The sequence below is a fragment of the Pandoraea capi genome (genome assembly GCF_902459735.1).
In the GTDB taxonomy this organism is placed as follows: domain Bacteria; phylum Pseudomonadota; class Gammaproteobacteria; order Burkholderiales; family Burkholderiaceae; genus Pandoraea; species Pandoraea capi.
Genome location: NZ_CABPRV010000011.1, coordinates 57672 through 172723, shown reverse-complemented (window position 1 = coordinate 172723; position 115052 = coordinate 57672). Strand labels below are relative to the sequence as shown.

The 115052-nt window shown below is 63.6% G+C and carries 99 protein-coding genes, 2 tRNA genes, 2 pseudogenes and 2 riboswitches (2 of these 105 cut by a window edge); of the genes and pseudogenes, 56 read left to right on the top strand and 47 right to left on the bottom strand.

From position 1 onward, the window contains the following. The 13 genes from fliR to fliF all read right to left on the bottom strand — a co-directional run. A protein-coding gene (fliR, locus tag PCA20602_RS20850) for a flagellar biosynthetic protein FliR (RefSeq protein ID WP_150722816.1) crosses the window boundary here: on the bottom strand, positions 1 to 132 show its 5' end (the start). The gene continues 660 nt to the left of window position 1, outside the view; 132 of the gene's 792 nt are visible here — the first part of the coding sequence; it begins with the start codon at positions 130 to 132; its stop codon lies beyond the left edge, outside the window. A gap of 11 nt (positions 133 to 143) precedes the next feature. Further along, complete coding sequence (gene fliQ, locus PCA20602_RS20845; RefSeq protein WP_069344499.1) at positions 144 to 413, bottom strand: flagellar biosynthesis protein FliQ; 270 nt, start codon at positions 411 to 413, stop codon at positions 144 to 146. A 16-nt stretch (positions 414 to 429) separates the two neighbouring features. Then, the gene (fliP, locus tag PCA20602_RS20840) at positions 430 to 1305 is read right to left on the bottom strand and encodes a flagellar type III secretion system pore protein FliP (RefSeq protein ID WP_425495693.1); all 876 of its coding nucleotides are present in this window, start codon (positions 1303 to 1305) and stop codon (positions 430 to 432) included. Beyond that, on the bottom strand, positions 1305 to 1913 hold the full coding sequence (gene fliO / locus PCA20602_RS20835) for a flagellar biosynthetic protein FliO (RefSeq protein WP_246182265.1): 609 nt from the start codon (positions 1911 to 1913) through the stop codon (positions 1305 to 1307). The genes fliP and fliO overlap by 1 nt, the downstream gene beginning before the upstream one ends. Beyond that, positions 1910 to 2350, bottom strand: coding sequence for a flagellar motor switch protein FliN (fliN, locus tag PCA20602_RS20830; RefSeq protein WP_083254245.1), 441 nt, complete (start codon positions 2348 to 2350; stop codon positions 1910 to 1912). The genes fliO and fliN overlap by 4 nt, the downstream gene beginning before the upstream one ends. After that, complete coding sequence (gene fliM / locus PCA20602_RS20825; RefSeq protein WP_069344501.1) at positions 2350 to 3348, bottom strand: flagellar motor switch protein FliM; 999 nt, start codon at positions 3346 to 3348, stop codon at positions 2350 to 2352. The genes fliN and fliM overlap by 1 nt, the downstream gene beginning before the upstream one ends. A gap of 7 nt (positions 3349 to 3355) precedes the next feature. After that, a complete protein-coding gene (fliL, locus tag PCA20602_RS20820) occupies positions 3356 to 3790 on the bottom strand; it encodes a flagellar basal body-associated protein FliL (RefSeq protein ID WP_240493695.1) in 435 nt (144 codons plus the stop codon). Positions 3791 to 4148: 358 nt separating this feature from the next. Further along, positions 4149 to 5567, bottom strand: coding sequence for a flagellar hook-length control protein FliK (locus tag PCA20602_RS20815; protein WP_150722815.1), 1419 nt, complete (start codon positions 5565 to 5567; stop codon positions 4149 to 4151). Between the two features lie 19 nt (positions 5568 to 5586). After that, entirely contained in the window at positions 5587 to 6039 is a 453-nt protein-coding gene (gene fliJ, locus PCA20602_RS20810; RefSeq protein WP_069344504.1) for a flagellar export protein FliJ, read from the bottom strand. A gap of 12 nt (positions 6040 to 6051) precedes the next feature. Then, positions 6052 to 7767, bottom strand: coding sequence for a flagellar protein export ATPase FliI (gene fliI / locus PCA20602_RS20805; RefSeq protein WP_246182264.1), 1716 nt, complete (start codon positions 7765 to 7767; stop codon positions 6052 to 6054). After that, positions 7761 to 8420: a flagellar assembly protein FliH gene (gene fliH / locus PCA20602_RS20800; RefSeq protein WP_150722814.1), complete on the bottom strand. Its 660-nt coding sequence runs from the start codon at positions 8418 to 8420 to the stop codon at positions 7761 to 7763. The genes fliI and fliH overlap by 7 nt, the downstream gene beginning before the upstream one ends. Before the next feature lie 19 nt (positions 8421 to 8439). After that, positions 8440 to 9438, bottom strand: coding sequence for a flagellar motor switch protein FliG (fliG, locus tag PCA20602_RS20795; protein WP_083254264.1), 999 nt, complete (start codon positions 9436 to 9438; stop codon positions 8440 to 8442). Continuing rightward, positions 9425 to 11116 carry a flagellar basal-body MS-ring/collar protein FliF gene (gene fliF, locus PCA20602_RS20790; RefSeq protein WP_150722813.1) on the bottom strand — a complete coding sequence of 564 codons (1692 nt, stop codon included), beginning with the start codon at positions 11114 to 11116 and terminating at the stop codon, positions 9425 to 9427. The genes fliG and fliF overlap by 14 nt, the downstream gene beginning before the upstream one ends. A 392-nt stretch (positions 11117 to 11508) precedes the next feature. Between fliF and fliE the strand changes: the two genes are divergently transcribed. Beyond that, positions 11509 to 11844, top strand: a complete 336-nt coding sequence (gene fliE / locus PCA20602_RS20785; protein ID WP_069344507.1) for a flagellar hook-basal body complex protein FliE — start codon at positions 11509 to 11511, stop codon at positions 11842 to 11844. Positions 11845 to 11971: 127 nt separating this feature from the next. Here the strand turns inward: fliE and PCA20602_RS20780 are convergent, their stop codons facing one another. From PCA20602_RS20780 to PCA20602_RS20730, 11 genes are all read right to left on the bottom strand, one after another. Then, complete coding sequence (locus PCA20602_RS20780; RefSeq protein ID WP_150722812.1) at positions 11972 to 13204, bottom strand: ATP-binding protein; 1233 nt, start codon at positions 13202 to 13204, stop codon at positions 11972 to 11974. 250 nt (positions 13205 to 13454) lie between these two features. Then, a complete protein-coding gene (locus tag PCA20602_RS20775) occupies positions 13455 to 13820 on the bottom strand; it encodes an EscU/YscU/HrcU family type III secretion system export apparatus switch protein (protein WP_150722811.1) in 366 nt (121 codons plus the stop codon). Further along, positions 13817 to 15271: a flagellar hook-length control protein FliK gene (fliK, locus tag PCA20602_RS20770; RefSeq protein ID WP_150722810.1), complete on the bottom strand. Its 1455-nt coding sequence runs from the start codon at positions 15269 to 15271 to the stop codon at positions 13817 to 13819. Before fliK ends, PCA20602_RS20775 begins: the two co-directional genes overlap by 4 nt. A gap of 41 nt (positions 15272 to 15312) precedes the next feature. Next, entirely contained in the window at positions 15313 to 15651 is a 339-nt protein-coding gene (locus PCA20602_RS20765; RefSeq protein WP_069344510.1) for a flagellar protein FliT, read from the bottom strand. Continuing rightward, on the bottom strand, positions 15644 to 16078 hold the full coding sequence (gene fliS / locus PCA20602_RS20760; protein WP_150722809.1) for a flagellar export chaperone FliS: 435 nt from the start codon (positions 16076 to 16078) through the stop codon (positions 15644 to 15646). The genes PCA20602_RS20765 and fliS overlap by 8 nt, the downstream gene beginning before the upstream one ends. Before the next feature lie 15 nt (positions 16079 to 16093). Beyond that, positions 16094 to 18142, bottom strand: coding sequence for a flagellar filament capping protein FliD (gene fliD, locus PCA20602_RS20755; RefSeq protein ID WP_150722808.1), 2049 nt, complete (start codon positions 18140 to 18142; stop codon positions 16094 to 16096). A gap of 157 nt (positions 18143 to 18299) precedes the next feature. Further along, complete coding sequence (locus tag PCA20602_RS20750) at positions 18300 to 19697, bottom strand: flagellin N-terminal helical domain-containing protein (protein WP_150722807.1); 1398 nt, start codon at positions 19695 to 19697, stop codon at positions 18300 to 18302. A 513-nt stretch (positions 19698 to 20210) separates the two neighbouring features. Then, positions 20211 to 20870, bottom strand: coding sequence for a response regulator (locus PCA20602_RS20745; protein WP_010807699.1), 660 nt, complete (start codon positions 20868 to 20870; stop codon positions 20211 to 20213). Continuing rightward, positions 20867 to 21784: a sensor histidine kinase gene (locus PCA20602_RS20740; RefSeq protein ID WP_083254248.1), complete on the bottom strand. Its 918-nt coding sequence runs from the start codon at positions 21782 to 21784 to the stop codon at positions 20867 to 20869. The genes PCA20602_RS20745 and PCA20602_RS20740 overlap by 4 nt, the downstream gene beginning before the upstream one ends. 359 nt (positions 21785 to 22143) lie before the next feature. Then, the gene (locus PCA20602_RS20735) at positions 22144 to 23559 is read right to left on the bottom strand and encodes a sensor histidine kinase (protein ID WP_246182263.1); all 1416 of its coding nucleotides are present in this window, start codon (positions 23557 to 23559) and stop codon (positions 22144 to 22146) included. Beyond that, on the bottom strand, positions 23552 to 24223 hold the full coding sequence (locus tag PCA20602_RS20730) for a response regulator transcription factor (protein WP_150722806.1): 672 nt from the start codon (positions 24221 to 24223) through the stop codon (positions 23552 to 23554). The genes PCA20602_RS20735 and PCA20602_RS20730 overlap by 8 nt, the downstream gene beginning before the upstream one ends. A 282-nt stretch (positions 24224 to 24505) precedes the next feature. Between PCA20602_RS20730 and PCA20602_RS20725 the strand changes: the two genes are divergently transcribed. The 3 genes from PCA20602_RS20725 to PCA20602_RS20715 all read left to right on the top strand — a co-directional run bounded on the left by PCA20602_RS20725 (position 24506) and on the right by PCA20602_RS20715 (position 27464). After that, positions 24506 to 25546: an ABC transporter substrate-binding protein gene (locus tag PCA20602_RS20725; RefSeq protein ID WP_277990376.1), complete on the top strand. Its 1041-nt coding sequence runs from the start codon at positions 24506 to 24508 to the stop codon at positions 25544 to 25546. Between the two features lie 196 nt (positions 25547 to 25742). Beyond that, positions 25743 to 26576 (top strand): ABC transporter ATP-binding protein, encoded by an 834-nt coding sequence (locus PCA20602_RS20720; RefSeq protein ID WP_069344515.1) that lies wholly within the window; start codon positions 25743 to 25745, stop codon positions 26574 to 26576. A gap of 42 nt (positions 26577 to 26618) precedes the next feature. Beyond that, positions 26619 to 27464: an ABC transporter permease gene (locus tag PCA20602_RS20715; RefSeq protein ID WP_139133387.1), complete on the top strand. Its 846-nt coding sequence runs from the start codon at positions 26619 to 26621 to the stop codon at positions 27462 to 27464. Between the two features lie 122 nt (positions 27465 to 27586). Here the strand turns inward: PCA20602_RS20715 and PCA20602_RS20710 are convergent, their stop codons facing one another. The 4 genes from PCA20602_RS20710 to PCA20602_RS20695 all read right to left on the bottom strand — a co-directional run bounded on the left by PCA20602_RS20710 (position 27587) and on the right by PCA20602_RS20695 (position 31151). Continuing rightward, complete coding sequence (locus PCA20602_RS20710) at positions 27587 to 28189, bottom strand: BPSL1445 family SYLF domain-containing lipoprotein (RefSeq protein WP_150722804.1); 603 nt, start codon at positions 28187 to 28189, stop codon at positions 27587 to 27589. 427 nt (positions 28190 to 28616) lie between these two features. Further along, positions 28617 to 29042: a hypothetical protein gene (locus PCA20602_RS20705; RefSeq protein ID WP_150722803.1), complete on the bottom strand. Its 426-nt coding sequence runs from the start codon at positions 29040 to 29042 to the stop codon at positions 28617 to 28619. A gap of 42 nt (positions 29043 to 29084) precedes the next feature. Beyond that, positions 29085 to 29903 carry a response regulator gene (locus tag PCA20602_RS20700; RefSeq protein WP_246182270.1) on the bottom strand — a complete coding sequence of 273 codons (819 nt, stop codon included), beginning with the start codon at positions 29901 to 29903 and terminating at the stop codon, positions 29085 to 29087. A 135-nt stretch (positions 29904 to 30038) separates the two neighbouring features. Then, positions 30039 to 31151 (bottom strand): ATP-binding protein, encoded by a 1113-nt coding sequence (locus PCA20602_RS20695; RefSeq protein ID WP_150722802.1) that lies wholly within the window; start codon positions 31149 to 31151, stop codon positions 30039 to 30041. Between the two features lie 348 nt (positions 31152 to 31499). On the opposite strand from PCA20602_RS20695, the gene PCA20602_RS20690 reads away from it, so the two are divergent. Both PCA20602_RS20690 and PCA20602_RS20685 read left to right on the top strand, forming a co-directional pair. Next, a complete protein-coding gene (locus PCA20602_RS20690; RefSeq protein WP_150722801.1) occupies positions 31500 to 32264 on the top strand; it encodes a flagellar basal body L-ring protein FlgH in 765 nt (254 codons plus the stop codon). Further along, entirely contained in the window at positions 32264 to 32797 is a 534-nt protein-coding gene (locus tag PCA20602_RS20685; protein WP_069344521.1) for a hypothetical protein, read from the top strand. The genes PCA20602_RS20690 and PCA20602_RS20685 overlap by 1 nt, the downstream gene beginning before the upstream one ends. 1377 nt (positions 32798 to 34174) lie before the next feature. On the opposite strand, the gene PCA20602_RS20680 is transcribed toward PCA20602_RS20685, so the two are convergent. Further along, positions 34175 to 34250: transfer RNA gene (locus PCA20602_RS20680), tRNA-Arg, on the bottom strand. A 392-nt stretch (positions 34251 to 34642) separates the two neighbouring features. Between PCA20602_RS20680 and PCA20602_RS20675 the strand changes: the two genes are divergently transcribed. Continuing rightward, positions 34643 to 35539, top strand: coding sequence for a c-type cytochrome (locus PCA20602_RS20675; protein ID WP_150722800.1), 897 nt, complete (start codon positions 34643 to 34645; stop codon positions 35537 to 35539). 196 nt (positions 35540 to 35735) lie between these two features. Here PCA20602_RS20675 and PCA20602_RS20670 read toward each other — a convergent pair whose 3' ends face one another. After that, the gene (locus tag PCA20602_RS20670) at positions 35736 to 36512 is read right to left on the bottom strand and encodes a metallophosphoesterase (RefSeq protein WP_150722799.1); all 777 of its coding nucleotides are present in this window, start codon (positions 36510 to 36512) and stop codon (positions 35736 to 35738) included. A 516-nt stretch (positions 36513 to 37028) separates the two neighbouring features. Next, a complete protein-coding gene (locus PCA20602_RS20665) occupies positions 37029 to 39134 on the bottom strand; it encodes a UvrD-helicase domain-containing protein (protein ID WP_150722798.1) in 2106 nt (701 codons plus the stop codon). A 430-nt stretch (positions 39135 to 39564) separates the two neighbouring features. Here PCA20602_RS20665 and PCA20602_RS20660 point away from each other — a divergent pair, with 430 nt between their 5' ends. The 7 genes from PCA20602_RS20660 to PCA20602_RS20630 all read left to right on the top strand — a co-directional run bounded on the left by PCA20602_RS20660 (position 39565) and on the right by PCA20602_RS20630 (position 50904). Beyond that, the gene (locus PCA20602_RS20660; RefSeq protein ID WP_150722797.1) at positions 39565 to 40521 is read left to right on the top strand and encodes a hypothetical protein; all 957 of its coding nucleotides are present in this window, start codon (positions 39565 to 39567) and stop codon (positions 40519 to 40521) included. A 79-nt stretch (positions 40522 to 40600) separates the two neighbouring features. Beyond that, positions 40601 to 40697: riboswitch (glycine riboswitch) on the top strand. 8 nt (positions 40698 to 40705) lie between these two features. Further along, positions 40706 to 40818, top strand: a riboswitch (glycine riboswitch). A 188-nt stretch (positions 40819 to 41006) separates the two neighbouring features. After that, complete coding sequence (gcvT, locus tag PCA20602_RS20655) at positions 41007 to 42113, top strand: glycine cleavage system aminomethyltransferase GcvT (protein ID WP_150722796.1); 1107 nt, start codon at positions 41007 to 41009, stop codon at positions 42111 to 42113. A gap of 74 nt (positions 42114 to 42187) precedes the next feature. After that, a complete protein-coding gene (gcvH, locus tag PCA20602_RS20650) occupies positions 42188 to 42571 on the top strand; it encodes a glycine cleavage system protein GcvH (RefSeq protein ID WP_150722795.1) in 384 nt (127 codons plus the stop codon). 110 nt (positions 42572 to 42681) lie between these two features. Continuing rightward, on the top strand, positions 42682 to 45609 hold the full coding sequence (gcvP, locus tag PCA20602_RS20645; RefSeq protein ID WP_150722794.1) for an aminomethyl-transferring glycine dehydrogenase: 2928 nt from the start codon (positions 42682 to 42684) through the stop codon (positions 45607 to 45609). Between the two features lie 141 nt (positions 45610 to 45750). After that, entirely contained in the window at positions 45751 to 47154 is a 1404-nt protein-coding gene (locus PCA20602_RS20640; protein WP_150722793.1) for an L-serine ammonia-lyase, read from the top strand. Between the two features lie 214 nt (positions 47155 to 47368). Continuing rightward, complete coding sequence (locus tag PCA20602_RS20635; protein ID WP_150722792.1) at positions 47369 to 49219, top strand: hypothetical protein; 1851 nt, start codon at positions 47369 to 47371, stop codon at positions 49217 to 49219. A 269-nt stretch (positions 49220 to 49488) separates the two neighbouring features. Continuing rightward, positions 49489 to 50904 carry an alanine/glycine:cation symporter family protein gene (locus PCA20602_RS20630; protein WP_150722791.1) on the top strand — a complete coding sequence of 472 codons (1416 nt, stop codon included), beginning with the start codon at positions 49489 to 49491 and terminating at the stop codon, positions 50902 to 50904. An 88-nt stretch (positions 50905 to 50992) separates the two neighbouring features. Here PCA20602_RS20630 and PCA20602_RS20625 read toward each other — a convergent pair whose 3' ends face one another. From PCA20602_RS20625 to hemE, 7 genes are all read right to left on the bottom strand, one after another. Continuing rightward, positions 50993 to 52147 (bottom strand): branched-chain amino acid ABC transporter substrate-binding protein, encoded by a 1155-nt coding sequence (locus tag PCA20602_RS20625; protein ID WP_150722790.1) that lies wholly within the window; start codon positions 52145 to 52147, stop codon positions 50993 to 50995. A gap of 208 nt (positions 52148 to 52355) precedes the next feature. Further along, on the bottom strand, positions 52356 to 53927 hold the full coding sequence (gene putP / locus PCA20602_RS20620) for a sodium/proline symporter PutP (RefSeq protein ID WP_150722789.1): 1572 nt from the start codon (positions 53925 to 53927) through the stop codon (positions 52356 to 52358). A gap of 558 nt (positions 53928 to 54485) precedes the next feature. Beyond that, complete coding sequence (gene putA / locus PCA20602_RS20615; protein WP_150722788.1) at positions 54486 to 58400, bottom strand: trifunctional transcriptional regulator/proline dehydrogenase/L-glutamate gamma-semialdehyde dehydrogenase; 3915 nt, start codon at positions 58398 to 58400, stop codon at positions 54486 to 54488. A 144-nt stretch (positions 58401 to 58544) separates the two neighbouring features. Further along, complete coding sequence (gene sorB / locus PCA20602_RS20610; RefSeq protein ID WP_174981385.1) at positions 58545 to 58901, bottom strand: SorB family sulfite dehydrogenase c-type cytochrome subunit; 357 nt, start codon at positions 58899 to 58901, stop codon at positions 58545 to 58547. 14 nt (positions 58902 to 58915) lie between these two features. Then, a complete protein-coding gene (sorA, locus tag PCA20602_RS20605; protein ID WP_246182262.1) occupies positions 58916 to 60256 on the bottom strand; it encodes a SorA family sulfite dehydrogenase catalytic subunit in 1341 nt (446 codons plus the stop codon). 141 nt (positions 60257 to 60397) lie between these two features. Then, entirely contained in the window at positions 60398 to 62800 is a 2403-nt protein-coding gene (locus tag PCA20602_RS20600) for a primosomal protein N' (RefSeq protein ID WP_425495696.1), read from the bottom strand. 491 nt (positions 62801 to 63291) lie between these two features. Continuing rightward, positions 63292 to 64362: a uroporphyrinogen decarboxylase gene (hemE, locus tag PCA20602_RS20595; protein ID WP_281354666.1), complete on the bottom strand. Its 1071-nt coding sequence runs from the start codon at positions 64360 to 64362 to the stop codon at positions 63292 to 63294. Positions 64363 to 64633: 271 nt separating this feature from the next. On the opposite strand from hemE, the gene PCA20602_RS20590 reads away from it, so the two are divergent. Continuing rightward, a complete protein-coding gene (locus PCA20602_RS20590) occupies positions 64634 to 65503 on the top strand; it encodes a transporter substrate-binding domain-containing protein (protein WP_150722785.1) in 870 nt (289 codons plus the stop codon). A 284-nt stretch (positions 65504 to 65787) separates the two neighbouring features. On the opposite strand, the gene PCA20602_RS20585 is transcribed toward PCA20602_RS20590, so the two are convergent. The 5 genes from PCA20602_RS20585 to PCA20602_RS20565 form a co-directional block, all read right to left on the bottom strand. Then, on the bottom strand, positions 65788 to 66726 hold the full coding sequence (locus tag PCA20602_RS20585; protein WP_150722784.1) for an alpha/beta hydrolase: 939 nt from the start codon (positions 66724 to 66726) through the stop codon (positions 65788 to 65790). A 98-nt stretch (positions 66727 to 66824) separates the two neighbouring features. Next, a complete protein-coding gene (locus PCA20602_RS20580) occupies positions 66825 to 67310 on the bottom strand; it encodes a CoA-binding protein (RefSeq protein ID WP_150722783.1) in 486 nt (161 codons plus the stop codon). A 760-nt stretch (positions 67311 to 68070) separates the two neighbouring features. Beyond that, positions 68071 to 68865: a 2-oxo-tetronate isomerase gene (gene otnI / locus PCA20602_RS20575; protein ID WP_150722782.1), complete on the bottom strand. Its 795-nt coding sequence runs from the start codon at positions 68863 to 68865 to the stop codon at positions 68071 to 68073. A 71-nt stretch (positions 68866 to 68936) separates the two neighbouring features. Then, positions 68937 to 69467 (bottom strand): energy transducer TonB family protein, encoded by a 531-nt coding sequence (locus tag PCA20602_RS20570; RefSeq protein ID WP_150722781.1) that lies wholly within the window; start codon positions 69465 to 69467, stop codon positions 68937 to 68939. 126 nt (positions 69468 to 69593) lie between these two features. Next, positions 69594 to 70841, bottom strand: coding sequence for a dienelactone hydrolase family protein (locus PCA20602_RS20565; protein ID WP_150722780.1), 1248 nt, complete (start codon positions 70839 to 70841; stop codon positions 69594 to 69596). 194 nt (positions 70842 to 71035) lie between these two features. Here PCA20602_RS20565 and arsC point away from each other — a divergent pair, with 194 nt between their 5' ends. Then, complete coding sequence (gene arsC, locus PCA20602_RS20560) at positions 71036 to 71386, top strand: arsenate reductase (glutaredoxin) (protein ID WP_150722779.1); 351 nt, start codon at positions 71036 to 71038, stop codon at positions 71384 to 71386. 217 nt (positions 71387 to 71603) lie between these two features. On the opposite strand, the pseudogene PCA20602_RS20555 reads toward arsC, so the two are convergent. Both PCA20602_RS20555 and PCA20602_RS20550 read right to left on the bottom strand, forming a co-directional pair. Continuing rightward, a pseudogene (locus PCA20602_RS20555) lies at positions 71604 to 72254 on the bottom strand (3'-5' exonuclease family protein); the annotation flags it as partial. An 8-nt stretch (positions 72255 to 72262) separates the two neighbouring features. After that, positions 72263 to 72919, bottom strand: coding sequence for an MBL fold metallo-hydrolase (locus PCA20602_RS20550; protein WP_069344544.1), 657 nt, complete (start codon positions 72917 to 72919; stop codon positions 72263 to 72265). 248 nt (positions 72920 to 73167) lie between these two features. On the opposite strand from PCA20602_RS20550, the gene PCA20602_RS20545 reads away from it, so the two are divergent. From PCA20602_RS20545 to PCA20602_RS20530, 4 genes are all read left to right on the top strand, one after another. Beyond that, positions 73168 to 73770, top strand: coding sequence for a septal ring lytic transglycosylase RlpA family protein (locus PCA20602_RS20545; protein WP_069344545.1), 603 nt, complete (start codon positions 73168 to 73170; stop codon positions 73768 to 73770). A gap of 466 nt (positions 73771 to 74236) precedes the next feature. Next, positions 74237 to 75223 carry an ABC transporter substrate-binding protein gene (locus tag PCA20602_RS20540; protein ID WP_069344546.1) on the top strand — a complete coding sequence of 329 codons (987 nt, stop codon included), beginning with the start codon at positions 74237 to 74239 and terminating at the stop codon, positions 75221 to 75223. Between the two features lie 262 nt (positions 75224 to 75485). Beyond that, positions 75486 to 76394 carry an ABC transporter permease gene (locus PCA20602_RS20535; RefSeq protein WP_150722777.1) on the top strand — a complete coding sequence of 303 codons (909 nt, stop codon included), beginning with the start codon at positions 75486 to 75488 and terminating at the stop codon, positions 76392 to 76394. Positions 76395 to 76396: 2 nt separating this feature from the next. Beyond that, positions 76397 to 77191, top strand: a complete 795-nt coding sequence (locus PCA20602_RS20530; protein ID WP_069344548.1) for an ABC transporter ATP-binding protein — start codon at positions 76397 to 76399, stop codon at positions 77189 to 77191. A gap of 337 nt (positions 77192 to 77528) precedes the next feature. On the opposite strand, the gene rsmI is transcribed toward PCA20602_RS20530, so the two are convergent. Continuing rightward, on the bottom strand, positions 77529 to 78413 hold the full coding sequence (gene rsmI / locus PCA20602_RS20520) for a 16S rRNA (cytidine(1402)-2'-O)-methyltransferase (RefSeq protein WP_150722776.1): 885 nt from the start codon (positions 78411 to 78413) through the stop codon (positions 77529 to 77531). A 104-nt stretch (positions 78414 to 78517) separates the two neighbouring features. Here rsmI and PCA20602_RS20515 point away from each other — a divergent pair, with 104 nt between their 5' ends. From PCA20602_RS20515 to PCA20602_RS20340, 36 genes and pseudogenes are all read left to right on the top strand, one after another. Further along, complete coding sequence (locus PCA20602_RS20515) at positions 78518 to 78871, top strand: YraN family protein (protein WP_069344550.1); 354 nt, start codon at positions 78518 to 78520, stop codon at positions 78869 to 78871. Between the two features lie 144 nt (positions 78872 to 79015). After that, complete coding sequence (locus tag PCA20602_RS20510; protein ID WP_150722775.1) at positions 79016 to 79603, top strand: phosphoheptose isomerase; 588 nt, start codon at positions 79016 to 79018, stop codon at positions 79601 to 79603. 120 nt (positions 79604 to 79723) lie between these two features. Continuing rightward, positions 79724 to 80506, top strand: coding sequence for a BON domain-containing protein (locus PCA20602_RS20505; protein ID WP_069344552.1), 783 nt, complete (start codon positions 79724 to 79726; stop codon positions 80504 to 80506). A gap of 26 nt (positions 80507 to 80532) precedes the next feature. Next, a complete protein-coding gene (locus PCA20602_RS20500; RefSeq protein WP_150722774.1) occupies positions 80533 to 81015 on the top strand; it encodes a c-type cytochrome in 483 nt (160 codons plus the stop codon). A gap of 10 nt (positions 81016 to 81025) precedes the next feature. After that, positions 81026 to 82330 carry an NAD(P)/FAD-dependent oxidoreductase gene (locus PCA20602_RS20495; RefSeq protein WP_150722773.1) on the top strand — a complete coding sequence of 435 codons (1305 nt, stop codon included), beginning with the start codon at positions 81026 to 81028 and terminating at the stop codon, positions 82328 to 82330. A 243-nt stretch (positions 82331 to 82573) separates the two neighbouring features. Next, on the top strand, positions 82574 to 84364 hold the full coding sequence (locus PCA20602_RS20490) for a ShlB/FhaC/HecB family hemolysin secretion/activation protein (RefSeq protein WP_150722772.1): 1791 nt from the start codon (positions 82574 to 82576) through the stop codon (positions 84362 to 84364). Between the two features lie 445 nt (positions 84365 to 84809). Next, positions 84810 to 85157 (top strand): ArsR/SmtB family transcription factor, encoded by a 348-nt coding sequence (locus PCA20602_RS20485; protein WP_069344555.1) that lies wholly within the window; start codon positions 84810 to 84812, stop codon positions 85155 to 85157. A 162-nt stretch (positions 85158 to 85319) separates the two neighbouring features. After that, positions 85320 to 86687 (top strand): sulfite dehydrogenase, encoded by a 1368-nt coding sequence (gene soxC, locus PCA20602_RS20480; protein ID WP_150722771.1) that lies wholly within the window; start codon positions 85320 to 85322, stop codon positions 86685 to 86687. Positions 86688 to 86910: 223 nt separating this feature from the next. Beyond that, a complete protein-coding gene (locus PCA20602_RS20475) occupies positions 86911 to 87978 on the top strand; it encodes a c-type cytochrome (RefSeq protein WP_246182268.1) in 1068 nt (355 codons plus the stop codon). Positions 87979 to 88062: 84 nt separating this feature from the next. Further along, positions 88063 to 88392 carry a c-type cytochrome gene (locus PCA20602_RS20470; RefSeq protein ID WP_150722770.1) on the top strand — a complete coding sequence of 110 codons (330 nt, stop codon included), beginning with the start codon at positions 88063 to 88065 and terminating at the stop codon, positions 88390 to 88392. Positions 88393 to 88502: 110 nt separating this feature from the next. Next, positions 88503 to 88970, top strand: a complete 468-nt coding sequence (gene soxY, locus PCA20602_RS20465; RefSeq protein WP_039393898.1) for a thiosulfate oxidation carrier protein SoxY — start codon at positions 88503 to 88505, stop codon at positions 88968 to 88970. Positions 88971 to 89003: 33 nt separating this feature from the next. Continuing rightward, positions 89004 to 89315 (top strand): thiosulfate oxidation carrier complex protein SoxZ, encoded by a 312-nt coding sequence (gene soxZ, locus PCA20602_RS20460; RefSeq protein ID WP_150722769.1) that lies wholly within the window; start codon positions 89004 to 89006, stop codon positions 89313 to 89315. 141 nt (positions 89316 to 89456) lie between these two features. Continuing rightward, positions 89457 to 90251: a sulfur oxidation c-type cytochrome SoxA gene (soxA, locus tag PCA20602_RS20455; protein WP_425495695.1), complete on the top strand. Its 795-nt coding sequence runs from the start codon at positions 89457 to 89459 to the stop codon at positions 90249 to 90251. Positions 90252 to 90270: 19 nt separating this feature from the next. Next, entirely contained in the window at positions 90271 to 90921 is a 651-nt protein-coding gene (gene soxX, locus PCA20602_RS20450; protein ID WP_150722768.1) for a sulfur oxidation c-type cytochrome SoxX, read from the top strand. 77 nt (positions 90922 to 90998) lie between these two features. Continuing rightward, positions 90999 to 91526: a TlpA family protein disulfide reductase gene (locus PCA20602_RS20445; protein ID WP_425495692.1), complete on the top strand. Its 528-nt coding sequence runs from the start codon at positions 90999 to 91001 to the stop codon at positions 91524 to 91526. Between the two features lie 144 nt (positions 91527 to 91670). Further along, positions 91671 to 93380: a thiosulfohydrolase SoxB gene (gene soxB / locus PCA20602_RS20440; RefSeq protein ID WP_150722767.1), complete on the top strand. Its 1710-nt coding sequence runs from the start codon at positions 91671 to 91673 to the stop codon at positions 93378 to 93380. A gap of 114 nt (positions 93381 to 93494) precedes the next feature. Then, positions 93495 to 93570 (top strand) — tRNA-Ala (locus tag PCA20602_RS20435). 413 nt (positions 93571 to 93983) lie between these two features. Continuing rightward, positions 93984 to 94349, top strand: coding sequence for a MarR family EPS-associated transcriptional regulator (locus PCA20602_RS20430; protein ID WP_150722766.1), 366 nt, complete (start codon positions 93984 to 93986; stop codon positions 94347 to 94349). Positions 94350 to 94518: 169 nt separating this feature from the next. After that, entirely contained in the window at positions 94519 to 95793 is a 1275-nt protein-coding gene (gene tviB / locus PCA20602_RS20425) for a Vi polysaccharide biosynthesis UDP-N-acetylglucosamine C-6 dehydrogenase TviB (protein WP_150722765.1), read from the top strand. Positions 95794 to 95795: 2 nt separating this feature from the next. After that, positions 95796 to 96836 (top strand): NAD-dependent epimerase/dehydratase family protein, encoded by a 1041-nt coding sequence (locus PCA20602_RS20420; RefSeq protein ID WP_150722764.1) that lies wholly within the window; start codon positions 95796 to 95798, stop codon positions 96834 to 96836. Positions 96837 to 96915: 79 nt separating this feature from the next. Further along, positions 96916 to 97329 carry a sugar 3,4-ketoisomerase gene (locus PCA20602_RS20415; protein ID WP_150722763.1) on the top strand — a complete coding sequence of 138 codons (414 nt, stop codon included), beginning with the start codon at positions 96916 to 96918 and terminating at the stop codon, positions 97327 to 97329. Then, positions 97319 to 97987 carry an acetyltransferase gene (locus PCA20602_RS20410; RefSeq protein ID WP_150722762.1) on the top strand — a complete coding sequence of 223 codons (669 nt, stop codon included), beginning with the start codon at positions 97319 to 97321 and terminating at the stop codon, positions 97985 to 97987. Before PCA20602_RS20415 ends, PCA20602_RS20410 begins: the two co-directional genes overlap by 11 nt. A gap of 9 nt (positions 97988 to 97996) precedes the next feature. After that, positions 97997 to 98926, top strand: a complete 930-nt coding sequence (locus PCA20602_RS20405) for a hypothetical protein (protein WP_150722761.1) — start codon at positions 97997 to 97999, stop codon at positions 98924 to 98926. Beyond that, on the top strand, positions 98923 to 99861 hold the full coding sequence (locus PCA20602_RS20400) for a GNAT family N-acetyltransferase (protein ID WP_150722760.1): 939 nt from the start codon (positions 98923 to 98925) through the stop codon (positions 99859 to 99861). The genes PCA20602_RS20405 and PCA20602_RS20400 overlap by 4 nt, the downstream gene beginning before the upstream one ends. A 2-nt stretch (positions 99862 to 99863) precedes the next feature. Next, entirely contained in the window at positions 99864 to 100952 is a 1089-nt protein-coding gene (locus PCA20602_RS20395) for a DegT/DnrJ/EryC1/StrS family aminotransferase (protein WP_150722759.1), read from the top strand. 183 nt (positions 100953 to 101135) lie between these two features. Continuing rightward, a complete protein-coding gene (locus tag PCA20602_RS20390) occupies positions 101136 to 102386 on the top strand; it encodes a lipopolysaccharide biosynthesis protein (protein ID WP_150722758.1) in 1251 nt (416 codons plus the stop codon). Beyond that, complete coding sequence (locus PCA20602_RS20385; protein ID WP_150722757.1) at positions 102379 to 103296, top strand: glycosyltransferase; 918 nt, start codon at positions 102379 to 102381, stop codon at positions 103294 to 103296. Before PCA20602_RS20390 ends, PCA20602_RS20385 begins: the two co-directional genes overlap by 8 nt. After that, a complete protein-coding gene (locus tag PCA20602_RS20380) occupies positions 103293 to 104456 on the top strand; it encodes an O-antigen polymerase (RefSeq protein WP_150722756.1) in 1164 nt (387 codons plus the stop codon). Before PCA20602_RS20385 ends, PCA20602_RS20380 begins: the two co-directional genes overlap by 4 nt. 94 nt (positions 104457 to 104550) lie before the next feature. After that, positions 104551 to 106497, top strand: a complete 1947-nt coding sequence (gene asnB / locus PCA20602_RS20375; protein ID WP_150722755.1) for an asparagine synthase (glutamine-hydrolyzing) — start codon at positions 104551 to 104553, stop codon at positions 106495 to 106497. Positions 106498 to 106588: 91 nt separating this feature from the next. Continuing rightward, entirely contained in the window at positions 106589 to 107755 is a 1167-nt protein-coding gene (locus PCA20602_RS20370; protein ID WP_150722754.1) for a glycosyltransferase family 4 protein, read from the top strand. Positions 107756 to 107768: 13 nt separating this feature from the next. Next, on the top strand, positions 107769 to 109094 hold the full coding sequence (locus tag PCA20602_RS20365; RefSeq protein ID WP_150722753.1) for a hypothetical protein: 1326 nt from the start codon (positions 107769 to 107771) through the stop codon (positions 109092 to 109094). Positions 109095 to 109365: 271 nt separating this feature from the next. Then, positions 109366 to 110484: pseudogene (locus PCA20602_RS20360) on the top strand (cytochrome c oxidase subunit II); the annotation flags it as partial. Between the two features lie 545 nt (positions 110485 to 111029). Beyond that, positions 111030 to 112907 carry a cytochrome c oxidase subunit I gene (gene ctaD / locus PCA20602_RS20355; RefSeq protein WP_246182260.1) on the top strand — a complete coding sequence of 626 codons (1878 nt, stop codon included), beginning with the start codon at positions 111030 to 111032 and terminating at the stop codon, positions 112905 to 112907. After that, the gene (locus PCA20602_RS20350) at positions 112904 to 113530 is read left to right on the top strand and encodes a cytochrome c oxidase subunit 3 (protein ID WP_150722751.1); all 627 of its coding nucleotides are present in this window, start codon (positions 112904 to 112906) and stop codon (positions 113528 to 113530) included. The genes ctaD and PCA20602_RS20350 overlap by 4 nt, the downstream gene beginning before the upstream one ends. Before the next feature lie 56 nt (positions 113531 to 113586). After that, a complete protein-coding gene (locus PCA20602_RS20345) occupies positions 113587 to 114276 on the top strand; it encodes a heme-copper oxidase subunit III family protein (RefSeq protein ID WP_150722750.1) in 690 nt (229 codons plus the stop codon). An 8-nt stretch (positions 114277 to 114284) separates the two neighbouring features. Further along, positions 114285 to 114653: a cytochrome C oxidase subunit IV family protein gene (locus PCA20602_RS20340; RefSeq protein WP_174981383.1), complete on the top strand. Its 369-nt coding sequence runs from the start codon at positions 114285 to 114287 to the stop codon at positions 114651 to 114653. A 36-nt stretch (positions 114654 to 114689) separates the two neighbouring features. Here the strand turns inward: PCA20602_RS20340 and PCA20602_RS20335 are convergent, their stop codons facing one another. Further along, positions 114690 to 115052: the end of a LysR family transcriptional regulator gene (locus PCA20602_RS20335; protein ID WP_069344600.1), read on the bottom strand. 570 nt of this gene lie beyond the right edge of the window; only the last 363 of its 933 coding nucleotides appear in the window; its start codon lies beyond the right edge, outside the window; it ends in the stop codon at positions 114690 to 114692.

Sequence of the window (115052 nt, the reverse complement as noted above, 5' to 3'; positions counted from 1 at the left end):
GATCTTGACCGTACCCGGCACCCGCGAGTCGCCGAACAGCGGCGCTGTCAAGGACAGCGCCAGCAGACGCACGAACGGGAAGAGGAACGTCGCGATGACGCCCGAGAGCTGGTCGTAAGTGAAGCTGATCAAGGCCGGACGGCTTACCCGACGAGGCCGGGAATGCCGGTGAGCAACTGGCGCATGTAGTCGACCATCAGGTTGAGCATCCACGGCCCGGCAATCACGAGCGTGATGAACACGGCGAGCAGCTTGGGAATGAACGACAGCGTCATTTCGTTGATCTGCGTGGCCGCCTGAAACAGGCTCACGAGCAGACCGGAGACGAGCGCGACGATCAGCAGCGGGGCCGCGAGCAGCAGACACACCTGCATGGCCTGATGGGCCAGCGCCATGACGGTTTCCGGAGTCATCTCGGTGGCCTCCCCGCTACATCGTGAAGCTCTGGGCCAGCGAGCCCAGCAGCAATTGCCAGCCGTCGACCACCACGAACAGCATCAGCTTGAACGGCAGCGACACGGTGGAGGGCGAGACCATCATCATCCCCATGGCCATCAGCACGCTGGCGACCACCAGATCGATGATCAGGAACGGGATGAAGATCGTGAAGCCGATCTGGAATGCCGTCTTGAGCTCGCTCGTGGCGAAGGCGGGCACGAGAATGCGCATCGGCACGTCCTCGGGACCGTTCATCGGCGGGGTCTTGGCAAGCTTGGCGAAGAGCGCGAGGTCCGCTTCGCGGGTCTGCTTGAGCATGAACGAATGGAACGGCTTGGCGCCGGTGTCGATCGCCTGCTCGAAGCTGATCTTGTTCGCGGCGAACGGCTGATAGGCGTTCGTGTAGACCTGATCGAAGACCGGCGACATGACGAAGAACGTCAGGAACAGCGCCAGTCCGATGAGGATCTGGTTCGGCGGCGAGGTTGTCACGCCGATGGCATGGCGCAGCAACGAGAGCACGATGATGATGCGCGTGAAGGCCGTCATCATCAGCAACATCGCGGGCAGGAAGCCCAGCGACGTGAGCAGCAGCATCGTCTGCACGGACAGCGAATACGTCTGTCCGCCGCCGGGGGCCGGTGTCGTGGTGAACGCCGGCAAGGTGGCCTGCGCGAACGCCGTGCCCGGCCATGCCAGACAGAGCACGCAGGCGAGGCAAACGAGACCGAGGAGCGCCAGACCGGGCAGACCTGACGCGAGCCGGGATCGACCCGAAGCCCGGTCGGGCGTGCCCCGATGGGACGGCGTCGCAGCGTGCGCCGCGGCCCAGCCAGCCATTTGCCCCAACGACATGCCGCGCGACATCAGGTGTCCTTCTTCATGGATTCGCGCAGTTTTTGCGCAAAGGCTTGCGCGGCGCGATTGGCCTGAGCCCCCGGATGGGCGACAGCGGGGGCGGCGGGCAGATCGGCGACGCGATCGGCGTCGATGACGTGCAGGCTGCGGACCTGTCCCGGCGCCACGCCGAGCACGACCCAGTCGCCCGCGACTTCCACGACCACCACGCGCTCGCGCTGTCCCACGGCGGCGCTACCTACGATACGTACGTTGCCGCCACCCAGCGGTCGTTGCAGCCCGAAGCGTTTGGCCAGCCAGGCCAGCCCGAACAGCAGTGCGAGCACGAGCACGAGACCGAAGCCCGTCTGTACGATGCCTGCGCCGCCAAGGCTCGGTACGGCCGCCGCCTGCGAGGCGGCACCCTGAGCGTGGGCGCTGGAGACGAACAGACCGCCGAAGCCGGCGAAGACCGCGCCGGCGATCAGACGGGCCGGGCAGATGGGAGAGGGCAGGCGCCGCGCCATGGCTTGAACGGCGTGGACGGCGTGAACGACGGTACGGGCGGACGCCGCCGTCGTGGCGGTGCTTGCCGCAGCACGCCGCACGGGCTTGCCGCGGACTTTCGTTGCAATCATCGGTTGAGCTTACGGATGCGTTCGGATGGCGTGATGATATCAGTCAGGCGGATGCCGAACTTGTCGTTCACGACCACCACTTCGCCCTGGGCGATGAGGCATCCGTTGACCAGCACGTCCATCGGCTCGCCGGCCATGCCGTCGAGCTCCACCACCGAACCCTGTGCCAGTTGCAGCAGGTTCTTGATGGCGATCTTGGTGCGGCCCAGCTCCACGGTCATCTGGACCGGGATGTCGAGGATCAGATCGATGTCGTTGTGTGTCGCCGTTGCAGGGTTACCCGCAGTGGCGGCCAGCGGCTGGAACACGGGGGCGGCAGCCGGTTGGGGGGCTGCGGCGGGCTGCGGCTCGGCAGCGGTCTGCTCCGCCATGGCACTGGCCCACTCGTCCGCCATGGCCTGGGCGTCGTCACCGGGCGTTTGAGGGGTATCGCTCATCACTCGTTGTCCTTCGTGTAATCGCTGTGCGAATGGTTGATCATCTGGTTCACGCGCAGCGCGTATTGACCATTGAAGACGCCGTAATTGCAGTGCATCACGGGCACGCCGTCGACCTTGGCTTCAAGCACCTCTGGTACGTCGAGCGGAATCACGTCGCCCACGCGCATGTTGAGCAACTGCGAGAGCGTCATGTCGATCTGGGCCAGATTCGTCACGATCTCCACATCGGCGGCCTGCACCTGTTGCGAGAGCAGACGCACCCAGCGCTTGTCGACTTCGAGCGTCTCGCCTTGCAGCGGGCTCGAGAGCTGATCGCGCAGCGGCTCAATCATCGAGTAGGGCATGCAGATGTGGAATTCGCCGCCGGCCGAGCCGAACTCGATGTCGAACGTGGTCGTGACCACGACCTCGTTGGGCGTGGCGACGTTGGCGAACTGCGTGTGCATTTCGGCGCGCACGTACTCGAATTCGACCGGGTGCACCGGCTTCCACGAGGCACCGTAGTTCTCGAACACCAGATCGAGCAGGCGCGCGATGATGCGCTGCTCGGTCTGCGTGAAGTCGCGCCCTTCGACGCGCGTATGGAACCGGCCGTCGCCGCCGAACAGGTTGTCCACCACGAGGAACACGAGGTTCGGATCGAACACGAACAGTGCCGTGCCGCGCAGCGGTTTGATGTGGACCAGATTGAGGTTGGTCGGGACAGGCAGGTTGCGAATGAACTCGCTGTACTTCTGCACGCGCACCGGGCTCACCGAGATTTCGGCGCTACGGCGCATGAAGTTGAACAGCGCAATGCGGAACAGTCGCGAGAAGCGGTCGTTGATGATTTCGAGCGTGGGCATGCGCCCGCGCACGATGCGCTCTTGCGTCGCGATGTTGTATGGCCTGATGCCGGAATGATCTTCCGACTCCGACCGGTCATCCTGTTCGCCGGTGACACCCTTCAGAAGGGCATCGACTTCTTCCTGCGACAGGAACTCCTCATGCGCCATGAATCACTCACTGAATTACGAACGCGGTGAACAGGACGTCGCCCACGGCTTGCTGCGGCATGTTGGCGGCAAACGGCTGCGCGACCAACGTACGAATCTCGCTAGCCAGACGGCGCTTGCCATCGATCGTCGCCAGATCCTGCGGCTGCTTCGACGACAGCAACAACAACACGCGGCTACGCACTTCGGGCATGTGCTGCGTGATGCGGGCTTGCGTTTCGGCGTCGGCTACCTTGAGCGACAGGCCGATGTGCAGATAACGTTCCCCGTCGTCGCCCTGGAGATTCACCGTGAACGGATCCATGCTCACAAAGACGGGCGGTGGGGGCGGCGGCGGTGCTTTTGCCGTTTCGTGACGTCCGGTCAGCAAATACACGGCCGTTGCCGCGCCGGCCGCTGCCATCAGCGCAACCGCCACGATCAACAGAATCCATTTGCGCATGCCCCCTCCGGAGGGAGCCGCGGCTTGCGTCGGTGCGGGATTTGCCATGTATTCGCCTGCTATTGGGTAATGATTGTCGGCCAACCCGCCAGGGGGTGATCGGCCGAAAAGAAGGGACAATCGCGTCTAACTCGCGTCTTTGTCTTAACGGCAGAAAAACCCGCTTGCTTTAGGGCAGCGTGATGCGCTGCGTCACGCGGTCGCGGCCTGTCGGGGCCGACGGCACGGACGTACAACCTCACGGATGCCGGTACTTGTGCCTGTTTTCGGGACGCATGGACGCCGTGCCGTGCGAAGCGACGTCGGTAACGTCGGAGATACGTCGGTGACGTCGCCGTCACCGGTATCCCGGACAGGCTTACGCGAACGTGTCGACGAAACCGTTGCTGGCGCGCACCGGCACGCTCACCGTCGTGGCGATCGGGCCGTCGTCGGTCTGGCCGAAGCCCGACGTGCCACGGCCATTTCCGCCATTGCCGCCATTCCCGTTGCCGTTACCGTTCGCGCTTTGCTGAGCGAAGGCCTGTTGCTGCGAGCTGTCGCTGCTCACGGTCGCATTGCCCAGCGCGATGCCGTTGTTGGCAAGGCTGTCGCGCAGTTGCGGCAACGCGGCTTGCACGGCGTCGCGCACGGCGGCGTGCTGGGAGACGAACATCGCCTGCGCCGAGTCGTTCGCCACGTTCAGCACCACGTGCAGCGGGCCGAGATCCGGCGGGTTGAGGCTCAGTTGCGCCGTCTGGGCGTGTGCGCTGGAGAGCCACACGACCTGTTGCGAGAGCTGGTTGTTCCAGTCCTGCGTGCCGACGCGTGCGTTCAGAGCGAGCGCGGCGGGCAAATTGGCCTGTGCTTGCAGTTGCGGCTGGGCGTCGACGGCAGGGGTTGCGGCCTGCGCGGCCTGAGCCGCTGCCTGCGTTGCGGCGGTCGCGGCTTGTGTCGCGCTGTCGCGGTTGCCTTGCGCCTGTGCGAGGGCATCGGCCATGCGTTGGGCCGTCTGCGCGTCGGTGCTGACCAGCGGGGCGGCCTTGGCGTCCGTGGCAGCCGGATGCGCGGTGGTCGCGGTTTGTGCGGACGTGGCGTTCTTCGCCAGCGTGTCGAGCGAGATACCGCCCGTCGGGCTGTTCGTGGCGGCCGCGGGCGTGACCGTGCCCTTCACGGGCGCAGCGGGCGCGGCTGCCGTGGTCGTTGCCTTGGCGTCGGTATCGGTGCCTGCCGGCGGCTGGCCCGTCAACTGCGCAGCGCCTGCGGCCTGCATCGCACCGGTCACGGCGGCGGTGATGGCCGCGCCCGTGCCGGGCTTGCCGTCGGTGACGGTCGCGTCCGTGGTTGTCGTCGCAGCGACGGGTGTCGTGACTTGCAGCGGTGCGTTGTTCATTGCGGCGAGCGCAACGGCCAGTGCAGCGGCCGGATCGCCCGGGGCGGCGGCCTGTGCGTCGTCTTCGTCGTCCTTGCCGTCATCGGTATTCGACTTCGACGGTTTGTTCGAAGCGGTCGTTTGGCCCGATTGCGCCGTCTGGCCAGCCTGGGTGTTCGACGCGTTATCCGTCGATTTGGTGCTGGTGTTTGCGGCGTCGGACGCATTCGTCTGATTGGCCTGCGCAGCGTTGTTGTTCGTACTGGCGGCGCTCGGCTGAACGCTCTGACGCGTCTGTTGCGAGAGCACCGTGGCGAACGGCAATGCGCTGGCGTCGTCGCTGTTCGACGATCCGGCGCGATTGTTACCGCTCACGGCCTGTCTGGCTGCGCCAGCGGCATCGGTCAGGAAGCTCAGAATCGACATAGTGGGCTCACCTATTCCTTCAAATCGGGGATTCGGCACGACGGCGCAGGCTGCGCGCGGCGTACTCGTCGTTTTCCTTCTGCTCGCGGCGCGCCACACGCAACGCGGTGCGGGCTTCTTCGCGCGAAGCGAGCGTGCCAAAGGAGTTCAGGCGGCGCTGCTGCGCCTGCCATTCGCGGCGCGCGGCCGCCAGACGCTCTTCCGCCTGCTGGAGCAGCATGGCCTGCTGTCCGATGGCGGTATCGAGCGTATCGATGAATTGCTGGAAGTTGCGCCAGTCGCAGCCCGCCATGCCCTGAATCGTCGCCGTCTGCATGCGCGTGCGGTATTCGTGACGATACTGACGCAGCGCTTCGAGCTGACGCTCGACCTCGGCGCGTTGCGTCTGACGCTCGCCAAGCAGGCGCGCAGCTTCGTCCACGTCCTTCTGGGCGAGTTCGATGAGCAACTTGAGGGGCAGGGTGGAATTCATGGCCGCCTCCAATTAATGGAACAGACCGCGCAACTGCTGCACGGCGTCCGGATAACTGGCCCGTTCGCGCATTCCCTGTTGCAGGAAGCCTTCGAGACGGGGATAGAGCTCGATCGCCTGATCGAGCATCGGGTCGCTGCCCGGCGCATACGCGCCCACATTGATGAGGTCGCGGTTGCGCTGGTAGCGCGAAAGCATCTGCTTGAAGCGGCGCACCGTGTCGAACTGCGCGTCGTCGATGAGTGCGGCCATGGCCCGGCTGATCGATTGTTCGATGTCGATGGCGGGGTAATGACCCGACTCGGCGAGCTGACGCGACAACACGATGTGCCCGTCGAGAATGGCGCGCGCGGAGTCGGCGATCGGGTCCTGCTGGTCGTCGCCTTCGGTCAGCACGGTGTAGAACGCCGTGATCGAGCCGCCGCCGTCGGGGCCGTTACCGGCGCGCTCGACCAGCGCGGGCAGCTTGGCGAACACGGAAGGCGGATAACCCTTCGTGGCAGGCGGTTCACCGATGGCGAGCGCGATCTCACGCTGGGCCATGGCGTAACGGGTGAGCGAATCCATGATCAGCAGCACGTCTTTGCCCTGATCGCGGAAGTACTCGGCCAGCGTGGTGGCGTACGCCGCGCCCTGCAACCGCAGCAGCGGCGAGACGTCGGCCGGTGCAGCCACGACCACGGAGCGCGCCAGACCGTCCGGTCCGAGAATGTTCTCGATGAAGTCCTTCACTTCGCGGCCGCGTTCGCCGATCAGACCCACGACGATGACTTCTGCCTGCGTGAAGCGGGCCATCATGCCGAGCAGCACGCTCTTGCCCACGCCCGAACCCGCGAAAAGGCCCATGCGCTGACCGCGCCCTACGGTGAGCAGGGAGTTGATGGCGCGCACGCCGACGTCGAGCACCGATTCGATGGGCGCGCGACCCAGCGGGTTGATCGGCACCGAGGCGAGTGAGGCGCTGTCGGTCATGCCGAGCGGACCGAAGTCGTCGAGCGGACGACCCGCGGCATCGACCACACGACCGAGCAGCGCCTCGCCCACGGGCAGGCGCTTGCCATTGTGGCGTTGCGACGGCAGCGGGCCGTCGGCGGCGGGCTCCATCGGAAACACGCGAGCGCCGGGCAGCAGACCTGCGACTTCCGTCTGGGGCATGAGAAAGAGGCGATCGCCGCCAAAGCCGACGACTTCGGCTTCGGCCGTGGCCGGTTCGCGCGAGGCGTCGTGCACCGGCAGTTCGATGAGGCAACCGGCACCGACCGGCAGACGCAGGCCGACGGCTTCGAGCACCAGACCGGCCGCTCGGGTGAGGCGGCCGCATCGGCGCGTCGGCTCGATGGCGTGCACGTGGGCGATGCGCTCGCGTAGCGTGTTCTGCCAGCGGCGCAGATGCGCGTCGCGTGCGATCTCGCGGGGATTCAGGGCGTTGTGTTGCGTGGACCCGGCGGTCTTCGGCGCGGACGCCGCCGCATCGGCATCGCTATCGGCAGCGGTGTCGTCAGCATCCAGTGACGGATCGACGACATCGCTGTCGTCGTGATCGTCGGGTTGCAGCGCACCGGCCTGCGCCGCGTGCGTGGTCGTGTCGATCTCATCCCACAGTCGCACCGAAGGCGTGGTGCCGTCGTTCGCCGGGGTGGGCGACGGCGTCGCCGGGTCCTGCGTATTCTCGGTGCTGGGCAGCACCGGCGCATGCGCGGCGAGTGGGGTGAGTTCGACGTTTACCATGGCAGATCCTTGCCCAGGGCGGCCATCACGCGCTGCCAGCGGGTGGCGATGGTGGCGTCGACTTCGCCGCTGGCCGCTTCGGCCTTGCAGCCGCCGCGCTCGATCGTGGGGTCGGCGCGTACGGTCCAGCCGGCGGCACGCAGTTCCACGCCGACATGCGATTCGACGAGTTCGACGTCTTCCGGATTCAGCAGCAAACGGGGCGAGCCCGTCAGCGGATCGTTGGCCAGCAGGTCGCGCACGATCGGCAGCAGCGTTTCCGGGCGGATCGTGAGCGTTTGATGCAGGGCCTGACGCGCAATGTCGAGCGCCAGCCCGAGCAGCGGCTCGGCCACTTCGCGGTCGATGGCGTTCACCGCGTCGCCGAAACCGTGGGCGATGTCAGCGAGTTGGGCGGCGCGCGTGTCGACTTCGTGCTGGCCGGCGGCCTGACCTGCGGCATACCCTTCGGCGTGGCCGGCGGCGTAGCCCTGTGCGTGACCTTCGGCGCGGGCTTCCTCGCGCCACGCGGCGATCTGTTCGACGAGCGCGGGGTCGTCGAGCGGGCTGGGCGGTTTGGGTTGCGGCGGTGGCGGGGGCGGCGGCGGGTCGAACGATGCCATCTCCCAGCGTTGCCAGGCGGAGAGGCGTTCTTTCGGGATGATGGTCGACATACGCGTGGGCCCCGTTGCGTTACACGTACGCGTCGTCGCCGCGGCCGCCGATCATGATGGCGCCTTGATCGGCCAGGCGCCGCACCACTTGCAGCACCTTCTTCTGTTCGGACTCGACTTCCGAGACTCGCACCGGGCCGCGCGATTCGAGGTCTTCGCGCAACAGTTCGGCCGCGCGGGCCGACATGTTCTTGAAGAACTTCTCGCGCAGCTCGGCCGGCGCGCCCTTGAGCGCGATGATGAGCGACTCTGACTCGATTTCCTTGAGCAGTACCTGAATGCTGCGGTCTTCCACGTCGAGCAGGTTCTCGAACACGAACATCTCTTCGACGATCTTCGCCGCGAGGTCCGAGTCGTAGTTACGCACGGCTTCGATGACCGACTCTTCGTGCACGCCGCCCAGATAGTTGAGAATTTCCGCCGCGGTGCGCACGCCGCCCATCGGGCTGCGCTTGATGTTTTCGCTGCCCGAGAGCAGCTTCGTCAGCACGTCGTTCAGCTCGCGCAGCGCAGCCGGCTGAATACCGTCGAGCGTGGCGATACGCAGCACCACGTCGTTACGCAGACGCTCGGTGAAGAGCGCGAGCACTTCCGATGCCTGATCGCGATCGAGGTGCACGAGAATCGTGGCGATGATCTGCGGGTGCTCGTGGCGGATCAGCTCGGCCACGGCGGTGGAGTCCATCCACTTCAGGCCTTCTATGCCGCTGGTGTCGCCGCCTTGCAGAATGCGCTCGATCAGGCCCGCAGCCTTGTCGTTGCCGAGCGCCTTGTTGAGCACCGAGCGAATGTATTCCGACGAGTCGAGCGAGAGCGCCGAATGCTGTTCGGCTTCGAGCACGAAGTCCTGCAACACGTCCGCGATCTGATCGCGCGTGACCTGGCGCAGCGAGGCCATCGCCGCGCCGAGCTTCTGTACTTCACGCGGGGCGAGGTACTTGAAGACCTCGGCCGCTTCATCTTCGCCCAGCGACATCAGGAGGATGGCGCTGCGTTGGAGTCCCTCAGCCGCGCTCATCGCCACCACCCACCCATGCTTTGACTACCGTTGCCACGATCTTCGGATCCTGTCGCGCCACCTGGCGCGCGTACTGCAAATTTCGCTCGTAGGCGCTGATTTCGCCGCGCTTGCCAACTTCGCCGTCGGCGCTCTCGCCATCGGCCCCTTCGGCACCGGCCGCGCCGCCACCGCCGGCACCGGCCAGCGTCGGCTCGGCCGGCGGCGGCGGGGTCAGGTGCTTGCGGATGGCCGGACGAATCACGCCGAACCACAGATACAGACCGATCAGACCGATGAGCACCCACTTGCCGACCTGCTTGGCCAGTTCGATGTTCTGACGCTGACGCCACCACGGCAGGTTGGCTTCCGGATCTTCCTCGACCGTGAAGGCGCTGTTGACGATGTTGATCGTGTCGCCGCGCTGGCCCGAGAAGCCGATGGCTTCCTTCGACAGATTCTGGATCTGGTCGAGCTGCGCCTGCGTGAGCGCCACCATGGCGGGCTTGCCCTTCGCATCCGTGCCCGGACGGTAGTTCACGACAATCGCTGCCGACAGACGTTTGAGGCCGCCGGTTGCTTGTTGTACGTGACGAATCGTGCGGTCGATTTCGTAGTTGGTCGTGGCGTCCTTGCGATCGCTGCGCGGACCTTGCGGCGCACTGGCGGCACCCGGCGTGGCGGCGCCTTGCTGGGCGACCTGCTGCTGTTGCGGCTGCGTGATCGGCGCGGTGGCCTGTCCCGGCGGCTGGTTCGACAGAGCGCCCGGCACGCCGCCTGCGGCGTTCGCGCCGATCTGCGTCGCCTCGCTGCTTTGCTGGCTGCGGACCGCTTGCTCGCCCGAGTTCGGCTTGTAGTTCTCCGACGTCTGCTCGACCTGATTGAAGTCGACGTCTGCTGTGACCTGCGCATGCACGTTGCCCGGGCCGACGATCGGGTTCAGGATCGCTTCGATGCGACGGGCATACGATTGTTCGAGCTCGCGAACGTACTTGAGCTGGCTGGCGTCCAGACCCAGTGCGTTGCCGCTTTGGGCGGAGAGCAGATTGCCGTTCTGGTCCAGCACCGTGACATTCTTGACGGGCAGTTCCGGCACGCTCGACGCGACCATGTGCACGATGGCGCTGACCTGCGCATCGTCGAGCACGCGACCGGGGTAGAGCGTGACGAGCACCGAGGCGCTCGGTTTTTGCTGTTCACGCACAAAAACCGACGGCTTCGGGATCGCGAGGTGCACGCGGGCGGCCTGCACGGCGGAGAGCGATTCGACCGAGCGGGCGAGTTCGCCTTCGAGAGCGCGCTGATAATTGACCTGTTCGGCGAACTGGCTGATGCCGAACTTTTGGTTGTCCATCAACTCGAATCCGACCAGACCGCCCTTGGGCAGGCCTTGTGAGGCCAGACGCAGACGGACGTCGTGCACCTGTTCGGCCGGCACCAGAATGGCCCCGCCGCCCTCGGCGAACTTGTACGGCACATTCATCTGTTGCAGCGACGTGATGATGGCGCCACCGTCGCGATCGCTCAGGTTGCTATACAGCACCTTGTAATCGGGGGCACGGCTCCACAGGAAGACGGCGATCAGCAAGGCGACGAGCGCCGCGCCGCCGATCAGCAGCGGCAGGCGCTCACGCGAGCGCAGCTGCGCGAGCAGGGGCGGCTTGGCGGCGACGTCGGCCGTCTGGGTGGCGGCATTCATGCGCGGCTCCACGCCAGAGGCGTTGACATGACGTTCATCGCGGTGGAAGTGCTCACTAACATGCGACAGAATTCTCCGGGTACGCTTGGCATTGCGCTCACGTCCCTGGGGGGCTTAAGGATTGGAAAGAATCCTGTTGCCGGTGCGCACGATGCCGATGGTCCTGATTATTCGTTGACGAATGTGGAATCGTTCTGAGGATTAGGCGGGTCTTTTCCCGTTAATTAGGCTATTGAGGGCTTGCCAAGCGGTGGTAAGCTCCGACGTGACTGATAAAAGGCATACCGGTGGGGTTGGCGCGAAATTCGCGTGACTGGCGGGGTGCCGGCGTCGTTAATACAGCTTCAGGCATCTTCATCGCATCGTCGACGAGACAAGCAAGGACAAGGATCATGGCCATTCCGGGGATCGAATCGGTACTGCAAAAGCTGGGCGGCGTAGCGTCGCAGGCGGCGGGCTCGATCATGGGCACGACCAGTGCCGGCGCGGGTTCCGTGTCGAAGACGGGCGGTTTTGCCTCCGAACTCGAAGCGTCGCTCAAGCGCGTGTCGGCTTCCCAGCAGGGCGCCGAAGCGCAGGCACAGGCGTTTGAAATGGGCACACCGGGCGTGGCGCTCAACGATGTCATGGTCGATATGCAAAAAGCCAACATCGGCTTCCAGATGAGCCTGCAAGTTCGCAACAAGCTTGTTTCGGCCTACACAACCGTGATGAACATGCAGGTCTGATACCGAGCCTGCTGTGGCGGTACCCAGAAGCCCCGTCCGATGATGGGGCTTTTTGTTGTTGAGCCGACGGCGCACGCACTCGGCCGAATCCGGGGTCTGAACCCCGATAAACCACGACCGACGCCCATTACGCTAGTCCTGGTATCTCGATGCTGTCATGAGAGCACGCCGCATCGGTATATGCCGGTGCGGGCATGACCCGTTTCAGAAACTCATGAAAGCGCGGCACGGTGAAGGCGGCGTCACCCTGCATCGACGTGTAAAGCATGCCCTTTTCAATGAGGGTTTCGTGAACGGCGGCAAGCGCTTGCGCGGGCTTGCCGAACTTCTCTGCAACCACGTTCAGGTCGTGAGGCCCTTCGCCAAGTTCTGCCATGACGCGCAAATACCGGCGCTCGATAAGCGCCAGACGCTGGAATCGGAGCCGGTAGAAATTTCGATCGAGCGCGTCGATGGCGGAATCCGATATCTGCTGCACGTGGTCTGACGTAATGGGACTGGTGCGCGCGACTCTCCAGGCCAACTTGCCCCACTGTTGCAGAAAGTAGGGGTAGGCCCCGGTTTGTCCGACGATTTCATCCAGCGCTTCCGTGGCAATGTTCACCCCGGCTTGCTCGGCAGGGATCGTAATCGCGCTCCTTGCGGCGGCATTCGATAGCGGTCCCAGGTCGTGAATCTCAAACATCCGCTCGGCATAGGACTTGGCATCGCCGATATGCTTGATCATTGGCGGAAGCCCCGCGCCAATGAGGATGACGGGTAGCCCGAGCTGGTTGCATCGATGAAGCGCGTAAAGCAACGAGGACAACTGGCGTTGTGGCATGCCCTGAAGCTCGTCGACGAACATGGCGAGTACGGTTTGTGCTGCACGAGCGGCTTGTCCCGCTTCCACCAGCAACGCGCAAAGATCCAGCTCGAGATCGCCGCAATCGGCAAGTCCGGACTCCGGGGGATAGTCGAGTCCGACGTCGATATCTCCGTAGGTGACTCGCAGTCCGGTCACGAAACCGGCCAATGCTTTCAGACCCCGGGACACGGCTGCCGCCGCCCCATGCATGGGGTTCATGCGTAGCAACGCCACGCGCAGGGCCGGTGCAATCGACCCCGGCAGGGACCGCACTTCCGGTGCTTCAAGGCGGATCGTGATCGCGCCTTGTTCCTCGGCATCGAACAACAGACGTTCGAGCAGCACCGTCTTGCCGACACCGCGAAGCCCGACCAGCAACTGCCCGTTTGCATGACGTCCGATCCGCAGTCGTTCGATGCAGATGCGCACTTCTTCGCGAATGTCTTCGCGACCGGTCAGTGCGGGCGGCGCTGCGCCGGCACCGGGATTGAAGGGGCTTAAGATTCCGTCCATTTCCTGATCCAAAGAGGGTGAGCAAGGGATTGCATGCAGCCGTTCGATTGGCCGCTCTCACAGGAAATGCTAGTGAGCGCGCAGGTTACGCGCGGTCGTCGGAAAGGTTTTGGGGCGAATGAAAATTCTCGTGTGCCATACGCCACGGGCGTTCCGAGCGCACGGCGCCAGTCAGGGGATAGTCGGGAAATCGGACACTTCACGCCCCACATGCGCCGCGCGTGCGCTGAAAGACCTAGCGCCTGCGTTGTCAGGTCGACGGCGTTGGCGCTGGCGGTGTGGCGGACGCCGGGGCGTCGGTCGGGACTTCAGGCGGGAGCACGCCCGGTGGCAGCGGGGGCGGCTTGCCGCCACGGCCCGCTTCGAGCTTGTATAGCCAGGCCAGCAGCTCGGCGACCGCCTGATAAAGCTGCGCCGGAATGCGCTGGTCGAGATCGACCTGCATCAGAAGGCTCACCAGCTCAGGCGATTCGTGCACGTACAGACCGTGCTCACGCGCCGTGCGCACGATCGTCTCGGCGAGCAGGCCGTATCCCTTCGCCACGACACGCGGGGCCGAATCTTTCGCGCCGTAGGCGAGCGCGACGGCCGTGCGACGCTCCGGTGGCAACGTCATGCGTTACCTCCGGCATTCGGTACGTTGGGCGTCTCCTCGCTGACCGGGACCGGCAAACCGGCAACCTCGGTATCGGACATCGGCGCTTGCGCATGCGCACTCGCCATTGCACTGATCGCCGACGCGGCATCCGACGCCTGCGTCGCGTCATCGACTTCGCTGAGCGCGCCAAACGACAACTGACTCGCAATCAGGCCGACGGACGCCAGCCGCTGACGCAAGTCTTCGCCTTCGTTGGACAGCACATCCGTGGACGCGGTCGAATCCGTCAGCAGCTTCGCCTGCAATTGCTGGCCCGACAGGCCGAGCGTGACGTCGATGGTGCCCAGCGACGGCAACGTGAGACGCAAATGCGTGTGCCATGTGGATGGCGCAGCCGCTTCGCCCGGCGCCTGCTGGCCCGCGCGCTCCTCGACCTGCCACTCCATCGGCGCACCCGGCCACGCCATGCCGTTCCATTGAAACTGGGGATTGACCAGCATATCGAGCTGCTGACGCACGAGCGTCACGCTCTCCGCGGGCGTGTTCGCCACGGCGGCGATTGCCCCGGCGGCACCGTGTTGCTGCGGATTCGTCGCGGCATTGGCACCCAGCGAAGGGTCCCCGCCATCATGCCCTGTCGGCAGCACACCGCTGGTCGTATGCGCCACGCTCGCGGCATGCGCCAGCGCGGTCGCGGTGTTGGGAAGATTGGCGCTAGCCCGCAGGCCCCCATCGACAGCATCGGCATTCGCAGCCTGCGCCGGTGCACCGGGCGGGGGAGTCGCAGGATTCGCAGTCGCCGTCGGCAACGTCAGTGCCGATGACATGGTAGATGGACCCAATGCAGGCCACCCCGTCGCCAAAGCCGCTTCGCCGCCCGCCGGTCCGAGCAGGCGCGTGAGCGGCCCCGGGCCCGGCAAGGTGGCGTCTGCGCCAGCGGCACGCAACTGTGCCGCCAGATTGGCCGACGCAGGCCAGCGCAACTGCGGCTCCGCCTGCAACTGTTCGAACGAACGGCTGCCCGACGCCCATTGCGACAGATGCGATTCGTAGAACAACCCGCTCGTCGACAGCGCTTCCTTGAGCGCTGCGGCGACCAGCGGCGCCAGCGCCGGGGCACCGGTGCCGGGGGCCGCCGGCCACACCGGCGCGCTCGCTTGCACAGGGCCGGGCGAGTCGGGGGCGAGACGCAGGATCGTATCGATGGTGCGCGCTGCCGCCGAGAGTGTCGCCTGCTGGATCGGCGTGGGCGCGCGCGCCGCGGCTTGCGACGTCGCGTTGCCCAGGGCAACCGCAGTGGGTGAAGTCTTGGTGGCGAGATCGCCGAGCGCGGAGGTGGCGTCGCCGGACGGCTGCGAGCCGGCAATGGCGTTGGGGGCCGTCGTCGAGGAGACGCCTTGCCCCATACCGAGCAACGAATCGAGCCGCCGGGCGAGCGTCGTGGCCAGAACCGAGTCGAGACCGGCCATGCCTTACTCCGAGATGCGGACGACGTGACGCGCGTCGCGCGTCAGGCGCCCAGGTTCAGGCCGTAGACTTCGTGCAGGGCACGTTGACGGCGCGTGCTGTTGATCATGGCGTCGAGGTGCGCCAGGTGCGGTACCGCGAGATCGCGAATGGCGGCATCATCCGCCAGAATACGGCGGATGATCGCATGCTTGCGCGAGCGCTCGTCGTCCGAGAGCGGCAGATCGGCGTCGAGCTGCTTGATCGAATCGACCTGCGCACGATACTGCGTTTCGAGGTCGATGAGGGCATCCCAGTCGCCGTCGCGCGCCACGCCGAGCATACGCTCCGTGAGGCCGGCAATACTTTCGTAGCAGTTCAGCAAAGTCGTCGCTTCATTCATAGCGCACTCCGGTGCCCGCCTGAACGGCGGGGGCACCCGTGCCGGTGCTCGGCGCGATCGCTCGCCAGGCCGATGCAATCGTCTCAAGCAGGGTGTCGACTTCTTGTATCTTGGCGACGTCGTTCTCGAGATTCGCTTCGAGCAGACGTCGTCCCATGTAGTCGTAGAGATCACGCAAGTTGCGCGACAGTTCCCCGCCGACTTCCATATTCAATCCGTCGCGCAGGCCGCCGATGATCTCGATCGCCTTCGAAATGGCCTGACCGCGTTCGACGATATGACCGGCCTCGAAGTGGATACGCGCTTTGGTGAGCGCAGCCTTGGCACCGTCGAACAGCATCACGATGAGCTGATGCGGGCTCGCGGCGACGACGCCGGTTTCGAGCCCGACCTTGCGATACGCATTGGCGGCGTTCTGACCGTACATGTGTCTCTCCGACGCTTACTTCGAGGACGACGACGAAGAGCCGCCGCCAAGCACCTGCTTCAGGTAGTCGCTGGTGTTTTGCAGCTTGGCCATCGTGGCGTCCAGCGCCGTGAACTGAGCCAGATAACGGTTCTGCATCTGCGTCATCTGATCTTGCCAGTCCGATTCCTGCTGCTTGATCTGCTTGATCGAGGAATTCAGGTTGTTCGTCGCGCTCGTGACAGCGCCCTTGGCGCTCAGAAAATCCGTGACCTGCGTGTTGAGCAGCGAGGCAAAGCCTTGCGAGAAACCAATATTGCCGCGGCTGCCGGTAGCCGTGCCCGAGACTGTGAGCTTGAGCCCTTCGACCGGCGTGCCCGCATTGCCGGTCAAGGTCTGACCGCTGCCGGTCGCGCCAAAGCCGCCGATCGTGCCGATAACGTCTTTACCCGTTGTCGTGTTGTTGCCGTTGAACAACTGGTTGTACGCCGAGCCGCCGGTGACGACGACCTTCGAGGCGGAGCCGTAACGGTTCGACGTGATCGTCAGAATGCCGTTGTTCGAGGCGACCGACACGCCGGACTCGGCGGTGGTGAACTTGCTGTTGCCGTTGATCGCGGCCTGGATGGCGGCCGCCAGCTTGTCCTGCGTGTAGGTGCCCGGCGGAATCAGCACGCTGGCGATGTTGCCGTCGAGCGAAACCTGGAGTTCGTTGCTGCCGGCGGCAATCGTGGTCGTCGCGCCCAGCGTAATCGCGCCGGTCGTCGTGCCTTGCGTGGCCGCCTGCGAGATGTTGATGGCGTACTGGCCCGGCTGCGTGGCGTTCGACGAGCTGGTGAAGCTCACCAGAGAGTCCGTCGTCTGGCCGTTGGTCGCGAACAACGAGGCGAGCGCGTTGAAGCCGTTTGGCGAGGACATCGCCTTGTTCAGCGCCGTTGTGTCGACGGAGAGCGTGCCGTCCTTGTTGAAGCCCACGCCGACCTGCGCCAGCGAGGCGAGGCCCGTCGAGCCGACGCCCGGCAGCTTGCCGTTGAGAATCTGGGTCAGACGGTTCTGCACGAGCTGAACCGTCGAGTCGCCGATCAGCGGACCGTTGTTCGCGCCGTTACCGGCCGAATCGAACGCGGTCAGCTTGCCGATCGTCGTTTGCAGCGTGTTGTATGCCGTGGCGAACGACTGCACGGCCTGAGTGACGGCCGACGTGTTGCGGCTCGTCGTGACCGTGGTCGAACCGGTCTTCGAGAGCGTGAGCGTGACACCGGTGACCGACTTGGTCACGGTGTTCGTCGCACTGGTGACCGCCAGACCGTTGATGGTCAGGTTGGCGTTCTGCGCCGCGCTCGTTTGCGTGAGGTTCTGCGTGCCGGTCGGATCGTTGGCGAGCAGGTTGGTGACCGTGGGGTCGCCGCCGGCGGCCACATCGATCTTCATGCTCATGTTCTGACCCGTGGTCTTCGAGGTCAGCACGAGACGGTAAGGCGTGCCGCTGCCGTCGTTGACGATCGTCGCCACGGCATCGCCGTTCTGGGCGTTGATCGCATCGCGAATGCCGGTCAGCGAGTTGTTGCTGCTGTCGATCGTCAGGTTGATCGGTGAGGAGCTGGCGTTGGCTGCGAAGCTCGCGCCCGTGTACTTGCCGTCGGTGAGGGTGCCGCCCGTGATCGTGCCAAGGGTAATCGTCACCTTGGTCGATGCGCCCGTGCCGATCGTGCTCGTCTGGCTCGAGAAGCCGGTCGTGGTCAGGCTTTGCGCCTGCGCCAACTGCGTGACGTTGACGCTGTACTGACTGACGTTCGCCGTGGAGTCCGCCGTGGCCTGCAAAATCGTGTTGTCTCCGACCGCGGCTGCCACTTGGAGGAACTGGGCGGCGCTGGAGAGCGTGCCCAGCGACGTCTGGAAGGCGGAGAGCGCCGATTGCAACTGGCCGATGGCCGAAAGCTTCGTGTTGTACGCCGCTTCCTGGTTTTGCAGCAGAGTGAGCTTGTTCGTGGCAGGTGTCATCAGACTCTTGACGAGTGCATTGACGTCCAGCCCGGACCCAATCCCAGGGGAGGAAATAGTGCCCGGTCCGTTAGAAGTTGCCATGATTTGCTCTCACTCCGTTGAATTGATCGTTACTACCCGGCCCGCTGGAAAACACGATGGCCTGTAAAACAGGCGGCGGCGGCACCGTTTCGCAGTGACGCCGCCGTCGACCCGGCGAGCTTGCGCTCACCGGGAGTGTTCAAGTACGACTCCGCTATTACTGGAGGAGCTTGAGCACTTGTTGCGGCAGCTGGTTGGCTTGCGACAGCATCGAGATACCTGCTTGTTGCAGGATCTGCGAGCGGGTCATGTTGGCCGTTTCCGCTGCGTAGTCCGTGTCCTGAACGCCCGAACGTGCCGAGGTCAGGTTTTGCGTCGTCGCCGACAGGTTGCTCACTGCGGACTGGAAACGGTTTTGGATGGCGCCCAGCGTTGCATTGAACGAGTCGGCCGTACCGATGGCGGCGTCGATCTGAGCGACCAGCTTCGTTGCCGAGTCAGCCGTCAGTGCGTTAGCCGTCGAAAGGCTGCCGCTCACTGCCGAGGTACCGGCAGCGACGCCGATCTGCGTGAGCTTGGCGGCCGTACCGGCCACCGTGAAGTTCTGGCTCGACACCAGGTTCAGCTTGCCGGTCGAGTCGACGTAAGCCGTCACGCCGCTACCGCTGGCGCTGATGGCGTCAGCCAGTTCGCCCACCGACTTGAACGTGCCGGTGATCGACGTGGCGGTCGTGGCGCCGGCGGCTTGCAGCGTCAGGTCCGTGCCCGTCAGGGTCAGCGGCGACAGAGCCGTCTTCACACCGGTCGACGAACCCGTACCCGTCGTTGCAGCCAGGGTGGCCGGCACGGTGATGCCGGTCAGGCCGGTCGTTGCCATGTTGATGGCAGCGGCGGTCGTGTTCGTGAAGTCGATTTCACCGGTCGTCGCGTTGGCGGCGGCGATGTTCGTGCCTGCGGCGGTGTTGATCGCGGCGGCCAGGTCGGCAGCCGTGTTGTACGTGCCGCTTGCCACTGCCGTACCACCGACCGTGAGCGTGTTGGCAGCGTCGAGCGTGATCGAGCCGAACTTGGCAGCCGTCGTCGCCGTTGCCAGGGCAACGCCACCGATCGAGCTGGCCGACATGTTCTGCGTCAGGCTGACCGAGATGTTCTGGCCGGCGTTGGCGCCAACCTGGAAGTTCGCCGTACCCATCGAGCCGTTGAGCACCGACAGACCGTTGAACTGGGTCTGCTGGGCCGTACGGGTGATTTCCGCCAGACGTTGCTGAACTTCCTGGTCGATAGCAGCACGGTCCGACGCCGAGTTCGTGGCGTTGGTCGCTTGCACTGCCAGCGTACGGATACGTTGCAGGTTGTCCGAGATCGACGACAGGCCGCCAGCAGCGGTCTGCACCAGCGAGATGCCGTCGTTGGCGTTGCGCTGTGCTTGCGTCAGACCGTTGATCTGCGACGTCATACGGTCGGTAATGGCCAGACCGGCGGCATCGTCAGCGGCGCTGTTGATGCGCAGACCCGACGACAGACGCGTGATCGACGTTTGCAGGGCGGACTGCGACGTGCTCAGGTTACGCTGGGCAATCGTCGAGAAGATGTTGGTATTGATGACAGATGACATTTAGCCACTCCTTTCCCAAAATTTTTTGGCTCCGGCTTAAGCGCCGTAACTTTGGCTCACCAGCCAATCGCCGAAAGCCGCCGTTGTAGGGGATATCGGACGCCCTTTGGGAAAATTTAGGGTGGTTTTGCAAAATGCTTCGACCGCCCCCTTCGACTTGGCAGGTCGATGTCGGAAAAACGCTATCGGGCCAGTCTACGAAATTCCTCCACGATTGATCCGTCAAGGAAAGGGGCAATGTACCGCCTATTCTTGTCCTGTAAGGCTCCGAGAGGTGAGGGTGTCGCCGTGGCACCCGGTCGGACGGCAAAGAATTCTCAAGCCGTGACGCCCGTTGGCAGGCGTCGAAAATATTTTTCCGACGCTGTGAAAATTCTTCGCAAGCGCGGTGAGCGGCGAATGAAATGCAAGTGGCCCGCATCGGCGGGCCACGAAGTGAGTACTTAGTTCTAATGATTCCCGGAGGAATCTGGCAGGAAATGTGGTGATGCCGTGCCCTGAGCGTTCAGGCGCTCAGGCGCAGACCGGTCCCATCTCGGCGCTGACCAGCCCGTGTTGCATGACGTAATACGTCAGCTCGGCGTTGTTGTTCAGGCGCATCTTTTCCAGCAGGCGGGTGCGATACACGCTCACCGTCTTCACAGAGAGCGACAGGGCGTTGGCAATGTCGGTCAGACGCTTGCCCGAGCCGATCATGCACAGCGTCTGGTATTCGCGGTCGGACAGGCGTTCGTGCGGCGGCTGATCGGCGTCCGGGCCGAGATAGTCGGCGAGCGTCTCGGCGACCATCGGGCTCACGTACTTGCGACCTGCCGCCACCTGACGAACGGCCGAGACCAGTTGCTGGGCGTTCGAGCGCTTGCTCAGGTAACCGGCGGCGCCGGCCTTGAGGGCGCGTAAGGCAAACTGACCTTCGCCGTACATGCTGAAGATCATGATTGGCAGGCGCGGGTGTTTGCGCCGCAAGGTCTTGAGAATTTCGAGACCGTTCGTGTCGGGCAGCGAGATGTCGAGCAGGACGATGTCCCACTGGGCTGCGTCGGTCATCTCCAGCGCTTCTGCGCCGCAGTCGGCTTCACCGATGACGGCGATGCTGCCGCTATCGGAGAGCAATTGCCGGACGCCCTGGCGCACGATGGCGTGGTCGTCGACGATGAGCACTCTAAGCGTCATGATGCGTATCCAAGAAGAGCAAGCGATTCCGGGCCGTGCTGGCCGGTCGGGGCAGGCAGGATCTGATGCCAGGGAAGTCGTGCGCTCACGAGCGTCCCCGATCCTTGAACACTGCCGATACGGAGCATGCCGCCGAGCGCCGTGCAGCGCTCGCGCATACCAACCAATCCGAAATGTCCCTGCTTGCGACGCGCGCCGCGAGCGAGCCCGCAACCGTCGTCGGAAATCGTGAGTTTGAGTGAACGGTGGCTGCCATCGAGCGCCACCACCACGCGCGTGGCGCGGGCATGGCGGGCGACGTTGGTCAGCGCTTCCTGTGCGATGCGATATAAAGCGAGCACCGCGTCGGGTGTGAGGTTCGCGACGCGCTCGCGCGTCACGTCTTCGCAACGCCAGATGCACGTGAGACCGCTTTGCTCGCCGAAGCTGCGCAACCAGGCGCGCAGCGAGACGACGAGGCCCGCGTCGAGCGCGGGCGGGCGGTTGCGGCCGACGAGTTCGTCGGCGGCATCCTGTGCGGCATTGGCGACATGCTGAATCTGGGTGCAGAAGGATTGCCATTCGGCGGCGTCAGCCGGCGCGCGGGTCGCCAGTCGTGCCACGACCATCTGCAATGCGGTGAGATGCGCGCCGAGGCCGTCGTGCACTTCCTGCGCGAGACGCGTGCGCTCGGCTTCCCGTGCCGCGTCGATCTTGCGGGCCACCGATTGGGCGAGCGGCCGGGGCGAAGTCTTGGCGGGCTTGGCGGGCGCACGTGCGGCACGCGAGGCCGGCTCTGCCGGGAGCGCACCTTCGCAGGCGGCGGGCTGATCCATGACCGATGTCTGCGGCGTCGTGGCGCGCGTATGCAGCGCGTCGTCAAGCGACACGCGACGTCTCGCAGCCTGTGCGGCAGGATCGACGAGAAACGGCATGGAGGCAAATCCCTGAGAGAAAAAGTCCCGTGCCGCAACCCACGCGGCGAGACCCAGATTCAATTTAACAAACTTTACATTTCGTCACAATTACACGCGGCGGGTACCCGCATGGTTGACAGAGATGCGTAACTATTTGATTTGGATCAAGAAGTTTTCGCTTGCTTGAGGGGATTTCTATGAAGACCCCGAATATATCAGGGTTTGTCCTAGCGCATCCAGTCGAGCGTATGTTTCAAACGACATTCTCGGTCCAAAACGGTCATAACGCCTGAATCGACGGCGTTATTTCATACGATTGTTATTTTCTTTCAGACGAGAGCGCGGGTATACCACGCGCTTCATCGGTGAACTGCTTCTCATGACGTGCCCGATGAGACGTTGCTTTCGGTCTCCGAATCTACGGGGAGCGTCACGGTGACGATGAGTCCGGGGCCACCGGTCTCGCCGTCACCCGGTGCGAGCGTGACCGTGCCATGACTGGCCGCCACGATCTCCTTCACGATGGCCAGTCCCAGACCCGTGCCGGGCTGACCGGGCGGCGCGTTGCGATAGAAGCGTTCGAACACGCGCGCACGCGCCTCGGCCTGAATGCCGGGTCCGTCGTCGATGACGCGCAGGCGGGCAGTGCTGTCGTGACGATCGATAGCGACGGTTACGCGTCCACCCTCGTGGATATAGCGGATCGCATTGTCGACAAGATTCATGACCATCGCATGAAACAACTCGCCATTGCCCGCCACCCACACATGCGCCTCGGTGGTTTCCAGTCCAAGATCGATATCGCGTCGCTGCGCCAGCGCAACGAGTTCTTCCAGCACCCCGGCCGCCACGGCCACCAGATCCACGCGCGAGCGCGAGAACGCCGGGGTATCCGCCGCCTCGGCCTGCGAGAGCAGCAACAACTTGTTCGTCAGATCGGCCAGCCCCCGGCTGCTCGTCTGCATGGCCGAGAGCACGTCGGCCAGCGCGGCGCGGTCGTCGAGCTGCGCGGCGAACTGCAACTGCGTGTCGAGCAGCGTGAGCGGCGTGCGCAACTGATGCGCCGCATCCGCCACGAAGCGTCGCTGTTGCTGCGCCTGCACCGACAACCGTTGAATACACAGGTTGATGGCGTCGACGATGGGCCGCAACTCGGTCTGCAACTGTCCCGCGCGAATCGGCACCAGTTCCTGCGGCGCGCGCCCGGCGACTTCATCCTTGAGCCGGATGAGCGGATGCAGCTCGACCGTCAGGCCGATGAGCACCAGCACCGCGGCCAGCGCTGCCATCGCGATCTGCCGGTGCAGCGACGGCTCCCACAACTGCGCGAGCATCTCATCTCGGGCATGCATCGTCTCCGCGACGATCACCGCGACCCGATGGGGCTTGCCCGAGTCGTACATCGTACGCACGAAACTGATCGCGCGCAGCGGCTCTCCATTCACTGTCACGTTCGAATAAGTCGGCACTGTCGCGGGAAAGAGCGGCGGATGCGGGAAGTCGGGCGGGCCGGCCAGCAGCCGGCCGTCTTCGGTAATGACCTGATAGAACACCCGGTCGCGCGCCGGCGACGCGAACAGCTCCAGCGCCGAAGGCGGCACGACCGAGCGCAACGCGCCGTCCACCCAGGCCAGTTCGCCGGCGATCACCTGCGCGGACGTGAGCAGCGCCCGGTCCTGAACGAGTTCCGCCGTGTCGTGAGCGCTCCGATAGGCCAGCCACGCGCTCGCGCCGATATACAGCGAGAGCGGCAGCATCAGCCACATCAGCAACCTGACGCGAAGGCTAAGCATCTTTCTCGCGCAGCAAGTACCCGAGCCCGCGCAGGGTCATGATCGCGGCCCGGCTCGGTTCGAGCTTTTTGCGAAGACGGTGGATGTAGATTTCGATGGCATCGGCACTCGGTTCGTCGTCGAGGCCGAAGACGCCGTCGACCAGCGCGCTCTTGGCCACGGTCTTGCCCTGCTTGCGCATCAGGATTTCAAGCACCGCGTGTTCGCGCGACGGCAGCGCCAGCGGTGCGCCGCCGATCGTGAACTGCCGCGTGCCCGCGTGATAGCTCAGATCGGCGCAGACGAGGTCGGCGCTCTGTTCGGGCGCATGACGCCGTGCGAGCGCCTTGACCCGCGCGATCAACTCGCGCACCTCGAAGGGTTTCACGAGATAGTCGTCGGCCCCGGCGCCCAGGCAGTCGACCTTCTCGTCGACCGAGCCGCTGGCCGTCAGGATGATGACGGGCACGTTGTTGCGCCGCTCGCGCAACCGTCGCAGCACGTGTTTGCCGCCGAGCTTGGGCAGCATGAGATCGAGCAGCACCACGTCGTACGTTTCCGTTTGCAGCAGACGATCGGCAGCGTCGCCGTCGCGCGCGGCATCGACGGTGAAGTTGTCGTCGCGCAGCATGCGGGCGAGCCAGTGGGCCAGAGTCTCGTTGTCTTCGATCAGCAGCAGTTTCATAGCGGGAAAGCAGAATGCGACGGCGAGTGTGCCCGCGTAATGCAAGCGCGCCAACAGTGAGCGCGCCAACAGCGGGTAAACACCCATGAGCGGGGGATGAAAACCTGCATGTCGCGAAAGCTTGATGAAAGCTTCGCTTTTCTACAATTCGTGGCAAGGCAGAGGAAACCGTACCCAACACCATGGACCGCTGCCCGGGCCGCGTGTATCGCTCACGTCAGGCCGGCCGGCGCCGCCAACGGCAGCTTGAGCCATTATCCCTAAAACGATGGAGACACCACAATGCGAGCAAGCCTTGGCGTGCGTGCGCCGAAAGCCTTCGTGAAACCCCTTCTGGCCGCTGTCGTCGGCGCGTCGCTGGCGCTGGCCGCTGCGCCGGGTTTCGCCGCCGATAACGGCAAGATCACGATCATGGTGGGCGGCATCACGAAGATGATCTATTTGCCGGCCAAGCTTGCCGAGCAACTGGGCTACTTCAAGGAAGAAGGGCTGAACGTCGAACTGTTGTCGCAGCCCGCCGGTGTCGACGCCGAGAACGAACTGCTCGCCGGCGCCGTACAGGCCGTGGTCGGCTTCTACGACCACTCCATCGACTTGCAGAGCAAGGGCAAGGAGATTCAGTCGATCGTCGTCTTCGGTCAGGTGCCGGGTGAGGTCGAACTGGTCAATGCCAAGAGCAAAGACACCATCAAGAGCATGGCCGACGTGAAGGGCAAGACCCTTGGCGTGACGGGGCTGGGTTCGTCGACGAACTTCCTCACGCAGTATCTGGCGGCCAAGCACGGCCTGACCTCGGCGCAGTACTCGGTGCTGCCGGTCGGCGCGGACAACACGTTCATCGCCGCCATCAAGCAGAACCGCATCGACGCCGGCATGACCACCGAGCCGACCGCATCGCAACTGATCAAGACGGGCGACGCCGCGGTGCTCGTCGACATGCGCACGATGGAAGGCACGGTGGCCGCGCTCGGCGGCGCTTACCCGGCGTCGAGCCTGTACGTGCAACGCGCGTGGCTCGACAAGCACAAGCCGGAAGCCGCGAAGCTCGCCCGCGCTTTCGTGAAGACGCTCAAGTACATCAACACGCATTCGGCGGCCGAGATCACCGAGAAGATGCCGAAGGATTACTACGGCAGCAACAAGGCGCTGTACGTGCAGGCGTTGCAGAACTCGCTGCCGATGTACTCGCCGGACGGCCGCATGCCGAAGGACGGTCCGGAGACCGTGCTCAAGGTGCTCGCCGCGTTCAATCCGAACGTGAAGGGCAAGCACATCGATCTGTCGAAGACGTACACCAACGAGTTCGTCGATCAGGTGAAGTGATTCGCCTGCGCCGCGACCCGGATGATCCAGTTGACCCTGTAGTACCGGCGCGCGGTCTCCACGACGCGCAGCCCTTGATCCGTCCCTAAGCCAAGTACGACGCGACGCTGCCCGCACCCGACGACTGTCCGGTGTGCGGGAGCGTGTCGCCTCAAGAAACCGTAACGACCGTTCCGACGTCACCCAGGAGCCGGGCATGACCCAGACCATTACCCCCACGGCACCGGCACGCGCAGCAAGCGCCGTGTCGCGTGATACGCCCGCCATCGAATTCGACAATGTGTCGTGCCGCTTCATCTCGCCGGACGGTAAAGCCACCGTCGCGCTGCGCAACTTCAGCATGTCGGTCGCGCGTGGCGAGTTCGTCGCCATCGTCGGGCCGACCGGTTGCGGCAAGTCGACCACGCTGTCGATGATCACCGGGCTGCTGCGTCCTACCGCCGGCAGCGTGCGTGTGATGGGGCAGCCGGTCAACGGCATCGACCCGCGTATCGGCTTCGTCTTCCAGAACGACGCCGTCTTCCCGTGGCGCAGCGTGCGCGAGAACGTCGCCGCCGGTCCGCTGTTTCGCGGTCAGTCGAAAGACGCGGCGTATGCGCAGGCCGACGAATGGATCAAGCGTGTGGGGCTCGACAAGTTCGGCAGCCACTATCCGCATCAGCTCTCGGGCGGTATGCGCAAGCGCGTGGCGCTCGCGCAGACGTTCATCAACAACCCCGAAATCCTGCTGATGGACGAGCCGTTCTCCGCGCTCGACATGCAGACCCGCACGCTCATGCAGGACGAGCTGCTGCAACTGTGGTCGTCGACGTCGGGCTCGGTGGTGTTCGTCACCCACGATCTCGAAGAAGCGATTGCGCTGGCCGACCGGGTGTTCGTGCTCACGGCGCGCCCGGCCACGTTGAAGAACACGTACACGATCGATCTGCCGCGTCCGCGCGTGATGTCCGAGATTCGCTACGAACAGCGCTTCATCGACATCTCCCGCGAAATCTGGGCGGACCTGCGTGAAGAAGTGAAGATCGGTTGAACCTTGGAGATGAACATGAGTGAACAGGCCGTGATGGCAGGCATGGCGGGCATTGGCGACGCCGATCTCGCACGCGAGGAAGCGGCGGCGCAACGCCGCATCAAACAACGTCGGGCGCTGGTGGTATTCCTGCGCGTGGCGATTCTGGTGATCGGGCTCGGCGGCTGGGAAGTGGCCGCACGCGTGGGCTGGATCGATCCGTTCTTTTTCTCGCAGCCGACGCTGATCGTGCAGCAGATCTACGACTGGTGTGTCGAGGGGACGTCGCAAGGACCGTTGTGGACGCAGGTGCTCGTCACGCTCGAAGAAACGGTGCTGGGCTTCCTGATCGGTGGGGTGGCCGGGGTGATCTGCGGCATCGTGCTCGGCCGTAACAAGCTGCTCTCCGATGTCTTCAGTCTCTACATCCAGATCGCCAACTCGATTCCGCGCGTGGTGCTGGGCTCCATCTTCGTGATCGCGTTCGGTCTGGGCATGGCGTCGAAGGTGGCGCTTGCCGTGGTGATGGTGTTCTTCGTGGTGTTCGCCAACGCGTTCCAGGGCGTGCGTGAAGCGGACCGCTACATGATCGCGAATGCACAGATTCTCGGGGCGTCGCGCCGTCAGGTGACGATGTCGGTGGTGATTCCGTCGGCGCTGTCGTGGATTCTCGCGAGCTTGCATGTGAGCTTCGGCTTCGCGCTGGTGGGGGCCGTGGTCGGTGAATTCCTCGGCTCGAAGCAGGGCATCGGTCTGCTGATCTCGACCGCGCAGGGCGCGTTCAACGCGAGCGGCGTGTTCGCCGCGATGATCGTGCTGGCCGTGGTGGCGCTCGGGGCCGACTGGCTGCTGACGTCGCTGGAGAAGCGATTGTTGAAGTGGCGTCCGGCGGCCTTCTCGAACGAGTGACGATCGGCGTGAACGGGATGGCCGAGGCATTGCGTCGGCTCCTGTTGCGGCAAAAGCAAAGCGGCGCCTCCTGTTGAGGGAGGCGCCGCTTGTCCTTTGGAGACGACGGTACTGCGCGGGCGTCAGATCTTGAGCTTCGTGACCTTCGTGCCTTCGATATTCAGGTTGGCCATCAGGCCGGCGTTGGTCATCACGATCACTTCCACCGGCGAGGTCGCGGTATTCAGGTCGACAGCGCCGTTCGCACCGATCTTGACCACGGCGACCGAAGCGTCGGCCCCGGCCGTCCAGCCATCCGTGCGCCGGAATTTGTCGAGCGCATCCTGCGTCATGAACAGGAAGATCACGGCCTTCGACTGAGCGCCGATCTGCAAACCGAACGATGCGGTCACGGTGTTGTAGTAGCCCTGCGTGGCGCCGCCAACGCGCAGCGCGCCTTCGCCGTACTCGCCTCCCACCACGAAGCCGGCTTGCAGCACCGACGGGAACACGAGCACGCCGCGCGCCTTGCTGACCAGTTCGCGCGAGCCCTTTACGGACGCATACATCTTGTCGAGCGCCCCATTCACGGCGGCGTCGATCTCACGACGCTTGTTGACATTGGCGCTTGCCGAGTTGTCGCTCTTGTCGGCTTGCGACGGGGTCGTCGTCGTGCAACCGGCCAGCGCGAAGGCGGCAGCGGCAACAGCGACGGAAGTTTTCATCAGGAATTCGCGTTTTTGCATTTTCTCCCTCCGGAAAGCGTGTGCCGAGTGCAGCGATATTGCTGCCATACGGCGAACGGTGTGGATGCGGATAAAACGTCAGGCCGATGAGATCGCCTCTGAGGAGGCGGGGACCAGCGGCAGCTAAACGGACAATGAAGCGGACCATGAAGCGAATGCTAAGGACGGTCGTTCGGCATCCGATGGATGCCGGTGATTGCGGGTGGCAACGCGCGATGTCGATGTTGTGACATCGGCGACGGCTTCCTGATCGACCGGCCAGAGGGCGTAGCGTGTCGCTCACTTCGCGATTTCGCGGGGTCGCGAGCGCGGACGACTTCGCATCGGCGTGACGTCGATTATGCGGTCTCTATCGGCATTGTCAAGAAAATAGCGAGATAAATTTCGTTAACTTGCCGCTATCTTTCGTCAAATTGTAGGCATCCGCCTACGTGCACTCGCGCATGTATTGCTCTTTGAGCGCTTTGCGCGGGTTCGTGCGTGTAGGAATGTCGACGCGATTGCCCGCGGGCGAATCGACACGTTGATCGCGCTTGTAAACCGGTTTGTCAGGTGTGCTGGCGATCTTGTCGGCGAGCGCCTTGCAATGCTCGCGCTTCGAGGGCTCCGCCGCGCTGGCGGTCGCCTGTTGTGCGGCGGCCTGATCGCGGGCGGCTTGCGAGCATTGTTCGGTAGGAAGGGCGCGACCGACGCTGTCGAAGCACACCGGGGTTTGCGCCATGGCGAAGCCGCTGGCGCCGAGTAGCGCGCTTGCGACGGTGGCGTTGAGCAGAGATCGGAAGTGCGTGAGCCGCGTGATGCGGCTCGGGGACATCGGGAACATCGGGGGTAGCGTGGCGGTGCAGCGTGGCATCGACATTCTCCTCAATGGATCCCCGCGATGGCGCGGGTGCGCCTATTCTGGCATCGCCGCAGCCGGATTGTCGATAGCCGCGACGACTTGCCGCGTGGCCGGCATCGCCGTGCCCGGACGATCCGTGCGCAACTCCAGCCGGTAGCCCACGCCGTAGATCGAGCGCACGATTTCCTCGTCCGGCCGGATCGCCTGCAACTTGCGCCGCAGATTCTTGATGTGGCTGTCGACGGTGCGATCCGCGACCACGCGGTGATCGTCGTACATCCGGTCGAGCAGATGCGCGCGCGGGAAGGTCTTGTCGGGATGGCTGGCCAGCGTGGCGAGCAGGCGCAGTTCGACCGGCGTGAGCGGCAATTCGTGACCGTCGAGTTTCGCGTGGTGACGCACGGCGTCAATGACCAGCGCGGGTGTTTGCGGGGTCGCTGCGGTGTTGGCGGTCGTGGCCACCGGCGCGGCGGCGCCCCGAACGCGCCGCAGAATGGCCTTGACGCGCGCGACCACCTCGCGCGGGCTGAACGGCTTGCAGATGTAATCGTCGGCACCCAGTTCCAGACCCAGCAGACGATCCGTCTCCGCAGCGCGTGCGGTCAGCATCACGATCGGCACTTCGGAGATTTCGCGCACGGCGCGGCACACTTCGAGGCCATCCATACCCGGCAGCATCAGATCGAGCAGCACAAGGCGCGGCTGCGTCACGCGCACCGTGGGCAGCACGTCGCGTCCGTCCGTGAGAATGCGGCAGGGCATGCCTGCCACGCGCAGGTACTCGGCGAGCAGCGCGGCGAGCTTCGGCTCGTCTTCGACGATCAGGATCGGCGCGCTGTCGGCCAGTGCCGTCGCGGGCGGCGCTGACGCCATCGACGTGATCGACGTCATGGGGGCGGCGACGGGCGACGCCGTCGACGACAGGGATACCGGCCCGGATGCGACCACCGGGGACGTAACGGGCTGCGTGTGCGTAAGGCTCTGCATAGGGATCGATGGAGGGCAGGCTTAACTCAAAGCCGTCAGGGTCGTCAGGGCTTGGGTACTGAAACAGCTCGAGACCGCGCTCAGTGCGCAGGTCGATGAAGGGGTAGGGATGGCCGCGTCGTGATGACGCGGCAACGTGATCGACAGCGCCAGTCCCCCCAGGGGCGAGTGCCGCGCGACGATCTGGCCGCCGTGCGCTTCGACGATGTGCTTGCACAGCGCCAGCCCCAGACCGGCGCCGCCGCTGCGCCGGCTGCGCGACGCTTCCACGCGGAACAGCCGCTCGAACAGACGGGGCAGCGCATCGTCGGGCACGCCGGGCGCGGAGTCTTCGATCTCCAGCCGTAACTGTGCCTGTGTCGACGACAAATAGACACGCACCGCGCCACCGCCGTCGGTATAGCGCAACGAATTCTCAAACAGGTTGCCGATGAGTTGCGTGAGACGGTGCAGATCACCGTCCACGAAAAGCGTGTCGTCGGGCAGGTGCACGTTCAGCCCGATGCCCTTGGCCTCGAACCAGTCGCGGAAGGCGGCCACCGACGTCGCCACGCGCTCGGTCATATCCACCGGCGCGAACTCGTAGGTCAGTGCGCCCACGTCCGAGAGCGAGAGTTCGTAGAGATCGTCGATCAGCTTGGACAGTTGCGAAATTTCGACGCGTAGCGACGCCAGGGCGTCCTGCGTGAGCGGGCGCACGCCATCTTCCATCGCTTCGATCTCGCCGCGCAGAATCGAGAGCGGTGTGCGCAGTTCGTGGGAGATGTCGGCGAGCAGGTTGCGGCGCACCTGATCGTTGCGCGCGAGCGTGTCGGCCAGACGGTTCAGGTCGACGGCCAGCCGGGCGAGTTCGTCTGCGCCGGCCGTGGGCGCGCGCACGCTGTAATCGCCCATCGCCATGCGGTGGGTGGCTTCCAGTAACGGTGTGACGGGCACGAGCAGACGTTGCGCCACCCGCAACGCAATGGCGCCGAGCAGTGCGATGCCGAGAATCGTCAGGTACATCAGGTTGTCGCCGCGCAGCCAGCCGTGGCCGGTCATGGCGGCGCGCACGACGACCGTCGTGGCCGCCATCGTGACCAGGCCCGTCGCGAAGATCGCGAGGAACAGCTTGCGGGTGATGCCTGAGTTCATGCGTTCGGTGAGTCTCGTTAAGTCTCGCTAAGTGCAACGCCGGACAGCCGGGCCGGACGCGCGGGTAACGACAGGGGAAACGGGGCTGATCTGGCGGGCGCGGACGCCCCTGCCAAGGTCGGCGCGCCATTCTCTCAGCTTCGGAGCCCGGCGCGTCGGGCCTCCACAAATTTTCCTCTATTTGTGCGCAGTGGCTGCACGCCCGGTTCTTACTATCCATCACGAGACTGGCCGCCGAGCCGTTCTCCTCCGACGCTTCGTGCCGCTGTGCGTCGGGCCGCTCATCGTTCATCTCTTTCGAAAGACATCCGGATACGGCATCCGGGACCGGCGCGGGGGCGCCTCACCATGTCGAAACCGTCGATCCTTGCGCGCCCGCTCGCGGGTGTCGTGCGCCTGCGTGCCGTTCTCGTCCCTGTCATGACCGGGGTGACCCGCGCGCGAGCGCGGCAGGCGACGTGCGTGGCCATCGCGAGCCTCCTTGGCGCGAGTGCCGTCCTCTCGGGATGCGCCAGCACGCAGGTCACGGCCACGCCGATGGCCGTCATGCCAATGCCGCGTGTGGCCAACGTCCAGACGGCCGGCTCGATCTACCAGCCGACCACGGCGACGAACTGGTTCGAGACGCCCGTGGCCCATCGTGTCGGCGATCTGCTGACGATTGCGGTGTCGGAGAACTCGACCGGCAGCAGCAAATCGCAGAGCGATACCTCGCGAAGCGCGAGCGCGACGGCCAAGAGCGCCAAGGCCGACGGCGCCGACTCGGTGCTCGAGCGCTGGTTCAACATCGGCCAGCAGGCCAGCAGCTTCAAGGGCAACGGCACGAATACGTCGAGTTCAGCGCTGACCGGCACGATTGCCGTGGCGATCGTGGAGGTGCTGCCTAACGGGGCCTACGTCGTCGGTGGAGAAAAGCAGGTCATGCAGGGCCGCAACATGGAGACGTTCCGCTTCACCGGGGTAGTCAACAAGTTCGACATCTCGCCGGCCAACGTGGTGGCGTCGAGCAAGGTCGGGCAGGCCAAAGTGGCGCGCGTGGATGCCGGTCAGACTGCCGATGGCAGCAACGGCGGCTGGTTGCAATCGATTCTGCTCGACGTTTCGCCATTCTGATGAAGCGCCTCGCGATGGTGCTGGCGCTGGCGGCTGTGGCCAGCGTGACCCTGGGCGGCTGCCTTTTTGCCACCCCGGCCCCGGTAATCGCCGCACAGGTGGCCGCCACGATGGTCTCGACGGGCGTGGTGCTCTCGGACCAGTTGCCGTCGATCTCCCCGCCGACGCAGGCGGCCGCGCCGGAATTGCTCTCGCACAACATGTGCATCGAATTGCCGTCGGACGGCATCTCTGATCTGTTGCCGGCGATTCAGGGGCGGCTGAGGGCATACGGCATCGTGAGCACGATCTACAGTCCGGGCACATGGCCCACGGGCTGCGTCGTGCTCAATTACAACGTGCGTCGCGCGTGGCGCAATTCCTTGTGGGGCAACGCGCCCAGCGAATACCTGGCCTACGCGACGCTCACCCTCAGCCAGAACGGCTCCGTCATCAACACGGTGTATTTCGATGGGCGCTCGTCGACGGTGGAGTCGTGGTCGGCGTCGAACTCGCGCATGGCGCAGCTTGTGGATCGGTTGGTGGTGTTCTGACGGGCGTGGCGTATTCGGTATGCGCGTTGGCGCTACCCGTGAGCGACGACGCGTGAATGTGCCGGACAGGCGATGGCGCTGGCGTGTTGCCGTGCAAGGTCGGCATGACCCGTTCGGGACGTCTTCGCCTCCTGCGCCCATGCGGGGCACCTGCGCGTTTGATGATGTTGCACACGTTACTGACGTCCAGTCGGGTGATCTTCGCGATCTGCGTGGGCGTGAGCGTCGGATGCAGGCGATGCAGTTGGCGTGCGTGATCGGATCTCGTCTCGTCCGGTTGTCGTGGCGTTGCCATGAGAACGTTTTGCAATGCGGGGGTGAGGGTGAAGTATCTCGGGTCGACCCGGAGATTCGACTCGTTTGTCCCGACGAGCCTGGCGAGTGCAGCGAATCGGATGTGGGGATCGGACCCGCAAAATTCGAAACGCATGGTCACGATAGCTCTCACCCTCCCTTTTTGCGGGGAGGGCCGTGATCGATACCGGCTCGCCCCGCGAGACAACGTCGGGAAAGCGATATTTCAACGAGTAGGTACTGCAACCGACCAGATAGGCGAGTTCTTCACAGGTCAGATCGGCGTAGTTCGCTTTGATCCGATTGGCGTGCATCTGTGCGCTTTGTGAAACACCGGATGACGATCCATTTGCGCTTGCGTCGCGCCGGATAGCGTTTCAATCTCTGTTCGCGTCAACGTTGGACATGTCAGATACAGACGCATCGCGTATCGAATGTTGCTCTCCCAGTCATGTCGGCCGGCATATCGACCGACAGGCGACGCCGGTGGCTCCGCGAAAGGGCCGGACGGCGACGCTTGTCGAAGCCCCGCGTTCAATGCCTGATCGCTGCCCTGTTGACCGTCAGTCCACGCGCCTGTCGGAGTGCATGTCGGTTCACATTCGCCGGGTTGGCGCCGGAGACGGCGGCCAGGTCTTGCACTGCGAGCTCAGGGAATCTGGCGTCGCGTGCGCGCATTCCAACCGTGCGGGCGATGCCGTCGATCCCGAGATGGGGCGACATCAGGTACGGGCTTAGGCCGGACGAAGGCGACATGAGACCCGGTGCTGGCGAACGGGCTTTCCTGGGAGGCGGGGCCGGGCAGCGGGCGCAACGGGTTGTGAGACCCAGCCGTCGGCCGGTGTGGGTAAGAAGCTCTGGGAGAAAATCGGGAGGTTCGAACGAATATCCATGCGCCACATTGGTCGGGAGCGGATGGCGCGCTACGCGTTGTCGTCGAAGCATCGTGACGATCGGGATCGTCCCCCGGGCCATCGACCGGATGCCAGATCGTGGCACGCACGGGCGTCGACAGCCTTCGAGATTCGCCCAATGGCCGACAAGGTTGGGGCGGAACCGGTGAGGGGAACGTACGATGCAGATTGGCGCGCCCGACTGGAATCGAACCAGTGACCCTCGGCTTCGGAGGCCGATACTCTATCCCCTGAGCTACGGGCGCTAAGCTGACCACCGATGGGAATGCGCGAGCGCGCGTACCGGCAGGCAAAGAGGTAGAAGCATAGCGGTTTTGCCGCGTGACGTCCATGCCCCGTGCATTCCCATGCCCCACAATGCGGCAATTCTCTATCGGAAGCCCATCGGGCGCGGTTTTGCTGTGCATGCAACGCGGCCGCATTTTGCGCAGAAAGCACGCGGAACACCGCTTTGGCTTTCGCGTAAGTTAGGGAAAATACGGGACTTTTGCGGCGTCTGCGCACCGCCTTGGCATGTCATCGGCCGAGGGTTTGTTGCTACAATGGTTCGTTATTTTGACTGGATGGTGCCAGCTTCCCATGCGAGCTATCCGGTGTGATGCACTCGGTTTCCACAAAAACTATTGAGAGATCCCGCATGAGTGAAGCACATAACGAGCACGAGTCCCTGATCAAAACACCCAAGCAGCTCATCGCCGCCATCATTGCCGGTTTTCTCGTTCCCATCGTCATCATCGTCTTGCTGGTCAATTACGTGGGCAACAACGCCCTGACCGGTGCCGGCAGTTCCGCCATGACCGAAAAAGCCATCGCCGAGCGCATCGCGCCCGTGGCCCACGTCGAGATCAAGGATGCCAACGCACCGCGCGTCTACCAGACCGGGGAACAACTCTATAAAGCGGTTTGCGCGGCCTGCCATGCCTCCGGGGCCGCAGGCGCGCCCAAAGTCGGCTCCACCGAAGACTGGGCGCCTCGCATCAAGCCCGGTTACGACGAAATGCTCAAGATCGCGCTGGCCGGCAAAGGCGCCATGCCCGCGCGCGGGGGCACCAGCCCGGACGACGTGACGGACTACGAGATCGGCCGCGCCATCGTCTATATGGCGAACGCCTCGGGCGGCAAGCTGCCGGAACCGGCGCAGCCGGCCCAACCGGCGCCCGGCGCTGCCGCGCCCGCCTCGGGGGCGCCGGCCGCAGCTTCGGGGGCGGACGCCGGTAGTGCGGCTGCGGCCGCCGCCGCGATGGCGTCGCTCAAGACTGCGGCGCCCGCCGCGGCCAGCGCCGGCGGCAATCTCGACGCCGGCAAGAAGCTCTACGACACCGTCTGTATGGCCTGCCACGCCAGTGGCGTGATGAACGCGCCGAAGTTCGGCGACAAGGCCGCCTGGGCGCCGCGTATCGCCACCGGTATCGAGACGCTGCACAATGCGGCCATCAAGGGCCTGAACGCCATGCCGCCCAAGGGCGGCGCGGCAGGTGCGTCGGATGACGACGTCAAGGCTGCCGTCGACTACATGGTGAGCGCCGCGAAGTAAGCGCCGCGCCTGCCGTCGCCATCGGCGATCCCGCAATAAAAAATCCCCGCTTCGGCGGGGATTTTCGTTTCGACGCTGGCTCACGTTTTCGGCGTACCTCACGTCCGACGGCCAGACCGACAGCCGGGGTCGTGGCCTGTCCGGGCCACCGTCCGGGCGCGCAATGCGTGTCTCAGACGAACACGCAGACGAACGCTCAGACGCGCACGATCATCTGCGGATCGAACGCCGGATTCTCCACACGTCCCTCGAAGCAATAGCCACGGGGATTGCACAGCACCCGGGTGTGCCCAACGCGATAATCGAACGAATCATGCGTATGGCCGTGCACCCACAGCACGGCATCGGACTGGTCGATGAGCGAGGTCAAATCCGAAATGAATGCCGGATTCACGAGCGATCCCGCAAAGCGCGGATGAATGCTCTGGGGTGTCGGCGCGTGATGGGTGACGACCACCGTCGGGCCGTCGTGCGGCGTGGCCAGCGTTCGCGCGAGCCAGGCGACGTTCTCGCGACAGAGCGCCGCGCAATCGTCCGGCGTGAAGAAGGGCAGGTCGGACCACGGCGCGGCCGGGTCGCCGATGCGAATCCGCGTGAAGTCGCGCACGAACTTCTGCGACTCCTCGACCACGGCGTCATGTTTGCCCTCGGCGTCGTACAGCGCGAAATCGGACCACAACGTCGTCCCCACGAAACGCACGCCGCCCAACGTCAACGCACTGCGCTCAAGCAGATGGACGTTGCTTCCCACCGTCAGACGTCGCAATTCGGCCAGCGTGCCGGCGAGCGTCGCACCGTAGAACTCGTGATTACCGGGAACGTAGATGACGGGGCGTGGCAATTGCTTCGCCCATTCGATCGCTTGCGCCGGACGGCTGATGTCGCCGGCAAGAATCGTCACATCGGCTTCGACGTCGGGAATGGCCAGCGGCGCCACGGACAAATGCAGGTCGGACAGGATATGCAGTCTCACGCACCACGCTCCACAAAACTTGGGGATCGGTGCCGCACACGCGTCGCCGCGGTGAGCGTCGGGCATCGGATGGCCGGACGCGGCAGGAAGGTGTGGGCATTGGGCCGAAATCAACGCGATTTGCGTTATGTTTCGCCCGTTTTTTACCGACTATCACCCGCGCTGCGTCGATGGTCAAGATATCTTTGTCTTCGAAAGGATGCGCTCCTATAGTGAAACTTCAACTGATTTCATCCGACGAGAGGAGGCGAGCCTATGCGAAAACTGATGGTGGCAGTCCTGCTTTGTTTGACCGGTCTTGCGGGCGTTGTCGTGGCGTCGAGCCCGGCCACCGCGTGTGACCAGACGTCTTCGGGTAGTGGCAAGTAGCGTTTCCAGCAGTAAGCCAGCATTGGCTTCACGGCGCGCCTGCCGCCGCCGACAGCCCCGGTAAGGACGTCGCCGTTCCTCAGACCAGCCCCCGTACGCGGGGGCTATTCGTTTGTGCGCAGAGGCGGGCGCCGGGCGCTCGGAGACTCAGACGCCGGACGACGACGGTGTCTTGTTCGCGCCGCCGGCGAGCATCGCCTTCAGACTGGCGAGACGGTCCTTGGGCGACATCGGGGCGTCTTCGGGCGGCGGGGGCGGCGCTTCGTCGAGTTGCATCTCGGGCACGAAGCGCGACACTTCGCAGGAGTACGTCTCGCGGGCACGCTTGCGTTTCTTGCACCACGACAGTTGCAGCGTGCGTTGCGCGCGCGTGATGCCGACATACATCAGCCGACGTTCTTCCTCGATCTTCTCGGCGGTGACTTCCTCGTCCTCACGAAGGTGCGGCAGGATACCTTCCTCCACGCCGACGAGAAACACGTGCGGGTATTCCAATCCCTTCGATGCATGCAGTGTCGACAGACGCACGGCGTCGGGATCGTCGCCGTCGCGGCCTTCGAGCATCGACATCAACGCGATGGTCTGCGTGAGTTCCATCAGACTCTTGGCGTCGTCGTCCGCGTCGAGCGAATCGAGCCCTTCGGCGGTGGCCGACGTCTCGCTGCGGGTGCCCTTGCGCTTCATCCATTCGAGGAATTCGAGCACGGTGGTCCAGCGCGACTGCGCCTGACGCTCGTCGAACGTGTCGTACAGATACGCCTCGTAGTGAATGCCTTCCATCAGGTCGTCGATGACCTCGTTGGCCGGGTCGCGCGCCGCCCGCGCCGCAATGCGCTGGATGAAGTCGCAGAATGCACGCAGCGGGTCGAGCTGACGCGGTTGCAAGCGCGCTTCGACCGCCCCCATGTAGACAGCTTCGAACAGCGACACCTTGGCCTGCCCCGCGAAGCTGCCGAGCACTTCGAGCGTGGTGCTGCCCACACCGCGCCGCGGTGTCGTCACGGCACGGATGAAGGCCGGGTCGTCGTCCGGATTGGCGAGCAGGCGCAGATATGCGCACAAGTCCTTGATTTCGGCCTTGTCGAAGAACGACTGACCGCCGGAGAGCACATAAGGAATGCGCTCGCGCCGCAGCACCTGCTCGAAGATGCGCGCCTGATGGTTGCCGCGATAGAGGATCGCGTAATCGCGAAACTCGGCGCGGCGTTCGAACTTGTGGGCGGACAGGCGAAAGACGACCGACTCGGCTTCGTGCTCTTCGTCGTTCATGGCGGTGACGGTGATCGGATCGCCGAGACCGTGTTCGCTCCAGAGCTTCTTCTCGAAGATTTTCGGATTCTTCGCAATCACGTTGTTCGCCGCCGTCAGAATGCGCGACGTCGAGCGGTAGTTCTGTTCGAGCTTGATGACTTTGAGTGTCGGGAAGTCGACCTGCAACTGCTTGAGGTTTTCCAGCGTGGCGCCGCGCCAGCCGTAGATCGCCTGATCGTCGTCGCCCACGGCGGTGAACGCGGCACGCGGCCCGGCGAGCAGTCTGAGCAGCAGATACTGGCAGGTGTTGGTGTCCTGGTACTCGTCGATCAGCAGGTAGCGCAGCTTGTTCTGCCAGCGATCGCGCACTTCCTCGTCGCGCTCGAACAGCTCGGCGGGCAGGCGGATCAGATCGTCGAAATCGACCGCCTGATACGCCTGCAACGTCGCCATGTAGTTGCGATAGACGAGGGCGGCCTGATGCTCGTCGGCCGTCTCGGCAGCGGCCAGCGCGACTTCCGGAGTCACGAGGCCGTTCTTCCAGAGCGAGATCGCCGTTTGCACGCCGCGAATCATCGCCTTGTCGGTGGTGCCGAGCTGCTCCTGAATCAGGCCGAAGCAGTCGTCGGCGTCGAGAATCGAGAACTGCGGCTTCAGTCCGACGTTCTCGGCTTCGCGTCGCAGAATCTGCACGCCCAGCGAGTGGAACGTACAGATGGTGAGCTGATTGACGGGAACCTTGCGGCCCTCTTTGCCCGGCGTGGTGAGTGTCTTGCCTTCGAGCTGCTTGGCCACGCGCTCGCGCATTTCGGCGGCGGCCTTGTTCGTGAAGGTCACGGCGGCGATGTGCTTCGGCTCGAAACCCTTCGCTTCGATGAGCCACGCGATCTTTTGCGTAATCACACGTGTCTTGCCGCTACCCGCGCCGGCCAGCACGAGGCAGGGGCCGTCGAAATAGTGCGTGGCTTCGTTCTGGGCAGGGTTGAGCGGAAAGGACGACATGGTGTGACGCGATGGGAACGAGGAGCGACAACGAAAGCGATGGCCGCGTGCGGCATGCCTGATGGGGCCCGCGACCTCGACGTCTTCCGAACGTCCAGCCGCTTCATGGGAAGCGGCTCATGTGCTCGGGGGCAAGGGCTCACGGGCGACTGACGGGCATGCGCCGGGTGGTGGGCAAGTCTATCACGCAGGTGGCACGCCGCCGTGACACGCCGAGGGCGTTGCCAACGTGTGTCATCTGTGTAGTGTCGACTGTGGGGTCGACGCGACGGGCGGCCGCCGACGTCATGGGACGTGCTGGCGTCGACGCCGACCGGGTGCCTATAATGAAGAACGTTGCCATCGTGGTGAGGTCGCCGTGCAATGCCCAACCTGCGGGACGAACAATGCGACGCGCGCGCTGCACTGTGTGAAGTGCGGCGCAACACTCATGGACGCCGAACCCGGCTTTCGGGATGACGGTCTGGGTGCCGCTGCGGCGGCCGGCGTCACCGGCGCCGCGGCCGGCACTGCCGGCGCGGTCGGTGCCATCGGCGTGATCGATTCGCTGGGTGCGCCGTCGCCCGGTGCCGACGATGGAGCGGCCGACACCTCGTCGTCGGCGTCGCCTGCTGCCAGGCGCGCGAGGCATCGCAGCGGCAAGGCGAACAAGACGAACGAAGAGCCCGGCTGGCTCAATAGCGCACTCGTCATCGCGACGGCCATCTTCGCGGCCATCGCCCTGCTCGGGATCTGGTGGAATCTGCGCGCCCCTTACGTCGACCCTGTACCCAAACCGCCCGGCGGGCTCGCCGTCACACCCTTCAATTCCGGTAACGACGCGCCGGTCGTGACGCCGCAGCAGGGCGGCCCGTCCAATCAGGCCAATCAGACCAGTCAGGCATCCGCCGCGACCGCGCGTGCACAGGCGCTCGCCGCCGTGGACGCCGCCGCTTCCGACGCGGCTGCCGAGGTGGCCGCCACGGCCAGTGCGGTCAGTCCGCCGCCGCTCTCGGCATCTGCCGCAACGGCTGCCCTGACCGCTGCCGCGACCACGCTGTCTGCGCCGCCCGCCACGAAACCGGCGCCCGACGAGATGATGCAATTGCTCAGCCGGCGCGAAGGCACCGACACCACCGCACGCCCCACCGCGAATGCCGATCTGCCCGCGCATTACGACGGCGGCGACATCGGCCCGATCGCGGCGGCCGAGGCGCCGCCGCCAACGTCTTCGCCGGTCGCCTCCGCGCCGTCCGCCGTCACCACGATCGCGGCAGCGCTTGCGCAATGCGAACGCTATCGCTGGTTCGAGGTGATATCGAAGCAGCGCTGCATCTGGGCCGTGTGCAACGGACGTTGGGGCAAGGACGGCTGCCCGGCGGGCACGAATCCCGGCGAATCGCGCTGACGGCATGACGCCAAAGGTATGGAAAACCGGACCGTATTTACGGCAAATTGACAGCCTTTGGCTTTCCCCGTAAAGTGCGCGAGCGTGGTCGGGAGAGCGCGCCGGGAAGCACATGCCGGCGCCGCCGAAGGGGTAATACCCATAAACTCTCAGGCATCAAGGACCGGCCGCGCCGAGGGCATCGCCTTCGATCTCTGGAGAGCGGTTGCCGTGTGCGAGACACGCGGGCAACCCACCGAAGGGGCCGGTCAGTACGTACCGGGCAATCTCTCAGGTACCAAGGACAGAGGGGTCATCTCGCCAACTGGCATTGCGCAGGGCAAGTGCATCAGCACGCGCCGTATGAGTTGTCTGCGCCAAGTGCCGGTCGTCGAGATGACCCCTTTTTGCATTTTCGGGCGGTGCGTCGCGCGTGGCTTTCGCGGTTCGCGGGGCGACATCTTCCGGAATTCATGAACCTTGATGCCTGACGGCCAGATGCCCCGATGACCGAACTCAAACGCACCCCGCTTAACGATACGCACCGCGCTGCCGGCGCCCGCATGGTCGATTTCGGCGGCTGGGACATGCCCGTGAACTACGGCTCCCAGATCGAAGAGCACAACGCCGTTCGCACCGACGCCGGCATGTTCGACGTCTCTCACATGTGCGTGGTCGACCTGCACGGCCCGAGCTGCCGCGAATTCCTGCGCTTCGCCGTCGCCAACAACGTCGACAAGCTGCAAACCCCGGGCAAGGCGCTCTACACCTGCATGCTCAACCCGAGCGGCGGCGTGATCGACGACCTCATCATCTATTACATCGCTGAAGACTGGTTCCGCATCGTCGTGAACGCCGGTACGGCCGACAAGGATCTCGCGTGGATCGGTCAGCTCAACGCGCACGGCGACTACAGCCTGACGATCACCCCGCGCCGCGATCTGTCGATCGTGGCCGTGCAGGGGCCGAACGCCCGCGCCAAAGTCTGGCAGGCCGTGCCGGGCAGCCAGGCCGCGAGCGAAGCCCTCAAACCGTTCAACGCTGCGTTCGCCAAAGACACCGCCTTCGGTGAGCTGATGATCGCGCGCACCGGTTACACGGGGGAAGACGGCTTCGAAGTCATCGTGAATGCCGACCACGTGGCGGCGCTGTGGAAGGCGCTGGTTGCAGTCGGCGTGCGTCCGGCCGGTCTGGGCGCGCGCGACACGCTGCGTCTGGAAGCGGGCATGAACCTCTACGGTCAGGACATGGACGACGACGTGTCGCCGCTCGACGCCGGCCTTGCCTGGACCGTCGAGAAGGAAAGCGAGCGCACGTTCGTCGGCAAGGATTCGCTGCTCTCGCGCGGCCAGACGTGGCGCTTCGCGGGCCTCGTGCTCGACGGCAAGGGCGGCGTGCTGCGCGCGCATCAGGTCGTGGTGACGGACGCAGGCGACGGTGAAATCACCAGCGGCACCTTCAGCCCGAGCCTTCAGCAATCGATCGCTTTCGCCCGTCTGCCCAAGGGCGTGCCGGACGGTGCGACCGTGCATGTGCAAATTCGTGACAAGCAATTGCCCGCACGTGTGGTCAAATTACCGTTCGTGCGTCACGGCAAGGCCGTGGTGGCCTGAGATCGGCGCCACGGTGCGGCGACACGAATTACCGAAAACCGAATACCCCAAACACTGAATCCCGGAGCGTCAACATGGCGAACATCCCCGATAACCTCAAGTACACCGAGTCCGACGAATGGGCCCGCCTCGAAGCCGACGGTACCGTGACGGTCGGCATTACCGACTTCGCACAGGAATCGCTGGGCGACATCGTATTCGTCGAGCTGCCTGACGTCGGCCGCACGGTCGCCGCCGACGAAGCCTCGACCGTGATCGAATCGGTCAAGGCGGCTGCCGATGTGCACTCGCCGGTCAGCGGCGAGATCATCGAAGTCAATCAGAAAGTGCCGGGCTCGCCGGACCTGATCAACGGCGACGCCTACGGCAACTGGCTGTTCCGCGTGAAGCCGTCGAACACGGCCGAGCTGGACAAGCTGCTGAACGCCGAGCAATACGCGGCGAAGATCGGCGGCTGATGCCGACACACGGCGCCGGGAGGGCTTCGGTCCCCCGGTGCCGCTGACTTACCGATCTTACCGATATTGCCCCGCCGTCACTTGCCGTGATCGAACGAGAGATCTGACCCATGAATGCTTTGAACGACCTGCATGCCTCGCGCCGCTCGCTTGCCGAGCTTGAGCAGCGCGACAACTTCTCCGCGCGCCATATCGGCCCGGATACCCCCGAACAACAGGCCATGCTCTCCGAGCTTGGCTACGCGTCGCGCGCCGCGCTGATCGACGCCGTCGTGCCCGCCTCGATTCGTCGCGACGGTACGCAATTCTCGACGTCGCTCGGCGAGTTTGCCGCCGCGAAGACCGAAACGCAGGCGCTGGCGCAACTGCGCGCGCTCGCCGACCAGAATCAGGTCTTCAAATCATTCATCGGTCAGGGCTACTACAACACGTTCACACCGGGCGTGATCCTGCGCAACGTGCTCGAGAACCCCGCCTGGTACACGGCTTACACGCCGTATCAGCCGGAAATCTCGCAGGGCCGCCTCGAAGCGCTGCTCAACTACCAGCAGATGATCATCGACATGACGGGTCTGGCGATCGCCAACGCGTCGATGCTCGACGAAGCGACCGCCGCCGCCGAAGCGATGACGCTGGTCAAGCGCACCGGCAAGTCGAAGTCGAACACGTTCTTCGTGGCCGACGACGTGCTGCCGCAGACCATCGAAGTGGTGCAGACGCGCGCCAGGCCGCTCGGCATCGAAGTGCAGGTCGGCCCGGCTGCGGCTGCCGCCGAAGTCGATGCGTTCGGCGTGCTGGTGCAATACCCGGGTGTCGGCGGCGACGTGCGCGACTATCGCGCGCTGGCCGACGCCATCCATGCCAAGGGCGGCATGCTGATCGCTGCCGCTGACCTGCTCTCGCTCACGCTGCTCACGCCGCCGGGCGAGTGGGGTGCGGACGTGGCCGTCGGTAACAGCCAGCGCTTCGGCGTGCCGATGGGCTTCGGTGGCCCGCACGCCGCCTATCTGGCCACGCGCGACGAACTCAAGCGCTCGATGCCGGGCCGTCTGGTCGGCGTGTCGGTCGATTCGCAAGGCAAGCCGGCGCTGCGTCTGGCGCTGCAAACGCGCGAGCAGCACATTCGCCGCGAGAAGGCCACGTCGAACATCTGTACCGCGCAGGCGCTGCTCGCCATCATGGCCAGCATGTACGCCGCGTATCACGGCCCGCAAGGCCTGCGCATCATCGCCGAGCGTGTGCATCGTCTGACGGCCGTGCTGGCTGCCGGTCTCACCGCGCTGGGCGCCGCGCCGCGTAACGCTACGTTCTTCGACACGCTCACGGTGCCCGTCGCCGGTCGTGCCGACACCGTCCACACCGTGGCTGCTGCGCGCCGCTTCAACCTGCGTCGCGAAGATGCCGACACCGTGGGTCTGTCGCTCGACGAAACCAGCACGCGCGCCGATGTGATCGCGCTGTGGGAAGTGGTCGCCGAAGGCCTGGGCAAGAGCGCAGTCTCGCTGGACTTCGACGCCATCGAAGCCACCGTCACGAACGGTTTCCCGGTGACGCTCACGCGTCAGAGCGCCTACCTCACGCACCCGGTGTTCAACCGTTATCACTCCGAGCACGAAATGCTGCGTTACCTGCGCAGCCTGTCGGACAAGGACCTGGCGCTCGACCGCACGATGATCCCGCTGGGTTCGTGCACGATGAAGCTCAACGCCACCTCGGAAATGCTGCCGGTGACGTGGCCGGAGTTCGGTCAGATCCACCCGTTCGCACCGACCACGCAAACCGTCGGCTATCGTTCGATGATCGATCAGCTCGAACAGATGCTGGTGGCCGCCACGGGCTACGCCGCCGTCTCGCTGCAACCGAATGCCGGTTCGCAGGGCGAGTACGCGGGTCTGCTCATCATTCAGGCGTATCACGCGTCGCGCGGCGAAGCGCATCGCGACATCTGCCTGATTCCGGCGTCGGCACACGGCACCAACCCGGCATCGGCACAGATGGCCGGCATGCAGGTCGTGGTGGTCGCGTGCGACGCGAACGGCAACGTCGATCTGGCCGACCTGCAAGCGAAGGCCGAGCAGCATCGCGAGCGCCTGGCCGCGATCATGATGACGTACCCGTCCACGCACGGTGTGTTCGAAGCCGGCGCGCGTCAGATTTGCGAAATCGTGCACGCCAACGGCGGTCAGGTGTATGTCGACGGCGCGAACATGAATGCCATGGTCGGCCTGTGTGCGCCGGGTGAATTCGGCGGCGACGTCTCGCACCTGAACCTGCACAAGACGTTCTGCATTCCGCACGGCGGTGGCGGCCCGGGCGTCGGCCCGGTCGCGGTGGGCGCGCATCTGGCGCAATTCCTGCCGAACCAGCGCTCGACGGGCTACTCACGTGATGCGCACGGCATCGGTGCCGTGTCGGCGGCGCCGTACGGCTCGGCGTCGATTCTGCCGATCTCGTGGATGTACGTTGTCATGATGGGCGCACAGGGCCTGACGGCGGCGACCGAGACGGCCATCCTGAACGCTAACTACCTCGCCAAAAAGCTCGCGCCGCACTACCCGGTGCTGTACTCGGGACCGGGCGGACTGGTGGCGCACGAGTGCATTCTGGATCTGCGTCCGCTCAAGGACACCAGCGGCATCACGGTAGACGACGTGGCCAAGCGCCTGATGGACTTCGGTTTCCACGCACCGACGATGAGCTTCCCGGTGCCGGGCACGCTGATGGTCGAGCCGACCGAGTCGGAATCGAAGCACGAACTGGATCGTTTCATCGAAGCGATGGTCACGATTCGCGAGGAAATTCGCGCGGTGGAAGAAGGCCGCGCCGATCGCGAAGACAACCCGCTCAAGCACGCACCGCACACGGCCGCCGTGGTGACCGCCGACGAATGGACGCACGCGTATGCGCGCAGCCAGGCGGCGTACCCGGTGGCGGCGTTGCGTGAGCGCAAGTACTGGCCGCCGGTCGGACGTGCCGATAACGTCTACGGCGACCGGAACTTGTTCTGTGCCTGCGTACCGATGAGCGACTACGAGTAACAGACGTCGCGAAGATTCGACAAACGGGGGCCGGCAGAAACATTGCTGGCCCCTTTTTGTCTCTATGGATGTCACGCGGATGCGCCAGACTGGTGGCATTCGAGGCGTCACAAAAACGTATCAGAACTTCAGGAAAGCGTCATGGCCGTTTCAGTTTTCGATTTGTTCAAGATCGGTATCGGACCGTCGAGTTCGCATACCGTGGGGCCGATGCGCGCAGCGCTGATGTTCGTGCAGGGATTGGAGCGCGACGGATTGCTGCCGCAGGTGGCGACATTGCGCGCCGAGTTGTACGGCTCGCTCGGGGCCACCGGCAAGGGCCACGGCACCGACAAGGGCGTGCTGCTCGGTTTCATGGGCGAGGCGCCCGATACCGTCGATCCGTCGACGATTGCCGCGCGTCTGGCGACGCTGCGCAAGGAAAAGGCGCTCTCGATTCTCGGCAAGCACGACGTGCCATTCGTCGAGAAGGAACACATGGTGTTCTACCGTCGCGAGGCGATGGCCGAGCACCCGAACGGCATGAAATTCCATGCGTTCGATGGCGCGGGCAACAAGCTGCGCGAAGGGCGCTATCTGTCGGTGGGCGGCGGCTTCGTGGTGACGGCGGGCGCGTCGAATGCGCAGGTGCTCTCGGCGCACGATCAGTTGCCGTACCCGTTCCGCACGGGCAAGGAATTGCTGGAGATGTGCCGCGCGAGCGGCAAAACCATTGCCCAGTTGATGTGGGAAAACGAACTGGTCTGGCATCACGGTGAGAACGCGCAAGACGATATCCGTCGTGGCTTGCTCAACATCTGGAGCGTGATGCAGTCGTGCGTGACGCGCGGGTGCGGTATTGGCAACGACGAAGCCGACGGCGAACTGCCGGGGCCGTTGCACGTGCGACGTCGCGCGCCGGAGTTGTACCGTCAACTGACGCAACGCGCAGAGCGCACGCTGTCCGACCCGCTGTCGGTGATGGACTGGGTGAACCTGTACGCGATCGCCGTCAACGAAGAGAACGCCGCAGGCGGGCGCGTGGTGACCGCGCCGACGAACGGTGCCGCAGGCATCATCCCCTCGGTGCTGCATTACTACGACCGGTTTGTCCACGGCGCGAACGAGCAGGGCGTGATCGACTTTCTGCTCACCGCCGGTGCTATCGGCATCCTGTACAAGCTCAATGCGTCGATTTCCGGCGCGGAAGTGGGCTGTCAGGGGGAAGTCGGCGTGGCGTGTTCGATGGCAGCGGGCGCGCTCGCGGCGGTGCTCGGCGGCACGGTCGAGCAGGTCGAGAACGCGGCCGAGATCGGCATGGAGCACAACCTGGGTCTGACGTGCGACCCGGTCGGCGGCCTCGTGCAGATTCCGTGCATCGAGCGCAACGCGATGGCGTCGGTCAAGGCGGTGAACGCGGCCCGTATGGCGCTGCGCGGCGACGGCGCGCACTATGTGTCGCTCGATTCCGTCATCAAGACGATGCGCGAAACCGGCGCCGACATGAAGACGAAGTACAAGGAAACGGCGCGTGGCGGGCTGGCGGTGAATATCGTCGAGTGCTGATGGCCTGACGTCGATACCGACGAGAGCCGCGTGACGAAAGTCCCGCGGCTTTTGTTTTTTGCGATCCGCCTTTCGAATTGGTGACCTCGCAAGAGACTCGCCGCACAAATGCCAAAGCTTGCCGGAGTGCCCTCACAGAGAATGTCGGGATTTTTCAGCCGCCGTCGTCACCGGTGTCCAAGGTCGCGGCGGCCGTTCTCAAAGGGGGTGGTCAATGCGAAGGAAACAATCCGGCATTTTCCTGGTGTCTGCCGCGATTGCGGTGGCTGTCGTGGGTGCGCTGATTACGTTCTGGGGTGTTCAGCAGGCACGCCAGATGCGCATCGAGCGGGCGGAGCGGATCGGGGAATCGCTCAAAACCATCGGCAATGCCGTCGAGACGTTCACGGTCAAGCATCACGGGGAAATCGACAAGTTGCTGTCGGGCAAGGGAGGGGATGCGCTCCAGATCAACGGCGTCGAGTTCCGGCGCAAAGTGCTGCCGGATAACAGCGTCCGCCTCGAGAACCTGAACGCCACAACGTTGATTCAGGCGTTGCGGCTGCCGGGCGTCTCGGACAAACCGCCGCCCGGTGTGGGGCAGTACGAGATTCACGTCGACCGCGTGTGCGAAGTGAAGGACGCCTGTCGGATCGAAACGCTGACATTCCTGACCGAACCGATACGGCAGACGTACTCGTCCGACGCGGACATCAACATGTCCAGCATTGCAGCACGCAAGATCGGGACATACGGTGGTCTGTCCACGTCCGGTAACCCGGGCCAGATCCGATTCATCGATCAGGCCGAGGGCGTGTTGCCGATCGTCAATCCGAAAGGAGGCGTTGCGGGGTTGCTCGCCATGCGCGGCGGTTCTCAGACCAAGGATCTCAACAATACGGTCTCACGCGACGGATCACGCGCCATGTCGGGCGATCTGAATTTTGCGGATGCGGAGGCGAAAGACGCATCCAACGAGCCCATTAGGCACAACATTGCGGGGGTGGGGAATATCGAGGGCAACGGACATCTGAGGATGGGCTCGCTGGATGTTGGGGCTGACGCAAATTTTAATGGCACGCTGAATCTGCAATCCAAGAGCGACATCGTCGGTGCGAAAGACATCGAAGGCTCGGGGAAACTCTCCATGCAGACGGTGACCGCGAAAAGCGCGACGGTCGGTGCTTTATCCGCTGACGAGAAGGGGGCCATGGTGAGCGGCCAGTTGCAGATGGCGGGCAACGACATCGACGATGCGAAGAAGGTTTCTGCGGAGGAGGTGTTGGCGGACTCTGTCCGGTCAGAAAAACTCAAGGCGATGGGAGGCATCGTCGAGTTCGAAAAAGATAAGCTCGCGATCGAGGGCGGCGGTTGCAGCGTCAATGGGATCAGTCTGGATACAGACGGCAGAGTGCTGTCGTGCCAGTTCCGCAACAATGCCTGGGTGTGGCAACTTGCGAGCATGCCCCGAAGCGTGACGGATGTGCCGACCAAGCTGGTGGAGGAGATCACCGACGTGGCCCGTCAAGGCAATCAGCTCTGGCTGGCCGAAATCCCGGTTGACGGGTCAAGGCTCGACAACCGTGGTCGGAACCGCGTGCGCGCCGACAACCTCGCACTCATCGAAATCAAAGGGGCGCTCGGCTGTTCGGATTCTCGTCACCCCGAGAACTCAGACCAATGGGAGAGGCGTGGTCACCTTTATACGGACAGGTATTGGAGCGACGGACGCATCCAGTTCTCCAACTACTTCGATGGTGTCTCGTTCGCTAAAGACGCGCGCGCGCTCATCAACACCCGTGCCAACAGGTCACGGAAGATCCTGTGTCTGGTCACCCGGCAGGAAAATCTTTCCGTGTTCGCCTACGAGCCGAAACACATCTCCCAATTCTCCATTGGCTGGATCAGTCACCCCGGAGGCCAAACGAAGCAACGCGCTATCGAAGGGATTCGCAGCGGTGACTCGGGGGTGAAGGTTATTCCGACGTTCCACGGTAGCAGTAGTCCGGATTTCATGCGTCAGATCAACACCATGTTCGCCGGCAGTCCGAGCGAGATCTGGGACAGGAAGGACGTCATCAAGTGAGCTCGGCGCGTTGCATGAGCGTCATATGACAGTCACATTCCCCCGCTAATCTACACATCGATGTCTCCTTGCCTTGTCTTTGAGCCGCCCGGCGAATGCCGAGCGGCTTTTTTATTGCTCGTCGTCCAGGAATGATCCGCAGATAGGAAAAAGCGCAAAGTGCCGCGTCTATCTGTCGAATCTGCTCGATTCTTGCGATTCTCCTTCCCTTGCCTCCTTTTCCTCAACGGGACAGAGGCTGTTCGAAATGACGACAGGAGACGATCGCTATGGAGAGTTGGCTCAAATCGATGGTCGATGCCATCGGGGGGGTGTTGTCCGGTTACCCGCTTGTCATCGCGTTGCTCGGCGCAGGTCTGTACTTCACTTTGCGGTTCGGCGGCATACAGTTCCGCGCGTTGGCGCACAGCGTTTGCCTGTTGCGTAAGTCGGGCAGCACCGGCGGCATCTCGCCGTTTCAGGCCTTCGCGACAGGGCTGGCGAGTCGTGTCGGTACCGGAAATATCGCCGGGGTTGCCGTCGCGCTGACCATTGGCGGTCCCGGGGCGATTTTCTGGATGTGGATGACGGCGTTGCTCGGTATGGCGTCGGCGTTCGTCGAGTCGACACTCGCGCAAATCTTCAAGGTGCCGCATCGCGATGACACCTTCCGGGGCGGTCCGGCGTACTACATCCAACTCGGCCTCGGATCGCGCAAGTTCGGGATCGTGTTCGCCATCGCACTGCTCTACACATTCGGCTTTGCGCTCAACTCCGTGCAGTCGCACTCGATTGCGGAAGCGCTGGAAGCGTCGTTTGGCTGGGAGCGTCAGTGGATCGGTATCTCACTGGTGTTGCTCACAGCGCCGATCATCTACGGTGGCGTGCGACGTGTCGCACGGATGGCGCAATGGATCGTGCCCGTGATGGCCGTCGCCTATCTGAGCCTTGCAGCGTTCGTCTGCATCGTGCATATCCACGAGATCCCGGACATGATCGCGATGATCTGGCGTCATGCTTTCGGGCTGGAACCTGCGGCGGGTGGCATCGCCGGATATGCCGTCAGTCAGGCCGTGCTGATGGGGGTCAAGCGCGGACTCTTCTCGAACGAGGCCGGCATGGGCAGTGCGCCGAATGCGGCGGCGGTGGCGACGACGAAGCATCCGGTTCAGCAGGGGTTGATGCAGATGCTCGGCGTGTTTTTCGACACGATCGTAGTGTGCTCCGCCACAGCTTTCATGATCCTGCTTTCGGGGCAGTTCGTGCCGGGCGCTGCGCCGGAAGGATCGGTGCTGACACAGCGCGCACTTGCCACGCATTTCGGCGAGTGGGCGGTCGTCTTCACCGGCATTACCGTGTTTTTCCTCGCCTACTCCAGCGTGCTCGGCAATTACGCGTATGCGGAGGTGAACATGGACTACATGACGCAACGCCCCTGGCTGCTCAACATCTTCCGCGCTTTCGTGTTGCTGGCGGTCATGCTCGGCTCGGTTGCGAGCTTGCCGATGGTATGGAGTCTGGCCGATGTCGGCACCGCGTTGATGGCGTTCATCAACCTCGTGGCGATCGGATTGCTGATGAAGTACGCGCGGGTCGCGTGGCACGACTATCAGCGCCAACGTAAGGCGGGTGTCGCGGAGCCCGTCTTCACGCGCGACGCCATGCCGCCCGAACTGCGTGAGCGGTTGCCCAAGGACGTCTGGTGAAGTGAAAAAAGGCCGGTGAGTCATCCTCACCGGCCTATGTACGTCTTGCGTGGCTTAACGCGCTATCGCAAGCGCGTGATGGCGTGACTTACTTGCCACCGACCGTTTCCAGCACGGTCCACTTGCCGTCGACGACCTTGTACAGCGTGATCGAGCCGTACTTCAGGTCACCCTGCGCGTCATAGGCCAGCTCACGCGTGGTCACGCCGGGCATGCTCGTCTTGGCCAGCACCGGCAGGTACTTCACCGGATCCGTCGAGTTGGCCTTCTTCATGGCCGACATCATGGCCATCGCGCCGTCATAGGCATACGGCGAGTACGTTTCCGGACCCGCACCGAACTTGGCCTTGTAGCGCGACTCGTAAGCGGCGCCGCCGGGCATCTTGTCGAGCGGCAGACCCGCCAGCGAAACGACCGAACCGTTGGCGGCGTCGCCGGCGATCTTCAGGAAGGCGTCCGACTTGACCATCTCGCCTGCCATCAGCGTGGCCTTGATGCCCAGTTCGCGCATTTGCTTGGCGAGCGGGCCGGCTTGCGCATCGGCGCCGCCGTAGAACACCACGTCCGGGTTGGAGCGCTTGAGGTTGGTCAGAATGGCGCGGAAGTCCACGGCCTTGTCGTTGGCGAACTCACGGCGCACGATCTTACCGCCGGCAGCCTTCGCGGCCTTCTCGAACTCGTCGGCCAGCCCCTGACCGTACGCAGTGCGGTCGTCGACGATGGCGATGTTCTTGAAGCCCAGCTTCTTGACGGCGAACGTACCGACAACCGAACCCTGCTGGATGTCCGACGTCATCATGCGGAAGGTCGTCTTGAAGCCTTGCTTGGTGTATTCCGGTGCCGTCGCCATGGCGATTTCGGGGATGCCAGCCTGTGCGTAGATGCGCGAGGCGGGAATCGTCGTGCCGGAGTTGAAGTGGCCGAGCATGCCCTTGATGCCGTTGTCGACCAGCTTCTGCGCCACCAGCGAGCCCTGACGCGGGTCAGCCTGATCGTCTTCGGCCTGCAACACGAACTTCACCGGCTTGCCTTCGATGGTCGGCTTGGTGGCGTTGTACTCGTCGACAGCCAGCTGGATGCCGTTCTGCATGTCCTTGCCGTAGTGGGCCTGAGCGCCCGTGAGCGGTGCGGCAAAACCCAGCTTCACTTCCTGCGCCTGTTGCGCATTGGCTGCGCCGGACGCGACCAACCCGGCAAGCAGTCCCGCGACTGCGACGGCGCTAGCCGTAAGCTTCGATTGCATCAACCCTCTCCTTGCATGTGTTTGTCGTTGAGTGGCGTGTCTGCGGGATCGCCGCGGCACGCCTTTCTTGAAACGTCGTCATTACCAGGCCGGTTGACCCGGGACGGCATTCATCGCAATCAAACGCAAAATGCGTCCGACGCGGCAGTATTGGATGGCTGCTCGCGCCGGTCAAGAGGGAGAAATTCCGATAGAAGGTGCTACCGGGTTATGGCGACGGTTGCGCCGCCGGGGCCTGGGTGCCACCCGACCCGCCTACCGCATCGGTGTCGGACGTCTTGCCGTCGCGGATTTCCTGCAACCGGGTCTCGGCGGCGGCGTAGCGGGCCAGCACGGCGGCGCTCGGTGCGCGGTCCAGTCGACTTACGACGAACAGCGCCAGCCCGCCCAACGTGAAGCCCGGCACGATCTCGTAGAGGTCGAACCAGCCGAACTGCTTCCAGATCAGTACCGTTGCCGCGCCCACGACAATGCCCGCGAGCGCGCCGTTGCGCGTGACGCGCGGCCACAGCAGCGTGGCGAGTACCAACGGACCGAACGCGGCGCCGAAGCCCGCCCACGCGTAGCTCACCATGCCGAGCACACGGCTTTCCGGGTCGAGCGCGAGCAGCACGGCGATCACGGCCACGGCCAGCACCATCGTCCGACCGATCCACACGAGGCGCCGCTGACTCACCGGGCCGCGCGCGAACGTCTTGTACAGGTCTTCCGTCAGCGCGCTGGAGCACACCAGCAATTGGCAGGACAAGGTGCTCATCACCGCCGCGAGGATGGCCGCGAGCAGCACGCCAGCGAGCCACGGCGTGAAGAGTTGCTGCGTCAGCGCGATGAAGATCGTTTCCGAGTTGGCGTTCACGCCGGCGCCGAGTTCCGGGCGTGCGCTGTAGAACGCCAGTCCGAAAAAGCCCACGGCGACGGCGCCGGTCAGGCACAGCACCATCCATGTCATGCAGATGCGGCGTGCCTTCGGAATCGCGGCGGCCGAGCGCGCGGCCATGAAGCGAACGAGGATGTGCGGCTGGCCGAAGTAGCCGAGGCCCCACGCGAGCAGCGACAGCACGCCGACGGGGGCGAGGTCGCCGAGCAGGTCCGTGTGGGCCGGGTGGACGGCGGTCACGGCGTCGATGGCGATAAACGGACCGCCGTCGATGGTGATCACGGCAATCGGCGTGACGACCAGCGCCGCGAACATCAGCGACGCCTGCACCGTGTCCGTCCAGCTAACCGCCAGAAAGCCGCCGATGAAAACGTACGCGATGGTGGCCACGGCGCCGATCCACAGCGCGGTGTGATAGTCGAGGCCGAACATCGTCTCGAACAGACGGGCGCCGGCCACGACGCCCGACGCGCAGTAGATCGTGAAGAAGATGAGAATCACGAGCGCCGTGACGATGCGCAGCACATGGCTACGGTCGTCGAAGCGTTGCGTCAGATACTCGGGCAGCGTGAGCGCATTGCCGCAGACTTCGGTGTGCACACGCAGCCGTGCGGCCACGAGACGCCAGTTGGCCCACGCACCGATCGCCAGACCGATGGCGATCCACACGCCGGACAGACCGCCTACGTAGATGGCGCCGGGCAGGCCGAGCAGCAGCCAGCCGCTCATGTCGGACGCCCCGGCGGAGAGCGCAGTGACGAAGCTGCCGAGGCGGCGTCCGCCGAGGATGTAGTCGGACAGATTGTTGGTGGAGCGGTAACCGAGCCAGCCGATGACCAGCATCAATATCAAATAGACGGTGAACGACACCGCCGTGGGGTTCCAAACAGACACGTTGGACATGTTGCCTCCTTGTACGGCGCACAAGCGCGTCGCGCCTCTTCCGGCATGACGAAAGGGGTGCTACGCGTACTGACGGCCGCGGTGGCCGGCGATACGTGTCGCCGGCACGGGTTAACCGCGCTGAAGCGGTGAGACGCGTTATATGTCGGGGGCGGGCGCGACGATACCCCGAAATCGCTCAAATTGCGCATCTACGCATTTAGCGGTGCGTCACTGGTGCATCCGGAAATGTGACGCCAAACATTCCCCGCAGTGCGCCGCATAACCGCGCGATTCGTTGCGGGACGATCGTCGACGAAGCGGTGACTGGGCGCGGGAAGGCGGAGGAGAAGTTGGTAAATCCGGGGGAGGCGGGCGCGGCGGGGTTGCCGGGGAGAGGCAGAGGCGAAGTGGTGAGAGGGGACGAGAAGCGCGAGAGTAGCGGGAGAGAAGCGGACGAGAAGCGGGCGAGAAGCGGAGGAAACGCGAAGACGAACGAAGAAGACGTAGGCGAGTGGGCCGCCAGATTTAGGACGAATCCGGGAGGAGACGTCGCTAAATCCGGCGGACGACCTGCGATTAGCCGATGGTCATGAGGTTGGCATTACCGCCCGCTGCGGCCGTATTGACGGACACCGAGCGTTCGCACAACAGACGCTCCAGCGCGTAGTCGTCGCCAGCGGCCAGAGCTTCCGGCGCCAGACCCTGCATCGAGAGGATGGGGCCGTTGCGCGTTGCGATGCGACGGTTCAGCGCGCGCAGTTCGTCGCTATCGCCTTCGAACAGCACGGCGGCGAGGGCGGCTTCGCTGGCGGCGTCCACCCCGGCAGCGAGCACCGACGCCCGGCCCTTGAGGGCGGCGGGCAACGCACTCACCAGTTCGCGGGTGGCAGCGCTCTCCGCGAACACGGCGTTGTTACCCGTGGCCAGCACGGCGGCCAGTTGCGTGCGTGCGCCGAGCGCCGTCGCTGCCACACACAGCACTGGGCCACGCGGCTCCAGACCATACGTGTTGCGCTCGCCGGTCGGACCCGGCAGCACCGCCGTGGCGTCGAGGGCAGACGTCGCCAGATAGCGGTCGACGCGATCGATCGCGGCGGCGCTCTCCGGTTGCTGACGCAGCCAGTCGCGATAGCTCACCAGCGGCGAGAGCGCGGCTTCGTTGCGATTCAGTTCCGGGGCGAGTGCCGCCGGACGCGTTGCCAGCAGACGCGGCAGATACATCGGACCCCCGGCCTTCGGACCCGTGCCGGAGAGGCCTTCGCCGCCGAACGGCTGCACGCCGACCACGGCGCCGATCACGTTACGGTTCACGTAGACGTTACCGACATGCGCCCGCTCCGTCACGTAGGCGATGGTCTCGTCGATACGCGTATGCACGCCGAACGTCAGGCCATAGCCGGTGCCGTTGATCTGATCGAGCAACTTGTCGAGCTGCGCGCGCTTGAAGCGGATCACGTGCAACACCGGGCCGAAGACTTCGCGTTGCAGCGCCTTCAGGTCGGTCAGCTCGATGAGCGTCGGCGGCACGAAGGTGCCATGACGGGCGGCGTCCGGCAGCGTCAGTTGCTCGACCGGGAAGCCCTTGCCGCGCATCTGTTCGATGTGACGGTTGATGCCGTTCTGCGCCTCGGCGTCGATCACCGGACCGACGTCGATCGACAGACGGTCCGGGTTGCCGATGGCCAGCTCCTGCATCGCGCCCTTGAGCATGTGCAGCGTCTTGTCGGCGATGTCGTCTTGCAGGCACAGCACGCGCAGTGCCGAGCAGCGCTGACCCGCCGAATCGAAAGCGGAAGCGAGCACGTCGTACACGACCTGTTCGGGCAGCGCCGACGAGTCCACGATCATCGCGTTCTGGCCACCGGTCTCGGCGATCAGCGGAATCGGACGACCGTTGGCGTCCAGACGATCGGCCAGCGTGCGCGCGATGATGCGTGCGACTTCGGTCGAGCCGGTAAACATCACGGCCTTGGTGCGGGCGTCGGCGACCAGCGCGGCGCCCACGGTTTCGCCCGTGCCCGGCAGCAGTTGCAGCGCGCCGGACGGAATGCCTGCGGCCTGCATCAGACGCACGGCTTCGGCTGCGATGAGCGGCGTTTGCTCGGCAGGCTTCGCGATGACCGGGTTGCCTGCGGCCAGCGCGGCGGCGACCTGACCGACGAAGATGGCGAGCGGGAAATTCCACGGGCTGATGCAAAGCACCGGGCCAAGCGGGCGGTGGGTGTCGTTGGAGAAGCCCTGACGGATCTGCGCGGCGTAGTAGCGCAGGAAGTCGACGGCCTCGCGCACTTCGGCCACGGCGTTCGGCAACGACTTGCCGGCTTCGCGCACGCACAGCCCCATCAGCGTGGGCATGTGGGCTTCGAGCAGATCGGCGCCGCGCATCAGGCAGTCGGCACGCTCTTCGACCGGCGTGGCTTGCCAGATCGGGGCAGCGGCCACGGCGTGCGCGAGTGCGGCTTCGACGTCGGCGGACGTCGCTTCGATGACCTGACCCACGATGTCGCGCAGATCGGCCGGGTTACGCACAGCACGCGGCGTGCTTTCGGTACGTTCGCCGTCGGCCAGCATCGGAGCGGCGCGCCACGGCGTGCCGGCGCTGGCCAGCAAGGCCGACGACAACGACGCGAGGCGGTGTTCGTTCGAGAGATCGAAGCCCGACGAGTTGGCGCGCGATACGCCGTACAGGTCACGCGGCAGCGGAATCTTGGCGTGCGGCGCGCCGAGCGGTTGCACCTTCTCGGCTTCCGAAATCGGGTCGGCGATCAGTTCGTCGACGCTGACGGTCTCGTCGGCGATGCGGTTCACGAACGACGTGTTGGCGCCGTTTTCCAGCAGACGTCGCACGAGGTAAGCGAGCAGCGTTTCATGCGTGCCGACCGGTGCGTACACACGGCACGGGCGCGCCAGCTTGCCTGCGGCGATCGGCCCAACGACTTCCTCGTACAGCGGTTCGCCCATGCCGTGAAGGCATTGGAACTCGTACTGACCGGGGTAGTAGTTGTTGCCTGCGAGGTGATAGATCGCGGAGAGCGTGTAGGCGTTGTGCGTGGCGAATTGCGGGTAGATGGCATCCGGCACGGCCAGCAGCTTCTTCGCGCAGGCGAGGTATGAGACATCCGTATAGATCTTGCGCGTGTAGACCGGATAGCCTTCCAGGCCGTCGACCTGCGCACGCTTGATTTCCGTATCCCAGTAAGCGCCCTTGACCAGACGCACCATGATGCGGTGACGGCTGCGACGCGCCAGATCGATGATGAAGTCGATCACGAACGGGCAGCGCTTCTGATACGCCTGCACCACGAAACCGATACCGTTCCAGCCGGCCAGTTCCGGGTCGAAGCACAGGGCTTCGAGCAGATCGAGCGAGATTTCGAGGCGGTCGGCTTCTTCGGCGTCGATGTTCAGGCCGATGTCATACGAGCGGGCCAGCTTGGCGAGCGACTGCACGCGCGGCAGCAGTTCCGAGACGGTGCGCTCGTGCTGGCTGCGCGAGTAGCGTGGGTGCAGCGCCGAGAGCTTGATCGAGATGCCGGGGCCTTCATAGATGCCGCGACCGGCCGAGGCCTTGCCGATAGCGTGGATGGCCTGCTCGTAGCTCGCGTAGTAGCGCTGCGCGTCTTCTTCGGTCGTCGCCGCTTCGCCGAGCATGTCGTACGAATAGCGGAAGCCCTGCGCTTCGTACTTGCGGCTGTTGGCCAGCGCTTCGGAAATGGTTTCACCCGTGACGAACTGTTCGCCCATCAGACGCATGGCGATGTCCACGCCCTTGCGGATCAGCGGTTCGCCGCCACGGCCGATCAGGCGCGTGAGGGCCTTCGTGAGACCGGCTTCGCTGGTGGTGGTGACGAGCTTGCCGGTGATCATCAGGCCCCAGGTGGCGGCGTTGACGAACATCGACGGCGAGTTGCCCATGTGGGCGTGCCAGTCGCCCTTGCTGATCTTGTCGCGAATCAGGGCGTCGCGCGTGGCCTTGTCGGGAATGCGCAGCAGCGCTTCGGCCAGACACATCAGTGCCACGCCTTCCTGGCTGGACAGCGAGAACTCGTGAATCAGTCCCTCGACACCCCCGCCGGTGCTCTTGCCGCGCAGGGCGACGACGAGCTTGCGTGCGAGGTCCGATGCCAGCGTAGCCGTGGCCGGTGCGAGCTTCGCCTGACCGACCAGCACGGGCACGCACTCCGGCTCGGGACGGCGGTACGCCGCCGTGATCGCCGCACGCAGCACCGATTGCGGTTGCACGTTCTGGGCGAATTCGAGGAACGGGTGCGGCACGGTGTCGTCGCCGGCATGGCCGTCGATCACCTCGGTACCCGACTGGGTTGCACCACTGAGTTCAGGGGGCAGCGCGCCGCTCTCGATGCGCTCCAGATAGGCGAAGATGGCCTGTTTGATGAGCCAGTGCGGGGTGCGCTCGATTTGCTGGGCAGCCGTCTTGAGCCGCGTGCGCAGGATGTCGTCGACTTTGACGCCGAGGGTGGTGTTAGCCATGAGAGGGTTACCTGATGACGCAAAAACGTGACACCCATAGCGGGTGAATTGCGGCATCGTAACCGGGTTTCGAAAGAGGTGCAACCAGAGTCAAAAATGCGGTTGCACCGACGGGGTCGCTTTGGGGTTGCGCCCTTTGCGCGGCTACTTCTGGTCGCTGCCGTACGCCTTGCCGAGGTACTCGGAAATCAGCTTGACCTGATCTTCGGGAATCGGCGCGCCGTAGACCTTCACCATCTTCGTGACTTCGGCGCTCCAGAAGGCCGACGGCATTGGCGGCTGCGAGTTGATGTAGTCCACCGAGTGGCACATCACGCACCAGGCGCTGGCCGCCTGATGGCCCGCGAGCGTCGAGGCCTTGAGCTGCGCCGTTTCCTGCGGCAGCTTGATGTCGAGTGCGTGGGCAGGTGTTCCTGCCAATATACCTGCCAATACGCCGGCCAGACCGAGCGCCCGCGCTGCTGCGCGCGTCAGATCACGCGTGAATTTCGGATTTTTCATGATCGTCCCCCGCCTTAAGCCGCAACCACGCGTACGGATTCCACGCCGTTACGCAGATAGCCCGCCGGATTCCACAACGATTGCAGCGGTTGTGTCACCCCGGCGCGATTCGTCGCCCTGACTTTCAGGACGTACTCGCCGGCCTGCGGTGGCGTGAACGACGCCGTCCACTCGCGAAACGAATACTTCGACAACTCGCTGCCCAGCTTCGCGGCCTGCCACGTCTGGCCGCCGTCGGCGGAGAACTGCACGTCGCGAATCCCTTCACCGCCGTCGAACGCAATGCCTCGCACCCGCATCGCGCGGCCCGCCGCGACTTGCTGACCGTCGCTGTGGCTGGTGACGAAGGAGCGCACGGTGAAGCGCCCGATCGGTTTCGTCTTTTCCGGCGCTTTGCCCGGCTCGACGCAGTTGCAGTCGTTATCCGGAATGCGATAGGCCGTGGCCATCCAGAAGCCATCGAAAACTTTGTCGATGACGTTGATGTCGGCCAGATGCTTTACCCAATAGGTACCGTAGTAGCCGGGTACGACCAGCCGCACCGGAAAGCCGTTGAGCATCGGTAAATCCTTACCGTTCATGGCGAAGGCGACCATCACTTCGCCGTCCATCGCGTGATCGAGGTCGAGGGCCTTCACGAACTCGGGGGTGGCAGGGACGATGGGCCGGTCGAGGCCTTCGAACGTGACTTGCTTCGCCCCGGCCGACACGCCCGCCCGCTCGAGAATGCGCTTGAGCGGTATGCCGCGCCACCGCGCGTTGCCCATCGCCCCGTTGGCGATCTGTCCGCCGCCCACACGCGGCTCGAAGAATCCCCGGCTGTTGCCCGAACACTGGTGCACGGCAACGATTTCCACGGGCGGGCCGAAGTCCTTCTTCAGCGACGCGAGCGAGATGTCGAGCGGCTTGGCGACGCTGCCGCCCACGCGGATGCGATGTTTCGCCGGATCGATGTCGGTCGGAATCCCGGCGAGGTGATAGCGCACGAAGAACGCATCGTTTGGCGTGATCAGGCCGTCGTTGAAGACTTCGAAGGGGGTTTCCAGTTGCGGCGGACGTGCCGTGAGCCGGATCAGCGGGCGCTTTTGCGGATACGCCACGAGTTCGCGCTCGCCGTTCGCGAAGGGCAGCGTGACCGTTTGCGGCGCGGCGGTTGCCGCGAGTGCGTCGAGGGCGCGTCCCGCGAGGCTGGCGCCGATACCTAGCGCACCGGCACGGCGCAGAAAGCGACGCCGCGAGACTTCCGCCGTGGCGGTTTCGAGCGGCGATTCGGAAAACGCGTATTCGGGAGGAACGAGAGGGGATGTAACAGCTTGCGGCGCCGTGGGGGCGGCGCTTCGGTCGTGCGACTTCATCGGATGTCTCCTGTAGGACGAACTTATCTTGCAGATGACGTGAACCGTTCGACGTGCAGCGTTCTTCTTATCGTGGGGTTACGGCTGCATCGTCGGAGATTCTTCCGATGTTGTCAAATTTTCGGAACGTTATATACCGTTTTATATTTCGAGAGGGTCGACTTCGAGATGCCAGCGCACGGGGGCCTTGAGCCCGCGCAGTTCGCTCATCCATTGCGTGAGGAAACGCTGGAGCGCCCCGCGATGCGGACTTTCGACCACCAGTTGGGCGCGGTCGGTGCCGGCGATCCGGACCATCGTCATCGGCACCGGGTCCCACAGCGAGATACGCGAGTCGTGCAACGCCGGCGTCGCGGCGATCTCGCGGGCTTGTTTGAGGAACGTCATGGCGTCGTCGAGCTTGCGGGCTTCAGCACGCAACAACGCCTGATGCGTATATGGCGGCAGCAGGGCGACACGACGCTCTTCCAGTTGCTGCGCCGCGAAGCCTGCGTAGTCATGACGCATGAGCGACGCGAACAGCGGGTGTGAGGCGTAGCGCGTCTGAATCAGCACGTCGCCGGGGCCATCGGCGCGTGCTGCGCGTCCGGCGCGCCCGGCCACCTGCATCAACTGGGCGAAGAGACGTTCGGCCGCGCGGAAATCGTGGGAAAAGAGGGCGCTGTCGGCGTTGACCACGCCCACGAGCGTGACGTTACGGAAATCGTGTCCCTTGGCCACCATCTGCGTGCCGATCAGGATGTCGACTTCGCCCGCGTGCACCTGCGCGAAAAGCGCCTGAGCGCTGCCTTTACGACGGGTGCTGTCGGCGTCGATACGCGCGAGCCGCGCGTCGGGGAAGTGCTCGGCGAGGGCTTCTTCGATGCGTTGCGTGCCGCGTCCGAGCGGGGCGAGGTCGAGGTTGCCGCAGTCGGGACACGCGTGAGGAATGCGCGCCTCGGCGCCACAGTGATGGCAGCGCAGCCGCCGCTCGGGCTTGTGCAGCACCATGTGTGCGCTGCATCGGCGGCAATCGCTGATCCAGCCGCAGGCGTCGCAGTTGAGCACCGGCGCGTAACCACGGCGATTGAGGAACAGCAGGCTTTGTTCGCCGGCTTCCAGTCGTGCGCGGATCGCGGCGAGCAGTGGCTGCGAGAGCCCTTCGTGCACCACGCGTTGCCGCTTGCGTTCGATCTCCATGTCGATGAGCGACACGCGCGGCAGCACGGCGTCGGGCGTGGCGCGCTCGGGCATGGCGAGACGCACGTAGCGGCCCTGTTCGGCGCGGTTCCAACTGTCGAGCGAGGGGGTGGCCGAGCCGAGCACGACCGGAATGCGCAGCCGGTTCGCGCGCCAGATGGCAAGGTCGCGGGCCGAATAGCGCAGACCTTCCTGTTGCTTATAGGACGGGTCGTGCTCTTCGTCGACGACGATGAGACGCAGGTGCGGCATCGACGCCATCACGGCCAGACGCGTCCCGAGCACGATCCGCGCTTCGCCGCGATGCGCGGCCAGCCAGTGCCGCGCGCGTTCGCCCTCGGCCAGCCCGCTGTGCAGCGTGACAAGGGTCTCGTCGGGGAAGCGCGCACGGAAGACGCCTTCGAGTTGCGGCGTCAGATTGATTTCCGGGACGAGCACGAGCACCTGGGCGTCTCGCGACGCTCGCGTGTGCAGCGCTTCGGCCACGGCGCGCAAATAGACTTCCGTCTTGCCGCTGCCGGTCACGCCATAGAGCAGGAAGGGTGCGCACGCCGGTGTGTCCTTGTCCGGCTCGGCACCCGGCGATTCGAGCGACTGAGCGCCTGCCGCGAGCAGAGCGTCATGGATGGCGGCGACGGCGTCGGCTTGTCCTGTCGTCAGCGTTTTCGTCTCGTTCGTGCCGCTGAGGGTGGCATTGCTGTCGTCCGGCACATCGGCCATGCCGTCGACGGATGCTGCTGGTTCGTCATCCTCACCGGTGTCGTCTGCGTCCCGAACGGCTTCATGAAACGGCACTGTCTCGACGACGACCCAGCCGGCGGCGGCCCATTGCTTGAGCACGTCCGCCGCCTTCGAGCACAGGGCGCGGGCTTCGTCGGCATCGAGTGTGCCTGCCTGTGCGAGTCCTTCGGCGAGTCGGCGCTGTGCCCGCAGACGGGCGGGCACGTTCTCCATCAACGTGCCAAGCGCGCCGTCGGCGATCCGGTAGCGCTGCACGCCGCGTTGGGCGAGCAGTCGCGGCCAGCGCATCGGCGTGCGCAGATGGCCGGGGATGGCAGGCAATGCGACTTCACCAACGCCGCGCTGATAGTAACGTGACGCGAATTGCATCAGGTCGCGCCAATCGTCGCCGAGCGGGGGCAATTCGTGCCAGACGGATGTCACTTCCCGCAGCTTTTTCGGGTCGACTTCGCTGCGCTGCGTCAATTCCCAGACAACGCCCACGGCCTGTCGCCGTCCGAACGGGACTTGCACCAGTTGGCCGGGGCTCGCGGCCTGATCGAGACGGTAATCGAAGAGGGTGAGCAGCGGCGTGTCGAGCGCGACACGTGCGATGGCGGGTGCCGGGCCGCGCGGCCCGGTCACCGGGAACAGCGTGTCGTGCGCGTCGTCGGACGAAGCGGTTGACGCAGGAGCGGAGAGATCGTCGGCGCGGGTCAAACTTAAAGTGAATCCTGAGAAGTGCCGGTAAACCCCGGATTTGAGTCGGCTTTCCAGTGCGTTCGAATCGCTTGTGGATAACTATGTTGAGAACTGTGGGGATTCTCTCCCGTCAGCCTCGTCGCACGGTCTTTGCGTCGCGCGGCGTCCCGACTTTGCCAGATTCAAAAATGCTTTTTGATCAATAGCTTATGAATGACGTCGACGACCCCTTCCATTCGTCTCTCACTTGCGGCGGCGCAGCGAGAATTTGTGCATAAGTCTTCGGGACAACTCCGAAAATTGGAGGGGTTATTCGACCGCTTTTCGCTTGACATTCCCTGCTTGAAACGGCGGTTGGGTTTGCAGAGCGAAATGCCCCGCGAACCCGCATCACCGCTTGTGCGGGGAAGTGCCGACGACTATCCACGCCTGTTTTACGCCGTTTGGCGAAGCTTCCGGCTATAGCTGTGAACCTCGTCGACGAGTGCCGCGACGTGTTCCGGGTTGGTGAACTGCGAGATGCCGTGCCCGAGGTTGAATACGTGACCCGGCGCATTACCGTACGCGTCGAGCAGACGTCGCACTTCAGTGCGGATGGCGTCGGGGGCCGCAAACAGCGCGGTCGGATCGAAATTGCCTTGCAGTGCACAACGATCGCCCACGCGACGACGTGCTGCGGCGAGATCCACGGTCCAGTCGAGCCCGATGGCATCGGGACCCGTGTCGGCGATGGCTTCGAGCCACTGGCCGCCGCCCTTGGTGAAGACGATGCGCGGAATGCGTACGCCATTCCACTCGCGATGCACGCCTTCGAGCGCCTGCTTCATGTACGCCAGCGAGAAGCGCTGATACAGACCGTCGGCCAGTGCGCCGCCCCAGGTGTCGAACACCATGATGGCTTGCGCACCCGCTTCGATCTGCGCATTCAGATAGGCGGCAACGGCACGCGCGTTCGTCTCGAGAATGTGCGTCATCAGGTCGGGACGCTCATACATCATCGTCTTGACGGTACGGAAGTCGGCCGACCCGGCGCCCTCGACCATGTAGCACGCGAGTGTCCACGGGCTGCCTGAGAAGCCGATGAGCGGCACGCGGCCGTTCAGTGCGCGTCGGATTTCGGCGACGGCGTCGAACACGTAGCGCAGGCTGTCGAGGTCGGGGGCACGCAGGCGGCGCACGTCGTCTTCGGTGCGCAGCGGATGCGCGAAGCGCGGGCCTTCGCCGGCTTCGAACGACAGGCCGAGGCCCATGGCGTCGGGAATGGTGAGAATGTCCGAGAACAGAATCGCGGCGTCGAGCGGAAAGCGTTCGAGCGGTTGAAGCGTCACTTCGGTGGCGTAGGCGGGATTCTTCGCCAGCGCGAGGAAGCTACCGGCCTTGGCGCGGGTCGCGTTGTATTCGGGCAGGTACCGGCCCGCCTGGCGCATCAGCCAGATCGGCGTGTACTCGGTCGGCTGGCGCAGCAGCGCGCGCAGGAAAGTATCGTTTTGCAGAGCTTGGGACACGTCGCAGCGGTGGTAGGAAGGGGTTGGGCAAGCGGCCATTTTACTCGGGTATCCCGGGGCCGGTCGCGTGGCGGGCTGTTATGCCGCAGATAAGTGCTGGCATCGGGCTTGAACCGGGCAGTGAATCCTGAGCCCGGCGCTCGGAAACTTCTCATTTTTGCGACGGTTGGCGCGGGCGCGGCCGGACAGTAGTATGAAGGTCCACGAGTCGCGTCAGACGGCTCGGAACGTCAGGGCGTCACCACGCCAACAGAACAATACGGAGACAAGCATGACAGTCATGAAGACGGCCGCCCGCGCGGCCTTCGTGACGGGGACGGCGCTCGCCGCTTCCGCCACGACCCTCGTCGCTACGATTCTCACCGCCGCCACCGTCGCTACCGTCACCACTGCCGCTCACGCGCAAACGGCAACGACCGCGGCCCCCGTCGCCGTCCACTCCCGGCTCGACGACATCGTGAAGTCCGGCACGCTGCGCGCTTGCGCAACCGGCGACTACAAACCCTATTCGTACCGCCGCCCCGACGGACAGTTCGAGGGCATCGACGTGGATCTCGTCGCCTCACTGGCCAAGTCGCTCGGCGTGAAACCCGTGATCGTCCCGACGACCTGGAAAGGCCTGATGGACGATTTCACCGCCGGGAAGTGCGACATCGTCGTCGGCGGCGTGTCCGTCACGCTCGATCGCGCCGCGCGCGCCTATTACAGCAAGGTGGTCATGGTCGACGGCAAGTCACCCATCGTTCGCTGCGCCGACGTGGCGAAGTACCAGACGCTCGCCGATCTGAATAAACCCAGCACCCGCGCCATCGCCAACCCCGGCGGCACCAACGAACGCTTCGCCCGCCAATACCTGCCGAACGCCACGCTGACGATTTATCCGGACAACGTCACGATCTTCCAGCAAATCGCCGACGGGAAAGCCGATGTGATGGTGACGGACTCCTCCGAAACCCTCCTCCAGCACAAGCTCAACCCCGCACTCTGTCCCGTCAATCCCGATAAACCGCTTCAGTTCGGCGAGAAGGCCTATCTGCTGCCCCGTGGCGACGATGTCTTCAAGCATTACGTCGATCAGTGGCTGAATCTCGCTCAGAAAACCGGTGAGTATCAGAGCGTTGTCGATAAATGGCTGAAGTGATTCGCTGATTCACCGCTGCATTGTTCTCCCCAAACGCAGCGACACCGAAACAAGGGGGACGCTTCCCTGCGCTCCAACTTAAAAGTCGCTGCGGTAAGCGTCCCCTTTGTTCCGGCCTGTGTTGCCCAGGGTTTTAACCCCCGAAACCCTAAACCTCCTCGGCCATCTGCATCCTCGCCAACGGCTCAAACGCCTTCGGGTCGTCTGCTTCCGCAGCCTCGACTCGAATCCGTTCGGGCATGCGGGGTTCGAGCGCTCTCAGGCCGTCCTGTACTCGACCCGGTTTATCCCAGCCATTCGCGCAGACGCTGCGCGGCGTCGTGCATCACCATCCTCGCTTGCGGCACGAACGGCTGCAATCGCGCGAAGCTATGCGTCAAACCCGCCGCCTCGATGACCTCCGCCCGCGATCCCGTACGCGCAACGAACTGCGCATACGCCACCGCTTCGTCATGCAACGGATCGTATTCCGCAGCAATCACCAAACTGTTCGGCAACGGATGACGCGGCGCTTCCGCCATCAGATTGACCCGCACATCACTCTCCGCCGGCTCCACGCCACCCAGAAATTCCTTCCAGTACCAACGCATTTCGTCTCGCGTCAGTCCAATGCCATCCGCCAGACGCTCGTAACTCGGCGTGTCGAACCGATACTGCACGACCGGATAGATGAGCAATTGCGCACCTACCATGCCCGGATGCCTGTCGTTGAACCACGCCGCCGCCTGTGCCGCCAGATGTCCGCCCGCACTGTCGCCCGCCACCGCCAACCGGTCCAGGCTCACGCCCAGCCGGGCGCGCTGCTCCGCCGCCCACGCCAACGCCTCACGCGCGTCGTCGACCGGCACCGGGAACGGATGCTCCGGAGCCAGCCGGTAATCGACACTGAGTACCGCGACGTCGGCATCCTGCGCGAGCAAGGCCGCGACCGTTCCGTGCGTGTCGACATCGCCAACGACCCAGCCGCCACCATGGAAGTACACGACCAGCGGGACGACGCGACCCTCCGGCCGATAGAGCCTCGCCCGCAGATTGCGACCCGGCAGCGAAATCTCGAACGTCTCGCTTTTCAATCCCGCCGGCAACGGACGCAGCGCCTCGACGGCGACGGTGGCGAATTTGGCGCGCACGTCCTGCGGCGTTGGCGCGGGGGCGTTTTCGGGAGTGGGGTACTTGCGCGCCATCAAGTCGTAATAGGCGAGCAGATCGGCATCGATGGTCATGGCAGCGAGATGTTGACGTTAGAGGGAGTCGGAGGGCGACGTTGAACCGTCGGCTTTTTCTATTTTCGGGACGACGCTCGGCACAAGCGTTTGACGTGTCAGCGGCCGGCGGCCTGTTGGCCACCCGGTTCGGACAACCCGCCGCCTTGCATCAACCAACGCTGATGCTCGATCTTGACGCAGCGGTCCATGACGACGTCCAGCCCGGCCGCCAATGCCTCGGCCGCCGCTTCGTCGTTCTCGATGCCCAACTGCATCCACAAACTGTTTGCACCGATGGCGACAGCCTCTGTCGCGATCGGCGGTATATCGCCGCTGCGGCGAAAGCAGTCGACCATCTGAATGCGCAGACCTTCGGCGCGAAGGGCTTCTGCCGCGTCGGTCAGGCTGGCGTAGACGGTCTCGCCCAGAATCTTTTCGCCGGAATCGGCGGCCTGCGGGTTGATCGGCACGATCCGATACCCATGCTGTTGCATGTATCGCGAGGTGGTGAAGCTCGGCCTGTCGGGTCGCGGCGATAAGCCCACAACCGCGATCACCCGGTCACGCGCCAGGATCTGCCCCAAACGTTCAATGGTTTCCATTGCTCACTTTGTTGCCACGCACAAAGTTTGAACTTAGCACATTGCCGACACCTGCGTTCGGGACGCCAGGATGCGGTGCGTTTGTCGACGATGACTGGAGATGGCCGCTAGTGGAGCGGCCGAGACGCTATCACCGACCCTCAGCCGGGATTGGGTGCTGATAGCGGTGAGGTATCGATGGCGAAGAGGGATTGCCTTGCCGGGGTCGGATGGACGTCGAGCGGATGGCTCGGATGGCGAGTTATTCAGGATGACGAACAAAATATGGAAAGTTGTGTCTCAGCGCAGAGCCTTGTGCCGCAAGGCGCAGGCGCGATTCACGGCGGCGGTGAAACGCGCTAGGTGTTACAACCTGAAACACTTTGTTACCCCTCCCTCCATACGTTTCCACCACAATGCATCTCAACGCTGAAGTGCTTATCCCCCGGTAACACAGCAGCGCGACTGTATCGGCAAAAACGCGTCCCCCGGCGCAATTTGCAAGGTGGTTCGATGCAGTGCTCCGAATCTGGTCTCCTCGCGCTAACCCCGTAGCGTGTGGTTTTGGCGGGCCCGTGTGTCCCGCCATTTTTTTGCCTGATTCGTCCTACATCTTTCCTAAGACTTTCTCCGACCCTGTCTCGGATATATCGCTTCGCAGCGCACAATGCTTCGACCTCCGATTGATTTTCGGAAATCGATTCACGTCTGCGTAATCCCCCGGAACGTGACGCACACGTGACGCAAACGTGACGCGAAAGTGCGTCGGGATGGTCGCGATCTATCGATTGGCCGTCGCTCTGAGCCACGGCTTGAGCCAGCCAAGTCCCGCGCGCGTCGCCCCCTGTGGGCGGTATTCACACCCGATCCACCCGGCATACCCCAGTTCGTCGAGCAGACGGAACAGGAAGGGATAGTTGACCTCGCCGGTATCGGGCTCGTGTCGGGCCGGCACGCCGGCGACCTGCACGTGGCCGATATGGTCGATGGACTGGCGTATTTTCATCGCCAGATCGCCCTCGACGATCTGGCAGTGGTACGCATCGAACTGGACTTTGAGGTTGCTCGCACCGACTTCGCTACGAATGGCGTGCGCCTGATCCTGGCGCGTGAGGAAATAGCGCGGAAAGTCGCGCGGATTGATTGGTTCGATCAGTACGGTCACACCGTGTGCCGCGGCCTGACCGCTCGCGTAGGCGAGATTCTCGAGGTAGGTTGCGCGGCATCGCTCGGGCGACTCGGCGGCGTCGGGGCAACCGGCCATGACATGCAACTGCCGGCAACCTAGCGCATCGGCGTAGTCCAGTGCGAGTTCGATCCCGTCGCGAAATTGTGCCTCGCGACCGGGCAACGCCGCGATGCCGCGCTCTCCGCTCGCCCAGTCGCCCGCCGGACCGTTGAACAGGACTTGCGTCAGCCCGGCATCATCCAGCCGCTTGCGGATTTCCTGTGCGGGATGCTCGTACGGAAACAGGAATTCGACACCTCTGAAGCCATCGCTCGCCGCTTCCTGAAAACGATCGAGAAACGGGACTTCCTGATAGAGCAGGGTCAGGTTGGCAGCAAATCGCGGCATGAGCATCTCCGTCGCCCCCTATCCGTTGCCCCGAGCGGGCCGGGCAAAGCGGGCGGATGCCTGTCACGATATCACTGCCCGTCGATCTGCGGCGCGGCCACGCTACGCAGCTGATACCGGCCGTCGTTGTTGAAGAGCCAGGTCTCGACGGCACGCACACGTCCGCTGCTGTCCACCAGCGCCCGGCTCGGTGCCGGCAAGGGGCTCGCCCGTCGCAAGCTGGCGATGGCGATTCGCTCGGCTTCATGATCGCCGTTGCTGCGATAGAGGGCCACGCGTGTGACATTGCCACCGCGATCGACCCAGTATTCGAGCGAGACGACCGAGCGCAACATCGGCTGCGGATTGCCGGGTGTGATCTCCCGGGCATTGACCTCGGTCACACGCTGCGCCGCCGCCACCTTGTATTGATCAAGGCCCGACAGGGGCGGCTGGCCGAGCGGGAAATTGAGGACGAGTGGCTTCTTGGGCTCGAAATCGGGATTCGCACAACCGGTCACCAGCAACATGCCGGAGAGGATGGCGAACCATCCGGTGAATGCGGCGCGGCGTGCATGACGAACATGACGCGCACACGCGCGCTGAGAAGGTTGCGTATTCATGACTTGTCTCCCGCAACGTTCGCGACACTTTTTCTTGTTGTTACGACCTGTGCTGCGCGGCGTCCGTCCCCTCGCCGGGGAGGGACGACCGCTTCACTGCAACGCCGGCGCTCGCCGGCGGTCAATCTACTGCGCCTTGGTGCCAAACGACCAGTTCGGCATCAAGCTGTTGGACGCGAGATTCTCGTCCTGCAACTTGCGCGCGGTCTCCACGCCGGCGACCGGCAACCCTGTCGGATCGAGCAGGCCGATCTGCACGAGTACGCTCGCCTGATCCCAATATATGTGTTCGTGCTCCAGTTTGTCTCCCCGGAATCGTACGATGGCCACCAACGGAATTTCGACACGGCGTCCCGTCGGCGCCACGCCCGGCAACATCCAGTCCACCGGCGTCGTGTGGGTGAAGCAGAACAGCAGTTCGTCGACGAGTTGGGTCGCGCCGATCGTGCGCGATATCGGAATCAGCTTCGTGTCGGGCGGGTTGCTGTTGACGAAGTGATTCCGGTAGAAATGCGCTAACTGCTGATGGCCGACACCGCCCGTCATCGTCGGAATGTGATTGACGTAGGGCTCCGCCACCATCGTCTTCATCAACGGATCGATCTCGCGGACGGCAAATTCGTATGCGCAATGCGTTTCCCACAGCGACGCGAAGTCGAAATGCGGCCCGATGGTGCGGCGCACCGCACCAATGGTGCGCTGGTGGGCGAGCTGGGTGGCGGCGCGGTTGAAGTGGTCGCCGGGACGCGCGAACGCATGATCGGCGTCCGGGTACAGATACAGGGTGACGTTGGGATGCTTGCCGAGCCGCTCGGTCAGCGTGTCGCGCACTTCGGCCGGCGCGTATTTGTCGAGCTCGGCGACGTGCAGCACGAGGGGCGGATGCTCGCCCGCGAGTTCGTCGACGTGCTGCTCCAGCCCCACGCCGTAGTAACTGACGGCCACATCCGCACTCGTGCGCGTGACCGACAGCGCGGCCAGCTTGCCGCCGAGGCAATAGCCGACCACGCCCACGCCGCCTACGCATTCCGGCAAGGCACGCAGCGCGTCGACGGTAGCGCCCACGTCTTCCATGCCGAGATCGACGTCGAAACTCTGGAACAGGGCGAACGCGCGCTGCCAGTCGCCGGACGAATAACCGAGTTCGATGCCGGGCTCGATGCGCCAGAACAGGTCGGGCGCGAGAACGACGTAGCCCTCTTCTGCATAGCGGTCCGCCAGTTCGCGGATGTAGGCATTTACGCCGAAGATTTCCTGACAGAGCACCAGTCCGGGGCCCTTGCCCTCGCTAACGCCTTTACTGTCCGGCGTTGCCAGATATGCCTGAAACGTCTTGCCGTCGCGCGACTTGATGCTGATGAAGCGTCCTGCCATGTCACTTTCTCCTGAGTTGCCGGATCAGATGTCCGTGGTGGCCGTAGCTAGCGGCATCCGACGATACCATGCATACTCGGAGCGCACGTCCCAGGCGTGACGCGGGATGCGAGGGCATCGTTGCTGCATCGAGCGATTGCTGACCCCTCGTTGTCCTGTCACGCCGGACGCTTTTTGGACGCATTGGAGTGACCATGATTACCGTGTATCACAACCCGCGCTGCTCGAAGTCGCGCGAGGCGCTGGCGCTCGTCGAGGGTTCCCAGGCGGGTGGCGACCTGCAAGTCGTCGAATATCTGAAGACGCCGCCGACGCTGGCGGATCTGAAACGTCTGCACAAGCTGCTGGATGTGCCCGTGCGCGACATGATCCGCAGCAACGAGACGGAATTCGCGGAACTGGGGCTGGCCGACGAGGCACTGGGCGACGACGATCTGCTCGCGGCCGTGGCCGCCCATCCGAAGCTGTTGCAGCGTCCCATCGTAGTGAACGGCAAGAAGGCAGTGATCGCCCGCCCGCCGGAACTCGTGAACGACGTGCTGTAAGCCGTCTGCCAAGGCTGGAAAAAGAGAAGGGCGCGACGTATCGAACTTCGCGCCCTTCTCTTATTCAGGCAGTCGCGAATCAGCGATGCGCTGTGCTGTCCTTACCGGGGCCGGTGACGGGCGATTCGGCGTCGTTGGCGACGTCGGTCTCCTGCGCGGCTTCAGTCGATTCCCCTGCCACTTCTCCAGCCACTTTCGCGGCGGCCGAGCCGAACACCGGCGTATCGGCGCTGACGCTCAGGCCTGCGCCGCGCCAGCCGGGCAACTCGGACAGCGTCTTTTGCTGTTCACGCAGCTCGGCGAGCATGTTGCAGAAGAGGGCGCCTTGTTCGAGGGCGTCGTCGAGCGCGACGTGGGTATGCGGCAGCGGATCGAGCCAGACCTGCGGCAGACGCGGTTTGATGCACTTGCGATACGGCATGCCGGTCATCGCGAAGGCAAGCGTCTTGATGTCGAGCGCGGACCACGAGAACGGGCAACGACCGACGAAACGCATCATGTACCAGAACATGAAGGTGAAATCGAAGCCCGCCGGGTAGGCGACGAACACCGGCTTGCCGGGCAGCTTCTCGACCCACTTCACATACGCCTTGAGCGCCTTGGCCGGATCCTCCGGGTCGACGCGGCATGCCGCCCACGCCTCGGGTTCGGTCTTCCACCATTTCATCGTGAGCGGATGGCCCTTCGCGTCCGGCAAGCATTCGAGGTTGGCGCTGAAGGTGCCGATCAGCTCCTTGTCGGCGGTGTAGGCCGCCGAGGCGAAACTGAGCATCGAGTGCGGACCGGGAATCGGGCCGTCGGCTTCGACGTCGGTGCTGACGAAAATTTCCTCGTCGACAGGAATGATGCGCGACGGGGTCCGGGACATCGCCTCGCTCATGAGGCGCTCCGGGCGAGCACCGCATCGGCCACATACGGGTTCGTCTGACGCTCCTGCCCGAACGTGGACACCGGGCCGTGACCCGGGATGAACGTCACGTCGTTGCCTAGCGGCCAGAGCTTGTCGCGAATCGACGCGATCAGATCGGCGTGATTGCCGCGCGGAAAGTCGGTGCGGCCGATGGAGCCGGCGAAGAGCACGTCGCCCACGCTTGCCAGACGTTCGTCCTTCGAGAAGAACACCACGTGACCCGGCGTGTGGCCCGGGCAGTGGAAGACGTCGAGCGTTACGTCGCCGAAGGTCACGGTGTCGCCGTCGCCCAGCCAGCGATCGGGGGTGAACGGTTCGGGCTCGGGAAAACCGAAGCGCGCGCTTTGCGCCTGAAGCTGGTCGATCCAGAAGGCGTCGTCCGGATGCGGGCCTTCGATGGGGACATCGTACTTGGCCGCCAGGGCGCCGGAGCCACCGCAGTGGTCGAGGTGGCCGTGCGTGAGGAAGATCTTCTCCAGCGTTACGCCCTGGCGTTCGATCTCGCCCACGATGCGGTCGATGTCGCCGCCGGGGTCGACCACGGCAGCGCGCTTCGTGGCGTCGCAGACGAGCAGGGTGCAGTTTTGCTGGAAGGGCGTAACGGGAATCAGGGTGACGTTCATGAGTGATCGGGGACGCGATTTTTGTCTATTGTATTCGGCCCGGCGACCCGTCGCGCGTCGCGGTACCCCGCGTGCCACCCCGCAGCCTTGCCCGGTGTCGATATGCGGTCTTTCGCAAAGCGCTTATCGGCGGGGGATGCCCATATTGAGGTAACGCTTTGTAATCAAGTCTTAGCGAGTAAGTGAACGCTCGCTGATGGGTTGATTTTTACGTCGTGTTAGACTTGCGGGCTATGCGAACACGCGACATGCTCACACGGTTCGCGGTCTGCTGCGCCCTCGCCCTGACGTTGACAGCCTGCACAACGCCGCTCGAACCCCCCAGCCAGACGGCTGCCGCCACTTCGGCGACAGGCGCGCGCGCCCGTGCGCGCGAAGCCAATGCCCCGGTCGGCTCCAGCTTCGATCTGCATTGGCCGGGCCGCACGTATCGCAACGAAGGCCTCAATCCCGGTGACCCCGATGCCCCGGATCGCGACGGCGAAGCGCGTCTGCGTGCCGATGCGGGGACTTTCTTCCAGACGGGCACGGCATCCTGGTACGGCAAGAACTTCCACGGCCGGCGCACTGCCACCGGTGAAGCGTTCGACATGAACGAGGCGACGGCCGCCCATCCGACGTTGCCGCTGGGCAGCTTCGCACTGGTGCGCAACGTCGCCAATAACAAGACGGTCGTCGTGAAGATCAACGACCGTGGCCCGTACTCCCGCAATCGCATCATCGATCTCTCTTACAGCGCGGCCAAACAGCTCGACTTTATTCGAGCCGGACACGCCAAGGTCGAAATCCGCCGCCTGTCGCGCAGTGAAGTCGCTGCCCTCGGCCTCGACGAGAGCAACAACGCACCCTGAAGTCCGCACGCGCGCATTCGCTGCGCAATCTGGTGCAACTTCCATAGCGTTAATTCCGAACATCATTCTGAATAGATGCCGATCCCTCTCAAAAAGTGGGACGTCGGTCGCCTTTTTATTGTGAAAAAAGCGCCTATCCGTGGTGAATTACTGCGCATTGTTTCGTTTTTCAGTGAATCTCATTGGCTGAACGCGTCGCATGAACGTGCGTACATTGGAACGCTCGCGACCGAATCGGCTATTTTTTTTCCGATTGCCGCATCAATCTGCCAGCGTTTGGGCGCAATCCGATGTTCCACGGGCTTCCCGGGAAGTTGCGTTGGCAACCGTTGTTCGCTGCCGGGGATGTGGGTAGACTGTGCCCCACGCGCAGGTGCACGCTTTGTGTGCATCCGAAAGAGGCTCGCGGAGACCCGGGCCCGGCGCACCGATATCTACTATCAAGAGCATTCCTGGAGGAGTTTTGATGTCGACGATGGGTAAATTCGCCACGCGCACCGTGCTGTGCGCAGTGGCCGCAACGTTGTTGGGGACGACCGGCGCGGCATTCGCGGCGGAGACGAAGTCGGTGGCCGTCGTGGCGATCGTGGAGCACCCGGCACTCGACGCCATTCGCGACGGCGCGAAGGACGAACTCAAGGCGGAAGGTTACGAGGTCGGCAAGAACCTCAAGTGGGAATACCAGAGCGCACAGGGCAACACCGGTACCGCCGCGCAGATCGCACGCAAGTTTGTGGGTGACAAGCCGGACGCCATCATCGGTATCGCCACGCCTACGGCGCAGGCCGTGGCTGCCGCGACCAAGTCGGTGCCGCTCGTGTATTCGGGCGTGACCGATCCGGTCGCCGCACAACTGGTCAAGAGCTGGGACGCCTCGGGCACCAACGTGACCGGCGTGTCGGACAAGCTCCCGCTCGACAAGCAGGTGGCACTCATCAAGCGTGTCGTGCCGAACGCGAAGACCGTGGGCATGGTGTACAACCCGGGTGAAGCCAACTCGGTCGTGGTCGTGAAGGAGCTCGAGAAGCTACTGCCGGCCGCCGGCCTCACGCTCAAGACCGCCGCTGCGCCGCGTACCGTGGACATCAGCTCGGCCGCCAACAGTCTGGTCGGCAAGGTCGACGTGATCTATACCAACACGGACAACAACGTCGTGTCGGCATACGAGTCGCTCGTGAAGGTCGCCAACGACCGCAAGATCCCGCTCGTCGCTTCGGACACGGACAGCGTGAAGCGCGGCGCCATCGCGGCACTGGGCATCAACTACTACGACCTCGGCCGTCAGACGGGCAAGGTGGTGGGCCGCATCCTGAAGGGTGAGAAGCCGGGCTCGATCGCCTCGCAGACCAGCTCGAATCTGGAACTGTTCGTCAACACGGCCGCCGCCGCGAAGCAAGGCGTGAAGCTGTCGGACGATCTGGTGAAGGAAGCCAAGACGGTCATCAAAGAGTAAATAGAACGAAGCAGGAAACCCGCGCGCGAGTCACGCGCGGGGTGCCGATGTCGCGAGCGACCGTTTGCGACACCGGCAAGCGACAGGGCGGCGCCCGGACACGATCTGTCCCCGCCGCTCTTTTCCTATCGAATGGGCGAGATGGCTCCCCCCGAAACGCGGTCGCACAACGACCGGCTATGACCTGAACTGGCCGACTCGGCCGTGCGGGCGCCAGTGTCGAGACCCGGCACAGGCTGTCTTGCGCAGTGGAATTACGACAATGTCCTTCTTTTCTCTCATGGGCGCACTGGAGATCGGCCTGATCTTCAGCCTCGTGGCGCTCGGGGTGCTGATTTCCTTCCGCATCCTCAATTTTCCCGACCTGACGGTTGACGGCAGTTTCGCGCTTGGTGGTGCGACGGCAGCCATCCTGATCGCCAACGGCGCCAATCCGTTCGCGGCGACTGCCGTGGCAATGGTGGCCGGCGCCGCAGCGGGTTTCATCACCGGCTGGCTGAACGTGCGCCTGAAAATCATGGATCTGCTCGCCAGTATCCTGATGATGATCGCGCTCTACTCGGTCAACCTGCGCGTGATGGGTGCACCGAACGTGCCGCTGATCACGTCGCCTACGGTCTTCACGATGCTGTTGCCGGAGAACGCACCGGCCTGGCTGCCGGACTATGTGTTGCGCCCGGCGATGTTGCTGCTGGTCGTGGTGGTGGTGAAGCTCGGTCTCGATTACTTCTTCTCGTCGCAGCAGGGTCTCGCGATGCGCTCGACCGGTGCGAATCCGCGGATGGCGCGTGCGCAGGGCGTGAACACTGGCCGCGAGATTCTGGCGGGCATGGCGCTCTCCAACGCGCTGGTCGCGCTCGCGGGCGCGCTGTTCGCGCAGTCGCAGGGCGGCGCCGATATCTCGATGGGGATCGGTACCATCGTGATCGGTCTGGCGGCGGTGATCATCGGCGAGACGATTCTCCCGGCGCGACGCCTCATTCTCACGACGCTGGCCGTGGTGATCGGTGCGGTGCTGTACCGCTTCTTCATCGCGCTCGCTCTGAACAGCGATTTCATCGGTCTGAAGGCGCAGGACCTCAATTTGGTGACGGCATTGCTCGTGGCGGTGGCGCTGGTGCTGCCGGCAACGCGTCGCAAGCTGTTCGCCCGCAAGAACGGAGGTGCCTGATCATGTTGAGCGCAAAAGACCTCAAGATCACTTTCAATCCGGGCACGCCCATCGAAAACCGTGCACTGCGCGGCATGACGCTGGAAATCCCGACGGGCCAGTTCGTCACGGTGATCGGCTCGAACGGTGCGGGCAAGTCCACGTTCCTGAATGCCATCAGCGGCGATCTGTCGGTGGACTCCGGCACGATTTCCATCGACGGCAACGACGTCACGAAGAAAACAGCGTGGCAGCGCGCCAATCAGGTCGCGCGCGTGTTTCAGGACCCGATGGCCGGGACGTGTGAAGCGTTGACCATCGAAGAGAACATGGCGCTGGCGGTCAGACGCGGTGAGCGTCGCAGTTTCCGCTTCGCGCTGAACAAGGACCTGCGCGAGCGTTTCCGCGAAAAGCTGAGCCTGCTCAATCTCGGGCTGGAGAATCGTCTTTCGGATCGCATCGGTCTGCTCTCGGGCGGGCAGCGTCAGGCGGTGAGTCTGCTGATGGCGTCGTTGCAGCCGTCGCGCATTCTGCTACTGGACGAACACACGGCGGCGCTTGACCCGAAGACGGCTGCGTTCGTGCTGGAACTGACGGCGCGCATCGTCGAGGAGAGCAAGCTCACGGCGATGATGGTCACGCACAGCATGCGCCAGGCGCTCGACTACGGCACGCGTACCGTCATGCTGCATCAGGGCAAGGTGGTGCTCGACGTTGCCGGCGAGGAGCGCAAGGGCCTCGACGTGCCGGACCTGCTGCAAATGTTCGAGCGCACGCGCGGTGAACAACTCGACGACGATGCGTTGCTGTTGAGTTGAGGGTCATGCGCGGTGGTGAGACGTTCGCGTCTGCCGCCGCCGCTTGAGAGATGCCACACACGATGCCCCCGGCCTTCCGGGGGCATCGTCGTTTCTGCGTCCTGACAAGGCGTTACCTGTTATCGCTCTCAGGCGACTCGCCGGTACATGAGGCTGCCGTAGCCGCTGGGCGAGTTTCGCTTTGAACTGTCGTTGAACGGAGGCGTTGAGGGCACGCCACTCCTTGAGTCGGTTATCGGCGCGGAAGTTTGGGGAATTACCGAGAAATTCGCCGGAAACTTCCGATTTTCCGGCGGCGTAGATTGTCGGCTGACGCACGCCTCGCGGCGCTGATCGTTCAGCCGTTTTTCAGGGCCAATGCGCGCTCGTAAAGCGCATTCTTCGGGGCGCCGGTGATGGCTGCGGCGAGTTTGGCGGCGCTTTTCGTCGGCAGCTCTGCGACCAGCAACGCCAGCACGCGCTGCGCTTCGGCATCCACGCCGTCGTCGCTCGCGCTGGCCGCCGCGCCGGAGACGGCGAGCACGAATTCGCCGCGCTGACGGTTGGCGTCCGCCTTCAGCCACGCCACCCCTTCGCCCAGCGCGCACTCATGGATGTCTTCGAAGCGCTTGGTCAGCTCGCGCCCGATCAGCAACCGGCGCTCGCCGCCCAGCCCATCGGCCAGTGCGGCAACCGTCTCCACGATGCGGTGAGGCGCTTCGTAGAACACCTGCGCTGCCGTGGACCCGGACAGCGCCGTGATGGCTTGCGCACGCTGCTGTGCCTTCGACGGCAGGAAGCCCACGAACGTGAACGTCTCCACCCACGCGCCAGCGGCCGACAGCAACGTGATCACCGCACTCGCCCCCGGCACAGGCACCACGCCGAGGCCCGCAGCGCGGACCGCGTCGACAAGCCGTGCGCCAGGGTCCGAAATGCCAGGGGTGCCGGCGTCGGAAATATAGGCAATACGCTCGCCGCCGCGCAGGCGCTCCACCAGTCGTGTCGCCGCTTCGTTCTCGTTGTGTTGATGCGCCGCAATCAACGGCCGATCAATGCCGTAACGCTGCAACAACAACGCGCTGTTGCGCGTATCTTCACAGGCGATGGCATCGACCATGCCAAGAATATGCAGCGCCCGCACGGTGATATCGGCGGTATTGCCCAGCGGCGTGGCCACCACGTAGAGCGTGCCCGCCGGGTAATGCTGGCCCTCGGCCAGCGACATCAGGCGTTCATCCATCGCATCGGACTCCCGCGTTCTGGGGCGCACGCACGCGAGGCGCGGCGCTCGTCGGATCTTGAACAGTACCGGCGTGGCCGGTCAGGGAAAACATCGGAACAACCATGTCGAATCAGCTAGGAGTGTCGTTCGAGAACCGCGCGCAGACGCTACTGGAGCGGCGCGGCTGGCGGCTCGTCGCCCGCAATTATCAATGCCGGGGCGGCGAAATCGACCTCATTATGCGGGATCGGGCCGGCGTGCTGGTATTCGTCGAGGTCCGCGCGAGGGCGCGCAGCGACTTCGGCGGTGCCGCGCAGAGCATCACGCACGCCAAGCGGCGACGCCTCATGCTGGCCGCACGGCACTATCTGCTGCGGCGTCCGGCGGCACGCTGCCGCTTCGATGTCGTGACCTTCGACGGGCGGCCGCCCGTGGTGAACTGGCTGCCGGATGCCTTCCGGGCCGACGATCTCTGAGGAAACCCGCGCCCGCCACCCCTGTTACACTTGCGAAATTGCCGTGTGTTCACCATGCACGGCATTCGTAGGCCGGCCCGGCAGATGCGCCCCAGGGGACGCTGCTCAAGGCAGGCAGCTTTTGCGACACCCTGGCAAACGACCATGTCGATCGAACGAATTCAGAAACACTTCACGGATAGCGTCGAGACCAAGCTGGCCGCGCGCGATGCGCTCGTAGGCCCCATCGCCGCCGCGGCGGAAGTCATGGTCGGAGCGCTGACCAACGGCAACAAGATCCTCGCTTGCGGCAACGGCGGCTCGGCCGCCGACTGCCAGCACTTCGCGGCAGAACTCGTCGGTCGTTTCGAGCGCGAGCGCCCGGAACTGCCGGCCATCGCACTGACCACGGACTCGTCGATTCTGACGGCCGTCGGCAACGACTACAATTTCGACGCCATCTTCTCCAAGCAGGTCCGCGCGCTGGGCCAGGAAGGCGACGTGCTGCTGGCCATCACGACCTCCGGTAACTCCGGCAACGTGCTCGCGGCCATCGAGGCGGCTCATGAGCGCGGCATGCACGTGATCGCGCTTACCGGCAAAGGCGGCGGCAAGGTCAGCGACGCGCTCTGGGAACTGGACGTCCACATCTGTGTGCCGGCTTTGCGTACCGCCCGCATTCAGGAAGTTCACCTGCTCACGATCCACTGTCTGTGCGATCTGATCGACTCGGAACTGCTGGGCGACGAGTGAACCTATTGTCATCTTGAGGCGTCAAGATCATGTGACGGGCACCGGGTCGCGGGGGCGGGCGGTGCCGATTCGGCGCGGCGGGGGCCGTCCCGTTCGACAATCCAATAAGGAGAAAGCCCGATGAGTTTCCGACGCGTCCAAGGCGTTGTTAAGCCGCTTGCAGCGGCAGTGTTGATTGCTGCGACCCTCGCGGGTTGCGCCCCCATCATCCTCGGCGGCGCCGCCACGGGCGCACTCGTCGCCACCGACCGGCGTTCGGTCGGCGCGCAGACGGAAGACCGCGAAATCCAGGTCAAGGCCGAAGCCAACATCGCCAATACGCTGACCGACGACGCCGTTCACGTGAACGTGACCGTCTTCAACCGCCGCGTGCTGCTCACGGGCGAAGTCCCGAACGACGCCACCAAGCAGGCTGCGGTCAACATCGTCAAACAGATCAGCAACGTACGCGGTATCGTCGACGAACTCGCCATCGGACCGAAAAGCTCGTTCGGCTCGCGCTCCAACGACGCGTGGATCACCAGCAAGGTCAAGGCCAACCTGATCAACACCAAGGAGATTTCGGCCAACGTCTTCAAGGTGGTGACCGAGCGCGGCGACGTCTATCTGATGGGGCTGGTCTCTCCGGAAGAGGGCACCATCGGCGCCAATGTGGCGAGCCGTATCGACGGTGTGCAGAAGGTCGTGAAGCTGTATGAGTACGTGAAGCCGGAAGAGGCGCAGCGTCTGTCGACCGAAGCCGAAAAGAACCCGGCGCCTGCACAGGCCGACGACAGCAACGCCGCGACCGTTACGGCCACCCCGATCGGCAACGATACGGTCACGGCCCGACCGTTGTCGTCGCCGGCGCCGATCAGCGAAGGTCCGGTCAAACCGGGACCGTCGACCAAGACGGGTAACTGATCCACCGCGCTGCGGATCACCTCCTCTTGCGCACCCGTTTGGGCCATCGCCCGACACCGAACCGCCACGCGCTGCTGCGTCACTCTCGTGTGACGCAGCGGCTCGTGGCGGTATTCGTTTCGGCAACCGTCGGGGGCTGGCTCGTCATGCCGGGCGTTGCGATGGCCGGTGCGACGGCGGCCACGCCCTCCCAACCCGACTGGCAAGCCCGCGATTGGGCCATGGCCTGCATGAGCTGCCACAATGCCGCCGCGCCGGTGCATGCGGGCAAGGCGACGTTGCGCGCCCTCGAAGGGCGCTCGGCGACGGCAATGATGGCCTCGCTCCAGGCCATGCGCGACGGACGGCAATCTGCCACGCTGATGCCGCAACTGCTCAAAGGCTATCGCGACGACGAGTTGCAACGTATCGCCGCGTACTTCGCTACACAACCGGTCGCTGCACAGCCAGTCGCTACGCGGCCCGCCGCGAAGCCACCCGTCGCCACACGACCGACAGCGCCACGATAGCGAGCCCATCATGGATCGTCGCCAACTCCTTTTCGGTTTGAGTTCCATGGCTGCGCTGGCCGGGATGTCGCATGTCCCGGCGGCGGTCGCGGCGCCGCTCTGGCCGACACCGGTCAAGGGGAGCGCCCGCATCGTGGTCATCGGCGGCGGCTTCGGTGGGGCAACGGCCGCGAAGGCGCTGCGTGTGCTGTCGGGCAACACCCTCGACGTCACGCTCGTCGAACCGGGCGCAGCCTTCGTTTCGTCACCCCTGTCGAACCTCGTCGTCGGCGGCAACTTGCGTGTGAGCGATCTCACGGTGCCATACGACCGCCTCGTCGCGCGGCACGGCGTGACATGGCGGCGTACGCGCGCCGAGGCCATCGATGCCGAGCGCAAGCAGGTCCGGCTGGCCGATGGCGCAACGCTGCCGTACGACAAGCTGATCGTGTCCCCCGGTGTGTCGCTTCGGCGTGAAGCCATTGCCGGGCTGAACGACCCGGTGGTTCGCGAAGCGCTTCCCGTCGGCTGGACGGACGCCCGCGAGAGTGCGCTGCTGCACGCCCGTCTGAAGGCAATGCCCGAGGGCGGCGTGTTCGCCATCACGATTCCCGAAGCGCCGTTTCGCTGTCCGCCAGCACCCTACGAGCGAGCATGTCAGGCCGCCGCGTGGCTCAGGCAACACAATCCGCGCGCCAAAGTGCTCATCTTCGATGCCAACGATCAGGTGCTGGCCGAAGCGGAACAGTTTCAGGAGGTCTGGCGCTCGCAGTTCGCAGGGATCGTCGAGTATCACCCGCAGTTCAACTGCACGGAGGTCGCGGCAGACGGCAAGCAACATCTGGCGCGTTTCGAACTGGGCGAGGAAGTGCGCGCCGACGCGCTGAACGTCATCCCGCCGATGCGCGCGGGCGATATCGCCGTGCGCAGCGGTCTGGCGACGGCCAACGGTCGTTGGTGCGACGTCGACTTCCTGACGTTCGCGTCGAAGGCGCAGCCCGACATCCATGTGCTTGGCGACGCCATCCAGATCGCGCCGCAAATGCCCAAGTCCGGCCACATGGCCAACCAGCACGGCAAGGTCTGTGCGGCGGCCATCGTGGCGGCGTTGTCCGGCAGGCCGGTCAATCCCGAACCGCTCTACAGCAACACCTGCTACACGTTCGTTTCGTCGACCGAAGCGATGCACGTGGCGAGCGTGCATCGCTATGACGTGTCGCAGCGCACCATGATGCCAGTGCCGGGCACCGGCGGCGCGTCGCCACGGGCCACACGGGACGAATTCGCGCTGGGACTCGCATGGGCACAGGGGATCTGGGCCGACATGCTGGCCTGATGCGGATTCCGGCGGCATCGATCGTGCTCCTGAAGGGTTTGGAAACGCTGCGCAATCGCGTTTGGAGGATTGGCTCTAAGCGCTGAAACCGACGTCAAAGGCACGCCCCGGTTACCCCTGTCCGAAGCGCCCATGCGCCGTGTTGTCCGTGCGCTGCAAACCCCCGGTTTCCCTTGTTGACGGGGCCTCACCCCTCGCGGTTACACTGGCTCCACGAAAAAATAAGCGTTGGGGGGCATAGGGATGGCGCATCGCCAGGGAGAGTCCCGTCTTGCGTCACGCGTCGCGCGTGAGGGCTCGGTCAAGTCTGTTCGCAATCACAGTGTTCATCGCGTTCCCAGTATCCGCAGTGTCGCCGTCTCCGTTTGCGTCTCGCTTGGCTCCCTGAGTCTGCTCGGCTCGCAACAAGCCTGGGCCGATGCCAGTCCGGTGCGCGGCGATCCGATGCAAAGCATTCCGAAGATCGAGGCGCCCAAAGCCGCCGCACCCACGATTCACATTCAGCCACCGACGCAGGAGGATGCCCTCAAGTCGCTGCTCGCGCGCAAGATCACGCCACAGCGCTTCGGTATCGAAGGCGTGAAGTCGCTGCCGTTCGAGCAGGTCGCAGGCCTGTTTGCGCCGTTGGCGGGTAAGGAAGTGTCCATCGGCGATCTGGTCGAGAAGGCCAATCAGGTCACGAAGATGTATCAGGACGCAGGCTATCTGCTGTCGTTCGCCTTCGTCCCTGCGCAGGATTTCAACGACGGCTTCGTTCGCGTGACGGTCGTCGAAGGGTATATCTCCAGCACCAGGATCACCGGCACGCCGGGGCCGTCCGAACAGCGACTGCGCGACATCGCGGCGCACATCGAGGCGGAGCGTCCGCTCAAGCGTGCGACGTTCGAGCGTTACCTGAACCTGCTCACGCTCGTGCCCGGCATGAAGATCAAGGCCGACGTGCAGCCGCCCACGCAGACCGACGGCGCGACCGAACTCTCGCTCGACGTGTCGCGTCAACCCGTCGCGCTGGGCACATCGCTCACGTACAACAACCCGGGCATTCGTGGCGTCTTCACGGTAACCAGCAATGCGCTGACGCCGCTCGGCGAGCAGATCCAGCTCACGGCCATCGCGCCGAAGGGCCATAACGATGAAGAGTTCTACGCGGCGTCGTATGTGCAGCCGCTGGGCTCGAACGGGCTTCAGGCGCGCCTCGATGCCTCGCACTATCGCGGACAGCCGGACGATCAGGCGCTCGCCGGACTCACGCGCCATCTCGATACCAAGCGCGTGGCGGTGAGCCTGTCGTACCCGATCCTGCTCAATAATCAGCGCAGTCTGACGGTCAGCGGCGGCATGTACGGCGTGAATTCGCGCGATCGCTATGAAGTGCCGAATTCGCCGAACAACATCAACTCCCAGACGAACGTGCGCGCCACGCAGGTGCAACTGGCATACAACGAGGTCACGGAGAAGCAGACGCGCAGCGCCACGCTGGGCGTGTTCAAGGGCTTCAACGGGATGGGCGCCAGCCAGTCGTATACGACGAACCCCGCCGGCATTCAGCAGATTCTCGGGCCGTACGATCTCGCCTTCTGGCGCTTCAACCTCGACGCCAAGCAGGGCGTGGTGCTGCCGTGGGAGTTCGGTGTCGTCGTGTCCGCCGGGGCGCAGTACAGCGGCAACACGCTGCCAACGTCCGAGCAGGCCACGTTCGGCGGGCAGCGCTTCGGTCTGGGCTATCCCGCCGGGGAAATTGCCGGGGACAAGGGCTGGGGCGCGTCGATCGAGCTGAACCGGATGTTCCGCACCGACTTCCGCTATCTGAAGACGATCCAGCCGTATCTGCTGCTCGACACCGCGCGCGTCTATCTGAACTACGGCCAACTGTTCCACAATCAATTGGCGTCCGTGGGGCTGGGCGTGCGGATCTCCGACAGCAAGTACTACACGCTCGACCTGTCGGTGGCCAAACCGATGGCCGATGCGCCGACGAACTCGCCGAACCGTCCGCTGCGCTTCAACGCGAACTGGTCGTATCAGTTCGAGTAAATCGGCGAGCGCGAGACAGGGATGGCGGTCACAGCACTCGCCATCTCTGGCTCGCGCCTTGCCAATTACCCGGCTCTCATCTACTTCTGATCCGCCTCATCCATCCCATCCGTGGCTTTCTCGCGTCGTCTCCCGCCATCTTTTTTATCGGGTTTTTCCCTGATGCCTGAACGCGCCATGCCGCCATGCGCTCCGATGTGCGTTTCGGCGCCGGTGCAAACGGGCCTCTCGCAGTCGCATGCAGCGTCGCGCGCTATATCCGGCGGTATACATGGAAACGCCTGGATCGCCGCTGAAATGCCGGGTGGCGACGACGATATCTCGGTGTCCGACGTGTTGCAGTGCAGCTTGCTTCCGTCGCCCGTTATTTTGATTATCCGTATATGCGTATGTAGGCATATACGAACTTCTCTGTGCCTTCGCACGAATTTGAAGACTGACCGTCATGGAAGAACTCGATCGCGTATTCGAAAAGGTATCGCACTACTTCAGCCTGCTCTCCGAGCCGACGCGGCTGCGGATTCTGCACGCGCTGTGCGGGGGCGAGCGCTCGGTGAACGAAGTGGTGACGGAAGTGGGTTCGTCGCAGACGAACGTGTCGCGGCACCTGGGGGCGATGTATCAGGCGGGCGTGCTCTCGCGGCGTCGCGACGGGAACCAGGTGTACTACACGATTGCGGATACCGGGGTGGTCGAGATCTGTCGCGCGGTGTGCGTGCAGGTGGCTGGCCGAATCGAGGAGGAGGCGCTGCCGGAGCGTGCCGTGGACGGCTTCATGCCGCGCGGGAGCTAAAAGGCGCCATAGCGCAAAGCAGGACCGTATCACAGCAGCACGGCAAGACCCGTAACAAAGCGCGACAAGAAAACGCAGACGAGGCCCGCGTGCCCGTCAATCGTTCGTAGCCGCCGGTGTCCTCGCGACGCTGGCGCACGCCACAAAACGCGAGGAGACAGGGTGAGCAAGATCAGCGATGGCGTATCGCGAGCCGGCCGTTTGCGCCGGGCGCCGGAGAATTTCGTCGACGGCCCGCTGGCCGACGACATCGTCCGCAACGGGATGAACCCGGCGCGGCGCGGGTTCCTGCAACGCAGTTTTCTTGCCGCCGGTGCCGCCCTCGCGGGTGGCGCCGCCTTCGCCGCCGACGCCCCGTCGGCCGCCGGCGATCCGATGATTCTCGAGCCGCGTCCGTGGGCGACGTCGCTGGGGCAGCCCGTGGCGGCGCGGCCGTACGGTATGCCATCGAAGTTCGAAGCGAACCTGCAACGGCGTCAGTCGCCGGGTCTCACGCAGACGGCGCAGGCGTCCGTTGCCTTCACGCCGCTGCAAGGACTGTTCGGCATCATCACCCCCAGCGGTCTGCACTTCGAGCGCCATCACCAGGGCTGGCAGGAGATCGACCCGACGCAGCATCGCCTGATGGTGCACGGGCTCGTGCGCGAGGCGAAGGTGTACACGATGGACGACATCATGCGTCTGCCATCCGTCTCCCGCATGCACTTCATCGAGTGCGGCGCGAATACCGGCATGGAGTGGGGCAATGCCGCCGTGCCGACCGTCCAGTACACGCACGGCATGCTGTCGTGTTGCGAATTCACCGGTGTGCCGCTGTCCGTGTTGCTCGACGACGTGGGCGCCGACACCAAACGCGGCCAGTTCGTGCTTGCCGAGGGGGGCGACGGATCGGGCATGACACGCACGATCTCCATGGAGGCGGCGCTCTCCGACGTGCTCGTCGCGTGGGGCATGAACGGCGAGATGCTGCGCCCGGAGAACGGCTATCCGCTGCGCCTTGTCGTGCCGGGCGTGCAGGGCGTGTCGTGGGTGAAGTGGCTGCGTCGCATCAAGGTGGGCGACGCCCCTTGGAATACCAAGGATGAAACGAGCCACTACGTCGACCTGATGCCGGACGGCCAGCACCGTCAGTACACGTCGATTCAGGAGTGCAAATCCGTCATCACGTCGCCCTCGGGCGGGCAGGCGTTGCTCGATCGCGGCTATTTCAACGTGACGGGGCTGGCGTGGTCCGGGCGTGGGCGGATCAAACGGGTGGACGTGTCGACCGACGGCGGCAAATCGTGGCGCGCTGCGCGACTCGAATCGCCGGTGCTGCCCAAGTGCCTCACGCGATTCAATTTCGACTGGCAATGGGATGGCTCGCCCGCATTGCTGCAAAGCCGCGCGGTCGACGAGACCGGCTTCGTACAGCCGCGTTATCGGCAACTGCGCGACGTGCGCGGCACCAAGTCGATCTATCACAACAATGCGATCCAGACGTGGCAAGTGGCGCAGAACGGGGAGGTGACCAATGTCCACGTCGACTGATCGCCAGCGGGCCGCCATGGCGATGACGGCGGGGGTGCCGACGCCCGCGTCTGCCGCTCGGCACGGGAAGTCCGCGCGGTGGCTTCACCGGGCGCAGGCGCTCGTCGTGGCCGGTCTGTGGGCCGGTGCCCTGACGCTCGCCGGCATGACGATTGCCGCATGGTTCGCATCGCCAGCGCACGCCGCACCGCCGGCGGCGAATAAGTCCGCTGCGTCTGCACAGATGGCCGCCACGCCCGCGTCTCCCGTCAAGGCGCCGACCGGCATGGCCGCTATCGGCCGCGAAGCGACGCCGGCGGAGCTGGGCGCGTGGGACATCGACGTGCGTCCCGATTTCAAAGGCTTGCCGAAAGGGCAGGGTTCGGTCGCGGACGGACAGAAGCTCTTCGATGCGCGCTGCGCCTCGTGCCACGGCACCTTCGGCGAGAGCAACGAAGTCTTCAACCCCCTGGTGGGCGGCACCACGGCGGACGACATCAAGACCGGGCACGTGGCGTCGCTGCGCGCGAACAACCAGCCGGTGCGCACCACGCTCATGAAGGTCGACACGGTCTCCACGATCTGGGACTACATCCGTCGCGCCATGCCGTGGAACGCGCCGCGCTCGCTCACGCCCGACGAGGTGTACGCCGTGACGGCCTACATCCTGAATCTCGGCGAGATCGTGCCGGCGGACTTCGTGCTGTCCGACAAGAACATCGGCGACGTGCAGAAACGCATGCCCAATCGCAACGGCATGACGCGTGCGCATGGCATGTGGCGCGTGGGCGACAAACCGGATACCCATAACAAGGCGTGTATGCAGGATTGCCCTGAGGCTGGTATCGTGACGTCCGCACTCCCTGCGTACGCCCGCGACGCACATGGGGATCTGGCCGCGCAGAACCGGGTCATCGGCCCGGTGCGTGGTGTCGATACGAAGCTGCCGCCGCTGTCGGGCACCGCCGCGCAAAATGCGACGGTGCGCAAGACCGCGGCCCTCGCCACGCTTGGCATGGCGAGTCCGGACGCGCCGGCCCAAACCGCCGCTGCGACGTCACCGGCAGCAACGCTTGCGGATAAGAACGGTTGTCTGGCCTGTCACGGCGTTACCGACAAGAAGATCGGGCCCGCCTTCTCGGAGGTCGCCGCCAAGTACCATGGGCAGTCGAATGCGACTGAAATACTGGTGGCGAAGATACGTGCCGGAGGTGCCGGTAATTGGGGCAGCATGCCGATGCCGCCGCAATCACAGGTCGCAGAAACCGATGTCCGTACGATGGTCGACTGGATTCTTCGTGGTGCACATTGAGCGGGCAGGGTGTCCGACGGATGCGCCGACGATGTGTCGTGCCGCCGCAGGACCCCGTCCCCTACACAAACCGAAGGAGCAAGAATGAAGAAGATGCTGATCGCTGCGGCCATGCTGGCCGGCACCTCGCTGGCTCACGCCGGCGTCGACGTCGCCGCTGCGACCAAACTCGCTGCTGCCAACGCCTGTATGGGTTGCCACGCCGTGGACAAGAAGCTCGTCGGCCCGTCGTATCAGGACGTCGCCGCCAAGTACAAGGGCGACAAGGATGCCGTGGCCAAGCTGGTGAAGAAGGTGAAGGGTGGCGGTTCGGGTGTCTGGGGTCCGATCCCGATGCCGGCGCACCCGAACCTGTCGGATGCCGACGCCAAGATCCTGGTGGATTGGGTTCTGGCGGGCGCCCCGGCGAAGTAAGTCCGGGGCAGGGGGCTCGCCGCAGTACCTGGCGAGCGAACGGCGGCCGGTGCAGGTCGTGATGTCATGACCGTTGCACCGGCGGCCTTCAGAGAAGGAAACACACAGAGATGAACCAACAGCGACGCGACATGCTGCGGTTTTCCGCGGTAATGGGACTGGCGGTGGCCGCCGGGCTGATCAAGCCCGAAGAGGCCCGCGCGGCACAGGTGGAATGGAACAAGGCGGCGTTTGCCACCAAGAGCGTGGCCGACACGGTCAAGGCGCTCGGCGGCACGAGCGCGAGCCCCAGCGACCTGGTCGTGCTGACGGCTCCCGACATCGCCGAGAACGGCGCGGTCGTGCCGGTGGCGGTCACGAGCAAGGCACCGAACACGCAATCGATCGCGATCCTGATCGAGAAAAATCCGAATACGCTCGCGGCATCGTTCGATATTCCGGACGGCACCGAGCCGTCGGTGACCACGCGCGTGAAGATGGGGCAGACGTCGAAGGTCTACGCGCTCGTCAAGGCGGACAACAAGTACCTCGTGGCCGAGAAGGAAATCAAGGTCACGCTGGGCGGCTGCGGCGGTTGAGCGACACATCGTATAAGGCTAGAGGAGCACAACATGGGTAATCCGATGCGCATTCGCGCAACCGAGGCCGGCGGTGTCGTCGAGGTCAAGGCGCTGATGAGTCACATCATGGAAACCGGCCAGCGCAAGGACGCTTCCGGTAACATCATCCCTGCACACTTCATCCAGACGGTCACGGTCACCTGCAACGGCAAGACGGTGCTCACCGCCGAATGGGGTCCGGCCGTGTCGAAGGATCCGTTCATGTCGTTCAAGTTCAAGGGCGGTAAGAAGGGCGACAAGGTTGCGGTCACGTGGACCGACAACAAGGGCGATTCGCGCACCGACGAGGTGACCGTCGCCTGAGTCGGCATGCCGGGGGTGTGTCGCACCCACCTACCCCACAAAGAGGAGAGCCAGATGAAAGATGCGCAACATAGCGCACAGGCGACCACCCCTGCGACCGTTCGCGGTTCCGCATGGCTGCGTCGCACCGTGCTCGGCGGCATGCTCGCCGTCGCGGGCGCCAGCGTTCCCGTAGCCACTGCGTTGGCCGCCGACAGCTCGACGGCAGACGCCATCGCGCAATATCGCGAGATGCTGGCCGACGGCAACCCGGCAGAACTCATCGAAATGCGCGGCGAAGAGCTCTGGAAGACGCCGCGCGGCCCGAACAACGTGTCGCTCGCCCAGTGTGACCTCGGGCTCGGCGCCGGCGTGGTGAAAGACGCCTACGCGCAACTGCCGCGCTACTTTCCCGATGCGAAACGCGTGCTCGACGCCGAGTCGCGCATCGTCGAATGCATGGTGAATCTGCAAGGCTTCAAGCGTGCCGACGTCATCAAGCAGCCGTTCTCCAAGGAAGGTCAGGACCCGACCGATCTCGAAGCGCTCACGGCTTACGTGGCAGGACAGTCGCGCGGTGCGCAGATCCGTGTGCCGCAGTCGCACAAGGAGGAGAAGGAAGCCTACGCGCGCGGCCAGAAGATCTTCTATTACCGTGCCGGTCCGTACGATTTCTCGTGCGCGTCGTGCCATGGCGCCGACGACAAACGCATTCGTCTTCAGGATCTGCCGAACCTGACCAAGCCGGCGGCGGCGCGTCAGGCGTTCGCCACGTGGCCGGGCTACCGTGTCTCGCAAGGCGCGCTGCGCACGATGCAGTGGCGCATGTACGACTGTTTCCGCCAGCAGCGCATGCCCGCGCTGAATTACGGCTCGCAGGCGTCGATCGATCTGATTACCTTCCTCGGTGTGATGGCCAACGGCGGCAAGATGGACGCCCCCGGCCTGAAGCGCTGACCGATCACGAGGCACACCCATGAAAACATTCGCATTGCGCGCGACGGGGCTCGCGCTGGCAGCGGCCGGGGCTCTCGTCGTCGGCGCGGCCTTCGCTCAGGGTGAGGGCGCGAAGCTCGTCACCGGCACCACCGACGCGGCTGTCGTGCAGGAGTTGCGCGACTCGTTCCGTGGCCAGGGTATCGCTCAGCTCGATCGCATCGACCAGAGCGAACTGCAGAAGCTTTGCACGCAGTACGCCGTGAAGCCGATGCCGGCGAAGATCGCCGAGCGTCTGCAAAAGGCCGAGCTGGCGAACGTCAAGGCACCGGCCGACGGCACGTATCTCGGCGATTGGAAGGCCGGCGAGAAGGTCGCCCAGAACGGACGCGGCAAGCAGTTCACCGACAAGGCCGACACCGTCAACGGCGGCAACTGCTACGCCTGCCATCAACTGACGAAGACCGAGATCTCGTTCGGCAACATCGGCCCGTCGCTTTACAACTACGGCAAGTTGCGCGGCGATTCGCCCGAAGTCGTCAAGTACACGTGGGCGAAGATCTACGACTCGCACAGCTACATGGCGTGTTCGAACATGCCACGCTTCGGTGCGGCAGGCATCCTGACGGAACAGCAGTTGAAGGATGTCATGGCGTTGCTGCTCGATCCGGCCTCGCCGGTCAACCAGTAGGGCGCGTCGTCATGGTGCGCGGCGGCGTTTCCCGTCTTGCGATGGGCGCGCGCCGCCACCGCCTTCCGGAGTCCAGCATGAAATCCCTGATCGGTTCGATGCGTCGCGTGACCCCGCGTGCGCTGGCGGTGTTCGTCGTCACGCTGGGCGCGGCGGCTGCCATGGCCAGTGCACCGGCGCACGCGGTGGAGGTCGGCGACACGGTGTCGCTGCCGTCGCTCACGTTGCTCGATGGCAAGACGATGCCGGCGAGCGCGTTCCGGGATCGCACGGTCATCGTGGAGTACTGGGCGTCGTGGTGTCCGTTCTGCGCGCAGCAGAATCCGCATCTGCAGAAGCTTTACGACGCGACGCGCGGCAAGCCGATCCAGATCGTCACGCTCTCCATCGACAAGAAGCCGCAGGAGGCGATCGACTACCTCAAGGCCCACCAGTACACGTTCCCGGCGGGGATGGAGACGGACGCGTGGCAGGCGGCGCTCGGCAAACGTCGTGGCTTGCCGGAGCTTTACGTGATCGGCCGCGACGGCCGCGTGCTGCGCAAGGAAGTGGGCGAGATGTTCGGCGAGGACGTGGCGGCGCTCGCGGATTACGCGGGCAAGTAAGACAGGTCGGTCCGGGCCGGCCGGGCGAACCGTCGACGCATGACAGCGGCTGCGCCATGGGTGCGACGTCATCGTCGCTCAATGGAAGACGAACGGATAACGACAAGATCGGCGCACTGCACATGCATGTGCCATGGAGACGAAATGAATCGACGCGAGTTCATGCAGGTGCTGGCCGTGGCGGCCGCTGGCGGGATGGCCCTGTCGCATCACGAGACGGCGGCGGCGAAAGCGGCGGCTGTGTTCTACGACCTGCCGAAGTTCGGCAACGTGCACCTGCTGCACTTCACCGACTGCCATGCGCAGTTGCTGCCGATTTACTTCCGTGAGCCGAGCGTCAATCTGGGCATCGGCGAGCAGGCCAACAAGCCGCCTCACCTGGTGGGCGACGCGTTCCTCAAGGCTTACGGTCTGCGTCCCGGCACGCCCGACGCCTATGCCTTCACCTATCTCGATTTCGCTGCCGCCGCGCGCACGTACGGCAAGGTCGGCGGCTTCGCTCACCTCGCGACACTGGTCAAGCGGATGAAGGCGTCGCGCCCCGGCGCGCTGCTGCTCGACGGTGGCGACACGTGGCAGGGGTCCGGCACGGCCATGTGGACGAAGGGGCAAGACATGGTGGACGCCACGCTGGCGCTCGGCGTGGATGTCATGACGGCGCACTGGGAGTTCACTTACGGCGCCGATCGCGTGAAGTCGGTCGTCGAGGAGCAGCTCAAGGGCAAGATCGACTTCGTCGCGCAGAACGTGCAGACGAACGACTTTGGCGACCCGGTGTTCGCGCCGTACACCATGAAGACGATGAACGGCGTGCCGGTGGCGATCATCGGGCAGGCGTTCCCGTACACCCCCATCGCGAACCCGCGTTACTTTGTGCCGGACTGGACCTTCGGTATTCAGGAGGAGCGGTTGCAGTCGATGGTTGACGAAGTGCGGGGCAAGGGCGCGCAGGTGGTGGTCGTGCTCTCGCACAACGGCATGGACGTCGATCTGAAGCTGGCGTCGCGCGTGCGCGGCATCGACGCGATTCTCGGTGGCCACACCCATGATGGCGTACCTCGACCGGTGGTGGTGGAGAATGCCGGCGGCAAGACGCTCGTCACCAATGCCGGTTCGAACGGCAAGTTCCTCGCCGTGCTGGACTTCGACGTGAAGGGCGGCAAGCCCGTGGACTTCCGCTACAAGTTGCTGCCGGTGTTCGCGAACCTGCTGCCGGCGGACACGCAGATGCAGGCGCTGATCGAGCGCGTGCGCGCGCCATTCGCCGCGAAGCTGGCCGAGCCGCTGGCGGTGACGGAGGGCGTGTTGTATCGCCGGGGGAATTTCAACGGCACTTTCGACCAGTTGCTGCTCGATGCGGTGATGGCCGAGAAGGACGCCGAGATCGGTTTCTCCCCGGGTTTCCGCTGGGGCACGTCGTTGCTGCCCGGGCAGGCGATCACGATGGAACAGTTGCTCGATCAGACGGCGATCACCTATCCGTACACGACGCTCACGCCCATGACCGGCGAGACCATCAAGACGGTGCTCGAAGACGTGGCGGACAACCTGTTCAACCCGGACCCGTATTACCAGCAGGGCGGCGACATGGTGCGCGTGGGGGGAATGGATTACGTCATCGATCCGATGGCGCCGATGGGGCAGCGGATTACGGAGATGCGTCTGAACGGCAAGCTCATCGAGGCGGGCAAGACATACAAGGTGGCCGGCTGGGCGCCGGTGGCCGAAGGCGCGCAGGGCGAACCGGTGTGGGACGTCGTCGCGCGTTACCTCAAGGCCCAGAAGACCATCGTGGCGAAAGCGCCGAAGGTCCCGGCCATCAAGGGAATGAAGGGGAATCTGGGGGCGATCTGAGCCCGCGGGGCCGACGGCCGAATGTGGCTGGCGGCCCGGCATGACGGTATTCCCGAGCAATTTTGTCGGCGGCTCGCCGTGCTCGGAAAAATCGATATAATCAAAGCTTCGTGTGGGGCGGTAGCTCAGCTGGGAGAGCGTCGCGTTCGCAATGCGAAGGTCGGGAGTTCGATCCTCCTCCGCTCCACCACATCGCTTCACGGCGCGCCGCGTCTTACGCACAGCGCCCCCTCCTCTGCCTCATCCGGCTTTCCCGCTCCCCTGCGTTGCTGTTCTCGCTGGCTATCGGGTTCGGTCGTTTCCATTCCGCAGCGATTCGTCTCATCGTCAATTCTGTTGTCCCCGGATGTCACGAGCGCGCCTTGACGTCGTGGGATCGTCTCCCGCTGCCCCAGCCGTCATGCGGGAGACGGGGATTTGTAAAATATCTTGTCACGCGCTTGTCCTTGGTATTGCACGGCAGGTAGAATTGTTCAAGTTTTGACAAAACCCGCCGAAACGTTGGGCGGCTGCCATGGCGCGGCGCTCACCGGGGTGTGCTGTATCGATCCGCCGACGTGAATTCCCGCGTCGAATCAGTCAATCCAGAGGGACCGCCACCCCATGACGAGCCGTCAAGCAAAAGTGCAGGAAGATACGTACTTCCGAGTGATGCGCATTCTTCAGGAAAATCCGGATCTGACGCAACGTGAGTTGGCGGAGAAGTTGGGCGTGAGCGTCGGCGGCCTCAATTACTGTCTCAAAGCGCTCATGCTCAAGGGATGGGTGAAGATGCAAAACTTCGCTCACTCAAAGAACAAGTTCGGTTACGTCTATGTATTGACGCCAAGCGGCGTCGCTGAGCGCGCCGCGCTCACCAGTCGCTTTCTCAAGCGCAAGATGGACGAGTACGAAGCACTAAAAGAAGAAATAGAAGCACTTAAAAGAGAGTGCGAAGTCGGCGACGAAATTCCGACGCAACATAGCTAAATGCTTGCTGCATAAGAAATACATGCCGTAATGGCAGTCGTAAGACGATCGTAAAGTCGATCTCTGATCTGGTAGCATCTGCATCCATTTTGCGTTCACCCGATGCAGGTGGATAAAGCTGAAATTGGTAACCTCTCGGATTTTGGTATCCGGGGTCGTGGAGCGATTTATGAATCTAGCGGGTGTGAGACTTGCAATTGTGGGGCTGGGTTATGTGGGGTTGCCGCTGGCTGTAGAGTTCGGCCGCACACGCTCTGTGACCGGTTTCGACATTAATCAGCGTCGCATCGGGGAATTGAAGGGCGGCAACGATTCCACATTGGAGACGACCGCAGAAGAGCTTGCTGAGGCAAAGCATCTCTCGTTCACCACGGACGTGAACGATCTTCGTGAATGCAATTGCTACATTGTGACGGTGCCCACGCCCATCGACGACTTCAAGCGGCCCGATCTGACGCCGCTCATCAAAGCCAGCGAAACGGTTGGGAAAGTGCTCAAAAAGGGCGATATCGTCATTTATGAATCGACGGTTTATCCCGGCTGCACCGAGGAAGATTGCGTGCCCGTGCTGGAAAAATATTCCGGCCTGAAGTTCAATGTCGACTTCTTTTGTGGTTACAGCCCTGAGCGCATCAACCCCGGCGATAAGGAACATCGGGTCACCACGATCAAGAAGGTCACGTCTGGTTCGACGCCTGAGATTGCAACGCTTGTCGACGATCTCTACAACGAGATCGTGACCGTGGGCACCCATAAGGCAGAAAGCATCAAGGTCGCAGAAGCTGCCAAGGTCATCGAGAACACGCAGCGCGATCTGAACATTGCGTTGATCAACGAACTGGCGCTCATCTTTAACAAGATGGGAATCGATACGGAAGCCGTCCTGAAGGCGGCGGGAAGCAAGTGGAATTTCCTCCCGTTCCGTCCGGGTCTGGTCGGTGGTCACTGTATCGGTGTGGACCCCTATTACCTCACGCACAAAGCACAGGCTATCGGCTACAACCCCGAAATCATTCTGGCCGGCCGGCGCCTGAACGACAGCATGGGTATGTATGTCGTGGCGCAGCTCGTCAAGGCGATGACCAAGAAGCGCATCCATGTGGAAGGCGCGAAGGTGCTCGTCATGGGGCTGACGTTCAAGGAGAACTGTCCCGATCTGCGTAATACGCGCGTCGTGGACATCGTGGCAGAGCTCAAGGATTACAACTGTGAGGTCGATGTCTACGATCCATGGGTGAGCGCCGAAGAGGCCCATCACGAGTACGGCATCACGCCGGTCGAGTCGCCGGTTCCGGGAAGCTACGACGCGATCATTCTCGCGGTGGCGCACGAGCAGTTCAAGGCGATGGGGCCAGACGCCATTCGTGCTTTCGGTAAGACCACCAGCGTGCTCTACGACCTGAAATACGTGCTCACGGCGAGCCAATCCGATCTGAGACTGTAAGAATGACAGCTTTCGACAATCTTAAATTGCACCTCAGTACCACCCCGCAAACCTGGCTCGTCACCGGTGTCGCGGGTTTTGTAGGCAGCAATCTGCTTCAGGCGCTGCTCACGCTGAATCAGCGTGTGGTCGGTCTCGACAACTTCAGCGGCGGGCATCAACGGAATCTCGACGAGGTGCAGCGTCAGGTTTCCGCCGGACAATGGTCGAACTTTCGCTTCGTGCAGGGTGATATTCGCGACCTCGAGACGTGCCAAAAGGTATGCGACGGCGTGGACATCGTGCTGCATCAGGCCGCGCTGGGGTCGGTGCCGCGCAGCATTGCCGACCCGATCAATACCAATCAGAACAATATCGACGGTTTTCTGAACATGCTCGTGGCGGCGCGCGACGCCAAGGTGAGTCGCTTCGTCTACGCGGCGAGCAGTTCGACCTATGGCGACCATCCGGGGCTGCCGAAGGTGGAAGATAAGACCGGAAAGCCGCTCTCACCCTACGCCGTGACCAAACTGGTCAATGAGCTGTACGCCGATGTATTCGCCCGTACCTACGGGCTCAAGACAATCGGCCTGCGTTATTTCAATATCTTCGGACGCCGTCAGGATCCGGACGGCGCCTACGCAGCCGTCATTCCCAAGTGGATCGCCTCACTTGCCCGTAACGAAGCCGTATTCATTAACGGCGACGGCGAAACGAGCCGGGATTTCTGCTATGTCGACAACGCCGTTCAGGCCAATCTGCTTGCCGGCACCGTCACGAACGATGAGGCCATCAATCAGGTCTACAACGTCGCCGTCGGCGATCGTACGACGCTGAACGAGCTCTACCATCATCTGCGCGAAAACCTCGCCGCGAAGTATCCGCACCTGAATAACGCGCAGCCCGTCTACCGGGACTTCCGCGCGGGCGACGTGCGTCATTCGCTCGCCGACATCGACAAAGCGCGGCGGTTGCTGGGTTACCAGCCGACACATCGTATTGGCGAAGGCCTGAAAGAAGCGATGGATTGGTACGTCGATTTTCTGGAAACGCGCCCTGCCTGACGGCGCTGGGGCACCCGGATACCGACAGCGTCGGCACCGGCGATACTTTTGAAAAAGCGATTCGCGAAGGGAGCTGGAGATGGAAATCGAGCTGGTTCAATTGCAAAAGCACGGCGATGATCGTGGCGCGCTGATCGCGCTGGAAGACCAGCGCAACGTGCCTTTCGAAATCAAACGCGTTTATTACCTCTTCGGTACGAAGGAAGGGATCAAGCGCGGCATGCATGCCCACCGCAATCTCCGACAGATGGTGATTGCCGTGCGTGGGCAATGCCGCTTTCTCTTGGACGATGGCAGTGAGCGTGTGGAGTTGTTTCTGGACAACCCGGCGCAGGGCCTGCTGATCGAATCCATGATGTGGCGCGAAATGTATGACTTTTCGCCGGATTGCGTGTTGATGGTGCTGGCCAACGCCCATTACGACGAGTCCGACTACATTCGCGACTACAAGGAGTTCCTGGAAATCGCAAAGGGAGAATCGCATGACAGCTAAGAAAGTTTTCATCGTCGGCGCAGGCGAATTTGCTCAGATTGCATACGAATACTTCACGTACGACAGTGATTACGAAGTCGTCGCCTTCTGCGTGAACAAGGAATACATCAAGGAGCCGACGCTATACGATCTGCCGGTCGTCCCTTATGAGGAGGTCGAGGCTCGTTTCCCGGCTGGCGAATATCTCGCCTTCACGGGCATTCCGGCATCCGACATGAACCGCACGCGTACCCGCTTCTATCAGGATCTGAAAGCGAAGGGCTACTCGTTCGCGACTTACGTCAGCAGCCGTGCGTTCGTCTGGCGAAATGCCACCATCGGCGAGAATTCGTTCATTTTCGAAATGAACACGATCCAGCCGTTCGTGACCATTGGCAATAACTGCATTCTCTGGAGTGGCAATCACGTCGGTCACCGCAGCGTGATTCATGACAATTGTTTCGTCACTTCGCATGCGGTGATTTCCGGCTATTGCGATATCGGTTCCGGTACCTTCATCGGCGTCAATGCAACGCTCAACGACAACGTTCGCATTGCCGAGAATTGCTTGATTGCGGCCGGCAGTCATATCGCAAAGGACACGGAAGCCGAACGTATTTACGCCGGCAGCCCGGCCCGGGCCGTCCCGGGTAAATCGAGCTTCGAAGCCGGGATCTGAGGGGACGTCATGTGGAACAAACTGGGGCTGGTGTTCGACGCCGCCAAATACACGAACCAGCAATGGTTTTGTAACTCGGCGCTAACGCCGCAACCGTTCCGTCTCAATGATGAAACGATTCGCGTGTTCGCCGGATTTCGCGACGCAGAAGGCGTGAGTCGCATTGGTTACGTGGACATTGCTTCAGGCGATCCGTCGCGAATTCTTGGCGTCTCGAAGACGCCGGTGCTCGACATCGGCCGCGACGGATGCTTCGACGACAACGGCGTCATCATGGGCGATGTCGTGAAAACGCCGTCCGGCGTCTATTTGTTTTACGTCGGTTTTCAACTCGTCAGGAAAGCAAAGTTTCTTGCGTTCTCCGGTGTGGCGTTGTCGGAGGATGGCGGCGAGACATTCCGTCGCCTGAGCGAATCGCCGATCCTTGAGCGGGACCGTTTCCAGAGCACGATCGGCGCAATTCATACCGCGCGTTACGAAAATGGTGTCTGGCGCATCTGGTTCGCGCGCGGCGACGGTTGGGAGATGATCAACGGCGTCCCATACCCGCAGTATCACATCTGCTACACCGAGACGAAGGATCTTCTCAATATCCCGCGTTCGGCCGTGACGTGCGTGGAAGCCGTTTCGCCGGAATACCGGATCGGCCGTCCGAAGGTCTACAAGGTCGCCGATGGGTCCTACGTGATGTATGCGACCAAGGGCACTATTTCGGGCGAATACACGCCAAGCTTTTTCCGTTCGAACGACGGGATCAAGTGGGAGCGCGACGACTCGAGCCTTGGCATTGCGCCGTCCGAATCGGGTTGGGATTCCGAGACGCTGTGCTACCCGACGCTGATCAGCGACGCCGGTCAGACGCTCATGATCTACAACGGCAACAAGATGGGGCTTAACGGCTTCGGCGCGGCTGTCGGTAACCAGGTTGTGCTCGCATGACCGTGGGCTCGGTAACGCGTTACGGCCCTGAGCTGAAAGATGCCTGGGACGGTGTCGTGCGCAATTCGAAGAACGGCACCTTTCTCCATCTGCGCGATTACATGGATTATCACGCAGACCGTTTTACGGACTGCTCGCTCCTGTTTCAGGAGAATGGCAAGGTGGTCGCGGTGTTCCCGTGCAGCGCGCATGGCGACAGCGTAGTGAGCCACGGTGGTCTGACATACGGCGGGTTGATCTACGGAAAAGACGTGCATGCGACGACGGTGTTAAGCATGTTCGACACGCTCGCCGAGCACTTCAAGGCGGCGGGCTTCCAAAAGGTCGTCTATAAGCCGGTGCCGCGCGTGTTTCACACGTATCCCGCCGACGAGGATCTCTACGCGCTGTTTCGAATGAGCGCACGGCTCTACCGACGGGATCTGTCGTCGGTGATTGAACTGGCAACTCGCCCCAAGTTCAGCGATTCCCGGAAGAATACGGCGCGTAAGGCCCCGAAGGCCGGTGCGCGTTTCGAAGAGATCGACGATACGGAGGGCTTCCACGCATTGCTTGCCTCCGTCCTGGCCCGATTCGGTAGCTCGCCGGTGCATTCCGTTGCGGAACTCCGACTGCTCAAATCGAGATTTCCGGAGAATATCCGGCTTTTCGGCGTTCTCCTGGAAGACAGACTGCTCGCCGCATCGCTGGTATTCGATTTTGGCCCCGGGGTACATACCCAGTACATGGCGGCCTCGGACGAAGGCCGGGCCTTGGGCGCGCTCGATTTCTTGCTGGTCAATCTGATCGAAAACACTTTCTCCGAAAAGCAGTATCTGAGTTTCGGCATCTCCACCGAACAGCAAGGCCAGTTTCTGAATGAAGGTTTGATCAAACAGAAGGAAGGCTTCGGCGGTCGCGGAATGGTTCACGACTTTTACGAATGGGACTTGTAAGCATGATTCAATTTCTCGATATCAAGGGAATCAACCTCGCCCTCGAAAGCGAACTGAAGCAAGCCTTCGACCGAGTGTTGCACAGCGGCTGGTTCATTCACGGTCAGGAAGTGGCTGCGTTCGAGTCGGAATTCGCGAGCTATTGCGGGACGTCGGGGAGCGTTGGGGTCAGCAATGGCCTGGATGCGCTTCATCTGATTCTGCGCGCATACGATATCGGCCCGGGCGACGAGGTCATCGTGCCGTCCAACACGTTTATCGCGACATGGCTGGCTGTTACCTATTGTGGTGCGACGCCGGTCCCGGTAGAGCCGTTGATCGAGACGTACAACATCGATCCTGCGAAGATCGAAGCTGCGATTACCGAGCGCACGAAGGCGATCATCGCGGTTCATCTTTACGGTCAGCCGGCCGATATGGACCCGATCGTCGCCATCGGCAAGAAGCATGGACTGCGTGTCATCGAAGACGCGGCACAAGCGCATGGCGCCACATACAAGGGACGTAAGGCCGGGTCGCTCGGTGACGCGGCTGCTTTCAGCTTCTATCCGGGAAAGAATCTCGGCGCATTGGGTGACGGCGGTGCGGTGACGTCCAACGATCCCGACCTCATCACCAAGGTGCGCATGCTCGGCAACTACGGTTCCCAGATCAAGTACAAGCATGAAATGCGCGGGTACAACGCGCGTCTGGACGAGATGCAGGCTGCCTTCCTTCGCGTCAAGCTTCGTCACCTCGACGCTCAGACGGAAATTCGCCGTCAGATCGCCGCGACCTACTCCGACAGTCTGCGCGACGTCGTCGTCCCGCAAGTCATGAGCGACGCGAACCCGGTCTGGCACCTGTATGTCATTCGTACCAAGCAGCGCGATCAGATGGTTCAGCGCCTCAAGGAGCACGGTGTCGCGGCCTTGATCCACTATCCGATCGCTCCGCATTTGCAGGACGCTTATGTCGATCTCGGCTACGGTAAGGGGGCATTCCCGATCTCCGAGACCATCCACGATGAGGTACTGAGCCTTCCGATGGGGCCGACGATGGCCGAGTCCGATATTCGAACGGTGATTGAAAGCGTGGCCAAAAGCCTGTAACGCCGGCATCGTTGGACGGCAACGGGATTCTCTATCCACATGCGCAACGCGCCGTGATTGCCGGCGCAATCTGGCAACCCGACAGTGCGACGTGACAGCACCAGCGCCGGCGCGCCTGAATCCCGGGCCTGCTTCGACCCCGGACCGGGGCGCCGGTGAGCGCCGCGTTATCAAGGAAATGCTTTGAGTAAGAAAGACGTCCTCAGCGCGATTTTTGGCTCAGGGTTCTCGCGTGGCTACGTACTCGGCTCGGAACTGGTGCTTCTGCTCATCACGACCTCGTGGATGAGGCCCGTTGATCGAGGGGTTTATATCGCCGGTTTTTCACTGTTGAAGACCGTGTCGATTGTGAGTTCTCTGAGTTTCGGGCAAATCGCCATCCACCAGATCGGCGAGCGCCGACAGCAGTCGGTCGGTGACATCGGGGGAAGTCTGCTTGTCGGATGTGTCGTGTTTCCCGCGATTGCGATACTCGCGCTGTATGCATACGGCTGTGTGTCAGACGACTTCCGGCGAATCTATGTCGAACCTTATCTGCTGCTTCTGGCGATCGGTTTGCCGATATTTGTCCTCGAACTGTACTTCTATGCGTTCCTGACGGCGCTGGGACGGCTCAACACCGGCAACAAAGCCATCGTGGTGGGCAAGACGGTAGCGTGGGGCGGTGTGTTGGTGATGGGCTTCCTCAGAGGGCATCTCGACGCGGTGGAAGTGCTCGCATCGCTGGTTGCAGGCCAGTTGGTGATCGTGCTCGGGTATTGCGTGGGGCTGGTCTCGGAGTTTCGTCGCCGTGACATCCGTCTGACGTTCGAATGGGCGGCGTTCCTGGGCATGCTGAAAAAATCGGTGAGACTGCATCCCAGCATCATCGGCACCGTAATCTTCGGTGGTGTCGACGTGCTGATTGCGTTCAAACTCGCCGGCGCCAAGGCAGCGTCCGAATATCAGATTGCGGTCCAATTGCTGACGGCCCTCTCGATCCTGCCTTTCGCGATTGCACAGTTTGCTTACAAGCTGGTGCCGCAACTTGGCGCGAAGGAAGCCTGGATGCGCTTCCGTGGCGTGCTGTATAAGGGGCTGGCGGTGCATTGTCTGCTCGCGGTGCTCTCGGTCGGTGTCGTTTGGTTCGCCGCACAGCGCTTCTTTCACGGGCAATATGCAAACGTCGGCACCCTATACATTTTGCTGGTCCTTGGCGCTCCCGGACTTTTCCTGAGTCTGGTGATGGCACCATTCTGGATTGGGTTCGGTTACTTTGCCGCGACATCGACACTGACTATCGTGACGGGCGCGCTGATGCTTCCGCTGGGCTACTTCCTGACGGCCCGCTTCGGGGTGACGGGTACGGTAGCGACCTTTGTTAGCGGGCAATTGCTGTCCGTCGTGATCAACGGATTTTTTATCAAGCATTTGGGACGCGCGCATCATGCATGACGACAAACGCCCGGCAAAAGTCAGCGTACTGGTTCTGACTTACAACGCATCGAAGTTCATCCGGGAGTCGCTGGATTCCGTACTCGATCAGAATTACGACGATCTTCAGATCGTCGTGTCCGACGACGCGTCCCGCGACGGAACGCAGGACATCGTGCGAGCCTATGCCGAGAAGTATCCGGGCATTTTCACCGTCAATCTGAACGAAAAAAACGTTGGCATCACGCGCAATGCCAATATCGCGCTGTCGTTGTGCTCGGGCGATTTTGTCGCCTTCCATGCGGGCGACGATGTCATGCTGCCCGGCAAGATTCACGCACAGGTCGACTACTTCCGAAAGCATCCGGACTGCGTGCTGTGCTACCACAACCTGGAAATCTTCGATTCCGCTACGGGCAAAGTGCTCGGCTACTACAACGGCCGAAAGAACCCGGCTCGCGAAGGCACCGTGCGCGAGCTGATCGTGCATGGCTGCTTTGCAGGCGGTAATGCCGTCATGGTCCGGCGGGAGTCGCTCCCGCCCGGCGGTTATAACGAAGCCTTTCCGGTCGCATCGGACTGGTTGCTGTGGATTGCCACGACGGTCAACGGCGGGCGCATCGGCTATGTGAACCAGGTGTTGGCGAAGTACCGTCGTCATGATTCGAACACGACGTCGACATCGTCTTCACTGAATCGCCAGGCCATTCTGGATGCGCTCAATACGACCAACTGGGTTGCCGTCAATCATCCCGAATATGTATTTGACGCGCTGCGCAGCTACTCCATTCATCTCCGTCTGTTGCGCCGACTCGACGGGCGCAAGCATTATCTGCGTGCCTTGTTTGCCAGTATCAAGGTCTGGCCTACCATCGAGGCGTTCGGGGCGATTGCGATTTCGCTGCTCACCCTGGGGCGAGTGAAGCCATGAGGGCCAGCGCCTGGATGGTTCTGACCGGCGTGCTTTTCGTGGCGCATGTTCTGTCGTGGGACGCAGGGATCTTTTATCCGTTCAGCGACCGTTACTGGTCGGTCATGCTGATCGGTCTGGTGTGCTTTTACGTCGGCTATTGGCCCACGGCGTGGGTTGCCACGCGATTGGGTGCGATCGGGGCGTTATGTCAGTTTTCCCGGCTCGGACTTCGGGAGCATGCGGCGCATCGCACGTTTCTGGCAATGTTCTGGCTGTTCTTCCTGCTTGGGTTGCTCGATCGTTATCTGATGGTCGGCCCGGGGTTTTTCCTGCCGGATTCGGTGATGCAATATCGCATCATCATGACGGTAGAGGGCGGCCAGAATGCCATTAAGGGGTTGTCGCTAGGTAACTTCTTTCTGTTCCTCATGCCCGCTTACATCATCGCGTATCGACGTCGCTTCAACGCGATGAGCCTCGCGCTGGCGGTCATGGCGGTCATTTTCAACATCTATCTGTCGTCAGCGCGCTCCGCCTTGTTTGTGTCCGCGTTGACGGCGTTCTACTTCTGGATGCTGCCCAAGCGGATCAATCTCAATGTGACGATTCGCGTCGCGGTCGTTGTCTCAGTTCTCTTCTACGGTTTTGCGCTGATCGGGCAGATCGTGGGTAAGTCGACGGCGGAATTGGGGTTCGTCGTTTATGCAGCGGCACCGCTTCATGCATTCGACGCCTTGCTAATGGGGCAGGGTACGCTGGACGGCTACTTCCTGTCGTTCTATCCAATTCACTCGATTCTGGCGAACTTCTTCGACTTCACGCCGACGACGATTCTGCCGAACGTGTTCACGCCGCTGCCGACCAACGTCTACACAATGTTTGGCGTGTACTTCATCGACTATGGAACGGTTGGCCTGTATTGCGCGATGTTTCTCATCGGGTTGCTTTCCGGCACGCTGGACCGAGCCTATCGCAAGACCGGGAATGGACTGTTGCGCGCATGGGCGGCCGTCAACATGACGGTGTTGTCGTTATCGGTGTTTTACGACTACTACACGACGTCTGGCGTGATCTGGATGTCGATCGCGTTGTCGCCGTTCTTCTTCTCTCGCTCGGCACTTGCGACAAAGAGGTCAGAGAGGGTGGCGCCGCAACATGAGCCTGTGAACCAACCTTGACATGAGGAAAATCCTCTTGCCGGGCGAATGACATGCCCCGTCTGTCGGGTTTGGGGATGTTGATTTGCCCTTCTTTTTTTCGAGACGCTGACTCATGTGTGGAATCGCAGGATTTTTGATGGCTGGCGCAACCGGCGCGAACGAGATGAACGGTTGGCTGGGGGCGATGTCCGATGCCATCCTGCATCGCGGCCCGGATGCAGGGGGCGCGTGGGTCGATGCGGATAACCACATCGCGCTCGGGCACCGCCGCCTCGCCATCGTCGACTTGACGCCCGCGGGGGCGCAGCCGATGACTTCGCCGAGTGGCCGCTACGTAATGATCTACAACGGCGAGGTCTACAACCACTTGGCGATGCGCGCCGAACTGGAGCGTGACGGAGGGGGCGCGCAATGGCGTGGGCACTCCGACTCTGAAACGTTCGTCGCCGGATTCGACGTTTGGGGTATCGAAGCGACCTTGAATCGGGCGGTTGGCATGTTTGCGCTGGCCATCTGGGACCGCGAGCAGCGCACGCTGACGCTCGCGCGCGATCGGCTCGGCGAAAAGCCGTTGTACTACGGCTGGCAGGGCACAGGTAGCCAGGCTGCGTTCCTGTTTGGCTCCGAGCTTGCCGCGCTGCGGCGTCACCCGGCGTTCGGTGCGGAAGTCGACCGGGACGCACTGGCGCTGCATATGCGTTACAACTGCATTGGCTCGGTGCACTCGATCTATCGAGGCATTCGCAAGTTGGCCCCGGGCAATATGCTGACGGTCTCGGTGCATCGCCCCGAGCCGGAAATCAAAACCTGGTGGTCGGGAATCGACGTCGCTCTGCGCGGTACCGCCAGTCCTTTCCGGGGGAGTGCCGACGAAGCGGTCGACGCGCTGCAAACGCTGCTGATGGATGCGATCGGGCAACAGATGATGGCCGACGTTCCTCTGGGCGCTTTTCTGTCGGGGGGGATCGATTCGTCCACGGTGGTTGCATTGATGCAGGCGCAGTCCTCGCGACCGGTAAAGACATTCACGATCGGCTTTCATGAAGAGGGCTACAACGAAGCCGAACATGCGAAGGCGGTCGCCAGACATCTCGGCACGGAACACACGGAGTTGTACGTCTCGCCTGAGCAGGCGCTTGCGGTCATTCCGCGCTTGCCGCAGATGTATTCGGAGCCCTTCGCGGATTCGTCGCAGATCCCTACGTTCCTGGTGAGCCAACTGGCGCGCGAGCACGTGACGGTGTCACTCTCCGGCGATGCGGGTGACGAATTGTTCTGCGGCTATCGCCGGTATCAGATGACCGCTGCCCTCTGGGGAAAGCTTTCGCGGGTACCGAAACCGTTGCGTATGCTGGCTGCGAGCGCTATCAGTGCTATCCCTCCGCTAGGTCTGGACAAGGTGGGGGCATGGTTTGGCGTGGCTCGGGCGGGCGACAAGCTGCACAAGGGAGCCAGTCTGCTAGGTAACGAGACCGTCTCGGATTTGTATCGCGGCATGGTTTCCCACTGGCCCGAGCCGGATCGTGTGGTGATCGGCGCGGCTGAACCGGTTAGTGAATTTACCGATCAATCTGCAGCGCTGCATGCGCTTGGTGACGTCGAGCGCATGATGGCGCTCGATATGGTGACGTATCTGCCAGACGATATTCTCGCCAAAGTCGACCGTGCCGCGATGAGTGTGAGTCTCGAGACGCGCGTTCCCTTCCTCGACCATCGGGTTGTGGAGTTCGCATGGTCGCTTCCGCTTGAGTACAAGCTGCGCAATGGCGTGACCAAGTGGCCATTGCGGGAGATTCTGTATCGCCATGTGCCGCGGGAACTGATCGAGCGTCCCAAGATGGGGTTCGGCGTGCCGCTCGATCGATGGTTGCGTGGACCGCTGCGTGAATGGGCGGAGTCGCTGTTGTCCGAGTCGCGTTTGCGGGCCGAGGGGTTTTTCCAGCCGGAACCGATTCGTCGGCGCTGGCAGGAGCATCTGAGCGGACAACGCAATTGGCAGTATCAGCTTTGGGATGTGTTGATGTTCCAGGCGTGGTTCGAAGCGTCGCGACAGGGATGACCTGCATGACATACGTCGACGCGGCATGCGGCACTAGTCCGCCTGCTAAAATACGCCCCAAAGTGCAAAGAAAACGGGAAGGGAAGGAGCGATGAGTCGTCAGGTGCACATCACTTACGTGATCAACCACGCAGCCTTTTTTGTGTCGCACCGCCTTCCGCTCGCCATTGGGGCGCGCAAGGCGGGTTATCAGGTGGATCTCCTCACGGGACAGGCGGGCAGTGCTTCGATGGAACCGCACGCCGAAGCCGTGTTGAGCAAAGCGAACATCGCTCACAAGCGCGTTGCCTTTCGTAGTGCCAGTGTGAATCCGTTGCTGGAACTCAGGGGGCTGCTGGAGTTGGTGTTTTCCATGCGACGGTCGCGACCCGACCTGGTGCACTGCGCGTCCCCCAAGGGATTGCTGTATGGCGGTCTAGCTGCGCGGGTCAATGGTGTGAAAGCGGTCGTACTGGCAATTTCAGGGGTGGGTTTCGCGCAGACGGACGCCGGTAAAGGTGGCTGGAAACGCCGCATCATCGGCATGGTGTACCGTCAGTTGGCCCGGTTTGCTTACGGGCACAAAAACCTGGAAGTGATAGTCCAAAATCTTGACGACAAAGCGGCGTTGCTCTCGCAGGGGCTGGTCAAGGAAGCGCAGATTACGTTGATTCCCGGTTCAGGCGTGGAACTGTCCGCTTTCATCGACGCGCCGATCGAACGGAAGACGCCGATCGTGATGTTGCCCGCGCGCATGCTCAAGGACAAGGGCGTCATTGAGTTCGTCAATGCCGCACGGGCGATCAAAGCGGCAGCGCCGGACTGGCGTTTTGTTCTGGCAGGCGCGGCGGACTATGGCAATCCGACCAGCGTTAGCCGAGAGCAGATTGCCGAGTGGGAAGCCGAAGGGCTGGTTGAGTTCCTCGGGCACGTCGAGAACATTGCGCCGTGGTTCCGCGAGGCAAGTATCGTCTGCTTGCCGTCATATCGGGAAGGCATGCCCAAGGCGCTTCTCGAGGCCGCCGCCGCGGGATGTGCCGTCGTCACAACCGACGCTATCGGATGTCGCGAGGCGATTGTCAATGGCGAAACCGGTGATCTGGTACCGATTCGGGACACCGAAGCGCTGACAGCAGCGCTTTTGTCGCTGATCAATGACCGAGCACGCCGTGAACGCTATGGTGAGGCAGGTCGACGTCTCTCTATTTCGAAATTCGGCATCGAAGCCGTCACCAATACAACGCTGGCAATATATGCAAGGCTGCTAAAACATGCATAGTTCACAATCCTCAGTGCGTAAACGACTCGTTCTCGTCGAGTTGAACGAAATCAATTTCGATATCGCGGCAGATTACGTCCGGGAGTACCCGGGCCGTTTCCCCGCTTTGGCAAAGCTGATTTCGGGTGCGGGTGTTCGTTCCACCTGCGAACAGAACTACGAGGAGATCGAGCCTTGGATTCAATGGGCTTCGGTGCATAGTGGCAAGACGTATGCCGAACATGGCATTTTCCGTCTCGGCGACATCGTCGGTTCAAATGTGCCGCAACTGTTCGAGCAGCTTGAGCGCAACGGCCTGCGGGTCGGCTGCGTGTCCGCAATGAACGCGGAAAATCGTCTGAATGCGCCGGCATATTTCATTCCCGATCCGTGGACGGCAACACCGAGCGATGGCTCCTGGTGGAGTCGTGTATTGACCGAAGCCGTGTCGCAGACGGTCAACGACAACGCTCAGGCGCGCATTACGTTCAAGAGCGCCATGCATCTCGCATTGGGGCTGCTGCGTTTCGCGCAGCCGAAGCACTATGGCCTGTATGCCAAGCTCGTGGCCACGAGCAAGGGAGCGTCGTGGAGAAAGGCGCTCGTGCTCGATCTCTTGCTCCACGATATTCACGCGAAACTGTTCCGTGCGAATGCGCCCGACTTTTCCACCGTGTTCCTGAATGCCGGCGCGCACATCCAGCACCACTATTTCTTCAACTCCCGAATCGTCAAGGGCAAGACGAAGATTGCGAATCCGGCGTGGTACGTGTCGGGAGAAGTCGACCCGATTGCGGAAATGCTCGAGGTCTACGACCGGCTGGTCGCCGACTACCTCAGCTTCGAGAACACGGAAGTGATTGTTGCCACAGGGTTGTCGCAAAAGCCGTACGACCGGGTGAAGTATTACTACCGCCTGAAGGATCATGCGAGCTTCATGGACAAGCTCGGGATTCGCGTCAAGTCGATTCAGCCTCGCATGACACGCGACTTCCTGCTGACGTTCGACTCCGCCGAGCAGGCCGCAGCTGCACAGGCGCGGTTGTTCAGCGTGACGACAGTCAAGGACGGCACTCCGATATTCGGCGAGATCGATAACCGCGGGGACAGCCTCTTCGTAACGCTGACCTACCCGCACGAAATCGATGCAAATCTACGTGTGACCCTGGATGCAAAGGAGTGGCCGCTCGCGCCGGAAGTGGCCTTCGTGGCGATCAAGAACGGTATGCACCAGCAAACCGGATTTTCGTATTTCAGTTCAGGCGTCGCGCAGTACGCGCCCGCGGATCAGACCCACGTCAAGGAGCTGTATTCGACGGTGCTGAGATTTTTCGAGCGCCGCACTGCAACAACGTCGTAAGTTCTCTCTACCAACGAGATTGAAACGGGCCTGGCGGCCCGTTTTGCGTATACGGCGCCACTCGGTTCACCCTACCTTGACAGACGGCATTCTCGAACTAGCCTTAGAAACGTAGCCAGAAATGGCGGCCCCCGCCGCTCTTGGCTACGGCGTTGCGGCGACCCCCGACACACATTGGTTGCCGCACGTAGAGGAGGGCGCCAATGATAACGATAGTGCTGTTAAGCGGCCCATTGTCCTGTCGGTATGCGCGGGAGAGGGCGAGCGTGCCATGGCGCTACCCGTCCTCCTGATCGTCGTCGTCGCTGCCGCGCTCGCTTTTCATTTCTGGAGTCCGTGGTGGCTGACCCCGCTGGCGTCGAACTGGCGGCAGATGGACGACACCCTCACGATTACGCTGGTGATCACCGGCGTGGCCTTCGTTGTCGTCAATCTTTTCGTGGCATGGGCGATCTTTCGCTATCGGCATCGCGACGGGCATCGGGCGGCGTACGAGCCCCATAACCGCCGCCTCGAAGCCTGGCTGATCGGTATCACCACCATCGGCATCGCGGCCATGCTCGCCCCCGGACTGTTCGTCTACGCCAAACTCATCGATCCGCCGAAAGACGCCCGCGTGGTCGAGGTCGTCGGCCAGCAGTGGCAATGGCGCTTCCGGCTGCCGGGACCGGACGGGCGGCTGGGCACTTCGGACCCCCAATATGTCACCGCCGACAATCCGCTGGGCCTGAATCCCCGGGATCCCGCCAATCAGGACAACCGCATCGTCGATGCCCCGGAGCTGCATCTGCTCGTCGGGCAGCCGGTGAAATTGCTGCTGCGCGCCAAAGACGTGTTGCACGATTTCTACGTCCCGCCGTTTCGCACGCGCATGAACATGGTGCCGGGGATGGTCACGCAGATGTGGCTGACACCGACGCGCACCGGGCGTTTCGACATCCTGTGTGCGCAACTGTGCGGCGTCGGGCACGCGAACATGCGCGGCGTGGTGGTCGTCGACGACAAGCCCGCTTACGACGCCTGGGTGGCCACACTACCGACCTTCGCGGCATTGCAGGCGAAGCACGCCGGGGCGGGGGCGGCCGATCCGCTTGCGGCGAAGGGCAAGCTGCTCGCGCAGGCCAAGGGATGCGCGGGCTGCCATTCGGTGGATGGCTCGCCCGGCGTCGGACCGACATGGCACGGTCTCTACGGCAAGACGGAGACGTTTCAGGACGGTAGCTCCGCGCACGTCGACGAGGCTTACCTCGCCACGTTCATCCGCAATCCAACGGCGCGGGTACCCAGAGGCTTTGCGCCGATCATGCCTATAGTGGAGCTGAGCGACGACGAACTGAAGGCGCTGATTGCCTACATCCGGACGCTGGGCGCGAGCCCGTCGGCGAAGCCGGATGCCCCCGCGCCCTCGGCTCCATCAGCTCCATCAGCTCAGTCAGCTCAGTCAGCTCAACCGACTCAACCCATAGCCTTTTCTTCGGTCGATATGTTCAAACCTCTTCAACGTGCCGCTGCCGTCGCGATCTTGCCTCTGGCCATGGCGTCGGGCGCCGCACACGCCTCACCGTCCGCGCAAACCGCCGCGCTGACGCTCGCGCAGAATGCGCAGAACACGCCGCTGACACCGCGTCCGCCGGCGCAGTACGCGCCGCTCACACCGTCATCGCCGTCGTCGGGCAACGGCGCTCAGGCGCCGTCGCAGCCCGCGCGCCGCTCGGGCGGCACGCCCGGCCTGCCGTTGCAGAACGATTCAAGGACAACGGCGCCGCCGCTGGCGATACCGCCGCGGCAGTCCACCGGTCCGCAGCCGTCCGGGCCGGTCCAGCCAAGCGTGCCGATGATCCGTCCGGCGCCATAGACGGTCCGGTGCGATGAGCGCTTGTGCGCCGCGCACCGGCAATCACAGGAAATCGTAGCGATTTCACCGGGAGGTTGGTCATGACAGGCAATGCCGACAACGACAACTCCGCCGCCCACGCAGGGGGCTACGGTTCAGGTGCGCATGGCCCGCAAAGCTTCTGGACGAAATACGTCTGGAGTCAGGACCACAAGGTGATCGCCGTGCAGTACACGTGTACGGCCATTGCCGTGGGACTGGTCGGCCTCGTGCTGTCCAACCTCATGCGTCTGCAACTCGGCTTCCCCGGCAAGTTCTCGTTCATCGACGCCAGCCATTACTACCAGTACGTCACCATGCACGGCATGATCATGGTGATCTACCTGCTCACCGCACTGTTCCTCGGCGGGTTCGGCAACTACCTGATTCCGCTCATGGTCGGCGCGCGCGACATGGTCTTCCCGTTCCTGAACATGCTCAGTTACTGGGTCTACCTGCTCGCCGTCGTCGTGCTGATGGTGAGCTTCTTCGTGCCGGGCGGCCCGACCGGCGCCGGCTGGACACTCTATCCACCGCAGGCCATCCTGCCCGGCACACCGGGCACGGAGTGGGGCATCGTGCTGATGCTGATCTCCCTGGTGATCTTCATCGTCGCCGCGACGATGGGCGGGCTTAATTACGTCACCACAGCCCTGCAAGCGCGTACCGAGGGGATGACGCTGCTGCGCATGCCGCTGACCGTCTGGGGCATCGTGATGGCGACGGTGCTCGCGCTGCTCGCCTTCCCGGCGCTGTTCGTCTCCGGCGTGATGATGCTGCTCGACAAGACGCTGCACACGAGCTTCTTCATGCCGGCGATCGTATCGCTGGGGCAGCCGCTGGACTATCGCGGCGGCAGCCCGCTGCTGTTTCAGCATCTGTTCTGGTTCTTCGGTCACCCCGAGGTCTACATCGTGGCGCTGCCCGCGTTCGGTATCGTGTCCGATCTGATCAGCGTGCACGCGCGCAAGAACATCTTCGGATACCGCATGATGGTGTGGGCGATTCTCGCCATCGGCGCGTTGTCGTTCGTGGTGTGGGCGCACCACATGTTCATCAGCGGCATGAATCCGTATTTCGGGTTTCTCTTCGCGACGACCACGCTCATCATCGCGATTCCGACCGCGATCAAGGTCTACAACTGGGTGCTCACGCTGTGGCGCGGCGACATCCATCTGACGGTGCCGATGCTGTTCGCCATCGGCTTTATCAGCACCTTCTGTATCGGCGGCCTCACCGGGCTGTTCCTCGGCAACGTCAGCGTGGACATGCCGCTGTCGAACACCTACTTCGTGGTGGCGCACTTTCACATGGTGATGGGCGTGGCGCCGCTGCTGGTAATCTTCGGCGGCATCTATCACTGGTATCCGCTCGTGACCGGCCGACGTCTTAACGACCGCCTCGGGCAGTGGCACTTCTGGATCACGTTTCTCGGCACCTACGCCATTTTCTTCCCGATGCACTACCTCGGCATTCTCGGCATGCCGCGTCGCTACTACGAGTTTCAGAACTACAGCTTCATTCCCGACTCGGCGCACACGATGAACACCTACATCTCGGTGGCGGCGTTCGGGGTGGCGCTCGGACAGTTGCTGTTCCTGTTCAATCTCGCGTGGAGCGTGCGGCACGGCAAGCTCGCCGGCGCGAATCCGTGGCGTGCGGCGTCGCTCGAATGGCAGACGCCGCAAGTGCCGCCCGTGCACGGCAATTGGGGTCCGCTGCTACCCGTGGCGTATCGCTGGCCGTACGAGTACAGCGTGCCGGGCGATATCGACGACTTCGTGCCGCAGAACCTCGCACCGGACCCGCGACGCCCGGCCACGCTGGTGCATGGCGACTCGGCGGCGCTGCATCGCCGTCCCGCCGCGCCACCCGGGCAATCCGAACCGCCCGCATCACGCACGCCACCGCCGGATGCCCCGAAAGGAGCGACGCCATGAAACCCGTTCCGTCCTGGCCCCCCATGCCGCCCGGCGGCGCACCCGTGGCACAGCCGCGCAGACGGTCGGCATCGCAGGTCGCGCTCTGGTGGCTCATGGGCGTGATCGGCATGCTCTTCGGGCTGATGCTCGTGGCGTACGTGATGCGCATGAGTCTCGGTGACTGGCGCCCGTTGCCGCCCGTCAATGCGCTGTGGGTGAATACCGGCCTGCTGGCCGCCGCGTGCATCGTGATGCAATCGTCGGCGTCGCAGGCCCGCCACGGCGAACTGCGTCGCTCGCGACGCGAATGGGGCGCGAGCGGTGTGCTGGCGCTGGGGTTCATCGTGGGGCAGGTCTGGGTGTGGCACGACCTCACGATGCGTCGTTATGGCGTGAGCGGCAATCCGGCCAACAGCTTCTTCTTCCTGCTCACCGGCCTGCACGCGTTGCATCTGCTCGGCGGGATGGTGGCGTGGGCGTTGCTCGCGTCGCATCGCATGTCACATGCGGCCCGCGCGCAACGGTTGTCGCTGACCGCACAGTACTGGCACTTTCTGTTCGTGCTGTGGGTGGTGCTGTTCGCGGCCATCGTCAACCTCACGCCCGAGATTGCGCAGCGGCTTTGCGGCACCGGCGCGTGATCCCGTGATCCGCAGGTGCCGGGCCGAGCCGGGAGGCGTTGCATAGGAGTCGTATCGTGAACACTTCGTCGTCAGCAGCCACGACTGCCGAGCCGCCGGACGGCTGGCGCGGTGTCGTCACCGACTGGGCGGGAGATCGCGCAGCGTTTCGCGTGCCGTGGGGCAAGGCGATGATGTGGATCTTCCTGCTCTCGGACACCTTCGTGTTCAGCAGCTTCCTCATCGGCTACATGACGGTGCGCATGTCGACGACCGCGCCCTGGCCGAATCCGGCGGAGATTTTCGCGCTGAACGTGAACGGTCATCCGGTGCCGCTGCTGCTCATCGCGATCATGACGTTCGTGCTCATCACCAGCAGCGGCACGATGGCGATGGCGGTGAACTACGCCTATCGACGCGACCGCGACAAGACCGCCGCCTGCATTCTGGCGACGGCGTATCTCGGCATCGCCTTCGTCGCCATGCAAGCGTTCGAATGGACGAATCTGATCGTGCACGAAGGTATTCGTCCGTGGGGTAATTCGATGGGGGCGGCGCAGTTCGGCGCGTGCTTCTTCATGATCACCGGCTTTCACGGACTACACGTGAGTGCGGGCGTGATCTACCTGCTGACCGTCATGCGCAAAGTGCTCAACGGCACGCTGGAGCGACGCGGCAACTACGAACTCGTGGAGATCGCGGGCCTCTACTGGCACTTCGTCGATCTCGTGTGGGTGTTCATCTTTGCGCTGTTCTATCTCTGGTAGGAGGAGCGATGCAATCCGCTGCGACACCGGCCGACGCTGCGTCGCCGGCACCCCCGGTCACGCCGGTGGAACACACCGGACAGCAACACGCCGTTGGCCTTTATCTGAAGGTGTGGGGGCTGCTGTTCGTGCTCTCGACGCTCTCGTATCTCGTCGACTACGCGAACCTGCAAGGCGTGCTGCGATGGGGCCTGATCCTCGCGCTGATGGTCGCGAAAGCGGGCCTGATCGTGGCAGTGTTCATGCACATGCGATGGGAGCGTCTCGCGCTCGTCTACGCGATCCTGATTCCGCCGCTGGCGTTGCTCGTGCTCATGGCGTTGATGGCGGCGGAAGCCGATTTCACGTTCGTCACGCGATTGGCGCATTTCCGCTGAATCGCAGACGCACGCAGACCTGAATACCTCAAGCCCTCACAACAATTCCACCAGACGACGATCGCTTTTCTGGCAGTACTCGGCGCATGCCGTGCGTGCGGCAGTCGCCGCGCCGTGAACGAAGAGTGGCGCATCGGCGCGGCGCGACATCGACACGACGATGGACGGCGGTGCGGGCTGCAACGGCAACTCCACCACTTCACCATTCGCGATCAGCGTGTCGACGAACAGACGCGGAATCGCCGCCACGCCGAAGCCGTCGCGCACGAGCTGCACGATCACGGCAATCGAGGGTGATCCGGTCACGCGCGTTTCCGAGAGCGGCACGCCGTGCACGCCCGCGAGCTTGGCCACGATGTCTTCGAGCGCACGATGCGGCGCCGTGCCGCGCCCATACGT

Excerpts from the sequence above, each read along its gene's own strand:
- fliQ (WP_069344499.1), bottom strand. The coding sequence starts at position 413 with ATGACTCCGGAAACCGTCATGGCGCTGGCCCATCAGGCCATGCAGGTG.
- fliP (WP_425495693.1), bottom strand. The coding sequence starts at position 1,305 with ATGTCGCGCGGCATGTCGTTGGGGCAAATGGCTGGCTGGGCCGCGGCG.
- fliO (WP_246182265.1), bottom strand. The coding sequence starts at position 1,913 with ATGATTGCAACGAAAGTCCGCGGCAAGCCCGTGCGGCGTGCTGCGGCA.
- fliN (WP_083254245.1), bottom strand. The coding sequence starts at position 2,350 with ATGAGCGATACCCCTCAAACGCCCGGTGACGACGCCCAGGCCATGGCG.
- fliM (WP_069344501.1), bottom strand. The coding sequence starts at position 3,348 with ATGGCGCATGAGGAGTTCCTGTCGCAGGAAGAAGTCGATGCCCTTCTG.
- fliL (WP_240493695.1), bottom strand. The coding sequence starts at position 3,790 with ATGCGCAAATGGATTCTGTTGATCGTGGCGGTTGCGCTGATGGCAGCG.
- PCA20602_RS20815 (WP_150722815.1), bottom strand. The coding sequence starts at position 5,567 with ATGTCGATTCTGAGCTTCCTGACCGATGCCGCTGGCGCAGCCAGACAG.
- fliJ (WP_069344504.1), bottom strand. The coding sequence starts at position 6,039 with ATGAATTCCACCCTGCCCCTCAAGTTGCTCATCGAACTCGCCCAGAAG.
- fliI (WP_246182264.1), bottom strand. The coding sequence starts at position 7,767 with ATGGTAAACGTCGAACTCACCCCACTCGCCGCGCATGCGCCGGTGCTG.
- fliH (WP_150722814.1), bottom strand. The coding sequence starts at position 8,420 with ATGTCGACCATCATCCCGAAAGAACGCCTCTCCGCCTGGCAACGCTGG.
- fliG (WP_083254264.1), bottom strand. The coding sequence starts at position 9,438 with ATGAGCGCGGCTGAGGGACTCCAACGCAGCGCCATCCTCCTGATGTCG.
- fliF (WP_150722813.1), bottom strand. The coding sequence starts at position 11,116 with ATGAATGCCGCCACCCAGACGGCCGACGTCGCCGCCAAGCCGCCCCTG.
- fliE (WP_069344507.1), top strand. The coding sequence starts at position 11,509 with ATGGCCATTCCGGGGATCGAATCGGTACTGCAAAAGCTGGGCGGCGTA.
- PCA20602_RS20780 (WP_150722812.1), bottom strand. The coding sequence starts at position 13,204 with ATGGACGGAATCTTAAGCCCCTTCAATCCCGGTGCCGGCGCAGCGCCG.
- PCA20602_RS20775 (WP_150722811.1), bottom strand. The coding sequence starts at position 13,820 with ATGACGTTGCCACCGGAGCGTCGCACGGCCGTCGCGCTCGCCTACGGC.
- fliK (WP_150722810.1), bottom strand. The coding sequence starts at position 15,271 with ATGGCCGGTCTCGACTCGGTTCTGGCCACGACGCTCGCCCGGCGGCTC.
- PCA20602_RS20765 (WP_069344510.1), bottom strand. The coding sequence starts at position 15,651 with ATGAATGAAGCGACGACTTTGCTGAACTGCTACGAAAGTATTGCCGGC.
- fliS (WP_150722809.1), bottom strand. The coding sequence starts at position 16,078 with ATGTACGGTCAGAACGCCGCCAATGCGTATCGCAAGGTCGGGCTCGAA.
- fliD (WP_150722808.1), bottom strand. The coding sequence starts at position 18,142 with ATGGCAACTTCTAACGGACCGGGCACTATTTCCTCCCCTGGGATTGGG.
- PCA20602_RS20750 (WP_150722807.1), bottom strand. The coding sequence starts at position 19,697 with ATGTCATCTGTCATCAATACCAACATCTTCTCGACGATTGCCCAGCGT.
- PCA20602_RS20745 (WP_010807699.1), bottom strand. The coding sequence starts at position 20,870 with ATGACGCTTAGAGTGCTCATCGTCGACGACCACGCCATCGTGCGCCAG.
- PCA20602_RS20740 (WP_083254248.1), bottom strand. The coding sequence starts at position 21,784 with ATGCCGTTTCTCGTCGATCCTGCCGCACAGGCTGCGAGACGTCGCGTG.
- PCA20602_RS20735 (WP_246182263.1), bottom strand. The coding sequence starts at position 23,559 with ATGCTTAGCCTTCGCGTCAGGTTGCTGATGTGGCTGATGCTGCCGCTC.
- PCA20602_RS20730 (WP_150722806.1), bottom strand. The coding sequence starts at position 24,223 with ATGAAACTGCTGCTGATCGAAGACAACGAGACTCTGGCCCACTGGCTC.
- PCA20602_RS20725 (WP_277990376.1), top strand. The coding sequence starts at position 24,506 with ATGCGAGCAAGCCTTGGCGTGCGTGCGCCGAAAGCCTTCGTGAAACCC.
- PCA20602_RS20720 (WP_069344515.1), top strand. The coding sequence starts at position 25,743 with ATGACCCAGACCATTACCCCCACGGCACCGGCACGCGCAGCAAGCGCC.
- PCA20602_RS20715 (WP_139133387.1), top strand. The coding sequence starts at position 26,619 with ATGGCGGGCATTGGCGACGCCGATCTCGCACGCGAGGAAGCGGCGGCG.
- PCA20602_RS20710 (WP_150722804.1), bottom strand. The coding sequence starts at position 28,189 with ATGCAAAAACGCGAATTCCTGATGAAAACTTCCGTCGCTGTTGCCGCT.
- PCA20602_RS20705 (WP_150722803.1), bottom strand. The coding sequence starts at position 29,042 with ATGCCACGCTGCACCGCCACGCTACCCCCGATGTTCCCGATGTCCCCG.
- PCA20602_RS20700 (WP_246182270.1), bottom strand. The coding sequence starts at position 29,903 with ATGGCGTCAGCGCCGCCCGCGACGGCACTGGCCGACAGCGCGCCGATC.
- PCA20602_RS20695 (WP_150722802.1), bottom strand. The coding sequence starts at position 31,151 with ATGAACTCAGGCATCACCCGCAAGCTGTTCCTCGCGATCTTCGCGACG.
- PCA20602_RS20690 (WP_150722801.1), top strand. The coding sequence starts at position 31,500 with ATGTCGAAACCGTCGATCCTTGCGCGCCCGCTCGCGGGTGTCGTGCGC.
- PCA20602_RS20685 (WP_069344521.1), top strand. The coding sequence starts at position 32,264 with ATGAAGCGCCTCGCGATGGTGCTGGCGCTGGCGGCTGTGGCCAGCGTG.
- PCA20602_RS20675 (WP_150722800.1), top strand. The coding sequence starts at position 34,643 with ATGAGTGAAGCACATAACGAGCACGAGTCCCTGATCAAAACACCCAAG.
- PCA20602_RS20665 (WP_150722798.1), bottom strand. The coding sequence starts at position 39,134 with ATGTCGTCCTTTCCGCTCAACCCTGCCCAGAACGAAGCCACGCACTAT.
- PCA20602_RS20660 (WP_150722797.1), top strand. The coding sequence starts at position 39,565 with ATGGACGCCGAACCCGGCTTTCGGGATGACGGTCTGGGTGCCGCTGCG.
- gcvT (WP_150722796.1), top strand. The coding sequence starts at position 41,007 with ATGACCGAACTCAAACGCACCCCGCTTAACGATACGCACCGCGCTGCC.
- gcvH (WP_150722795.1), top strand. The coding sequence starts at position 42,188 with ATGGCGAACATCCCCGATAACCTCAAGTACACCGAGTCCGACGAATGG.
- gcvP (WP_150722794.1), top strand. The coding sequence starts at position 42,682 with ATGAATGCTTTGAACGACCTGCATGCCTCGCGCCGCTCGCTTGCCGAG.
- PCA20602_RS20640 (WP_150722793.1), top strand. The coding sequence starts at position 45,751 with ATGGCCGTTTCAGTTTTCGATTTGTTCAAGATCGGTATCGGACCGTCG.
- PCA20602_RS20635 (WP_150722792.1), top strand. The coding sequence starts at position 47,369 with ATGCGAAGGAAACAATCCGGCATTTTCCTGGTGTCTGCCGCGATTGCG.
- PCA20602_RS20630 (WP_150722791.1), top strand. The coding sequence starts at position 49,489 with ATGGAGAGTTGGCTCAAATCGATGGTCGATGCCATCGGGGGGGTGTTG.
- PCA20602_RS20625 (WP_150722790.1), bottom strand. The coding sequence starts at position 52,147 with ATGCAATCGAAGCTTACGGCTAGCGCCGTCGCAGTCGCGGGACTGCTT.
- putP (WP_150722789.1), bottom strand. The coding sequence starts at position 53,927 with ATGTCCAACGTGTCTGTTTGGAACCCCACGGCGGTGTCGTTCACCGTC.
- putA (WP_150722788.1), bottom strand. The coding sequence starts at position 58,400 with ATGGCTAACACCACCCTCGGCGTCAAAGTCGACGACATCCTGCGCACG.
- sorB (WP_174981385.1), bottom strand. The coding sequence starts at position 58,901 with ATGAAAAATCCGAAATTCACGCGTGATCTGACGCGCGCAGCAGCGCGG.
- sorA (WP_246182262.1), bottom strand. The coding sequence starts at position 60,256 with ATGAAGTCGCACGACCGAAGCGCCGCCCCCACGGCGCCGCAAGCTGTT.
- PCA20602_RS20590 (WP_150722785.1), top strand. The coding sequence starts at position 64,634 with ATGACAGTCATGAAGACGGCCGCCCGCGCGGCCTTCGTGACGGGGACG.
- PCA20602_RS20585 (WP_150722784.1), bottom strand. The coding sequence starts at position 66,726 with ATGACCATCGATGCCGATCTGCTCGCCTATTACGACTTGATGGCGCGC.
- PCA20602_RS20580 (WP_150722783.1), bottom strand. The coding sequence starts at position 67,310 with ATGGAAACCATTGAACGTTTGGGGCAGATCCTGGCGCGTGACCGGGTG.
- otnI (WP_150722782.1), bottom strand. The coding sequence starts at position 68,865 with ATGCCGCGATTTGCTGCCAACCTGACCCTGCTCTATCAGGAAGTCCCG.
- PCA20602_RS20570 (WP_150722781.1), bottom strand. The coding sequence starts at position 69,467 with ATGAATACGCAACCTTCTCAGCGCGCGTGTGCGCGTCATGTTCGTCAT.
- PCA20602_RS20565 (WP_150722780.1), bottom strand. The coding sequence starts at position 70,841 with ATGGCAGGACGCTTCATCAGCATCAAGTCGCGCGACGGCAAGACGTTT.
- arsC (WP_150722779.1), top strand. The coding sequence starts at position 71,036 with ATGATTACCGTGTATCACAACCCGCGCTGCTCGAAGTCGCGCGAGGCG.
- PCA20602_RS20550 (WP_069344544.1), bottom strand. The coding sequence starts at position 72,919 with ATGAACGTCACCCTGATTCCCGTTACGCCCTTCCAGCAAAACTGCACC.
- PCA20602_RS20545 (WP_069344545.1), top strand. The coding sequence starts at position 73,168 with ATGCTCACACGGTTCGCGGTCTGCTGCGCCCTCGCCCTGACGTTGACA.
- PCA20602_RS20540 (WP_069344546.1), top strand. The coding sequence starts at position 74,237 with ATGTCGACGATGGGTAAATTCGCCACGCGCACCGTGCTGTGCGCAGTG.
- PCA20602_RS20535 (WP_150722777.1), top strand. The coding sequence starts at position 75,486 with ATGTCCTTCTTTTCTCTCATGGGCGCACTGGAGATCGGCCTGATCTTC.
- PCA20602_RS20530 (WP_069344548.1), top strand. The coding sequence starts at position 76,397 with ATGTTGAGCGCAAAAGACCTCAAGATCACTTTCAATCCGGGCACGCCC.
- rsmI (WP_150722776.1), bottom strand. The coding sequence starts at position 78,413 with ATGGATGAACGCCTGATGTCGCTGGCCGAGGGCCAGCATTACCCGGCG.
- PCA20602_RS20515 (WP_069344550.1), top strand. The coding sequence starts at position 78,518 with ATGTCGAATCAGCTAGGAGTGTCGTTCGAGAACCGCGCGCAGACGCTA.
- PCA20602_RS20510 (WP_150722775.1), top strand. The coding sequence starts at position 79,016 with ATGTCGATCGAACGAATTCAGAAACACTTCACGGATAGCGTCGAGACC.
- PCA20602_RS20505 (WP_069344552.1), top strand. The coding sequence starts at position 79,724 with ATGAGTTTCCGACGCGTCCAAGGCGTTGTTAAGCCGCTTGCAGCGGCA.
- PCA20602_RS20495 (WP_150722773.1), top strand. The coding sequence starts at position 81,026 with ATGGATCGTCGCCAACTCCTTTTCGGTTTGAGTTCCATGGCTGCGCTG.
- PCA20602_RS20490 (WP_150722772.1), top strand. The coding sequence starts at position 82,574 with ATGGCGCATCGCCAGGGAGAGTCCCGTCTTGCGTCACGCGTCGCGCGT.
- PCA20602_RS20485 (WP_069344555.1), top strand. The coding sequence starts at position 84,810 with ATGGAAGAACTCGATCGCGTATTCGAAAAGGTATCGCACTACTTCAGC.
- PCA20602_RS20475 (WP_246182268.1), top strand. The coding sequence starts at position 86,911 with ATGGCCGCCACGCCCGCGTCTCCCGTCAAGGCGCCGACCGGCATGGCC.
- PCA20602_RS20470 (WP_150722770.1), top strand. The coding sequence starts at position 88,063 with ATGAAGAAGATGCTGATCGCTGCGGCCATGCTGGCCGGCACCTCGCTG.
- soxY (WP_039393898.1), top strand. The coding sequence starts at position 88,503 with ATGAACCAACAGCGACGCGACATGCTGCGGTTTTCCGCGGTAATGGGA.
- soxZ (WP_150722769.1), top strand. The coding sequence starts at position 89,004 with ATGGGTAATCCGATGCGCATTCGCGCAACCGAGGCCGGCGGTGTCGTC.
- soxA (WP_425495695.1), top strand. The coding sequence starts at position 89,457 with ATGCTCGCCGTCGCGGGCGCCAGCGTTCCCGTAGCCACTGCGTTGGCC.
- soxX (WP_150722768.1), top strand. The coding sequence starts at position 90,271 with ATGAAAACATTCGCATTGCGCGCGACGGGGCTCGCGCTGGCAGCGGCC.
- PCA20602_RS20445 (WP_425495692.1), top strand. The coding sequence starts at position 90,999 with ATGAAATCCCTGATCGGTTCGATGCGTCGCGTGACCCCGCGTGCGCTG.
- soxB (WP_150722767.1), top strand. The coding sequence starts at position 91,671 with ATGAATCGACGCGAGTTCATGCAGGTGCTGGCCGTGGCGGCCGCTGGC.
- PCA20602_RS20430 (WP_150722766.1), top strand. The coding sequence starts at position 93,984 with ATGACGAGCCGTCAAGCAAAAGTGCAGGAAGATACGTACTTCCGAGTG.
- tviB (WP_150722765.1), top strand. The coding sequence starts at position 94,519 with ATGAATCTAGCGGGTGTGAGACTTGCAATTGTGGGGCTGGGTTATGTG.
- PCA20602_RS20420 (WP_150722764.1), top strand. The coding sequence starts at position 95,796 with ATGACAGCTTTCGACAATCTTAAATTGCACCTCAGTACCACCCCGCAA.
- PCA20602_RS20415 (WP_150722763.1), top strand. The coding sequence starts at position 96,916 with ATGGAAATCGAGCTGGTTCAATTGCAAAAGCACGGCGATGATCGTGGC.
- PCA20602_RS20410 (WP_150722762.1), top strand. The coding sequence starts at position 97,319 with ATGACAGCTAAGAAAGTTTTCATCGTCGGCGCAGGCGAATTTGCTCAG.
- PCA20602_RS20405 (WP_150722761.1), top strand. The coding sequence starts at position 97,997 with ATGTGGAACAAACTGGGGCTGGTGTTCGACGCCGCCAAATACACGAAC.
- PCA20602_RS20400 (WP_150722760.1), top strand. The coding sequence starts at position 98,923 with ATGACCGTGGGCTCGGTAACGCGTTACGGCCCTGAGCTGAAAGATGCC.
- PCA20602_RS20395 (WP_150722759.1), top strand. The coding sequence starts at position 99,864 with ATGATTCAATTTCTCGATATCAAGGGAATCAACCTCGCCCTCGAAAGC.
- PCA20602_RS20385 (WP_150722757.1), top strand. The coding sequence starts at position 102,379 with ATGCATGACGACAAACGCCCGGCAAAAGTCAGCGTACTGGTTCTGACT.
- PCA20602_RS20380 (WP_150722756.1), top strand. The coding sequence starts at position 103,293 with ATGAGGGCCAGCGCCTGGATGGTTCTGACCGGCGTGCTTTTCGTGGCG.
- asnB (WP_150722755.1), top strand. The coding sequence starts at position 104,551 with ATGTGTGGAATCGCAGGATTTTTGATGGCTGGCGCAACCGGCGCGAAC.
- PCA20602_RS20370 (WP_150722754.1), top strand. The coding sequence starts at position 106,589 with ATGAGTCGTCAGGTGCACATCACTTACGTGATCAACCACGCAGCCTTT.
- ctaD (WP_246182260.1), top strand. The coding sequence starts at position 111,030 with ATGACAGGCAATGCCGACAACGACAACTCCGCCGCCCACGCAGGGGGC.
- PCA20602_RS20350 (WP_150722751.1), top strand. The coding sequence starts at position 112,904 with ATGAAACCCGTTCCGTCCTGGCCCCCCATGCCGCCCGGCGGCGCACCC.
- PCA20602_RS20340 (WP_174981383.1), top strand. The coding sequence starts at position 114,285 with ATGCAATCCGCTGCGACACCGGCCGACGCTGCGTCGCCGGCACCCCCG.